This window comes from Polynucleobacter sp. AP-Melu-500A-A1 (assembly GCF_018882125.1).
Lineage (GTDB): Bacteria > Pseudomonadota > Gammaproteobacteria > Burkholderiales > Burkholderiaceae > Polynucleobacter.
Map to the genome: position 1 here is coordinate 400097 of NZ_JACVOZ010000003.1, position 115343 is coordinate 515439.

General features: G+C 44.5%; 118 protein-coding genes, 1 other RNA gene and 1 pseudogene (2 of these 120 running past the window's edge). 51 read left to right on the forward strand and 69 right to left on the reverse strand.

Annotation, left to right across the window (positions count from 1 at the left end; all coding sequences use genetic code 11):
* From ICN38_RS08535 to ICN38_RS08555, 5 genes are all read right to left on the reverse strand, one after another.
* Nucleotides 1-1513 carry the 5' portion of an acyl-CoA dehydrogenase gene (locus ICN38_RS08535; RefSeq protein ID WP_216256638.1) on the reverse strand. 275 nt of this gene lie to the left of the window's left edge, so only the first 1513 of its 1788 coding nucleotides appear in the window; the start codon lies at nt 1511-1513; its stop codon lies beyond the left edge, outside the window.
* A 34-nt stretch (nt 1514-1547) separates the two neighbouring features.
* Entirely contained in the window at nt 1548-2489 is a 942-nt protein-coding gene (locus ICN38_RS08540) for an electron transfer flavoprotein subunit alpha/FixB family protein (protein WP_216256639.1), read from the reverse strand.
* Entirely contained in the window at nt 2490-3239 is a 750-nt protein-coding gene (locus tag ICN38_RS08545) for an electron transfer flavoprotein subunit beta/FixA family protein (RefSeq protein WP_216256640.1), read from the reverse strand.
* A gap of 137 nt (nt 3240-3376) precedes the next feature.
* Nucleotides 3377-5029, reverse strand: coding sequence for an acyl-CoA synthetase (locus ICN38_RS08550; RefSeq protein WP_216256641.1), 1653 nt, complete (start codon nt 5027-5029; stop codon nt 3377-3379).
* 23 nt (nt 5030-5052) lie between these two features.
* On the reverse strand, nt 5053-5973 hold the full coding sequence (locus tag ICN38_RS08555; RefSeq protein WP_216256642.1) for a histone deacetylase family protein: 921 nt from the start codon (nt 5971-5973) through the stop codon (nt 5053-5055).
* A gap of 51 nt (nt 5974-6024) precedes the next feature.
* Between ICN38_RS08555 and ICN38_RS08560 the strand changes: the two genes are divergently transcribed.
* Nucleotides 6025-7278 (forward strand): lytic transglycosylase domain-containing protein, encoded by a 1254-nt coding sequence (locus ICN38_RS08560; protein WP_216256643.1) that lies wholly within the window; start codon nt 6025-6027, stop codon nt 7276-7278.
* Between the two features lies 1 nt (nt 7279).
* On the opposite strand, the gene cysM is transcribed toward ICN38_RS08560, so the two are convergent.
* From cysM to gyrA, 16 genes and pseudogenes are all read right to left on the reverse strand, one after another.
* The gene (cysM, locus tag ICN38_RS08565; protein ID WP_216256644.1) at nt 7280-8191 is read right to left on the reverse strand and encodes a cysteine synthase CysM; all 912 of its coding nucleotides are present in this window, start codon (nt 8189-8191) and stop codon (nt 7280-7282) included.
* 41 nt (nt 8192-8232) lie between these two features.
* Complete coding sequence (locus ICN38_RS08570) at nt 8233-8661, reverse strand: helix-hairpin-helix domain-containing protein (RefSeq protein WP_216256645.1); 429 nt, start codon at nt 8659-8661, stop codon at nt 8233-8235.
* A 112-nt stretch (nt 8662-8773) separates the two neighbouring features.
* Nucleotides 8774-9517: an alpha/beta hydrolase gene (locus ICN38_RS08575; RefSeq protein ID WP_216256646.1), complete on the reverse strand. Its 744-nt coding sequence runs from the start codon at nt 9515-9517 to the stop codon at nt 8774-8776.
* A gap of 5 nt (nt 9518-9522) precedes the next feature.
* On the reverse strand, nt 9523-10551 hold the full coding sequence (rfaD, locus tag ICN38_RS08580) for an ADP-glyceromanno-heptose 6-epimerase (protein ID WP_216256647.1): 1029 nt from the start codon (nt 10549-10551) through the stop codon (nt 9523-9525).
* Nucleotides 10548-11477, reverse strand: coding sequence for a D-glycero-beta-D-manno-heptose-7-phosphate kinase (rfaE1, locus tag ICN38_RS08585; RefSeq protein WP_216256648.1), 930 nt, complete (start codon nt 11475-11477; stop codon nt 10548-10550). The genes rfaD and rfaE1 overlap by 4 nt, the downstream gene beginning before the upstream one ends.
* 44 nt (nt 11478-11521) lie before the next feature.
* Nucleotides 11522-12886: a UDP-glucose/GDP-mannose dehydrogenase family protein gene (locus tag ICN38_RS08590; protein WP_216256649.1), complete on the reverse strand. Its 1365-nt coding sequence runs from the start codon at nt 12884-12886 to the stop codon at nt 11522-11524.
* 37 nt (nt 12887-12923) lie between these two features.
* On the reverse strand, nt 12924-14135 hold the full coding sequence (gene lapB / locus ICN38_RS08595) for a lipopolysaccharide assembly protein LapB (protein WP_216256650.1): 1212 nt from the start codon (nt 14133-14135) through the stop codon (nt 12924-12926).
* A gap of 66 nt (nt 14136-14201) precedes the next feature.
* Nucleotides 14202-14540, reverse strand: a pseudogene (locus tag ICN38_RS08600) (integration host factor subunit beta); the annotation flags it as partial.
* Nucleotides 14541-14592: 52 nt separating this feature from the next.
* Nucleotides 14593-16266 carry a 30S ribosomal protein S1 gene (rpsA, locus tag ICN38_RS08605; protein ID WP_216256652.1) on the reverse strand — a complete coding sequence of 558 codons (1674 nt, stop codon included), beginning with the start codon at nt 16264-16266 and terminating at the stop codon, nt 14593-14595.
* 144 nt (nt 16267-16410) lie between these two features.
* A complete protein-coding gene (gene cmk, locus ICN38_RS08610) occupies nt 16411-17073 on the reverse strand; it encodes a (d)CMP kinase (protein WP_216256653.1) in 663 nt (220 codons plus the stop codon).
* Between the two features lie 20 nt (nt 17074-17093).
* Nucleotides 17094-18413, reverse strand: coding sequence for a 3-phosphoshikimate 1-carboxyvinyltransferase (aroA, locus tag ICN38_RS08615; RefSeq protein WP_216256862.1), 1320 nt, complete (start codon nt 18411-18413; stop codon nt 17094-17096).
* A gap of 8 nt (nt 18414-18421) precedes the next feature.
* Nucleotides 18422-19303 carry a prephenate dehydrogenase/arogenate dehydrogenase family protein gene (locus ICN38_RS08620; RefSeq protein ID WP_216256654.1) on the reverse strand — a complete coding sequence of 294 codons (882 nt, stop codon included), beginning with the start codon at nt 19301-19303 and terminating at the stop codon, nt 18422-18424.
* A gap of 27 nt (nt 19304-19330) precedes the next feature.
* A complete protein-coding gene (gene hisC / locus ICN38_RS08625) occupies nt 19331-20461 on the reverse strand; it encodes a histidinol-phosphate transaminase (protein ID WP_216256655.1) in 1131 nt (376 codons plus the stop codon).
* A 31-nt stretch (nt 20462-20492) separates the two neighbouring features.
* Nucleotides 20493-21572, reverse strand: coding sequence for a prephenate dehydratase (gene pheA, locus ICN38_RS08630; RefSeq protein ID WP_216256656.1), 1080 nt, complete (start codon nt 21570-21572; stop codon nt 20493-20495).
* Nucleotides 21572-22669: a 3-phosphoserine/phosphohydroxythreonine transaminase gene (serC, locus tag ICN38_RS08635; protein WP_216256657.1), complete on the reverse strand. Its 1098-nt coding sequence runs from the start codon at nt 22667-22669 to the stop codon at nt 21572-21574. The genes pheA and serC overlap by 1 nt, the downstream gene beginning before the upstream one ends.
* A 30-nt stretch (nt 22670-22699) precedes the next feature.
* Nucleotides 22700-25414, reverse strand: coding sequence for a DNA gyrase subunit A (gene gyrA / locus ICN38_RS08640; protein ID WP_216256658.1), 2715 nt, complete (start codon nt 25412-25414; stop codon nt 22700-22702).
* A 157-nt stretch (nt 25415-25571) separates the two neighbouring features.
* On the opposite strand from gyrA, the gene ompA reads away from it, so the two are divergent.
* From ompA to ICN38_RS08675, 7 genes are all read left to right on the forward strand, one after another.
* Complete coding sequence (gene ompA / locus ICN38_RS08645) at nt 25572-26153, forward strand: outer membrane protein OmpA (protein ID WP_216256659.1); 582 nt, start codon at nt 25572-25574, stop codon at nt 26151-26153.
* A gap of 95 nt (nt 26154-26248) precedes the next feature.
* Entirely contained in the window at nt 26249-26938 is a 690-nt protein-coding gene (gene ubiG, locus ICN38_RS08650; protein WP_216256660.1) for a bifunctional 2-polyprenyl-6-hydroxyphenol methylase/3-demethylubiquinol 3-O-methyltransferase UbiG, read from the forward strand.
* Nucleotides 26935-27627, forward strand: coding sequence for an HAD family hydrolase (locus tag ICN38_RS08655; protein ID WP_370624387.1), 693 nt, complete (start codon nt 26935-26937; stop codon nt 27625-27627). Before ubiG ends, ICN38_RS08655 begins: the two co-directional genes overlap by 4 nt.
* A gap of 71 nt (nt 27628-27698) precedes the next feature.
* Nucleotides 27699-28057, forward strand: a transfer-messenger RNA (tmRNA) gene (ssrA, locus tag ICN38_RS08660).
* Nucleotides 28058-28232: 175 nt separating this feature from the next.
* Complete coding sequence (locus ICN38_RS08665) at nt 28233-29495, forward strand: integrase arm-type DNA-binding domain-containing protein (RefSeq protein ID WP_216256661.1); 1263 nt, start codon at nt 28233-28235, stop codon at nt 29493-29495.
* 18 nt (nt 29496-29513) lie between these two features.
* Nucleotides 29514-29894, forward strand: a complete 381-nt coding sequence (locus ICN38_RS08670) for an HIT family protein (protein ID WP_216256662.1) — start codon at nt 29514-29516, stop codon at nt 29892-29894.
* Complete coding sequence (locus ICN38_RS08675; RefSeq protein WP_216256663.1) at nt 29891-31300, forward strand: HNH endonuclease; 1410 nt, start codon at nt 29891-29893, stop codon at nt 31298-31300. Before ICN38_RS08670 ends, ICN38_RS08675 begins: the two co-directional genes overlap by 4 nt.
* A gap of 39 nt (nt 31301-31339) precedes the next feature.
* Here ICN38_RS08675 and ICN38_RS08680 read toward each other — a convergent pair whose 3' ends face one another.
* Genes ICN38_RS08680 through ICN38_RS08700 form a run of 5 tightly spaced genes read right to left on the reverse strand, consistent with a single transcriptional unit; the run spans nt 31340 to nt 39310 of the window.
* A complete protein-coding gene (locus tag ICN38_RS08680) occupies nt 31340-31786 on the reverse strand; it encodes a hypothetical protein (protein WP_216256664.1) in 447 nt (148 codons plus the stop codon).
* Between the two features lie 15 nt (nt 31787-31801).
* On the reverse strand, nt 31802-32518 hold the full coding sequence (locus ICN38_RS08685; RefSeq protein ID WP_216256665.1) for a M48 family metallopeptidase: 717 nt from the start codon (nt 32516-32518) through the stop codon (nt 31802-31804).
* Entirely contained in the window at nt 32518-35571 is a 3054-nt protein-coding gene (locus ICN38_RS08690) for a type I restriction endonuclease subunit R (protein ID WP_216256666.1), read from the reverse strand. The genes ICN38_RS08685 and ICN38_RS08690 overlap by 1 nt, the downstream gene beginning before the upstream one ends.
* Nucleotides 35568-36857: a restriction endonuclease subunit S gene (locus tag ICN38_RS08695; RefSeq protein WP_216256667.1), complete on the reverse strand. Its 1290-nt coding sequence runs from the start codon at nt 36855-36857 to the stop codon at nt 35568-35570. The genes ICN38_RS08690 and ICN38_RS08695 overlap by 4 nt, the downstream gene beginning before the upstream one ends.
* Complete coding sequence (locus tag ICN38_RS08700) at nt 36854-39310, reverse strand: class I SAM-dependent DNA methyltransferase (RefSeq protein ID WP_216256668.1); 2457 nt, start codon at nt 39308-39310, stop codon at nt 36854-36856. The genes ICN38_RS08695 and ICN38_RS08700 overlap by 4 nt, the downstream gene beginning before the upstream one ends.
* 226 nt (nt 39311-39536) lie before the next feature.
* Here ICN38_RS08700 and ICN38_RS08705 point away from each other — a divergent pair, with 226 nt between their 5' ends.
* A complete protein-coding gene (locus ICN38_RS08705; RefSeq protein WP_216256669.1) occupies nt 39537-39851 on the forward strand; it encodes a hypothetical protein in 315 nt (104 codons plus the stop codon).
* Nucleotides 39852-40102: 251 nt separating this feature from the next.
* Here the strand turns inward: ICN38_RS08705 and ICN38_RS08710 are convergent, their stop codons facing one another.
* Nucleotides 40103-41074 (reverse strand): YafY family protein, encoded by a 972-nt coding sequence (locus ICN38_RS08710; RefSeq protein ID WP_216256670.1) that lies wholly within the window; start codon nt 41072-41074, stop codon nt 40103-40105.
* A 118-nt stretch (nt 41075-41192) separates the two neighbouring features.
* Here ICN38_RS08710 and ICN38_RS08715 point away from each other — a divergent pair, with 118 nt between their 5' ends.
* The 6 genes from ICN38_RS08715 to ICN38_RS08740 all read left to right on the forward strand — a co-directional run bounded on the left by ICN38_RS08715 (nt 41193) and on the right by ICN38_RS08740 (nt 44755).
* The gene (locus ICN38_RS08715) at nt 41193-41903 is read left to right on the forward strand and encodes an outer membrane protein (protein WP_216256671.1); all 711 of its coding nucleotides are present in this window, start codon (nt 41193-41195) and stop codon (nt 41901-41903) included.
* Between the two features lie 187 nt (nt 41904-42090).
* A complete protein-coding gene (locus tag ICN38_RS08720; RefSeq protein ID WP_255562776.1) occupies nt 42091-43071 on the forward strand; it encodes a CsgG/HfaB family protein in 981 nt (326 codons plus the stop codon).
* On the forward strand, nt 43068-43394 hold the full coding sequence (locus tag ICN38_RS08725; protein ID WP_216256673.1) for a hypothetical protein: 327 nt from the start codon (nt 43068-43070) through the stop codon (nt 43392-43394). The genes ICN38_RS08720 and ICN38_RS08725 overlap by 4 nt, the downstream gene beginning before the upstream one ends.
* 9 nt (nt 43395-43403) lie before the next feature.
* Nucleotides 43404-43769: a DUF4810 domain-containing protein gene (locus ICN38_RS08730; RefSeq protein ID WP_216256674.1), complete on the forward strand. Its 366-nt coding sequence runs from the start codon at nt 43404-43406 to the stop codon at nt 43767-43769.
* Nucleotides 43766-44392, forward strand: a complete 627-nt coding sequence (locus ICN38_RS08735; protein WP_216256675.1) for a GNA1162 family protein — start codon at nt 43766-43768, stop codon at nt 44390-44392. The genes ICN38_RS08730 and ICN38_RS08735 overlap by 4 nt, the downstream gene beginning before the upstream one ends.
* A 138-nt stretch (nt 44393-44530) precedes the next feature.
* The gene (locus ICN38_RS08740) at nt 44531-44755 is read left to right on the forward strand and encodes a hypothetical protein (protein ID WP_216256676.1); all 225 of its coding nucleotides are present in this window, start codon (nt 44531-44533) and stop codon (nt 44753-44755) included.
* Between the two features lie 253 nt (nt 44756-45008).
* Here the strand turns inward: ICN38_RS08740 and ICN38_RS08745 are convergent, their stop codons facing one another.
* The 3 genes from ICN38_RS08745 to ICN38_RS08755 form a co-directional block, all read right to left on the reverse strand.
* Nucleotides 45009-45323: a hypothetical protein gene (locus ICN38_RS08745; RefSeq protein ID WP_216256677.1), complete on the reverse strand. Its 315-nt coding sequence runs from the start codon at nt 45321-45323 to the stop codon at nt 45009-45011.
* 169 nt (nt 45324-45492) lie between these two features.
* Entirely contained in the window at nt 45493-46677 is a 1185-nt protein-coding gene (locus tag ICN38_RS08750; RefSeq protein WP_216256678.1) for a GIY-YIG nuclease family protein, read from the reverse strand.
* A 174-nt stretch (nt 46678-46851) separates the two neighbouring features.
* Complete coding sequence (locus ICN38_RS08755; RefSeq protein ID WP_216256679.1) at nt 46852-48027, reverse strand: hypothetical protein; 1176 nt, start codon at nt 48025-48027, stop codon at nt 46852-46854.
* Between the two features lie 136 nt (nt 48028-48163).
* Here ICN38_RS08755 and ICN38_RS08760 point away from each other — a divergent pair, with 136 nt between their 5' ends.
* The 4 genes from ICN38_RS08760 to ICN38_RS08775 all read left to right on the forward strand — a co-directional run bounded on the left by ICN38_RS08760 (nt 48164) and on the right by ICN38_RS08775 (nt 51711).
* The gene (locus ICN38_RS08760; protein WP_216256680.1) at nt 48164-49198 is read left to right on the forward strand and encodes a hypothetical protein; all 1035 of its coding nucleotides are present in this window, start codon (nt 48164-48166) and stop codon (nt 49196-49198) included.
* 132 nt (nt 49199-49330) lie between these two features.
* Nucleotides 49331-49612: a transcriptional regulator gene (locus tag ICN38_RS08765; RefSeq protein WP_216256681.1), complete on the forward strand. Its 282-nt coding sequence runs from the start codon at nt 49331-49333 to the stop codon at nt 49610-49612.
* Between the two features lie 519 nt (nt 49613-50131).
* Entirely contained in the window at nt 50132-50971 is an 840-nt protein-coding gene (locus ICN38_RS08770; RefSeq protein ID WP_216256682.1) for a hypothetical protein, read from the forward strand.
* Nucleotides 50968-51711 carry a hypothetical protein gene (locus tag ICN38_RS08775; protein WP_216256683.1) on the forward strand — a complete coding sequence of 248 codons (744 nt, stop codon included), beginning with the start codon at nt 50968-50970 and terminating at the stop codon, nt 51709-51711. The genes ICN38_RS08770 and ICN38_RS08775 overlap by 4 nt, the downstream gene beginning before the upstream one ends.
* 172 nt (nt 51712-51883) lie before the next feature.
* Here ICN38_RS08775 and ICN38_RS08780 read toward each other — a convergent pair whose 3' ends face one another.
* The 3 genes from ICN38_RS08780 to ICN38_RS08790 all read right to left on the reverse strand — a co-directional run bounded on the left by ICN38_RS08780 (nt 51884) and on the right by ICN38_RS08790 (nt 54432).
* Nucleotides 51884-52096, reverse strand: coding sequence for a hypothetical protein (locus tag ICN38_RS08780; RefSeq protein ID WP_216256684.1), 213 nt, complete (start codon nt 52094-52096; stop codon nt 51884-51886).
* A gap of 95 nt (nt 52097-52191) precedes the next feature.
* A complete protein-coding gene (locus tag ICN38_RS08785; RefSeq protein WP_216256685.1) occupies nt 52192-53103 on the reverse strand; it encodes an HNH endonuclease in 912 nt (303 codons plus the stop codon).
* A gap of 288 nt (nt 53104-53391) precedes the next feature.
* On the reverse strand, nt 53392-54432 hold the full coding sequence (locus ICN38_RS08790) for a nucleotidyltransferase domain-containing protein (protein WP_216256686.1): 1041 nt from the start codon (nt 54430-54432) through the stop codon (nt 53392-53394).
* Nucleotides 54433-54678: 246 nt separating this feature from the next.
* Between ICN38_RS08790 and ICN38_RS08795 the strand changes: the two genes are divergently transcribed.
* Genes ICN38_RS08795 through ICN38_RS08805 form a run of 3 tightly spaced genes read left to right on the forward strand, consistent with a single transcriptional unit; the run spans nt 54679 to nt 56324 of the window.
* On the forward strand, nt 54679-55380 hold the full coding sequence (locus ICN38_RS08795) for a helix-turn-helix transcriptional regulator (protein WP_216256687.1): 702 nt from the start codon (nt 54679-54681) through the stop codon (nt 55378-55380).
* A complete protein-coding gene (locus tag ICN38_RS08800) occupies nt 55377-55937 on the forward strand; it encodes a DUF6036 family nucleotidyltransferase (protein WP_216256688.1) in 561 nt (186 codons plus the stop codon). Before ICN38_RS08795 ends, ICN38_RS08800 begins: the two co-directional genes overlap by 4 nt.
* Nucleotides 55938-55979: 42 nt before the next feature.
* A complete protein-coding gene (locus tag ICN38_RS08805; RefSeq protein WP_216256689.1) occupies nt 55980-56324 on the forward strand; it encodes a hypothetical protein in 345 nt (114 codons plus the stop codon).
* 172 nt (nt 56325-56496) lie between these two features.
* On the opposite strand, the gene ICN38_RS08810 is transcribed toward ICN38_RS08805, so the two are convergent.
* Nucleotides 56497-57069 carry a hypothetical protein gene (locus ICN38_RS08810; RefSeq protein ID WP_216256690.1) on the reverse strand — a complete coding sequence of 191 codons (573 nt, stop codon included), beginning with the start codon at nt 57067-57069 and terminating at the stop codon, nt 56497-56499.
* A gap of 92 nt (nt 57070-57161) precedes the next feature.
* Entirely contained in the window at nt 57162-58037 is an 876-nt protein-coding gene (locus ICN38_RS08815) for a nucleotidyltransferase (protein WP_216256691.1), read from the reverse strand.
* A 469-nt stretch (nt 58038-58506) separates the two neighbouring features.
* Between ICN38_RS08815 and ICN38_RS08820 the strand changes: the two genes are divergently transcribed.
* Both ICN38_RS08820 and ICN38_RS08825 read left to right on the forward strand, forming a co-directional pair.
* Nucleotides 58507-59112, forward strand: a complete 606-nt coding sequence (locus tag ICN38_RS08820; protein WP_216256692.1) for a 3'-5' exonuclease — start codon at nt 58507-58509, stop codon at nt 59110-59112.
* Between the two features lie 595 nt (nt 59113-59707).
* A complete protein-coding gene (locus ICN38_RS08825; RefSeq protein WP_216256693.1) occupies nt 59708-61639 on the forward strand; it encodes an acyltransferase family protein in 1932 nt (643 codons plus the stop codon).
* A 105-nt stretch (nt 61640-61744) separates the two neighbouring features.
* Here ICN38_RS08825 and ICN38_RS08830 read toward each other — a convergent pair whose 3' ends face one another.
* Genes ICN38_RS08830 through ICN38_RS08845 form a run of 4 tightly spaced genes read right to left on the reverse strand, consistent with a single transcriptional unit; the run spans nt 61745 to nt 65345 of the window.
* Complete coding sequence (locus tag ICN38_RS08830) at nt 61745-62902, reverse strand: class I SAM-dependent methyltransferase (RefSeq protein ID WP_216256694.1); 1158 nt, start codon at nt 62900-62902, stop codon at nt 61745-61747.
* Nucleotides 62903-63760: a pirin family protein gene (locus tag ICN38_RS08835; RefSeq protein ID WP_216256695.1), complete on the reverse strand. Its 858-nt coding sequence runs from the start codon at nt 63758-63760 to the stop codon at nt 62903-62905.
* A 22-nt stretch (nt 63761-63782) separates the two neighbouring features.
* A complete protein-coding gene (locus ICN38_RS08840; RefSeq protein ID WP_216256696.1) occupies nt 63783-64334 on the reverse strand; it encodes a carboxymuconolactone decarboxylase family protein in 552 nt (183 codons plus the stop codon).
* 9 nt (nt 64335-64343) lie between these two features.
* Nucleotides 64344-65345 (reverse strand): tripartite tricarboxylate transporter substrate binding protein, encoded by a 1002-nt coding sequence (locus ICN38_RS08845; RefSeq protein ID WP_216256697.1) that lies wholly within the window; start codon nt 65343-65345, stop codon nt 64344-64346.
* A 72-nt stretch (nt 65346-65417) separates the two neighbouring features.
* Between ICN38_RS08845 and ICN38_RS08850 the strand changes: the two genes are divergently transcribed.
* From ICN38_RS08850 to ICN38_RS08880, 7 genes are all read left to right on the forward strand, one after another.
* Nucleotides 65418-66188 (forward strand): sulfurtransferase, encoded by a 771-nt coding sequence (locus ICN38_RS08850; RefSeq protein ID WP_216256698.1) that lies wholly within the window; start codon nt 65418-65420, stop codon nt 66186-66188.
* Between the two features lie 110 nt (nt 66189-66298).
* Nucleotides 66299-67306, forward strand: a complete 1008-nt coding sequence (locus ICN38_RS08855; protein WP_216256699.1) for a tripartite tricarboxylate transporter substrate binding protein — start codon at nt 66299-66301, stop codon at nt 67304-67306.
* Nucleotides 67307-67331: 25 nt separating this feature from the next.
* Nucleotides 67332-68705 (forward strand): MmgE/PrpD family protein, encoded by a 1374-nt coding sequence (locus ICN38_RS08860; protein ID WP_216256700.1) that lies wholly within the window; start codon nt 67332-67334, stop codon nt 68703-68705.
* Between the two features lie 21 nt (nt 68706-68726).
* Complete coding sequence (locus ICN38_RS08865) at nt 68727-69701, forward strand: D-2-hydroxyacid dehydrogenase family protein (RefSeq protein WP_216256701.1); 975 nt, start codon at nt 68727-68729, stop codon at nt 69699-69701.
* A gap of 18 nt (nt 69702-69719) precedes the next feature.
* A complete protein-coding gene (locus ICN38_RS08870) occupies nt 69720-70259 on the forward strand; it encodes a chromate transporter (RefSeq protein ID WP_216256702.1) in 540 nt (179 codons plus the stop codon).
* Nucleotides 70256-70777, forward strand: a complete 522-nt coding sequence (locus tag ICN38_RS08875; RefSeq protein ID WP_216256703.1) for a chromate transporter — start codon at nt 70256-70258, stop codon at nt 70775-70777. The genes ICN38_RS08870 and ICN38_RS08875 overlap by 4 nt, the downstream gene beginning before the upstream one ends.
* A 12-nt stretch (nt 70778-70789) precedes the next feature.
* A complete protein-coding gene (locus tag ICN38_RS08880) occupies nt 70790-71776 on the forward strand; it encodes a tripartite tricarboxylate transporter substrate binding protein (RefSeq protein WP_216256704.1) in 987 nt (328 codons plus the stop codon).
* A gap of 46 nt (nt 71777-71822) precedes the next feature.
* Here the strand turns inward: ICN38_RS08880 and crcB are convergent, their stop codons facing one another.
* Genes crcB through ICN38_RS08900 form a run of 4 tightly spaced genes read right to left on the reverse strand, consistent with a single transcriptional unit; the run spans nt 71823 to nt 73349 of the window.
* Nucleotides 71823-72200 (reverse strand): fluoride efflux transporter CrcB, encoded by a 378-nt coding sequence (crcB, locus tag ICN38_RS08885; RefSeq protein WP_216256705.1) that lies wholly within the window; start codon nt 72198-72200, stop codon nt 71823-71825.
* Between the two features lie 10 nt (nt 72201-72210).
* Nucleotides 72211-72990, reverse strand: a complete 780-nt coding sequence (gene ygiD / locus ICN38_RS08890) for a 4,5-DOPA dioxygenase extradiol (RefSeq protein ID WP_216256706.1) — start codon at nt 72988-72990, stop codon at nt 72211-72213.
* A 9-nt stretch (nt 72991-72999) separates the two neighbouring features.
* A complete protein-coding gene (locus tag ICN38_RS08895; protein WP_216256707.1) occupies nt 73000-73137 on the reverse strand; it encodes a hypothetical protein in 138 nt (45 codons plus the stop codon).
* 44 nt (nt 73138-73181) lie between these two features.
* Nucleotides 73182-73349, reverse strand: coding sequence for a hypothetical protein (locus tag ICN38_RS08900; protein WP_216256708.1), 168 nt, complete (start codon nt 73347-73349; stop codon nt 73182-73184).
* A 28-nt stretch (nt 73350-73377) separates the two neighbouring features.
* Here ICN38_RS08900 and ICN38_RS08905 point away from each other — a divergent pair, with 28 nt between their 5' ends.
* Both ICN38_RS08905 and ICN38_RS08910 read left to right on the forward strand, forming a co-directional pair.
* Nucleotides 73378-74040 (forward strand): site-2 protease family protein, encoded by a 663-nt coding sequence (locus tag ICN38_RS08905; protein ID WP_216256709.1) that lies wholly within the window; start codon nt 73378-73380, stop codon nt 74038-74040.
* Between the two features lie 93 nt (nt 74041-74133).
* Nucleotides 74134-74586 (forward strand): cytochrome c, encoded by a 453-nt coding sequence (locus ICN38_RS08910; protein ID WP_216256710.1) that lies wholly within the window; start codon nt 74134-74136, stop codon nt 74584-74586.
* On the opposite strand, the gene ICN38_RS08915 is transcribed toward ICN38_RS08910, so the two are convergent.
* Nucleotides 74573-75256, reverse strand: a complete 684-nt coding sequence (locus ICN38_RS08915; protein ID WP_216256711.1) for a cytochrome b/b6 domain-containing protein — start codon at nt 75254-75256, stop codon at nt 74573-74575. The genes ICN38_RS08910 and ICN38_RS08915 overlap by 14 nt on opposite strands.
* A gap of 44 nt (nt 75257-75300) precedes the next feature.
* On the opposite strand from ICN38_RS08915, the gene ICN38_RS08920 reads away from it, so the two are divergent.
* Nucleotides 75301-76506 carry an MFS transporter gene (locus ICN38_RS08920; protein WP_216256712.1) on the forward strand — a complete coding sequence of 402 codons (1206 nt, stop codon included), beginning with the start codon at nt 75301-75303 and terminating at the stop codon, nt 76504-76506.
* A 12-nt stretch (nt 76507-76518) separates the two neighbouring features.
* Here ICN38_RS08920 and ICN38_RS08925 read toward each other — a convergent pair whose 3' ends face one another.
* Nucleotides 76519-77460: a 3-hydroxyacyl-CoA dehydrogenase family protein gene (locus tag ICN38_RS08925; protein ID WP_216256713.1), complete on the reverse strand. Its 942-nt coding sequence runs from the start codon at nt 77458-77460 to the stop codon at nt 76519-76521.
* Between the two features lie 83 nt (nt 77461-77543).
* Here ICN38_RS08925 and ICN38_RS08930 point away from each other — a divergent pair, with 83 nt between their 5' ends.
* The 4 genes from ICN38_RS08930 to ICN38_RS08945 all read left to right on the forward strand — a co-directional run bounded on the left by ICN38_RS08930 (nt 77544) and on the right by ICN38_RS08945 (nt 82489).
* A complete protein-coding gene (locus ICN38_RS08930) occupies nt 77544-78473 on the forward strand; it encodes a 2-hydroxyacid dehydrogenase (protein ID WP_216256714.1) in 930 nt (309 codons plus the stop codon).
* A 12-nt stretch (nt 78474-78485) separates the two neighbouring features.
* Complete coding sequence (locus ICN38_RS08935; protein ID WP_216256715.1) at nt 78486-79412, forward strand: dihydrodipicolinate synthase family protein; 927 nt, start codon at nt 78486-78488, stop codon at nt 79410-79412.
* 24 nt (nt 79413-79436) lie between these two features.
* A complete protein-coding gene (locus ICN38_RS08940) occupies nt 79437-80387 on the forward strand; it encodes a TAXI family TRAP transporter solute-binding subunit (RefSeq protein WP_216256716.1) in 951 nt (316 codons plus the stop codon).
* Between the two features lie 86 nt (nt 80388-80473).
* Entirely contained in the window at nt 80474-82489 is a 2016-nt protein-coding gene (locus ICN38_RS08945) for a TRAP transporter fused permease subunit (protein WP_216256717.1), read from the forward strand.
* Between the two features lie 73 nt (nt 82490-82562).
* Here ICN38_RS08945 and ICN38_RS08950 read toward each other — a convergent pair whose 3' ends face one another.
* A complete protein-coding gene (locus ICN38_RS08950; RefSeq protein WP_216256718.1) occupies nt 82563-83696 on the reverse strand; it encodes a mandelate racemase/muconate lactonizing enzyme family protein in 1134 nt (377 codons plus the stop codon).
* A 178-nt stretch (nt 83697-83874) separates the two neighbouring features.
* Between ICN38_RS08950 and ICN38_RS08955 the strand changes: the two genes are divergently transcribed.
* Nucleotides 83875-85311, forward strand: coding sequence for a M23 family metallopeptidase (locus ICN38_RS08955; RefSeq protein WP_370624388.1), 1437 nt, complete (start codon nt 83875-83877; stop codon nt 85309-85311).
* Nucleotides 85312-85354: 43 nt separating this feature from the next.
* Here the strand turns inward: ICN38_RS08955 and ICN38_RS08960 are convergent, their stop codons facing one another.
* Nucleotides 85355-85795 (reverse strand): universal stress protein, encoded by a 441-nt coding sequence (locus ICN38_RS08960; RefSeq protein ID WP_216256719.1) that lies wholly within the window; start codon nt 85793-85795, stop codon nt 85355-85357.
* Nucleotides 85796-85883: 88 nt separating this feature from the next.
* Here ICN38_RS08960 and ICN38_RS08965 point away from each other — a divergent pair, with 88 nt between their 5' ends.
* Nucleotides 85884-86285 (forward strand): DUF2177 family protein, encoded by a 402-nt coding sequence (locus ICN38_RS08965; RefSeq protein ID WP_216256720.1) that lies wholly within the window; start codon nt 85884-85886, stop codon nt 86283-86285.
* On the opposite strand, the gene ICN38_RS08970 is transcribed toward ICN38_RS08965, so the two are convergent.
* Both ICN38_RS08970 and ICN38_RS08975 read right to left on the reverse strand, forming a co-directional pair.
* A complete protein-coding gene (locus ICN38_RS08970) occupies nt 86242-86457 on the reverse strand; it encodes a heavy metal translocating P-type ATPase metal-binding domain-containing protein (protein WP_255562779.1) in 216 nt (71 codons plus the stop codon). The genes ICN38_RS08965 and ICN38_RS08970 overlap by 44 nt on opposite strands.
* Nucleotides 86454-87689, reverse strand: a complete 1236-nt coding sequence (locus ICN38_RS08975; RefSeq protein WP_216256721.1) for an MFS transporter — start codon at nt 87687-87689, stop codon at nt 86454-86456. The genes ICN38_RS08970 and ICN38_RS08975 overlap by 4 nt, the downstream gene beginning before the upstream one ends.
* An 85-nt stretch (nt 87690-87774) precedes the next feature.
* On the opposite strand from ICN38_RS08975, the gene ICN38_RS08980 reads away from it, so the two are divergent.
* Complete coding sequence (locus ICN38_RS08980; RefSeq protein WP_216256722.1) at nt 87775-88758, forward strand: tripartite tricarboxylate transporter substrate binding protein; 984 nt, start codon at nt 87775-87777, stop codon at nt 88756-88758.
* An 11-nt stretch (nt 88759-88769) separates the two neighbouring features.
* Here the strand turns inward: ICN38_RS08980 and ICN38_RS08985 are convergent, their stop codons facing one another.
* Genes ICN38_RS08985 through ICN38_RS08995 form a run of 3 tightly spaced genes read right to left on the reverse strand, consistent with a single transcriptional unit; the run spans nt 88770 to nt 91849 of the window.
* Nucleotides 88770-89525, reverse strand: coding sequence for a 2OG-Fe dioxygenase family protein (locus ICN38_RS08985; RefSeq protein ID WP_216256723.1), 756 nt, complete (start codon nt 89523-89525; stop codon nt 88770-88772).
* Between the two features lie 35 nt (nt 89526-89560).
* On the reverse strand, nt 89561-90535 hold the full coding sequence (locus ICN38_RS08990; RefSeq protein WP_216256724.1) for a tripartite tricarboxylate transporter substrate binding protein: 975 nt from the start codon (nt 90533-90535) through the stop codon (nt 89561-89563).
* Between the two features lie 12 nt (nt 90536-90547).
* Nucleotides 90548-91849, reverse strand: a complete 1302-nt coding sequence (locus tag ICN38_RS08995; RefSeq protein WP_216256725.1) for a TAXI family TRAP transporter solute-binding subunit — start codon at nt 91847-91849, stop codon at nt 90548-90550.
* A gap of 112 nt (nt 91850-91961) precedes the next feature.
* Between ICN38_RS08995 and ICN38_RS09000 the strand changes: the two genes are divergently transcribed.
* Entirely contained in the window at nt 91962-92717 is a 756-nt protein-coding gene (locus ICN38_RS09000) for an SDR family oxidoreductase (RefSeq protein ID WP_216256726.1), read from the forward strand.
* 5 nt (nt 92718-92722) lie between these two features.
* On the opposite strand, the gene ccmI is transcribed toward ICN38_RS09000, so the two are convergent.
* The 10 genes from ccmI to ICN38_RS09050 form a co-directional block, all read right to left on the reverse strand.
* Entirely contained in the window at nt 92723-93922 is a 1200-nt protein-coding gene (gene ccmI, locus ICN38_RS09005; RefSeq protein WP_216256727.1) for a c-type cytochrome biogenesis protein CcmI, read from the reverse strand.
* The gene (locus ICN38_RS09010) at nt 93915-94382 is read right to left on the reverse strand and encodes a cytochrome c-type biogenesis protein (protein ID WP_216256728.1); all 468 of its coding nucleotides are present in this window, start codon (nt 94380-94382) and stop codon (nt 93915-93917) included. Before ICN38_RS09010 ends, ccmI begins: the two co-directional genes overlap by 8 nt.
* Nucleotides 94379-94909: a DsbE family thiol:disulfide interchange protein gene (locus ICN38_RS09015; protein ID WP_216256729.1), complete on the reverse strand. Its 531-nt coding sequence runs from the start codon at nt 94907-94909 to the stop codon at nt 94379-94381. The genes ICN38_RS09010 and ICN38_RS09015 overlap by 4 nt, the downstream gene beginning before the upstream one ends.
* Entirely contained in the window at nt 94906-96825 is a 1920-nt protein-coding gene (locus ICN38_RS09020) for a heme lyase CcmF/NrfE family subunit (RefSeq protein ID WP_216256730.1), read from the reverse strand. Before ICN38_RS09020 ends, ICN38_RS09015 begins: the two co-directional genes overlap by 4 nt.
* Nucleotides 96822-97256, reverse strand: a complete 435-nt coding sequence (ccmE, locus tag ICN38_RS09025; RefSeq protein ID WP_216256731.1) for a cytochrome c maturation protein CcmE — start codon at nt 97254-97256, stop codon at nt 96822-96824. Before ccmE ends, ICN38_RS09020 begins: the two co-directional genes overlap by 4 nt.
* Entirely contained in the window at nt 97253-97474 is a 222-nt protein-coding gene (ccmD, locus tag ICN38_RS09030) for a heme exporter protein CcmD (protein ID WP_255562780.1), read from the reverse strand. The genes ccmE and ccmD overlap by 4 nt, the downstream gene beginning before the upstream one ends.
* On the reverse strand, nt 97441-98217 hold the full coding sequence (locus tag ICN38_RS09035; protein WP_216256732.1) for a heme ABC transporter permease: 777 nt from the start codon (nt 98215-98217) through the stop codon (nt 97441-97443). The genes ccmD and ICN38_RS09035 overlap by 34 nt, the downstream gene beginning before the upstream one ends.
* Entirely contained in the window at nt 98214-98879 is a 666-nt protein-coding gene (ccmB, locus tag ICN38_RS09040; protein WP_216256733.1) for a heme exporter protein CcmB, read from the reverse strand. The genes ICN38_RS09035 and ccmB overlap by 4 nt, the downstream gene beginning before the upstream one ends.
* Nucleotides 98876-99520 carry a cytochrome c biogenesis heme-transporting ATPase CcmA gene (ccmA, locus tag ICN38_RS09045; RefSeq protein ID WP_216862737.1) on the reverse strand — a complete coding sequence of 215 codons (645 nt, stop codon included), beginning with the start codon at nt 99518-99520 and terminating at the stop codon, nt 98876-98878. Before ccmA ends, ccmB begins: the two co-directional genes overlap by 4 nt.
* 201 nt (nt 99521-99721) lie before the next feature.
* Nucleotides 99722-100741, reverse strand: coding sequence for a tripartite tricarboxylate transporter substrate binding protein (locus ICN38_RS09050; RefSeq protein ID WP_216256734.1), 1020 nt, complete (start codon nt 100739-100741; stop codon nt 99722-99724).
* Nucleotides 100742-100885: 144 nt separating this feature from the next.
* On the opposite strand from ICN38_RS09050, the gene araD reads away from it, so the two are divergent.
* Complete coding sequence (gene araD, locus ICN38_RS09055; protein ID WP_216256735.1) at nt 100886-102625, forward strand: L-arabinonate dehydratase; 1740 nt, start codon at nt 100886-100888, stop codon at nt 102623-102625.
* Between the two features lie 76 nt (nt 102626-102701).
* Here the strand turns inward: araD and ICN38_RS09060 are convergent, their stop codons facing one another.
* The 5 genes from ICN38_RS09060 to ICN38_RS09080 all read right to left on the reverse strand — a co-directional run bounded on the left by ICN38_RS09060 (nt 102702) and on the right by ICN38_RS09080 (nt 106325).
* Nucleotides 102702-103559, reverse strand: coding sequence for a metal-dependent hydrolase (locus ICN38_RS09060; protein WP_216256736.1), 858 nt, complete (start codon nt 103557-103559; stop codon nt 102702-102704).
* A gap of 95 nt (nt 103560-103654) precedes the next feature.
* Nucleotides 103655-104065, reverse strand: coding sequence for a carboxypeptidase regulatory-like domain-containing protein (locus ICN38_RS09065; protein WP_216256737.1), 411 nt, complete (start codon nt 104063-104065; stop codon nt 103655-103657).
* Nucleotides 104066-104142: 77 nt separating this feature from the next.
* On the reverse strand, nt 104143-105123 hold the full coding sequence (locus ICN38_RS09070; RefSeq protein WP_216256738.1) for a zinc-binding dehydrogenase: 981 nt from the start codon (nt 105121-105123) through the stop codon (nt 104143-104145).
* Nucleotides 105124-105228: 105 nt separating this feature from the next.
* Entirely contained in the window at nt 105229-105774 is a 546-nt protein-coding gene (locus ICN38_RS09075; RefSeq protein ID WP_216256739.1) for a DUF3833 domain-containing protein, read from the reverse strand.
* 5 nt (nt 105775-105779) lie between these two features.
* Nucleotides 105780-106325 carry a chalcone isomerase family protein gene (locus ICN38_RS09080; RefSeq protein ID WP_216256740.1) on the reverse strand — a complete coding sequence of 182 codons (546 nt, stop codon included), beginning with the start codon at nt 106323-106325 and terminating at the stop codon, nt 105780-105782.
* A gap of 103 nt (nt 106326-106428) precedes the next feature.
* On the opposite strand from ICN38_RS09080, the gene ICN38_RS09085 reads away from it, so the two are divergent.
* The gene (locus ICN38_RS09085; RefSeq protein WP_216256741.1) at nt 106429-106803 is read left to right on the forward strand and encodes a DUF2237 family protein; all 375 of its coding nucleotides are present in this window, start codon (nt 106429-106431) and stop codon (nt 106801-106803) included.
* Nucleotides 106800-107699 carry a histone deacetylase gene (locus tag ICN38_RS09090; protein ID WP_255562781.1) on the forward strand — a complete coding sequence of 300 codons (900 nt, stop codon included), beginning with the start codon at nt 106800-106802 and terminating at the stop codon, nt 107697-107699. Before ICN38_RS09085 ends, ICN38_RS09090 begins: the two co-directional genes overlap by 4 nt.
* Here the strand turns inward: ICN38_RS09090 and ICN38_RS09095 are convergent.
* Both ICN38_RS09095 and ICN38_RS09100 read right to left on the reverse strand, forming a co-directional pair.
* The gene (locus tag ICN38_RS09095) at nt 107696-108247 is read right to left on the reverse strand and encodes a phasin family protein (protein ID WP_216256742.1); all 552 of its coding nucleotides are present in this window, start codon (nt 108245-108247) and stop codon (nt 107696-107698) included. The two genes, ICN38_RS09090 and ICN38_RS09095, sit on opposite strands and share 4 nt — an antisense overlap.
* 128 nt (nt 108248-108375) lie before the next feature.
* Nucleotides 108376-109452, reverse strand: a complete 1077-nt coding sequence (locus tag ICN38_RS09100) for an esterase (protein WP_216256743.1) — start codon at nt 109450-109452, stop codon at nt 108376-108378.
* A 181-nt stretch (nt 109453-109633) separates the two neighbouring features.
* Here ICN38_RS09100 and ICN38_RS09105 point away from each other — a divergent pair, with 181 nt between their 5' ends.
* From ICN38_RS09105 to ICN38_RS09130, 6 genes are all read left to right on the forward strand, one after another.
* On the forward strand, nt 109634-110725 hold the full coding sequence (locus ICN38_RS09105) for a hypothetical protein (RefSeq protein WP_216256744.1): 1092 nt from the start codon (nt 109634-109636) through the stop codon (nt 110723-110725).
* Nucleotides 110726-110789: 64 nt separating this feature from the next.
* Nucleotides 110790-111494, forward strand: a complete 705-nt coding sequence (locus ICN38_RS09110) for an extracellular solute-binding protein (protein WP_216256745.1) — start codon at nt 110790-110792, stop codon at nt 111492-111494.
* Nucleotides 111495-111600: 106 nt separating this feature from the next.
* On the forward strand, nt 111601-112380 hold the full coding sequence (locus ICN38_RS09115) for an enoyl-CoA hydratase/isomerase family protein (RefSeq protein ID WP_216256746.1): 780 nt from the start codon (nt 111601-111603) through the stop codon (nt 112378-112380).
* Complete coding sequence (locus ICN38_RS09120; RefSeq protein ID WP_216256747.1) at nt 112377-113312, forward strand: hydroxymethylglutaryl-CoA lyase; 936 nt, start codon at nt 112377-112379, stop codon at nt 113310-113312. The genes ICN38_RS09115 and ICN38_RS09120 overlap by 4 nt, the downstream gene beginning before the upstream one ends.
* Nucleotides 113305-114270, forward strand: coding sequence for a tripartite tricarboxylate transporter substrate binding protein (locus tag ICN38_RS09125; RefSeq protein ID WP_216256748.1), 966 nt, complete (start codon nt 113305-113307; stop codon nt 114268-114270). Before ICN38_RS09120 ends, ICN38_RS09125 begins: the two co-directional genes overlap by 8 nt.
* 23 nt (nt 114271-114293) lie before the next feature.
* A protein-coding gene (locus ICN38_RS09130; protein ID WP_216256749.1) for a CaiB/BaiF CoA-transferase family protein crosses the window boundary here: on the forward strand, nt 114294-115343 show its 5' portion. 141 nt of this gene lie beyond the right edge of the window; 1050 of the gene's 1191 nt are visible here — the first part of the coding sequence; it begins with the start codon at nt 114294-114296; its stop codon lies off the right edge, out of view.

Consider the following 115343-nt stretch of genomic DNA (forward strand, 5'->3'; position numbering starts at 1 on the left):
AAGCAACAGCTGCTTCAAAAGCTGCACGACCAGCACTTAATTGCTTGAGAACCGCTTTAGCATCAGTGGTGCCGCTAGCCGCCAAATCTTTTTCAGTTTGAGCAATTCTCTCTGCCAATATTTTTGCTATTGCGCCACCATCACGCACCGTTTTTCTACCAACCAGATCATTTGCCTGAATGGCAGTAGTACCTTCATAGATTGTCAAGATACGGGCATCACGATAATGTTGTGCGGCACCCGTCTCTTCAATAAATCCCATACCACCATGAACTTGTACACCTAAACTAGCAACCTCAATGGACATCTCAGTTGAGAAGCCCTTCACAATAGGTACCAAGAACTCGTAGATGGCTTGGTTCGCTTTCTGATCTGTTTCATTTGGCGCTGCATGTTGCGCATCGTAGGCTGCAGCTGCGTAATAAGCTAATGCACGACAGGCTTCTGTATAGGCCCGCATCGTCATCAACATCCGTTTCACATCCGGATGATGAATAATCGCAACAGGAGCAGAGGAGCCGGCTAAGTCACGACTTTGAACGCGATCTTTTGCATACTGTGCCGCTTTTTGATATGCGCGTTCAGCTACTGCAACGCCTTGCATGCCCACAGCAAATCGGGCGGCGTTCATCATCACAAACATGTACTCCAGGCCACGGTTTTCTTCACCAACCAAATAGCCAGTAGCACCGCCATGATCACCAAACTGTAAAACCGCCGTTGGACTAGCCTTGATTCCTAGCTTATGTTCAATCGATACGCAGAACACATCGTTACGCTCATCCAATGAACCGTCACTATTGACTAAGAACTTAGGCACTACAAATAATGAAATACCTTTGACACCCTCTGGGGCATCTGGAGTTCTTGCCAGCACTAAATGGACAATATTCTTTGCCATGTCGTGTTCACCATACGTGATGTAAATCTTTGTGCCAAAAATCTTATAGACGCCATCGCCTTCTGGAACAGCTTTTGCACGCACCATTGAAAGGTCTGAGCCCGCCTGTGGTTCGGTGAGACACATCGAGCCTGTCCACTCACCAGAAATCATCTGAGGAACAAATTTCTCTTGGAGTTCGGGACTTGCAGCTGTGAGCAATGCTTCAATTGCGCCATCAGTCAACATAGGGCATAAGGCAAACGAAAGACTTGCTGAGTGGACCATTTCAAAGCAAGCAGTGGCAATGAGTTTTGGTAAACCTTGCCCACCAAACTCCGCTGGATGAACTACACCTTGCCAACCAGCTGCGCCAAATTGCTTAAACGCATCTTTAAAGCCAGGGGTGGTCGTAACGACTCCATCCTTTAAACAACTGGGAGTCTGGTCACCAGGCCAATTCAGGGGTGCAATAACATCTTGATTAAATTTGGCTGACTCTTCCAAGATGGCAGGAGCCAAATCAACATCTACACCAGCTTCTGCATAGGCAGGATAAGCAACCACTTCTGATAGTCCCGCTAATTCATTCATCACAAACAACATGTCTTTGACCGGGGCTACATATGGCATTACAACTCCTCTGGATTCAAATCAAGTAGCTCAATCACGATGAGCCTAGCGCTTTAGTTAACTCAGGTACCGCAGTAAACAAATCAGCCACTAAACCGTAGTCTGCGACGCTAAAGATTGGCGCCTCGGGATCTTTGTTGATAGCAACGATTACTTTAGAGTCTTTCATTCCAGCTAAATGCTGAATAGCCCCTGAGATACCTACTGCTACATACAACTGTGGTGCGACAATCTTGCCAGTTTGGCCCACTTGATAATCATTCGGTACATAACCTGCATCTACTGCAGCACGTGAGGCACCCAGAGCAGCACCCAACTTATCTGCCAAAGGGGCAATGAACTCTTGATATTTTTCTCCAGAGCCAAGACCACGTCCACCAGAAACAATAATCTTGGCAGCGGTCAGCTCTGGGCGATCCGATTTGGTTAACTCACGACCTACAAAAGCTGATTTACCTGCGCTCTCAGCGGCAGCTTGTTTTTCAATGCTTGCAGTGCCACCAGTAGCAGCCACTGGATCAAATCCAGTTGTACGCACAGTAATCACTTTGACTGGGTCTGAACTTTGCACAGTCGCAATGGCATTACCAGCATAAATAGGACGCTCAAAAGTATCAGTACTTACCACTTTAGTAATTTCAGATAACTGGGCAACATCTAACTTAGCAGCAACCCGTGGCATCACGTTCTTACCACTTGCAGTTGCAGGAGCTAAGAGGTGACCATAGCCACTAGCAATAGACAGAATCTGGGCAGCTAAAGATTCGGCTAACTGATCTGCTAAAGCAGGGGCATCTATTTGAATCACTTTACGTACTCCGGCAATTTGAGCTGCTGCCTCTGCAGCTGTATCAGCACCGCTACCAGCAACCAAGATATCAACTTCCGGGGAGCATTGGAGAGCCGCCGCTACAGCATTGAGCGTTGCTACTTTTAAAGATTGATTGTCGTGTTCAGCAATAACAAGAGCAGCCATTTAGATCACCTTCGCTTCATTTTTCAATTTTTCAACAAGGGCTGCTACATCAGCAACCATGACACCAGCAGAGCGCTTCGGTGGCTCTTCAACCTTAAGAGTCTTGAGTCGCGGGGCTATATCAACACCGAGCTCATCGGGTTTCACAATCTCCAGCGTCTTTTTCTTAGCCTTCATAATGTTCGGCAAAGTGACATACCGCGGCTCGTTAAGACGTAAGTCAGTAGTAATCACTGCTGGTAGAGACAGTGCAATAGTCTCTAATCCACCATCAACTTCACGAGTTACTGTTGCTTTGCCATCGGCTATCACTACTTTAGAAGCAAAGGTTGCTTGTGGAATATCTAACAAACTTGCCAACATCTGACCTGTTTGATTGCTATCGTCATCAATCGCTTGTTTACCAAGAATAATCATTTGAGCATTTTCTTTATCAGAAAGTGCTTTGAGAATTTTTGCGACTGCTAAAGGCTGTAATTCAGTATCAGTCTCTACTAATATGGCTCGATCGGCACCAATGGCTAAAGCAGTACGTAATGTTTCTTGACACTGAGCAACACCAGCAGTAACAACTACCACTTCAGTCGCTATGCCAGCCTCTTTGAGGCGAACTGCTTCTTCAACAGCAATTTCATCAAAAGGGTTCATGCTCATTTTGACGTTCGCAATATCAACGCCAGTATTATCCGATTTAACACGCACCTTAACGTTGTAATCGACAACGCGTTTAACAGCTACTAAGATTTTCATCTGGAATTCTCAATGTATATAAAACGATTACAAAAACAAAATTTGGGTTTTTCTGCTGGCCGACCACTTATAGACAGATAAGTAGTTATTTTATCTGTCTTAGATGGCTTAGGCGCGGCTTATTCCATTTGATGGAATCAAACATCAATAGCAGCTGCGGAGCCAGCCTGCTTACGAAGCTCAAACTTTTGGATTTTTCCAGTAGAAGTCTTCGGCAGCTCACCAAATACAATGGCCTTAGGGACCTTAAATCCCGCCAAGTGCTGCTTGCAGTGGGCAATAATTTCAGCGGCCGTCACCTCTACCCCGGGCTTAATTTCTAAGAAAGCGCAGGGAGTCTCACCCCACTTTGGATCAGGTTTAGCCACTACTGCCGCAGCAATCACTGCTGGATGACGATAGAGGACATCTTCCACCTCAATGGAAGAGATGTTCTCGCCACCAGAAATAATGATGTCCTTACTGCGGTCTTTTATTTTGATGTAGCCATCAGGATTCATGACGGCCAAGTCGCCAGAATGAAACCAGCCCCCTTCAAATGCTTCTTGGGTAGCTTTGTCATTCTTTAAATATCCCTTCATGGCGATATTGCCCTTGAACATAATCTCACCCATAGTTTCACCATCGGCTGGCACAGGCTCCATAGTCTGGGAATTTAAAACCGCAATAGCTTGTTGCATGTGATAACGCACACCTTGACGTGCATTTAAGCGAGCACGCTCACCAATATCTAGATCATTCCATTCATCTTGCTTGACACAAACTGCTGCGGGCCCATAAACCTCAGTTAAGCCATAGACGTGGGTCAAATCAAAACCTAACTTTTCCATACCTTCAATAATGGAAGCAGGAGGGGCAGCGCCAGCAATCAAGCCCTTCACTCCTTTAGGCACACCCACTTTTAATTCATCAGGAGCATTAACTAAAAGGTTATGTACGATAGGCGCGGCACAGTAATGCGTCACGCCATACTCTTTGATAGCTGCAAAAATATGTTGGGCATCAACACGCCGTAAGCAAACATTCACGCCTGCACGGGCAGCAATCGTCCATGGAAAGCACCAGCCGTTGCAATGAAACATCGGTAGCGTCCATAAATACACTGGATGTTTGTTGATGTCCCAATCAAGCACATTAGATACAGCATTAATAGCAGCGCCGCGATGGTGATACACCACCCCTTTAGGGTTACCCGTAGTACCGGAGGTATAGTTCAAGCAAATGGCTTGCCATTCATCAGCAGGAACTTGCCAGACAAAGTTAGGGTCACCTTCAGAGAGTAATTTTTCATAAGTCAACTTACCCAATTTTTCACCGGGTACATCAAACTCTTTTTCTTCAACATCAATAACTAAAATATCTCGACCACTTTCTTTCTTAGCAATTTCTATGGCTTTTTTCATCACGCTAGAGAACTCTGGATCCACAATCACCACTTTTGCTTCACCATGATTCAACATAAAAGCAACCGACTCTGGATCAAGACGAGTATTGAGCGCATTTAAAACTGCCCCTGCCATGGGAATCCCAAAATGCGCTTCAACCATCGGCGGCGTATTCGGCAACATTACTGCCACTGTGTCGCCCAAGCCAATACCGTGCTTTTGCAATGCGCTAGCAAGACGGCGGCAGCGTTCGTAAGTTTGCATCCACGTTTGACGTAATTTTCCATGAATAACTGCTACGCGATTTGGGTAAACCTGCGCTGATCTTTCCAAAAATAAGAGCGGGGTAATAGGCGTATGGTTAGCAGCATTACGATCCAAACCTTGCTCATAAATATTGGCCATCATTTACTTTCAGTTTTCAATTTTCAAATATCGGCTAGTGCTTTAACGTGGGCGACGACGCTGCGACCCAATGCGGATAGGTTATAGCCACCCTCTAAGCAGCTGACGATGCGCCCTTGCGCGTAGTCTTTAGCAATTTCTTTGAGACGCTGAGTTATCCAGACATAGTCATCTTCAACTAATCCCATCTGACCCAAGTCATCCTCTCGGTGCGCATCAAAACCGGCAGAAATAATAATGAGCTGCGGCTCAAAATTGCGCAAAGCAGGAAGCCAGCGCTCTTCCACAATAGAGCGAACTACATCTCCGCGAGTAGATGCTGGTAAAGGAACATTAACCATATTATTCGCATGATCTAAACCGCTATAGGGATAAAACGGGTGCTGGAAAAAACTGCACATCAGCACATTAGGTTCATTGAAAAAAGCCGCTTCGGTTCCGTTCCCGTGATGCACATCAAAATCAATAATAGCGACACGCTCAATGCCATAGGTTTCCATCGCATAACGAGCAGCAATCGCCACATTATCAAAAAGACAAAAACCCATAGACCGAGTTGGCTCAGCATGATGCCCAGGAGGTCTTACCGCACAAAAGACATTTTCAACTTCACCTTTCATTACTGCATCTACCCCTGCGATCGCTGCACCTGCAGCACGCAAAGCGGCTCTGTAGGTATGGGGATTCATAATCGTATCGCCATCGAGCATGAAATAACCCGTCTCGGGAGCGCTATCTCGAACAAAGCTAACATGCTCGGGGCTATGAACCAGCTCTAGCTGATCTTCGCTTGCCAATGGCGCATCTAAATGATGTAAAAAGTGGTCGACACCGCTGCGGATCAACTGATCATTGATCGCCTGAATTCTTTCTGGGCACTCTGGGTGATGGCTTCCCATCTCATGTTTCAGAAAGTCTGGATGAGTTATGTATCCTGTTGTCATTACTCGAAATCCTTAATAGCAAAACTGTAATTTTTATAATCTAATCTCGATATGAATTATCGCGTCTCCCACCTACTCATTTCTCTGCTTTTAGGAGCATGCTCAAGTGCCCCTATACAAACCAACAACCAAGCCACGCCAGCCCCACAGCCCATCGTAAACCAAGTCGACGATGCAGCCTCTGAAGCCCGTTTTAGCCAAAACCTGAATGAACTGATGAGCCAGGTTTCTCAAACCCAGCAAATCCCTTTAGCCAGCCTTGAATCAGGTTTCTTAGATGCTAAAACGATTCCATCGATCCGCAAATTGGTATTACCCCCATCGGCTACATTTAAGAAAAATTGGGTGGTTTATCGTCAACGCTTTATCGAGCCTGTCCGCCTCAAGGCTGGTAAGGCCTTCTGGAATCAGAACCAGGCCTTTTTAAGCCAAACGGAACAGGCCTCAGGGGTTCCCGCCGAACTGATCGTTGCCATCATTGGCATCGAAACGATCTATGGGCGCCAAACGGGCACTTTTAGAGTAAAGGATGTACTTTCTACATTAGCCTTTAGTTATCCAGATACCCCAAACAAACCCGCTCGAGAACAGCTTTTTAAAGATCAGCTCAAGGAACTCATTCTCTTGTGCTGGAGCGAGGCCGGGGGGATGCTTCCTGCAAAAAATAATACGCAAGGAGTAAATCAAGTCCGATTCAATGCATGTCTAAATCAAAATAGCTCTTATGCAGGTGCGATTGGTTTGCCCCAATTTATGCCCAGCAGCATTCGTAGCTTTGCAGTGGATGGCGATGGAGATGGGCGTATTGATTTAAGACTTAGTGCAAAGGATGCTATCGCTAGTGTTGCCAACTTTATGAAGATGCACGGCTGGCAAACAGGAATGCCAATTTATTTTCCAATACAAGAAAAAGCAATCCTAGCTGCAAGGGCGCTGGCTGATGGCGAGCCTCAACTAAAATACACTGTGCAGGAATTGATTGAAAAAGAAATTCTGACTGCACAACAGGGTGATTTACAAAATGGTGGTGTTGAACCCCAAAGCAGAGCCATGATCGTTGATCTACCCTATCCTGATAAAGATGGCAATGACCAAGTTCATTACGTGGTGGGCTTAAATAATTTTCTGTCGATTGTTCAATACAACCGCAGTTACTTTTATGCACAAAGCGTTGCTGAGTTTGCGCAAGAGCTTGGCTATAAAAACCAAAGCGTGGTTCCGATATTGAGTTCCGCCAATCCTGTAGATCACGGCAGTGTAAAACCTAAGTCTAAGAAAACTAAAGCAAAGAAAAAAACTAAATAGCTTAAGCTGGAAACACCCCAGTAGATAAGTAGCGGTCGCCTCGATCGCAAACGATAAAGACAATGGTGGCATTTTCCACTTGACGGGCTACCCGCAAAGCCACGACTAGAGCTCCCCCAGCCGAAATACCACAGAAGATCCCCTCTTGTGCAGCCAAACGACGAGCCATTTCTTCAGCTTCCGCTTGGGTGACATATTCGATGAGATCAACCCTATCGCCTTCATAAATCTTTGGCAGATATGCTGGCGCCCACTTACGTATTCCGGGGATTTGCGAACCCTCTTCAGGCTGGGCACCAATAATCTGAATATTGGGATTCATGGACTTGAGATAAGTTGAAACTCCTGTAATGGTGCCAGTAGTTCCCATTGCCGATATGAAATGGGTAATCTGTCCATCCGTGTCGCGCCAAATTTCAGGGCCGGTAGTTTCAATATGTGCTCGAGGATTATCGGGATTTGCAAATTGATCAAGCAATCTACCGCGCCCTTCTCGCTGAAGTTGCAGCGCATAATCTCTTGCAAATTCCATTCCACCAGTTGCAGCTGTCAGAATCAATTCAGCGCCGTATGCTGCCATGCTCTGACGTCGCTCGATGCTTTGATTTTCGGGCATTACCAAGATCATCTTATAACCCAACATCGCCGCAGTCATTGCGAGAGCAATGCCAGTATTGCCACTAGTTGCTTCTATTAGGGTATCGCCAGGTGTAATTTCACCACGCTCTTGTGCGCGCATGATCATTGACAGCGCAGGTCGGTCTTTCACCGACCCGGCTGGATTGTTACCTTCCAACTTACCTAAGATCACATTATTGCGAGCTTCATTCTCTTTCCCGGGGATGCGCTGTAAACGCACCAAGGGGGTATTACCCACAGTTTGTGAAATTGTTAAATAAGTTGGTTTGCTCATGAAGCCATTTTAGCCATAAGCACCGCTAAGTGCGAAAGGGCTTAATTTCTGCGCCCGCCTCCCGCACGATCCTGCTGATAGCGATTACTATTTTGAGTACGAGAATTACGTCTGCCAGAGGTGCCGCCATCCTTTTGCGTCCTGCCATTAGGCTCCCGAAAGGAACCAGGAGCTTCAATACTTAAGCCGTTATCTACCATTTTTTCTACTGACTTCATACCAATACCCCGAACACGCTTTTGCAAATCGTTGGCATCTTGAAAATGTCCGCCATCTAAGCGTTCTGCAATGATAGTCTTTGCCTTTGCAGGACCAATACCCTTAATGCTCTCAAGCTCTGATTGTGTGGCTGTATTCACATTGATCGATTGGGCTGCTGCAATACCCAAACTTCCCAGTGCCAATAATGCAGAAAATGCTAAAGCCTTAGCAAAACCAAGGGCTGTATTAAAACCGAAGTATTGAGTCATTCTTTCTCCTGAGGTAAATGAAAAATCCACACAAGAAGCTTGTGTGGATCACTTACAACGAAGAGAAAAAATGGATGTTGACTTGTTTGCTCGGACTACAAGCAAATCAGTATTAATGACTCAGGATAAAGTTAGCTGCCCTTTTGACAAATTCAGCTTCAGTTTCATTAAAGCCATGATAGGCAAAAGATTGACATACATCCCCTTCCGAAATGCCACCCTCAATCAATTCAAGCTTTGATACTAATTTGAGGGATCTGCTATCAATAATTCTGGCTGAGGCATTAACTGGTGTACCTGAACAAGCATCATTTTGATGGTGGATTGCCAATACTGGCAATGTGACGTCATCATCTAAGGAAGCTGTACGAATCGTGCCAGCAATAATAATTCCCGTAAGATTCTTTTTAGTTTGATCAATTTCATTTGCATAATAGGTTGCCGTTGAGCTCCCCATGCTATGCCCAAAGATCCATATTGGTAGTTTCAACTTTGCCTTATAAAAGTTCACTACCTCATCGACTCGAGTGAGATGGTCTTTGCGAGAACGTAAATTACCGCGCTTCTGATCGCCTAAGTCGTATGGTGTATCTACTAAAACAGCATCAATTCCATACTGAGCCCACATATCCATTGAACGTATAAAGGTGTGCTTACTTTTGATTGAGCCATTATCAAAAATACCGGCCATTCCACCGCCGCCGGGGAAAAGAAGCACCAAAGCTCGAGGCTTGACCGTCTCAATGAGTAATGTTCTGGTGGGGGCTTCTTCCTGATGAGGAATATCAAAGACCTGAGCTATCGAATAAGTACTAAGAGCCCAACAAGTAAGCGTTAAAAGTAACTTACTTACCATGAAGCTTATTTAGCGTCTAAAGGATTAGCTAAAAATCCTGCGTTGGCTTCTAACCACTCAATATAACGACTGACACCCTGCTCCACGTTGAGGAAGGGTTCTTTATATCCTGCTGCACGCAGTTTTGTTAAATCAGCCTGAGTAAAGCACTGGTATTTGCCCTTAAGCGCATCTGGAAAAGGAATGTATTCAATCACCTCTTGTTTAACCAATTGTGCAAGACTTACTGGCTCTGCTTTATCTAGCTTCCGCATGGTATTGGCAACGGCAAATGCTACATCATTAAACGGCTGTGCAAGACCAGTACCTAAATTAAAGATACCGCTAATTTCTGGATGATCTAAGAAAAAAAGATTCACCTTTACTACGTCCTCAACCGAAACAAAGTCACGACTTTGCTCGCCTGAGCCATAACCACCATATTCACCAAATAACTTCACTTGGCCATTCGCCTTGTACTGGTGATACTGATGAAAGGCGACTGAAGCCATGCGGCTCTTATGGGACTCACGCGGCCCATATACATTGAAATACCGAAAACCGACCACTTGAGCTGTATTTGCATTTTCTGCAAAACGTTTACGCATCACTTGATCAAAGAGGAATTTAGAGTAGCCGTAAATATTAAGTGGCTTCTCATGCTCACGACTTTCTTCAAAAACATCTGAGCCGCCATAAGTAGCAGCAGAAGATGCATATAGCAATTGAACTTTTTGAGCAGTACAAATATCGAGCAAATCCATCGTGTAGCGATAGTTGTTAGCCATCATGAAGATGCCATCTGTTTCCATGGTGTCTGAACAAGCCCCCTCATGAAAAACTGCTTTTACTTTACCAAACCGACCGCTTCGGAAGGCTTCCAAGAATTCATCTTTATCGAGATAGTCAATGATGTCTAAATCAGCAAGATTGCGATATTTATCTGCGGGCCGAAGATCATCCACTGCGATAATATTTTTTTCGCCCCGGGCATTGAGTGCCTGAACAATATTGGCGCCAATAAAGCCGGCCGCACCAGTTACGATAATAGTCACTGTAACTCCTCTGAAGTCACGGTTGCAGTACCCAACTTACCAACCACAATACCACCTGCGCGATTGGCCAGTGCCATCGCTTTTTCAATAGGCCATCCAGCAGCCAAGGCGACTGCGAGAGTAGCAATGACTGTGTCTCCTGCACCAGAAACGTCAAATACCTCTCTGGCCTGCGCTTTAACGTGGCTAACACCTTGCTCCGAAAATAAACTCATTCCTTCTTCTGAGCGTGTCAAAAGTAATGCCTGCAGGTTTAAGGAGCGACGTAAATCCTGAGCTCTACGCGTAAGATCTTCCTCACTAGTCCATTGACCAATGACTTGACGCAACTCACTACGGTTCGGGGTTAACACGGTGGCACCACGATATTTCTCGTAATCTTCCCCCTTAGGGTCGACCAATATAACTTTGTTCTGTGCGCGCGCCTGTTCAATCATGAGAGTTACTTGACCTAGGGCACCTTTACCGTAGTCAGACAAAATCACAACATCAGCACTACCTACGAGTTTTTCAAAGCGCTCTAATTTATGTGCCAATGCTTTTTCACTAGGTGCTTCTTCAAAATCCAAACGAATCAGTTGTTGTTGACGTGCAATTACACGCAACTTCACTATCGTAGGCACCTTTGCATCGATTTCCAACTGGCTATCAACACCGCTTGCTTTGAGAAGATCCACAACGCGCTTACCAGGCTCATCATCACCAGCAATTCCCAGAATGGTAGTTTGTGCACCTAAAGCAGCTACGTTACGTGCTACGTTAGCAGCGCCACCAAGACGCTCATCAATCTTACCTACTTGAACTACTGGCACAGGTGCCTCAGGAGAAATGCGATTCGTATCACCAAACCAATAGCGATCCAGCATGACGTCACCGACTACTAGTAGACGTGTTTTAGAGAACTGTGCTCGGTTAGCTTTTTCCACGGAAGACTTTTCTATCTGTCGATTTTAGTAATGAAGCAATATGCTTAATTATGTCGCCCAATGCCCTGGTACTCAATACCTAACTCTTGCATTGCGCCAGGTTCATAGAGATTTCGGCCATCAAAGACAATTGGGTTCTTGAGTTTTTGCTTTACCAAATCAAAATCAGGGCTGCGGAAAGCCTTCCACTCAGTCACAATCACGAGCGCGTCACAACCATCTAAAGCAGTCATGGGATCACTTACCATGGAAACCTTTTGAAGTCCCTCAGGATTAGCTTTGAAGTCTACATCTAGACAATGCTGAGCCTCTTTCATGGCAACCGGATCATGTGCAACTACCTGGGCCCCACGTTTTACTAATTCACTAATAATGACCCGACTTGGAGCCTCACGCATGTCATCGGTATTAGGCTTAAATGCCAAACCCCAAAGCGCAAACTTCATGCCTTTCAAATCTTTACCGAATCGCTTTTCAATCTTTTCAACAAGCGTGTATTTTTGTGCCTCATTCACTGCTTCAACAGCTTGCAAGATCTTGAGGTCTCTGCCATGTTCAATCGCAGTCTTAGAGAGGGCAGATACATCTTTAGGAAAGCAAGATCCACCATAACCAGTGCCCGGATACAAGAAACCAAATCCAATTCGAGAATCTGAACCAATTCCTTGGCGGACTGCTTCAATATCTGCACCAACCAAATCAGCTAAGTTCGCCAATTCATTCATAAAGGAGATACGGGTTGCCAGCATGGCATTAGCAGCGTACTTGGTTAGCTCTGCACTCTTTACATCCATGTAATAAGTGCGCTCATGATGGCGATTAAATGGTGCATATAGCTTACGCATCTGCTCCTTAGCTCGTAAACCTGCCGGACTATTCTCAGTTCCAATCACAATACGATCAGGCCGCATAAAGTCTTCGACTGCAGCACCTTCTTTCAAGAATTCAGGGTTTGACACCACCGAGCAAAGATCAGAAGACAAATGACGCTTTTCTAACTCTTCGGTAATGGCTGCAGAAACTTTATCTGCAGTACCAACTGGCACAGTCGATTTATCTACGACCACTTTGGGAGTAGTTGCATGGCGGCCAATATTACGAGCGGCAGCGACAACATACTGAAGATCAGCAGAGCCGTCCTCATCTGGAGGAGTGCCTACTGCAATGAATTGAATATCACCATGAGCTACTGATGCTGCAATATCCATTGAGAACTGCAAACGACCAGCAGCACGGTTGCGCTCAATCATCTCTTTTAAGCCAGGCTCATAAATAGGAACGCCGCCAGAATTCAGAATCTCAATCTTTTTAGGGTCAAGGTCAAGGCAGAAAACATTGTTACCCTGCTCAGCCAGACAAGCGCCTGTAACTAAGCCTACGTAACCGCTGCCGATGATAGTAACTTTCAAAATAGATCCCTATAAAAAATTGTTGCGGTAGATAGTATTACATCGAAGGGCCGCTCGGAGCGACGCCTTCACTTCGCCTTGGGGAGTATGCCTCCCAATTATTACAGCCTGGACACTGCCAATAAAAACGTCTAGCCCTAAAGCCGCAATTACCGCAGGTATAGCGCGCCAAGCTAGTAGTGCGCTGGCGTAAGAGGTGCAAAATCGACGTCAACTCTAAAATTCTTTCGGGGTTTGCGTTGCCTTCTTCTAAGGCCAATCTTGTTTCAGCTAATTTTGATAAGGCACTTAAGCTTGGTGAATGCTGCATCACTTCAGAGAGCATTGCATTGGCAGCCTGTAGGCCTCGAATGTTCATCACTTGCTTATGAACAACATCCAAAAGCTCGCCTGATGCTTGCGTGTTTAATAAGTCACACAACCGCTCTAACCCTTCAGCACCCTGATCTATATCGGTATGAGCCTTCATCCAACGATCAGCAATCAAATGCATATAAGCTGGATGAGAAGTAGCAACAATTCTCCAGGCTTCGATCGCTTGCGCTGGTTGCCCTAGAGCCATTAAATAATCACCTTGTAAGATCAGTGCTCGTGTATGGTTTGGAACTACGTGCAAAGCTTCCTGAATAGAGCGCTCAGCACTCACTAAATCCTTCGCATTAAGCGCCTCTTGCCCCAGCTCACAATGAAACTGCGCAATTTCAGTGTGATGCGATTTCCCTTGAAGCATTTCAAGCTCTGTAGCCGCAATGATGGCTTTTGTCCAATCGCGCTCAATCTGATACATCTCTAGAAGACTTTCTTTGGCAGGTGCCGCAAACTTGCCTTGTCCAACTCGAATTAATGATGCTTCTGCACGGTCTAATAATCCAGCTCGTAAAAAATCTCGGCCCAATTCATAGGCAGCATGATCTCGGTCGCGTGGCTTTAAATCATCTCGGTTCGCCAAATGTTGGTGCACACGAATTGCACGCTCAGTCTCACCACGTCGACGGAATAAATTACCCAAGGAAAAATGTAGCTCAATTGTCTCTGGATCTAACTGGGCAATCTTGACGAGTGTCTCAATGGCCTGATCAGGCTGTTCATTGAGCAGTAAACTTAACCCTTTAAAGGTCGAACGCTGCTGACGCATTCGCTCGCGCTCATCCATACGATTTTCAAGGCGTAAATCCCAGCGCGAAGCCAGCCATCCAATCCCAAACATGACTGGCAAAAGTAATAACCAAGCAGTGCCTATCTGAATCATGATGTACAGACTTTAAATAAAAAAATGGTCCTGATGGACCACTGAGGATGAGCCTGAATGCTAGGCACCTGAACCCTCTTTAGGGCCCGCCTGTTTCAACGGCTTGTAATCCACACGCTCACGCAATTCTTTACCTGGCTTAAAGTGTGGAACGCGTTTTTCTGGAATCAATACCTTCTCGCCTGACTTGGGATTACGACCAGTACGCGAAGGACGGTGATGAAGTACAAAGCTGCCAACGCCCCGCAACTCGATACGCTTACCTTCAGCTAAAGCCTGGGTCATCGTGTCTAGCAAAGTTTTTACCGCCAACTCAACATCCCTAGGCAGAAGCTGCGGAAATTGTTCCGCTAGACTCTCCACTAGTTCGGAGCGAGTAATCGCTAGTTGCTCTTGATCTGTCATGATCTATCAATAAAAAATCGCCGCCCTCCTAATGGAAAGCGGCGATATTGATTTAGCCTTGATTGTCCATTTTTGCTTTTAACAAAGCACCCAAATTAGTGGTACCAGACTGGGCATCACCTTGGAGCTTGCTCATCGCATCTTGTTGATCAGAGCTGTCTTTTGCTTTAATTGAAAGATTGATTACACGTGACTTGCGATCAATGTTAATGATCATGGCAGTAACGCTATCGCCTTCTTTCAATACATTGCGTGCATCTTCAACACGATCTGTTGAGATCTCAGATGCACGTAAATAGGCTTCAACCTCATCAGCTAAGTGAATAGTTGCACCCTTTGCATCAACTGCTTTCACAGTGCCAGTTACAAGACTACCCTTGTCGCTAACAGATGTGTAGTTGTTGAATGGGTCACCAGACAATTGTTTGATACCGAGAGAGATACGCTCTTTCTCAACATCAATTGCCAATACAGTGGCTTCAATTTCATCACCTTTTTTGTATTTCTTAACAGCCTCTTCACCTGGCTCATTCCATGAAAGGTCTGAGAGGTGAACTAAACCGTCGATACCGCCAGGCAAGCCAATAAAGACACCAAAGTCAGTAATAGACTTAATTGCACCAGTCAGCTTGTCGCCTTTTTGCTGTGCACGTGAGAACTCTTCCCATGGATTTGCTTTGCACTGCTTGATACCTAAGCTAATACGACGCTTGTCTTCATCAATATCTAGAACCATCACTTCAACTTCGGTTCCTAGTGCAGTTGCTTTACTTGGAGCAACGTTCTTGTTGGTCCAGTCCATTTCAGAAACGTGAACTAAACCTTCGATACCCGATTCGATTTCAACGAACGCACCGTAGTCGGTCAAGTTAGTTACTTTGCCGAATAAACGGGTATTAGGTGGGTAACGACGTGCGATACCAACCCATGGATCATCCCCAAGCTGCTTCACGCCGAGTGAAACACGGTTCTTTTCTTGATCGAACTTCAAAATCTTCGCGGTAACTTCTTGACCAACAGTCAACATTTCGCTTGGATGACGTACGCGACGCCATGCCAAATCGGTAATGTGCAAGAGCCCATCGATACCACCGAGGTCAACGAATGCACCGTAATCAGTGATGTTCTTCACCAGGCCAGTAACTACTGCGCCTTCTTTAAGGTTAGACATCAACTTAGCACGCTCTTCACCTTGGCTAGCTTCAACAACCGCACGACGTGACAACACTACGTTGTTACGCTTACGGTCAAGCTTGATAACCTTAAACTCCATAGTCTTACCTTCGTAAGGACTAGTGTCTTTAATTGGACGTGTATCAACGAGTGATCCAGGCAAGAATGCGCGGATACCGTTTACCATCACAGTCAAGCCGCCTTTAACCTTACCAGTAACAGTACCAGTAACGATCTCAGCTTGCTCAAGTGCTTTTTCCAAATTCATCCATGATGCCAAGCGCTTCGCTTTATCACGGGAAAGGATGGTGTCGCCATAGCCATTTTCAAGGGCATCGATCGCCACAGAAACGAAATCGCCTGGAGCTACTTCAATCTCGCCAGCGTCGTTATGGAATTCTTCAACAGGAATAAACGCTTCAGACTTTAAGCCAGCGTTAACAACGACGAAGTTATGGTCGATGCGAAGAACTTCAGCCGAAATAACTTGGCCGGTCTTCATATTCGATCGGGTTAATGATTCTTCAAATAATTCTGCAAATGATTCAGACATGTGTATTCACTTTGTGCCGTCAGAAGGCCCGACGGGTAAGGTTAAAAAAGCCCCAAGAAACACGCTGATGAAATGACCGCGTTGTAGAGTTCCTTAAGACGCCAAAACTACTCTTTACAGCTAACATCACTACTACTTACAAAACTAGGCAATCGAAGATTGATAGCAATCTAAAACTGTCTTAACTGCTTGATCTATCGATAAATCTGATGTTTCAAGCACTTTCGCATCCTTTGCAATGATTAAAGGGGCTGCACCACGACTACTATCTCTGGCATCTCGCTCCTGCAAATCTTGCAGTAAGTCGGAAAGTTTAGCAGAAATTCCCTTAGCTATCAATTGCTTATAACGACGCTCGGCTCTGGCAGAGGCAGTTGCCGTTAAAAAAACCTTTAAAACGGCGTCTGGAAATATGACACTTCCCATATCTCTACCATCGGCAACTAGACCAGGAGATTGCCGAAAACTGCGCTGGAGATCTACTAAAGCCAGCCTCACTTCAGGATGCACAGCCACAACGGAGGCTCTTAGACCAATATTTTCAGTGCGTATGGTGTCAGTAACTTCTTCGCCATTGAGAAAAATCTGATGATTACTGAACGAAATCAATAACTTAGGAATTAACAGCCCCAATTCTGGTCCATTTTTGCTATCAATTCCTTGTTTTTCGCTAGCCAGAGCAACCAGGCGATACAGAGCCCCGCTATCCAAATAATGAAATCCGAGCTTTTGAGCAACTAAGGAGGCAACAGTCCCTTTTCCCGAGGCAGTAGGTCCATCAATCGCAATAACTGGGGGTAGGCTCATAAAAAATTAGCAGGCGAGTTTTAACTCACAACCTTGGCAAACTCCACAAAGTACGTTGGGAAAGTTTTAGCAACGCAATTGGGATCATTGATCTTCAGTGCATTTGGACCAAAAGCAGCAAGAGAAAAACACATGGCCATGCGATGGTCATCATAGGTGTCAATACCTTCGCTTGGCGCATTCCAATCATCTTGGGATGCTGGCGCCTGAACAACAATGTAGTCAGACCCCTCTTCAACGATGGCGCCTACTTTTTTTAATTCTTTGGCCATTGCGGCAATACGATCAGTCTCCTTAACACGCCAGCTCGCAATATTATTTAAGCGAGTGGGTCCTTCTGCAAATAACGCGGCAACTGCTAATGTCATTGCAGCATCTGGAATTTCTGTGCAATCGATCGTAATGCCATTGAGTTTTCCATTAGCATTTTTTATACCAGACACTTCGATCCAATCTTCCCCGGTAGTAATGTTGGCGCCCATCAAAGCAAGCGCATCCGCAAATGCCACATCACCTTGAATGCTGTCACGGCCTACGCCCATTACCCTTATAGGGCCCCCACCAATGGCACCAAGAGCCAAGAAGTAGGAAGCAGATGAGGCATCGCCTTCAACCGACAACTGACCTGGACTTTTATAAATCGTATCAGATTTTTTGGCAGGGATGATGAATGAGTGCGCATCAGGACAATCAACGTCTATACCAAAACGTGACATCAGTTTCAAAGTAATGTTTATATATGGACGTGAGATGAGCTCGCCGATGACTTCAATACGTACGGGCTCAGAGGCAACTAAAGGCAAAGCCATCAGAAGCGCCGTTAGGAATTGACTAGAAACATCACCACGCACTTTAACGACATCTTTAATTTGAATATCAGCGTTAGAAATCTGGATTGGTGGATAACCTTCTTGTAACTCGTAATCTATCTTAGCGCCCACTTGACGCAAGCCATCCACTAAATCTCGGATAGGTCTTTCGTGCATGCGCGCTACCCCAGACAAGCGATAGTTACCACCTTGCATTGCCAGCGCTGCAGTTAATGGGCGCATCGCAGTACCTGCGTTACCCATAAAGAGATCGGCATCGCGTATGGGGAATTTGCCACCACAGCCCTCAAGTACGCAAATATTGTCAGCTTTATCCGTTACGGTCAGGCCTAGCTGACGTAACGCATTTCGCATTACTTGTGTGTCATCAGCATCCAATAAATTCTGGAGAGTCGTTGTACCTGTTGATAGGGCGGCTAATAACAAAGCCCGATTGGAAATACTCTTGGATCCTGGCAAAACGATCGAGCCCTGAGCTCGTGTGAATGGGCCAATCTGAATATCTGGCAAACCACTCATCAAAGCACATCCAGATCTTGGCGAGCCTTACTTGCCTTATTAAATAATTTTTCTAATCCAGAACCATCATTTTCTGCAATTAGTTTTCGCATGTGATTGACGATCAGCAAATACTGATCTAACTCTTTCAAAATAGCAGTGCGATTGCCTACGCAAATATCGCGCCACATTTCTGGGCTCGATGCAGCAATCCGGGTGAAATCCTTAAAGCCTGCACCTACATGATCAAGCTTTTGCTCTGCATCTTCAGAGTTCACAACGCTTGCCATTAATGCATATGAAAGCAGATGCGGCAAATGGGATACTGCAGCATAAATAGCATCATGTTGAACGCTACCGATTTTTTTCACAGTTGACCCTACGGATTCCCAAAAGCCTGTAATGAATGCTGTGTCTTCTGGAGAGTTCTCCTGCAAAGGGCAGATAATGGTTTGCTTACCCTTAAATAAATCAGCCTGAGCAGCACTAGCACCATGCTGAGCCCCACCCGCGATTGGGTGAGCAGGAATAAACTGGCAGGCTTTTTTACCCAAGACCTCTTTCGCTGCCAAGATCACATCACCCTTAGTACTTCCAGCATCAGTAATCATGGTTCTTGGCTCAAGGTGTGGCTCAATGACTTCAAAGGCAGCACGCATCTGTGCTACTGGTACACACAAAACAATCAGGTCCGATTTTTTTGCCGCTTCTACCAAATCGACTACACCATCTATCGCGCCCATCGTTTGCGCTTGATCTAAATTGTCTTTACTCCGACCAACTCCCAATACGGTTTTCACTACACCTGCTTGTTTAAGCGCTAGTCCAAGAGATGCACCAATCAAGCCAACACCAACGATGGTGACGGCTCCGTAGTTACTGTCTGGATGAATGATGGTCATTAGCTTAGTAAATTTAAAATGTTGTATTTAGGATTTACTCTGCGCCAGGATTTCGCCGAGCGCATCAATGAAAGCAGCATTCTCTTCAGGCAAACCAATAGAAATTCGGAGCCACTGAGGCAAGCCGTAGTTTCCAACAGGACGCACAATAATGCCTCGCTTTAGTAGGGCCAGATTAATGCGATTGCCTGCCTCATCATCATCGCCCACCTTCACGAGTATAAAATTACCTGCAGAAGTGAGGTAGCTTAGATTTAATTTGTCAAATGCTTGAGTAAGTTGCTGATAGCCAGCGCGATTTAACTCAAAGCCTTTTTGCAAAAAGGCAGTATCTTGAAAAGCAGCAATCGCTGCTGCTTGAGCCAAACTATTCACATTAAATGGCTGACGAATACGATTCAGTAGATCCGTCACATGAGCTTGGGCAACACCATAACCAATCCGTAAGCCCGCCAAACCATATGCCTTAGAGAAACTCCGCGACAAAATCATATTCGGAAAACGCTTCACCCAAGCGATCGCATCATAACGCTGCTCAGGAGTGAGATATTCGTTATAAGCCTCATCCAATACCACTACGATATTGCTAGGTACAGCCACTAAAAAATCTTCAATCTCTTTTGCGGTGAGGTAACTGCCTGTAGGATTATTGGGGTTAGCTATAAAAACCAATTTCGCCTTATCGCCTGAAGCCTTTATGGCAGATAACATCGCCGGCAAATCATGACCATACAGACTGGTTGGTGCAACTTCAATCGATCTTGCTCCAACAGCCTGAGTTGCCAAAGGATAAACAGCAAAGGCATGGCGAGAGAAAATAATCTCATCACCTGCCTGCGCAACTGCACGTGCAGCCAACTCCAAAATATCATTGCTACCATTACCCAAGGTCACCCAATCAGCAGGTATACCCAAACGCTCAGAGAGCAGCTTCTTTAATTCAAAACCGTTGGAATCAGGATAGCGACCTAAATCAGCAGCTGCTTTGATCATGGCATCTTGCGCAGACTGTGGCATCCCTAATGGATTTTCATTAGAAGCGAGTTTTACGATCTTAGTTTCATCTAGACCATAGTCACGTGCAACCTCGCTAATAGGACGCCCACCAATATAAGGTGCAATCGCATGAATGTGTTTTAAACCAATTTTTGAAGTCATTCTGGCTACAGTAAATTAAGCTTTTTAACTCTTAAGCAGAGTGAGGATAAGAACCAAGATTTTTATAGAAGGCCGCAGTCTCTTTTAATTCTTCTAGCGCCTTCACCACTTTTGCATCAGCTGCATGACCAGCTATGTCAATGTAAAAATGATATTCCCAAGTTCCCTTGCGCGCAGGACGAGACTCAAAACGATTCATCGATACCCCATGCTTGGCCAAAGGCGCAAGCAAGCGATGCACTGCACCTGGCTGATTATCAACAGAGAGCACTAAAGAAGTTTGATCTTTGCCAGTAGGCTGACATTCATATGTCCCAATCACCACAAAGCGAGTGCGATTATGCGCATCGTCTTGAACTTGAGCAGCGACAACTTGTAAACCATAAGCTAACTGTGCAGGATCTCCTGCAATGGCCGCCAGCGTAGGATCACTTGCTGCCAAACGCGCAGCTTCAGCATTACTACTGACTGCCTGACGCTTTAAATGAGGTGCGTGCTGACTTAACCATTGTTGGCATTGCGCTAAAGCTTGTGCATGAGCACAAACCGTGGTGACGCCATCTAAATTGCCACTCTTAGATAAGAGGTGATGATGAATAGGCAAGACCACTTCACCGCTAATATGCGTCGGTGAATCCAACAGCAAATCTAAGGTACGAGAAATGGCGCCTTCACTAGAATTTTCTACCGGTACTACGCCAAACTGTGCAGAACCCTTTTCTACTACCTTAAACACTTCATCAAGACTATTGCAAGGTAATCCAGTAATCGAGCTACCAAAATAAGTGTGCGCTGCTTGCTCAGAAAAAGTGCCGGCAGGTCCAAGATAGGCAATCGTCTGTCGCGCTTCCAAAGCCCTGCAAGCAGACATCACTTCTCGCCAAATTGCTGCAATACCATCTGGCAACAAGGGGCCTTGATTAATCTCTTGAAGTTTTGCAACTACCTGACGCTCACGCTCAGGACGAAAGACTGGGGTAGAAAAGCCACCCTTCACGTGACCTACTTCTTGAGCCGCTTTAGCACGCTGTGTCAGTAAATCTAATATCTGTGAATCTAAGGAGTCAATTTTTTCACGCAAGGGAGCCAAACGCTGTTCTTCAGTACTCATTAAGCCCGCCTTTCAAAGTCACACATAAATTCCACTAGGGCTTTTACGCCCTCCAAAGGCATAGCGTTGTAAATACTGGCGCGCATGCCACCAGCCGCTTTATGACCCCGCAAGGCAACTAGGCCAGCAGCATTAGTTTGTGCCAAAAACTCTGCGTTTAGGTTCTCATCTTTTAGGAAAAAAGTCACGTTCATCCGTGAACGGTACTTCTTGGTGACGTCATTTCCATACAGACTGCTTTGATCTATAAAGTTATAGAGCAAATTCGCTTTTTCTTGATTACGCTTTTCGATCTCTTGAACGCCACCCTGCTTTAACAACCATTTAAAGCCCAAGCCAGCCATGTAGATTGAAAATGTAGGTGGTGTATTGATCATAGATTGGGTCTTAGCTTGCACAGCCCAATCCCAAATCGTTGGGGTGATACCCATGCTATGTCCGATTAAATCCCTACGGACGATCACGATGGTAACTCCAGAGGGGCCAATATTCTTTTGAGCGCCAGCAAACCATACAGCACACTTATTGATATCCATTTTTTTGGAGAGAATGTTGCTAGAAATATCTGCAACCAATGGCGTATTCCCCACATCAGGAATGTCAGGGAATTCAACACCCCCAATGGTTTCATTCGCGCAGTAATGCACGTAAGCAGCATCCTGAGAAAGTTGCCAAGTAGATCTTGCAGGAATCGTATTAAATTTTTCTGCAGCTGAAGATGCTGCTAAATTTGCTGTCCCATATTTCTGAGCTTCTTTGAATGATTTCTCAGACCAAATACCAGTAACAATAAAATCCGCCTTAGGACTGTTCTTTGCCAAAGGCATTAAGTTCATCGGAATCGCAGCGTTTTGACCAAGACCGCCACCCTGCAACAGCAAGATTTCATAAGTATCGGGAATATTCATCAAGGAACGCAAATCTTGCAAAGTTTCTTCGTACACTGCCATGAATTCTTTGCTGCGATGGCTAATCTCCATCACACTCGTGCCAAGACCTTGCCAATTAAGCATTTCATCGGCCGCCTGCTTCAATACCGCCTCAGGCAAAGTAGCAGGTCCCGCAGCGAAATTAAAAATGCGGCGGTCAAAGGTCATGATAATTGCTAGTCTTGAGGTGAGGCCAAATTAGGCTTCACCTGCCGCATCAGTATTGGAATCGGTTGTTGGATCAGCAGATATATCGCCTTCTTCCGCATCATCAACATCACCCTCGTCATCGGAATCGCTTTCAGCAATTCGTTGTAAGCCAGACAAGCGAGTACCTGCATCCACATTAATCAAAGTAACACCTTGAGTGGCACGACCCATTTCACGAATTTCAGAAACGCGTGTACGAACCAAAACGCCGCCAGTAGTGATCAACATAATTTGATCCTCAGGAGATACTAAGGAAGCAGCAACTACTTTTCCATTGCGCTCTGATGTTTGAATCGCAATCATGCCCTTAGTGCCACGACCATGACGGGTGTATTCAGCTATTGGAGTGCGTTTACCGTAACCATTCTCCGTAGCAGTTAATACGCTACTTGGAGCAGCGATTCCATTAGCATCGACATCTGCAGCCTCAGAACCCTCAGCAGCTTCTGCGGGAGCAACCAGCATTGCAATCACTTGGTGACCAACACCAAGATTCATACCGCGGACACCGCGTGCTGTACGACCCATTGGACGAACATCATTTTCGTCAAAGCGCACTGCCTTACCTGCATCAGAGAACAACATCACATCATATTTTCCATCAGTAATTGCAGCGCCGACCAAGAAGTCGCCCTCATTTAGGTCAACCGCAATAATTCCGGCCTTGCGTGGATTAGAGAAGTCTGACAAACGCGTCTTCTTCACGGTACCCAAACTCGTTGCCATAAAGACATATTGATCGTCCTGATACCCCTTGATCGGGAGAATCACCGTAATCTTTTCGCCTTCAATCAAAGGGAACATATTGACAATCGGCTTGCCACGGGACGTGCGACTACCTTGTGGCACTTCCCAAACTTTCAACCAATACATCCGACCACGATCAGAGAAGCACAAAATGGCGTCATGGGTATTTGCTATGAATAAAGTATCAATCCAATCTTCATCCTTAGTAGCAGCAGCTTGCTTGCCACGACCACCGCGTTTTTGCGCACGGTACTCGCTCAAAGGTTGGCTCTTCATGTAACCAGTATGAGAAAGTGTAACTACCATATCTTGCGGTGTAATCAAATCTTCAGTGAAGAGTTCGGTTGCATTCATTTCAATAAATGAACGACGACCAGTGTCACCACCAGCAATACCAAACTCAGCTTGAACTTCTTTGAGCTCACTCTCAATCACAGAAGTGACGCGCTCTGGTTTTGCTAATAAATCTAACAAGTCAGAAATTTCTGCCATCACTTCTTTGTACTCATTCACAATCTTATCTTGCTCAAGGCCTGTCAAGCGTTGTAAACGCATCTGCAAAATTTCTTGCGCTTGACTATCTGATAAACGATATAAGCCAGTACTTTGCATGCCGTACTCAGGCAATAAGCCATCTGGGCGATATGCATTGCGACCGCCAGGCGTATCAGTCTCAGCACGCGCCAACATCTCACGCACCATCGATGAATCCCAAGCTTTACCCATTAATTCTTGTTTAGCAATCACTGGGTTTGCAGCAGCTTTGATAATGGCAATGAACTCATCAATATTTGCCAACGCAACAGCCAAACCTTCTAAGACATGTCCGCGCTCGCGCGCTTTCCGCAATTCAAAAATAGTGCGACGCGTTACTACTTCACGACGATGCTGCAAGAAGTACTCCAACATTTGCTTCAAGTTCAACAAGCGTGGTTGGTTATCCACCAAGGCCACCATGTTCATACCGAAGTTATCTTGTAGCTGAGTACTCTTATATAAATTATTGAGAACGACTTCAGGCACTTCACCGCGCTTCAATTCAATCACAACGCGCATACCGGATTTATCTGACTCATCACGCAAATCAGAAATACCTTCTACTTTTTTCTCATTCACTAACTCAGCAATACGCTCGAGCAAGTTCTTTTTATTTACTTGATACGGCAACTCATCCACGATGATGGCTTGGCGAGCACCTTTATCAAGATCTTCAAAGTGAGTCTTAGCGCGCATCACTACACGGCCACGACCCGTGCGATAACCTTCACGCACCCCTTGAACGCCGTAAATGATTCCGGCGGTTGGGAAATCTGGGGCTGGGATGATCTCAATAAGCTCATCAATCGTGCATTCTGGGTTGTGAAGCACGTGTAAACAGGCCGTAACGACCTCATCTAGGTTATGAGGGGGGATGTTAGTTGCCATACCCACCGCGATGCCTGAGCTACCGTTAATCAGCAAATTAGGCACTTTTGCAGGAAGAATCAGGGGTTCCTTCTCGCTACCGTCGTAATTTGGCCCAAAATCAACGGTTTCCTTGTCCAAATCCGCCAAAAGCTCATGAGCGATCTTGCGCAGACGGATCTCGGTATAACGCATTGCAGCAGCGTTATCGCCGTCTACAGAGCCAAAATTGCCCTGTCCGTCAATCAGCATATAGCGCAGAGAGAAATCCTGGGCCATTCGAACGATCGTGTCATACACCGCAGAATCACCGTGCGGATGGTATTTACCGATTACATCGCCAACTATACGGGCAGATTTTTTGTAAGCTCGGTTCCAATCGTTGTTTAATTCATACATAGCGAATAAGACTCGGCGGTGAACCGGCTTGAGGCCATCGCGTACGTCTGGCAGGGCTCTGCCGACGATGACGCTCATTGCGTAGTCCAAATAGGACCTCCGCATTTCGTCTTCAAGGGATATTGGTAGTGTTTCTTTAGCGGCTTGTTCCATCTTGAAATAATATCATTTTGATGACAGAACCCCCCTATGCTAATATTCTGTCAGTTTGTACGAAATTGAGATGTATCGCTTTGCGGTCTTTTGCATCAATGTAGGGCGAATACGTTTAAGTTTGACTTTAATTAAAAGAGATTTTTGAGGACCAATAATGAACAAAACCCTAAAACTGTTGCTCGCTTCTGTTATTACCGTTTCTGCAACTGCAGCAATGGCGTCTGACAATTGGCAAAATGGCGACGGCGCCCTGAACTGGAAAAATGGCGACGGCACATTGTGCTGGCGTGATAACAACTGGACACCTGCAACTGCTGCTAAGGGTTGTGATGGTGCTTTAGTACCTCCTGCTCCTGCTCCTGCTCCTGCTGGTGTTAGCCAAAGCAAAATCACTTTGCAAGCTGACACACTTTATGACTTCGACAAAGCTACATTGAAGCCAGAAGGTAAAGCTACTCTGGACACAATCGCGAGAGACTTGGGCAAAATCAAGTTAGAAGTCATCATCGCTGTTGGTAACACAGATAGTATCGGTACTGATGCATACAACATGGCCCTCGGTCAGCGTCGTGCACAATCCGTTAAAGCTTACTTAGTAAGCAAAGGTGTTGACGGTAGCCGTATTTACACAGAATCAAAAGGCAAGAGCAATCCAGTTGCAAGCAATGCAACTGCTGAAGGCCGCGCTAAGAACCGCCGTACTGACATCGAAGTTGTTGGTACAGCAGCTAAGTAATTCGCTTTATTTGTAAAAAAGCCCGCATCAGCGGGCTTTTTTATTTCCGCTATATTTGTAATCTTCCTAGTAGCCTCCAGATCGCCTAAACCAATATGAACGTCGACCCATCCGAAATTGCCAAATTTAGTGCCCTAGCCCATCGCTGGTGGGATCCCAATAGCGAATTTAAGCCCTTACATGCTATAAATCCCTTGAGATTGAACTGGATTAAATCTTTTGTGAATCTAGAAGGTAAGAAAGTGGTGGATATTGGTTGTGGTGGTGGCATTTTGGCTGAATCCATTGCTCAATCTGGCGCTGATACTACTGGTATCGATTTGTCAGAAAAAGCCCTCAAGGTTGCTGAACTGCATGCCCTTGAAGTTGGTGCGAACCTTACCTATCGTGCGATTTCAGCTGAAGATTTAGCCCAAGAGCAGGCCGAGCAATATGACGTTGTTACTTGCATGGAGATGCTAGAGCACGTTCCAGACCCAGCCTCTGTCGTACGCGCCTGCGCCGCATTATGCAAACCAGGAGGAACTTTATTTTTTAGCACGCTTAATCGCAATCCTAAGTCTTACCTATTTGCGATTATTGGAGCGGAATACGTTCTGCGACTTCTGCCAAAAGGGACACATGAATACGTCAAATTCATTAAGCCCTCTGAATTAGTTACTTTTACGCGAGATGCAAGATTAGATCTCTTGGGCATGAAGGGCCTAGGCTACAACCCCCTGACTCAGGTTTACAGCCTAAGTGAAAATGTTGACGTCAATTACATGATTGCAGTGCGAAAGTGACTCAAAGTATCAATCTGCCATCAAGTCCCTATCACGGCGTTTTCTTTGATCTCGATGGTACGCTTGCAGACACAGCACCTGATTTAGTAGCTGCTACCAATAAATTATTACTGGCCCGCAACCTTTCTGCCAAGCCCTATGAATTATTAAGGCCCTATGCGTCTGCTGGTGCACGTGGTCTTCTTGAGGGTGCATTCGGCATTAGTCCAGATCACCCCGACTTTATTTCATTACGAGATGAGTTCTATGTGAACTACGAACAAGCAATTCTGGTAGACAGCAAGTTATTCGATGGAATGAATGATCTGCTTAAACAAATGGAAAAGGCAAACCTTCCCTGGGGAATTGTTACCAACAAAAGTGAGCGCTTCACTAAACCACTGACAGATTTGATGGGATTGCGACATAGAGCCATCTCTACAGTTTCTGGAGATACCACACCCCATTCAAAACCCCATCCCGAGCCCATTCTGCACGCTGCCAGAATAGCTAATATCGACCCAACTAAATCCATTTATGTGGGTGACGACATACGTGATGTAATTGCAGGTAAAGCGGCTGGAATGCTTACCGTTGCAGCTGCTTACGGCTACTGTGGCTGTAAAGAACCACCTGAGGCATGGGGTGCAGATTATCTGATTCACCACCCACTTGAGTTAATGCCAATCATCTTTCCCACTAAGGGATAAGGACTTTTCCAAAAGATCTGCGCAATTTAAGGCCAGCGGCCTTAAAATAGAGGCTCTTATGCATGAACTCCGGGGTCGACATGGTTTCGACGTGGATTACAAAGCATCAAGGGCATACCGAGGACCCGTTATCTCGTAAATCAATGGGAATGTAATAACTGCTAACGACGAACGTTACGCACTAGCCGCTTAAATGCGGTTGCCCCTGAACTGATTCTCTCTTGGGTCAGGTAGCGCAAGCTACATCAGGGTCATTTACAAGAGATAAGACTATTTCGTGTCACGGGGAATAGTACGAAAACTTAGTGAATCGTCAGCGTGGAACATGTCAATCTGTGACTAGCCGACTAAATTAAATGATATGACTAAGTATGTAGAACTTGTTGTGGAGGATTTGCGGACGCGGGTTCGATTCCCGCCGACTCCACCAATATTAGTATTAGCAGTACCCAGTAATAGCAAAAAACCCCTTATAGAATAAAGACTTTAAGGGGTTTTTTGTTGTCTATTGCCAACGCTAGAAATCACTAGTTTTGATAAATATGGGGGTATTTCTGGGGGTACTTTAGAATAATCGAACTATCCAACGAAAAAGTTCCCCCATTATGCTTACTGAAATCGCTTGCAAATCCGCCACATGCCCGCCTGATAAGGCTCTCAAGCGCTTTGCTGATTCAGAAGGTCTCTACCTAGAGGTGAGAAAAAATGGGGGTAAGTATTGGTTTTGGAAATATCGCATCCATAACAATGGCAAGCTGGTGGAAAAAAGGCTTGCCCTGGGGGTCTATCCCAAAGTACCCAAAGAAGAGGCTAGAGAAAAGCGTAATGAGGCTAAAAAGCTACTGGGACAAGGTAAAGATCCATCCCATCTCAAAAAGGTCGAGAAACAAGGTCGTCAAAGGGCTATTGGGGAAACATTTCAAGATATAGCGCTCGATTGGTACAAAACAAAGAAATCGGCCTGGAGTGATAGTCATGCGGGTAGAACACTGCGTCAAATGGAGCGAGATCTATTCCCATGGATCGGCGATCGACCCATGAAAGAAATCACCGGCAATGAAATTCTCTTTGCCTTGAGAAAAGTAGAAGATCGTGGCGCAGTAGAAACCGCCGATCGAAACCTCATGATCTGTCGCCAAATTTGGGAGTACGTTGCGCTTGATGAAATTCCAGATGCCACTAGAGGAATCAAAGCAAAACTCAAACCTTATCGCGGCAAAACTCTTCCGGCCATCACCGACCCTAAACGCTTTGCACAGCTACTTGTAGCTATAGATGGCTACTCAGGTACTCCAGTTGTTAAAGCAGCCTTGAAGCTCGCTCCCATCCTCTTCCAGCGGCCACTTAATTTGCGAACGATGCAATGGAGTCATCTCAACTTAGAAGAAGGTATTTGGACCATTCCTTCGATGGAGATGAAGCGCGAAAAATATGAAAAAGAAAATGGTGAAGATCATTTAGTTCCGCTACCGAAACAAGCTATTGAGATTCTGAAAGAAGTAAAGCGCTACACGGGAAAAAGCATCTATGTATTTAGAGGTGAGCGAACCGCAAATAGCCCAATGAGTGATGGCACCATCAACAAAGCCCTTCGCAGTCTAGGGTATGGCGATGAGCAATGCGGTCATGGATTTAGAGCAAGCGGCAGAACAATGCTCGATGAGGTTCTCAATAAAGACTGGAGACACCTAGAGGCTCAACTTGCTCACGCAGTTAAAGACGTTAACGGCAAGAGCTATAACCGCACTCAATTTATAAAGCAGAGGGTTGAGTTAATGCAGGATTGGGCAGACTATCTAGATAGGATAAAGTCAGAAAAAACAGAAGAAGAATTAAAGCTGTCAGAATATAAAAGTAATGCTCACTAAAAAATTACATAGCAAATTATGACTAAACCTTGCCCCTTTTGCACTTTGCCACCCGAACGAATTATTGACTCTAACGAGTATGGCTTAACAATTCGTGATGGCTTTCCAGTTTCAACTGGTCATACTTTAATTATTCCCAAAAGACATATTGGCTCATGGTTTGAGATTGACGTTGAAGAGCAGCTTGGCTTATTGGATCTTCTTACTAGGGCAAAAATAACATTGCAGGATGAATTAAATCCTGATGGTTACAACCTAGGTATTAATGATGGTACTGCAGCTGGTCAAACCGTGCCCCACCTACACATGCATCTCATCCCCAGATACAAAGGCGACCAAGAAGATCCTAGGGGCGGCGTGAGATGGATTATTCCTGAAAAAGCGAAGTATTGGGAATGACTAATTCTGAAATCCTCAAACTCTTTAGCTCAATTAATTGTGCAAGACTAGGTGATAGTTATGCGCCGCACAAGCCAATTCTGATTTTGTTATTGCTTGAAAGAATTCTGAACGGCCATTCCAATAGCTTTTCATTTACAGAGCTTGATCATGATCTCAAAAAATGGCTTGAGAAGTATGGCTCTAACAATGCCTCAAATACCCGTAATGAGCCCTTCTGGCGCTTAAAGAATGATGGGGTATGGGATATCACTGCACCATCTGAGTTGAGCTCACTGAGTGGCACCCCCACCCCCAAGCAACTGATTGAAGCTAATGTCTCCGCACAACTTAAAGATGACCTTTATCAGGGAATCAGAAACAACCCAGAACTGATTGCGGAGATTGCCAAGGCCCTTGTCACTCAGTTTATATCTGAGCCCTTACAGCCAACCTTACTAGCTGATGCTGCACCAACAATAAAACTACTAGATCGGCAATATTGGTGGGTCAGTCAAAATCAAACCTACAAGCATGAAGTTCCAGGGAACTTCATGTGGTCACCCAAAACAAATTCAAGGGGTGGCAGAGTTCCTTCATATGACTTTATGGAAGAAATGAAGGTAGGAGATATCGTATTTTCATTTGCCGATACCTATATCAAAGCAATTGGGGTGGTAACCAGCCCCGCACAGTCCAGTGTTAAACCTGACTTTGGTAGTGCAGGTGCTAATTGGTCGGATGATGGCTGGCTAGTAGATGTTGCATTTCAAGAATTGGGTATGGCGCAATTTAGACCTAGAGAGCATATGGGACTGTTAAGCCCTACGCTGCCTGATTTACTCTCACCCATTCGTCCCGATGGATCTGGTAACCAAATTTATTTGGCAAAGATTTCAGGGGAGATGGCTGATGTACTAATAGCCCTGTCTAGAGGCGTGGGAGATTCGATTGTTGATGAGTTATCTCAAAATCTAGATTTTGTTCCCCCCAACGATGAAATCGCAGAAGTTGATGAAATCATCATGAGAACCGATATTGGTCCAACTCAAAAAACCCAAATTATTAATTCAAGACGTGGCCAGGGGGTTTTCAAAGCACAAGTCAGACAAATTGAGAGAGTTTGCAGGGTTACTAAAGTAGCAAATCCAAGGCACCTCATTGCAAGCCACATTAAGCCGTGGAAAAAGTCAAATGATGCTGAAAAAATTAGTGGGTATAACGGCCTACTGTTGGCGCCACATATAGATCACTTATTTGATAAGGGTTTTATTTCTTTTGAGGGAAATGGCAATTTAATTCTTTCGAGCCAATTAGACAATTCTGTTCTAGATAAATGGTGTATTGATAAGAACATCAATGTAGGTAGCTTTAGGAATGAGCAGCAACAGTTTTTGGAGTACCACAGGGATGTGGTTATGGTATGACGCAAAAGCTCATTATCTCCAAACCACTAAATATGCTTGTTAGGCTCTAGCCCTTAAATAACGGACAACAGTTTCCCAGTCAGGAAACTCAGGGGTGGCAAAGTGAATATGCTCACCCTTGAATCGATCTACCCCATTCTTAAGACGATCATCCACCAAGAAATCTCCATCATTCAGATTCTTATGGTGGCTTAGGATTAAGCGTTTATATGCTGGCTTACCCAGATAGTCTTTCACCCATAGCAGCTTATCGGACCATGCACTTGGGTTATCCCATGGTGCAGTTGAAAGAATATAGGTGTCGAACATGGTAGCCAACTCTTCGTACGCAGCAATTGCACCCGGGATTGGATCCATTAAATAGAAGATGCCAGGGACTTCATCCAATCGATCTTCGTACTGATCTTGTATATGCTCAGGGGTTCTTGCGATTCCTGATGGAAAATCCACCAATACATTATCCATATCTATGTAGAGTGTTTTCATCCTTTAACCTCCGAGTTAATATGCCCAGCTCTCATGCCTCACTGGCAAACTATTTAGTAACTGTCGATGAGACTGCCACTTAGGCATATAGTGATCCATTAACTGGATAAATCGATCGTTATGCGACGGCTCTAACAAATGAACCAGCTCGTGAACAACAACATATTCTAAGCACTCTCGGGGCTTTTTTGCCAAATCCGTATTCAATCGAATGGTTCTGGCATGGGGATTACAACTACCCCATTTAGTTTTCATGCGTCTCACAAAAAAACCATTCACCTGAACACCAATTTTCTTTTCCCACTTCTGTAAGATGCCCGGGAGAGCTTCAGCAAGTTGAACCCTATACCAAGAATCAAGCAATTCATGCTTCTTATCTTCATGCCAGGCCGGACGAACCCGAACAATTATGTGCTTATTATTTAGCGAGATTGACGCTGCAACATCGCTTTTAATCACTTTCATCAAATAGCGTTCGCCCCATACATAATGACTTTCGCGATTGATAATTTCACGTGGCGTCTCGCGATCTTGTGACTTCATTAGTGCCTGCTGTTGACGAATCCAGCCGACCTTGGCAACAGCAAATATGCGAATGGTATCCAGCTCCATGTGCATTGGGGCCGAAATAGTAACGCGCCCAATGGGTGGATGCACGCTAAGGTGCACATTCTTAATATTTTTACGGACAACTTCCACAGCCATCTCACCAATTTGAATCTGCGATTTCATCAGTATTCAGTCTGGGCAACAATGATAGAAAAAATACGCTCTACTTCAGCCTGGTCATTCCCAAGAATGGGCATAAGCGCTGCCTTTATTACCCTCTCCTTGGCCAAATTTCCCCGGAAGGAGTCGGGTCGAACATGCTTCACCATCGCATCAATTTGGAGTGCCAGCGCTTCATTGCCGCCTAGGTTATTAAATAAGGCTCTTTTACCGGCGGTGTTAAGTGCAATCGGAGTATCTTTCGCTGCACCAACCTGAACTTGCTTAGCAATATCAGCAATCCGCTTTAAAAATTCCTCATAACTTATCTGTTGCTGGCGTAAATGATCCAAGACTTCTATCAATAAGACTGACATCTTGTCGTAGAACGCCGGGTCATTGAGGTGTTTTTTTATAATTTTGCTTCGAATATTATTAGCAATGGTTTCCGAAACTGACTGTGAATTTTTCTTAATGCCTTTTGGTAGATTATTAATGGCTTCAGCGATTCCACTTTTAACGATCAGATCTAGAAGGCCCGTTTCGCCAAAATCAGATATTTCTCTCGGCTCTGAAGCCTCAATATATGTGTCAATTAAATGGCGCATATCTGCCTCATACGCCTTTAGGTCAATAGTTTCGCCGCTAGCCTGGCGAATAATCTCGCGCAACTTCAAATAGACATCGATTTCACGTTTAATCTTCTCGATTTCAGTTTGGGTATAGCCTGCCTTAGACATTTCATCCGCAATATTCGCATATGCACGAACCAATGCTACCGTCGCCTGATAGAGTGCAACGCGTTGTGGTTCTGTAGCCTTGAGATCATCGACTTTTTCAGTATTCCCGCAAAAGTAGTGAATATGCTCCAACTCCCCTTGGGGTGGCTGCACTGGCTCGCACAATAATGCAATTCCTTCTAAGGCTCCATCCAGTCGTTGACGACCTTTCTTTAACCGATCTTGCAAAATGATATCGGGACTGCCTCCCCCCGCATCATCATGATCAACTTCTGAGGTGTATACAGAAATTGCACCCTGTACTTTATTAAACAAATCTTTGTAATCGACAATATAGCCAAAGGGCTTATCGTCTCCATCGAGACGATTAGTTCGACAAATAGCTTGGAATAAGCCATGGTCTTGCATGGATTTATCGATATACAGATAGGTGCAATGTGGAGCGTCAAACCCGGTAAGCAATTTATCCACCACAATCAATAAGCACATATTCGCAGGCTGATCTTTGAATAAATTCTTAGCCCAGTCCTCGTAGGTCTCGGTTTTACTCTTGTTGGAGGCTGGCTCAACTTCTTTAAGTAGCGCAGTGTAAGTGTTATACAAAAACTGCTTATCCGTCTCGCTATTTGCCCCGGTCTCTTCTAGAGTCACATCCTGAGCTTGAGGGTTGTAAGAGGTGATAACTGCGCATTTTCCTTTAAATACTGTCTTTTGAAATAGTTCGTAGTACTTACAGGCATCGTAAATACTTGCCGCTACAAGAATTGCGTTACCTCTCTCGCTTGATAATCGCGGCTTAACACCAAAATCAAATACGATGTCGCTTACTATTCGCTCCATTCGTGAACGCGAGCTAACTACGTTTTGCATTGTTCCCCACTGATTACGCAACGCAGCTTTCTGCCAATTATTTAGCCCCTTAGTCTTCGCCTCAAACCATGCATCAACTTTGTCTTGAGAGCCAAGACTTTGCTCAACATCACGGGCTTCATAAATAAGATCAAGTACGACCCCGTCCTCTACCCCCTCATCAAACTTATAGGTGTGGATATAACCGCCAAAAACCTCAAGAGTTGTCGCCTTGTCTTCCTTAAGCAATGGTGTACCAGTAAAACCAATAAAGACTGCTCCGGGTAGCATCGCTTTCATAAGCTGATTTAGCTTTCCGCTTTGCGTGCGGTGGCATTCATCCACGAAAACAAATAGCTCACCCACAGCAAGGGGTGGCTGCTTCTTTAACTCTTCAATGAAAGCATCGAAATTTTCAACACCCTGCTTACCAAACTTATGTACAAGAGAACAAAGCAATCGAGGCTTAGCCTGCCCCAGCTGCTTCATTAGATCCTGACCGCTATTGGTGCGGTGAATATCTTCACCGCTGCCTTTGAATACGCCCTCAATCTGCTTGTCTAGCTCATCCCGATCTGTCAATATCAGAATACGAGCATTAGGCTTATTCTCAAGTATCCATTTCGCCAGCAATACCATCACAATGCTCTTACCGCTACCTTGCGTATGCCAAATAATGCCGCTCTTATAGGAGTTGACATTGATTTGCGCAGCCTTGATACCAAAATATTGGTGAACACGAGGCAGCTTTTTAATGCCACCATCAAAAAGAACAAAGTCGTGAATCAGCTCGAGCAAGCGCTGTTTAGAACACATCTTAAGCAGATATTTATCCAACTTAAAGAGCTTGTTATCAGCCTCATCCTCTTTCCAGCCTAAAAAGAACTTCTCTTCTGTGCCGATTGTTCCGTAACGAAGTCCTTCGGAATCATTTCCAGCGAAGACGATTTGCACTGTTGAGAAAAACCACTCATTGAAGTCTTTTCTCTGATTGGAGAGTAATTGTCGAATACCATCGCCAATGGATGTGCGACTATTTTTTAGCTCAATAACTCCAACTGCTATGCCATTAACATACAAGACTAAATCTGGGCGACGCTCTAAATTGCCCCGTAAGGTAACTTCCTCAGCTATCGAGAAATCATTATTTTCTGGATGGCTCCAGTCAATGAATTTAACTGTATCTGAAACAGAGCTAGCGTCGACCTTAACGTCAACACCGTAGCGCAATAAGCTGTAGACCGCTTTATTGTTGTCATACAGACTGCGGTTTGGATTATTTGCTTCGGCTCTTAAAAAATATATTGCGCGACTAATTTGATCAGCAGTGTAACCGCGAGATATGAGATGGGGGACAAGCAAATCTTCCTCAATATTGCTATTTGTTTGATCACTTTTATCACCAAGATATCTGTAACCCAGTTCTCTTTTAAATAGCGAAACAACTCTGTTTTGCGTAGCCCTCTCTGGCAATCCAATGGTACTCATATCAAGCGTGTCTTTCCTGTGAGTAATTCTTGCATCATGCCCTGTTTGAGGTTGAACGTTTTACTCCTCAGAGCCTCAAGCGATGCAACTTCAATATCCATATCAGTAAGAATCTCAGCAATAGCATCTTGTTCGGGTAACTCAGGCATCGAAAACGCCAGAGATTCAATGCTACTAGGCTTTAAATTATTGATACTAGATCCAGCTAGAAGATTATTAATGTAATTACGATATAAGCCTGTCTGAAATAGATAAAAGATAAATTTTGGATTTGCCTCGGTATATATGGAGCGAAAGCAGGCCATAAAGGAGCCAAACGTATATTCATAACCATCATTTATGTTGAATAGCCCAGCCTTTCCAACGAGAGCCTTACTTCCATTCGCCATGCAGATCAGTACGTCATCTTTCTTAAGTATTTGTTGTGCACTTACCTTTTTAGCATTAACAAACTGAATATCATGGATATTTACAACTGCATTTTTTATATTGTTGGATCGCAACAATCTTTTAGTTGAAGAAGTATCGTGCGTTGAAAGATCACTATCGCCCTGATAAGTTACCCCCCTCAAACATTTGCCAACATCCCCCAGCTTCCTTACCTTGCAGTCCCCAGTAAATCCTGGAAGTCGAACCTTGCCCGAAAGAAGTTGTTGCATTGCAGCCTGCTTGAGATTGGTCTTCTTGCCAATGAGCGAATGAAGGGAGTCCAACAGGGTATCAACATCCCGAAGTGTCAGAGCAATTGCCCGCTGTTCCTGTATAGGAGGGCATAGCAACTGAAGGGCTCTTAATTCAGTTAATCCAATTCGCTTTCTTGTGGATCCAGTTCCAGCATTAGCAGCACTCTTACGAAAACTCTCAGCATTAATCTGAGTAAAAACAAAATATGTATCAAACTTATTTTGGTCGACGGCTAGACGAATGCCATCTGAACACATTAAGTAACGATCATGAATGGGGGGAATAATACAAGCTCTTGCAACAGGATCACCCATCTTAGATAGGATAATTTCTCCTGGATAAATATTGCAGCTTATTAATTCATCTGCTTTTTCTGGAGATGTAAATATTTCATAATCATTTTTGAAATTTCCATCGCCAATATTTTGAAGTTGAATTATTCTTACGCCACGGGCAACATAATCTGAGGATTTAAGATTGGATCCAAAAGGACCTCCGGTAAAGCTCCAGCGAATCCTGGGATCGGCGACATCAGATAAATTCGCAACATCCCAGGTCTTGGGTGCAGGTCCAATTGTGGTCTGCTTAAATTCAGAAGTCATACCCATGCGACCCCCATCTTTTTTAAATGCTCATTCACGCGTGCTGATAGCATTTTTACATCACTAGTAATTTTGGGCATTGGTGATGAGTAGCGTTCAGCTAATTCACATATACGCCCTGTCAGGGCTTGTGAAACTCTATCTAATTGAACCTGCACTGCAACTGCCAAAGTAGACATCCATTTATCTTCAACTACTAGTCCTTTTATATCTTCCTCCGATAACTCTCCATATTTAGCGGCTGCCTTAGTGATCAATACTTCTTGCGCAGTTTTCATCTCAGCAGTTAAGGCAGCCTCTTTTTCAACTAACTCAATATAGCCTTGTAATGCCTTACGCTCCTCGTCGGCATCATCATCCTTCTTTATCTCTTTTAATCTTGCCGTCGCAGATGTTTTAGTTAACTTATCTTTATCGTTTTTGGCCTCCTCCAAAAGACCGCCCTCTCCACTATGTTCTTCGGCCATTTCCTCCAATTTCAACTCAAATATTGACAATTGAGATTGCAGATAATCAATGTCGGAATGCTCTTTAGCAAAGTATTTAGCAATTATTAAAGCGAGTGGAATTAGTTCGGCAATATATTTCTTTTTGCCAATTGAATAGTCGGGACTTAATTTATTCTTCTTACCTTTTTCTTCAATGAGCAGTTTTGGCTGCGCAGCTTCTTTCCAGCCATCAGTGGCGATAAGATAGCAGTCATCTTGCATTATTTCGACCCAGTAATCCATTAGATGTTGATATATGTCGTAGCAATCGAGAAGCGCTGCTTTGTCAAAACTTGCAAGCAGGGTTTCAGAAATAGATTCAATTAAGGCCTTTGGGTGTCCGCCCCTATCAAAATCTTTTAAAACTGGGATATTCTTTGCTTTCCACTTATCAAACAGTTTCACCGTCTCTTCATTAAAGATCGTAAACTCTTGATGATCAAAGATCGTGGACTTAATATCAGCTGTTGGGATACGTAATTGACTATAGCCAGCACGGGCATCTTCAAATAATGCAGACCGTATTGTAGGAATAACTTTCCAATATTCTTCTAAAGCATCTAAATCACGATTTGGTATTCCACCCCTTAAATGACCCTCAATATCCTGTAGATCCTCTGGTTCGGTACTATCAATATAGCGTGGCAAATTTAGGTTGTAGTCATTCTTTGCATCACTGATCTCAGCCACAGGAACCATACGAGAAAAACCTGGGATGTCCATTTGGGTAGTAAAGGTATCAACAATCCTATGCAGATCTTGTTCGCGCAGACGATTTTTTGGGCCATCCTTACGAAATCCCTTAGATGCGTCGATCATAAAGATGCCCTTGCGGGCATTTGCCCCCTCTTTATCAAGCAAGATGATGCAGGCGGGAATACCAGTTCCATAAAATAAGTTTGCTGGCAGCCCGATAACACCCTTAATCAGTCCGCGCTGTATAAGATTTTTCCTGATCACCGCCTCAGCATTGCCCCGAAATAAAACACCATGGGGCAAGATGCATGCGCCCTTACCGCTGGGCTTAATAGAGCGAAGGATGTGCAGCAAATATGCATAATCACCTTGCTTGCTTGGCGGAATTCCATACCCCTCAAACCGACCATAAGGATCCTTATCAGGCGTTAACCCAGTGCTCCAGCGTTTATCGCTAAAGGGTGGATTAGCAACAACATAATCAAATGTTTTCAGGGCTGTGCCATCGGTAAATAATGGATTGGCTAATGTATTACCCTGTTTAATATCTGCAGTCGCATAGTCATGCAGGATCATATTCATACGCGCAAGTCCGGCCGTTGCGTTATCTTTTTCCTGCCCGTAAAGCGTGACCTTTACATCTTTACCACGCTGTGCTTCATCACCAATCTTTAATAGCAGGGAGCCCGAGCCACATGTCGGGTCATAGACCGTAGTTTCATTGGTCGTCTTTGCATTACGAATACCCAATATCTGAGCCATGATTCGGCTAACCTCGGCTGGGGTGTAAAACTGCCCCTTACTCTTACCACTTTCAGTTGCAAAGTGGCGCATGAGGTACTCATAGGCATCACCAAGAAGATCATCGCCGTCAGCGCGATTTTGAGAAAAATCTAAAGCTGGATTTTCAAAGATAGCAATTAAGTTGGTAAGTCGATCAACCTTTTCTTTACCGTCTCCCAATTTCGCCGGGTCATTGAAATCAGGCATATCGGACAACTTATTAGCCAGAGCTAGTGGGCCTAGAATTTTCTTGTTGATTTGATCGCCGATATCACTCTTGCCCTTAAGGGCCACCATATCGGCAAAACTTGCGCCAGGAGGAATGACAATAGGGGCGTATGGCTTTCCGGAGAATTTATCGCTGACGTACTTTAAAAAGAGCAGCACAAGTACATAGTCTTTGTATTGGCTAGCATCCATACCACCGCGCAACTCGTCACAGGACTGCCAAAGGGATGAGTAGAGCTCCGATTTCTTTATTGCCATAATTTTCTTTGTAAATTTCTATTTTGATTCAAAGGCTTACATGAGTATTCTAATTTATGTGGTCATCAGCATAATTTCGCTCGCGGGTGACCCTACTAGCATATTAAGGCATTAAAAATTACTCCCAATATTTGAAATTAGCGGGTTTTTTCCAAAGCCTAAGCAGGCTCATCCTATGAGCCTCACCGCCTCTAATCTCTGAAAATGGTCACCCAAAGACACTTATATGAAATATCTACATTTATTACTGCTAGCCACTCACTTGGGGCTATTTCCCCTCCCATCCCAAGCGCAGGTCATGACTCTTGAGAACTCGCCGTACAACATGGAAAACAGCCAGTTCAATATGGAGAATTCACCGCACAACATGCGCAATAGTCCCTACAACATGGATAACAGTCAATACAACGTTAATTCTAAAAATGGGGTTTATGACAACACAGGGAATCGCATTGGTTATGAGGTAAAAGCCCCCAGCGGGGTGACCAACTACTTTGATAACAGTGGCAACCGTATTGGCTACACACCATCAAAGAGATAGACCATGTTGTCTAGTGCAATTATCCTTAGCCTTATCCTACCCTTACAGATCTATGGTGTTGGCGCGCATTTTGAGCCCTTTATTGTTAAGGCCACGATAGACGCTGCAGTTATTGCTGGCGCACCCTCATCTAAGGCTGCCAGGAAATATGCCTTACTAAGTCAAAGGCCTGAATTCCTGACCTCAGAAACATATCAAGCCACCGAGACCGTCAGCTGGAGACGGCTCTACTTTAGAAAGTATTTTTCCAGCTAGTCATAAATCTTCATAGTTGCCATTAATCTGGTTTTGATCGCATCTCTTAGGGGTTTGGGGCCCAGAACCTCGACATCCGCGCCCTGCCTCAAGATATCTAATAGCAATTCACGCTCATCGCTATAGGGAATGCTTAAGACGAATGAACCGTCATCATGTATCTCGCCCTTTTGGTCTGGGTGCCATACTTCCTTGGCTACCCATCTTGCCCTAAAGGGGCTAAATTTTAGTTTGGCAATTTGATGCTTAGTTCCTGCAAAAATCCCATATCCAGATTCAAGCTCCGCTTTCAAATCAGCCTCCTCAATTGAGACTGCCGGCTTATCCAAGAGGGTTGCAGCCTCCAAGGCATCCATTCCAAAGGTTCTTAAATCATCCTTGCTGTGACAAAAGGCATCCAAATACCAATTATCTCGGTAATAAACCAATCGCTGCGGTGAAACTTCCCGCTCGGTTATCTGATTGTCTTGCCTGCCGTAATGTGTGATTTGTAATCTCTTCCTTGCTAGCAAACCATGAGCAACAACTTCAAAGAATTTAGTTGGCGTGTTACGCCTTGCAAGTGTTGTTACTCGAATTCTTCTAGATACCTCTCTCGCAGAATAATCCCCCTTCTCCAACAGCTTTTCCAGTCTCTCGCGAATCGGATTTACTTGTGACCCAATCAAGCCTTCCGGATCAATGCTCCGGAGCAATTCAATCACCGAAAGTAAAGAGTGGATCTCAAACTCGTTAAGCCATAAGCCTGGAAGCGCGCTTAGATTTTCACCGGGGATATTTTGTAGAACATAACCGCCCAACTCCGAATCCCAAGCAATTGGAGCGCCAAGACGGTCACGCAAATATTCCAAATCACGCCTAAAAGTAGCTCTCGAAATTTCAAGCTCTTTTAAGAATTGCTCAGTGGTCACCAATTTTCGATCGCTAAGCATTTTTTGAATCTTATAAAAGCGCTCGGTTCTGTCCATTGCCATTCCCATAAATGCAACATTTGTAATTAATAATATTTTCTATAAGCATAGTCTCATGGGGTGACTCTGGCTCAGATCAACAATGAATTCTTTATCAACTACACAAGGATTCATTATGAAAAAGCTGCGTTTATATACAGTATTGGCTGCCGGTATCGCTGCAGCCTCAATTGGGAGTGCCCAAGCTCAATCAGCCACATTTGATGGATTCTTTGGTCAAGTTGGCATAGGCTATGAATCAGTCGCACCATCGCTGAGTTATGGAAACATCAACATTACGAACAATGGTTCACCAGTTGCAAGCCTACCTATTTCATCAAGCGTAAGTAATTCAAATAGCTTTGCTGGAACCGTAGCAGTTGGATATAACTTTGCAATCACAAAAGATTTCTTACTCGGCCTTGGTGCTGAGTACTCCCCAATTGCAGGGTCAAAGGCAAACTTTAGCGGCAGTAATTCAACTATTGGCACCGTCAGCGGTCAATACAACAAAGAAAATTCATACAACATCTTCTTGTCGCCAGCAACGCCAATTGGCAAAGATGGCTTACTTTATGGAAAAGTAGGCTTCACAGGAGCCTCTATCAAATCTCAATATAACGGCGGCAGCTCTGCAACGAATAATTTAACTGGTTACTCGCTTGGCATTGGTTATAAACAATTTATAACTGCTGGTTTATATGGGTTTGGTGAAGTCAACTATGCAAGTTATAGCAATCTGTCTTTCAATGATTCCGCAACAAGCGGAACATATCGGGCAACGCAGACCACAACGATCAGCGCAAATGCTATGAATCTTATGGTGGGATTGGGCTATAAGTTTTAATTGGCTACATTGGGGGGTTGCCCCCCCTTTTTTATATATTCATTTGAAAGCTTGACCGTTCCTGTAGTTCGATCTAAATGCCGATTATTCGATTCAAATGGAGTATGAGCTTCAGTAGACCAGCCGCAGTGTAAATACCATGTGTTAATGTGTTAATTATTGAACTTATAACCATACCTAAATGAGCATGAGCAAACTATTCCCCGCTTTTCTGGCAATTTCCTCAATTCTAATAAGCGGTTGCGCCATTCAGACCCCACCACTAGAGCAAAAAGAGGCTCCGCAGTCAATTCAGGCTCAAAAGGCTGCACAGCAGGCGATTAAGGACCAAGCGCCTTCTACCCCGACCCTAAAGAGAAAAATTGCTCTTGGGCGAATTACGAATGAGACTGTTTATGGGCGCTCACTATTAAGAGATGAATACAACGACCCATTGGGTAAGCAGGTAACCGACATGATGAGTAAGGTCCTTACCGAAAGTGGCGCTTACTTGGTCTTTGAGAGGCCTGATATTGCCAGGGTAAAAAATGATGTGGCTATGAGTGGTGGCAAGTTAAATATTATTGGGGTTGATACGCTGATTGTCGGCTCCCTTACTGAGTTTGGTCGAAAAACTGTAGGTGAGTCTGGTTTTGTATCGCAAAGTAAGCGTCAGGTTGCTTTTGCTAAAGTTGATATCAGATTAGTTGATACTAAAAACGGTCAAGTCTATTTTGCGGCCTCAGGTGCTGGCGAAGCATCAACCGAGACTGCCTCTACCTTTGGATTTGGCTCGAAAGCAGATTACGACGGCACCTTAAATGATGCCGCAATGCGTCAAGCGATTACCGATGCGGTTGCCAAGATCAGTGCTGTTGTAGATAAGCAGCCATGGACAACCTATATTTTAAAAGCTGAGGGTAGTCGCATCTTTATTGGCGGCGGAAAAAGTCAGGGCATAAAAGAGGGCATGATTTTTAATGTTCAGAGTGCCGGTGAAAGAATTAAATCTCCTCAAACTGGAGCTGAGATCACCCTGCCTGGTCAGAATATTGCAACTATCAGAGTGATCTCTTTATTTGGCGAGGGTGAGCTAAATGAGGGATCTGTTGCGTCCATCGTTAGCGGCTCTTTGGGTGGCAGAAAAATTAGTGATTTAGTAGTTCGTTACGATGGAGCAATGAAATGAAATCCACATTTAAATATATTGCTGGATTAATTCTAGCCCTTACCTTTATTACTGGTTGCACGCAGTGGCCAACAGAAAAGCAAAGCATCTCCGACCTGCGCCCAGGCATTTCTTTTAAAGCTCAAAATATTGCATTACTTGATGGCAGGGTAGTGCTTGATGGTTTAGATATGGGTCAAGCAAAAGACTATCAAGAAGGCATTGCCATGATGCGGGTCTTGCCTGGCCCCCACATGCTCAATGTGACCTTTAATGGGCAGAAACTTCTTGATGAGAAGATTTTTACCAGCGATGGCGTTAATCAAACATTCTTACTTCAATAAAAGATCTATATGCGCCTAACGATAGCAATTGCTGGCTTTACCCTTCTTCTGCTTACGGGGTGCGTGCAAAACAAATATAACTGGAATGGATATGACAAAGGTCTTTACGAGGCATATAAAGACCCCAACCAAATCGTAGCACTGCAAATTAAGTTACAAGAGACTGTGGATGCTCTTGAAAAAGAAAAACAGGTTGTTCCTCCAGGGCTATATGCAGAGCTTGGCACTTTGTATCTTCAAGAGGGTGATGCAGAGAAGGCGAAGAAATATTACGCAAAAGAGCGAGATGCTTGGCCTGAAAGCAAAACCTTAATGGATACCTTGATCAAGAATCTCGATAGCAGGAAAAAAGTTTTAGAAAAGAGTAAATCATGAAATATTTAATCATCTGCCTATCAGCGCTCACGCTAATTGGATGTGCGAATACTCAAAAAAAGGACATGTCAGCATTTAATACTGCTGCGCCTAGATCAATCCTAGTTGTTCCTGTTGTTAATAAGACTTTGGATGTAGATGCGCCCGTATATGTATTGACGACCCTACCGATTCCTCTTGCGAATAAGGGCTACTACGTCTTTCCCGTCAACACAACCAAATACATCTTAGAGCAAGAAGGTTTGTATGAAGGTGACAGAATATTAACGATGCCCGTACCAACGCTTGCAAAGATGTTTGGTGCAGATGCCATCTTGTATGTGACGATCAATAGATGGGATGCTCAGTACGCATTTATAGCGACAACAGTAACCGTAGAGTTTGATTACAAATTGGTTGCTGCTGATGGAACTGTTATATGGGAAGAAAATAAGAAAATGGCCTACTCCCCTCAAAATAATGGCGGCGGCGGTTTAGGTGGCTTGATTGCAGCAGCCATCTCTGCAGCAATCACAAGGGCTGCGCCAAATTACATGCCGTTAGCGCAGTCAGCGCATCAGCAGGTTTTCTTGACGGGCCCAAATCAATTGCCAGATGGGCCATATTTAACTCCGGCTAAGTAAATCGCATTACTAAAAATTCCCTTCGGAGATAGTTGAGTCCATTGAACGTTCTTGTTCAAGGCCACAACCCTCTCACCTATATCGCCTCTTAGAAGCTGGCTCATCCTATGAGCCAGCCGCTTCATATCATTTAGCAATATGACTGAAAATAAAATTTCTAAGACTCCGGGCGCTGATGCCTGGCTCAAGAAGCTAGAGGAATCAACCCTCACTCTGCAAGAGAAGATTGATGCAACAAAGGTACTTCTCAAACTATGGAAGATTCAGGAGAGAAATAAGGCGCTCTTCGATAGTCTTGGGCTGGATCACAGGGGCATCCCATTAGACAAGATTGAATCAGTGAAGCTAAGGAAATTAAAATGACTCGCGTAGGTTCATATGAGTTGTACCAATGCCCGTAATGCGCTCAAGTGCACACGAAGCCGAATTACTCCTCTATTAGCATTTCCATCCCTCGTGATGCGTGGTTTGCGCCTACGGATTTAATGAAATGCAAAAGGTGCGAGGAAGCATCGGCATTTTCTGAATACATCTTCGTGGGCTCATCATGGAGGCCTCCAGGAGGGATTTATGAGAAAGGGCACAAAGATCCGAGATTTCTCTACCCTCCTTTGGCCTAACCGATAACCTTCCCCTGATATTCCACTTGATATTTCCCAGCCATAAACTTGGCTAGCCCATGGGCTAACCTTAAGCCCTCTTTGTCAAACTCCTCATAGGGAAAAGCATTTTCATCTTCCCATGGCGCGTTATCTTCGTTGAACCACTCCATCCATGCGATAAATTCATTCGCTAAGTTTGTGGGCAGGTTAACTGCCCCGTATTCAACCATAGCGACCGGCCCAGGCTCTTGTACTGGCCCACTTGGATGCCAAATACCTGAGCTCTCCCACTCGGGCCAAACTAATAAGCGATGTCTTTCGTATTTCATTAGCCAACCATTTTCTAAACCCCTTGGCTCATCAGGTGAGCCAAGGGGTCTATAGAATTACAAATGGTAGGGGCAAAAGATCTAGCGATCGTTCTGAGAATTCTTCAGAAAAATAACTGGCTTTAAAACCGGGCGCGCCCCTACCACCCCTTCCCACTCAATATTGCTCTTAGACGTTTACTGCCTCTTCAGGCGACATGCTCAATACATTTAAACGGTATGTAAGGGTAGTAGGATTTAAACTGTAGAAAAACGCACATTCTCGAATAGAGGAAAATCTTCTGCCATGTACGATCACCGTCTGGTTATTACTTTTCCACTCACTGCGATCAAGTGTTCGTGATGAAAAGGCTCTATCGATATCCCACCCAGCCTTTAACCTTTGCTTAACCTTGGTATAAGTTACGCCAAAGTATTCACATGCCTTAGCTTTGGATTCAAAGTGGATCCCATTCACGATGATTGATTTAGTGCGCGGCATAAGCGGTGTGCTAATAGCTTCAACTAGGGTCATTCCCCGTTTTTTCATTCTTGTTTTCACCACCTCATAAAGAATGCCAAAAGCATTACACGCTTTAATGATGGATGGATAGGTAATGCCGTTTATCTCTACCTCGCGAATGGTAGAGGAGTTATTGACCTGCTCACGCCGAGTTGCCCAACGGCAATTGTCTGGAGCGTAATTCCCATCGTTGTCGATACGATCTAAGGTCATCCCCTCTTTATAAGAAGGCCACATATCGATTAAGAAATTGCTGAAGTCTTCCCTCCAGTCAGAGCAAACCATAATCCCTCTTCCGCCATAGTGATGAAATTGCCTAAAACGAGAGTCATAGCAACGACGAATTACGCCCCTCCAAATATCGCGCATGCTCTTAAATCCAGACGTGCTCGAAATGAAGTACGGCACCCTGCTATCCGTTCGCTTATATGCCTTTACATGTGGGTTTAAGCTTTCAAGGCCACTTTCTCTGCTTTCGTTTATGTATTTGATTTCGAGGGCATCCAACTCATCAAAGGAATAAGCTTCCGCTAAGATTCGAACTCTGACTACGTCATCGCCAAATCCAAAATCCCGAATGGCCTCACTCAGAGGGGTAGACCTCTCGCCCCGGGATACGGATTCATGCCTTTTCAGCCTTTCCTCCTTGGATTCAGAAGTTTGGCCAATGTAAATCTTATTTGCTTTAAAAAAATGGATTTCATAGATGTGGCCATAAATTTGAGGGCCAAATGGTAGGTGGGCTACTAATTTCTCAATATCGAGAAAATCGATCCGGTTTTGGAATTTCGACGGTTTGGCTAAATCCCGCTCGGGATTGACTCCTTTTTTGACCATTTTTCGTGCACTCATGATTACTCCTGTATATTTTCAGTTAAGGGGGCCGGATCCTAGCACAAAAATAACAAAATGTCCAATTTAATCAATGACATACAGTTAGCAACAAAAGTTAAAAATCTCTAAATACAGGAGGCCAAATTGATCAAAAGAAGGCCGAAATTCCTGCATTTTTTTCTTTTTTTGTCGCTATTTCAAGTTAAATTTCTCGATCCAGCGACCCGCCCGTTTTGCGGACATATTGAGGGGGTCCAGCGAGTTAACTTGGTGCATCGCCCATGATCGCCACTTCTTAAAACCGGGAATTTCTTTGCTTGCTGCATTGGATTTTTGATCAAGAGCTTCTATTAGATCGCGCATTTTTTGAGCCCTAATGATGTCTTTCAACGCTTGATTCATTAAATCCATTCGCATTTCGATCAGACGTTCCGTTTCTTTTCTGCGGCGAAGGGTTGCCTTAGCCTTTCTTTCGGCTATCTTTGAAATCGCATCATTTTTCTTGTCGACCTGTCGCTGATGTAGCCAATGGACATGATCTCTCTTGCGCTCTTCAATATTCATCAAAAGCTCAATTGCAAGATCTCTTAGAATTTCTGGGGTGATGTCCACATATTCGCGATAGTCTTTGTTCTCAGACATTCGATCCTGATCGCTTGTCCAACTAAAACCATAGGCTTTACCTGGAGTACTCTTCCTGCGATAGAAGTGGTTGCCATCATCAAAACACACAAATCTAAAGTAGTGATATTTGCCATCCATATCCACGCTCATGGCCTGTGTTCTGGGGCCATGAACCTTCACCCTAAATCCTAGTTTCTCAAAATACGTAAAAAAGCTATTGAGCGCACTAAGCAATCTTTGGCCTGTGGGATGTTGATATCTAGGCTTATAAATGCAATATTTTTCTTTTGCGATAGCTGCGTCGTAGCCCAGTAACTTTTCGGTAATTGGATGGGGTTTTGAGATGGTTTTTGGAATGGGGATTAAAGGCACGAGCGATTCAATCTGTGCCCTCACCTCATCAATCGTCTCATCAAATTTTGGCGGGGAAGGCAATTCCATTTGAGCGAGCTCTTCCTCAGTTTGTTCCGTCTCATCGTAGTAGCCATATCGCGCACTATTACCACCACCAATATGGACAAATTGAGATTGAAACGGATATAAAGTTGGCAATTCAGTCTTAACCACCTTCTTCCCGTTGGCTAGCTTTGCCCAGTAACCTAAGCCAGGCGTAGGGACCTGAGCGGCTTTGCAGATCTTTTTAAGTCCAACATCGGATAGCTCAAATTCAGTTGCAAGTTGCGTCATGGGCTTGGACCATACAAGGTCGTACATCTCTTGCCGAGTTAGCGTTTTGGGTGTCATATTCGCCTTTCAATCTGATCTTGGTCTATTAAATTCTAGCGGGCAAAAAAAGTACTTTCCCTGTCAAATATGGCTTCCGAACCCGGCTAAACTATCCAAATACTTCTAATTCCTATTATTTGATATGGGCGCCGATATGTCTGATTTTCTTCTAGATCCTGACTCAGAATGGGAAGACCCCTTTAATGACTACCTGTATCTGAGCGGTTTAAATGATTTGCATGAAGCCTTCATGTACATCAAGGATTACGAAGATCATGACAAAGAAATAAAACAAGAGCTCCTTATGGCCACACTAAAAGAGGTGGGGTCAATCAAAGTAATTAATTCAAATAGCCCAGCAATCGCTGAAGAAGTGCCGCTTTTGGGATATGAATTTAATAAGCTCTATCAAGACTGGTACCAATACCTTGGATACCTTGTAGATCCAAAGAGTAATGACCAAACGGAGCTTCCCAATACTCGAGTTTTAGTCGACCTTGCGCAATCAGAGCTAACCATAGCCAAACTCTTTAATAAAAAATATCTTCATTTTCTTGATGAAGGCAATGAATTGGGATGGCTAGCAATTAATGGGGATTCACTCTCACCGTTTGAAGATATTGAATATAGTTGTGAGATATGGAGAATGAATGCAACTGATGCGCAGTTGCTCCTAGAGCATCTTCATACAAAGGGCAGACTTGAAAGCATTATTAAGTCCAATCAAGGTTTGGGCCCATCCCCCATCTACACCTCCTCAACACTGCTACCCGATGCGCTGATGATTGGGCTTGGCCTTGCCAAATTGGCAAACGCGAATGCAATGGTAGCTAACGGCGATATTGAGGAGATGGCCGACTCGCTTTATGAGGCAAGTCAGGTTCAGAAGATGGTCGCTAAGAGCCTTGTTCGAAAGCGATCCGATGGTGAAATGAGGGAAAAGTTTGCCCTCTATGGGGGCAAAGGTAAGGCTGCACGTATGAAGAAGTTGGATGAACTGAGGGCCTATGTCATAGAACTGGCCCTCCCATTTGGCAATCAAAGTGCGAACTCGATTGCTTATGAAATTCAAAAACCAGTACTCGATAAATCCGAGGAATTAGGAGCTAAGCTGAGTAAGTTTAATGTGCAGCGAACCATTCAAAATTACATCTTGGATTATCGAAAAAAATATCCGTTTACCCCCTAAACGGACCGTTAAGCCCCAGCGAGTAACTTTATGACTGGCTTAACGGCATTCTAAAAAGACTAGCAAAAATCCATACTGACTCTACGCACTGATTGGCCATGGTGGCCTTTCCAGTTACATGGAGGTAGTAGGATGTCAAAGTCTAAAAATGAAGTAAATGTAGTTAATCCCAAAAGCGAATTACCCATTGATGGGTTCTCTCGTTGGGGTGATATCAAGCACATTGTCCCGGTGAGTAAAGAAAAGTGGCGCCAGCTTTCCAGAGATGGATTTGCCCCACCGATCATTCGATTTGGGTTACGTTGCTCCTTTCAGGAGAACCGCGAAATCCTTCGCTGGTTATCCGACCCACTGAACTATCGCGCTAAAACTAAAGGTGTGGACACGCTTCCTCAAGGGATGGTGGCAGCATGAAAACCACCTCTTTTTTTAGCATCGCTACCCTACCCCGTTCAGGGGTTTGGGGAGCAGAGGATTGCGGGGAGCCGAACAGCTTCGTCACGTTCAGTGACAAGCGTCAGGAAAAATTGCCCCAGCAATTTAGCGAGCCCACGAGCGATTTCCTGGTTTGGGGGCGCAGCCCGTGCGCCGTAGCAAGTCGTCAGACGAAGCGAGGCTACCCCCGTCAGAGAGAGTCGGAGATCGCCTTAAGGCGAGATTCGAATCGGTCAGGGATTTTCCGTCAGGAAAAGATCTGCGATGAGGGGGGTAGCCTCGGTTTCCGAGGCGCACCCCAAGCGCAGCGCGGAGCATTCGCTAGAGCTTGCGTCCAGCAAGCAGCACCAAACTACCGTCAGGCCGCGTCCAGCGGGGCGACAGCCTGTTTTGTGCGTTCTAGCGAAAGCATTTTTTCACCGAAAAAATCCGCATTTGAATTACTGCGCTCTATTGCTACTAGCCATTGCTATAGCCAGTCCAAAGGGAGTAGCAATCATGCATAGCAATACCAAACGCAAAGATCCAAGAGCTGGCAAACCCTTAAGTGAGGCGCGCAAAATGCAATTGCAAGAACAGCGCAAAGCCAAACTCGGTGAGCTCACACCGAATCAGTATGCCAAAGAACGTGATCTGAAGTTGCTTCGATGGGTCTGGCGATGGGGCTACTCAAGCAAGGTGATGTTGCAAGAACTTAGTGAATCGTCTCGCCATGGGATCGTCAATCGCTTGGTCAAAAACAAACTCTTAATGGAGACGAAAACCGAGAGTGGCACTGTGATAGTAAGCTTTTTTACCCTCACGGAAAACGGCCTTGCTGAAGTGGAACGACAGGCAGACCGCTTACATTTTTATCCCTATCTCGATCCCTATAAAGTTCGCCAGAACACCTTACGTCACGACTTGATGGCGCAAAGCTATACCCTTAAAAATGTACTTTCAGGGAGAATTCTGGGATACCAAACTACCCTCATGATGCGAGCCCGGTCTTCGCGCCATGTTAAGGAACCTGATTGCGTTTGGAAAATGGCGGATGGCGAAGTGATCGCCATTGAAATTGAGTTGACCAAAAAATGGGATCGAGATTTTGATGACTTCCGAAGAAAGGTAGTTCGCGCGCTCGATAACGATAGCCGCATTACCCGATTCGTGTTGGTCACCGATTCCAAGGCGATCGCACGGTCGTATACCGAGGGCATGAAGCCGGGCACCATGGTTCCCCGCTGGAAAAAAAGTGTCCATGGCAAATGGGAGAACGATGGCTACTTTGAAATCCCCGAAGAAATTGGCTATGGCCCAACAAGTCGCTTTGTCACTTATTTGATGGAGTCAAAATGAAAGAAATTATCTTGGTAATCATAGGCGCGATCGTCTTGGTGACCGGCTTAGAACCCTACATCAACTCAAATAGCCAATACCTTGCCGAAAAGGCAAAGTCTGATCAGGCAATCCAGGATCTGGGGTCTCAAAAAGCAGCCCGCAAAGCCGACCTAGAGTATATGGATCAAGTGGTTGAAATTGCCAATGCCTGCGCCACCATTCCATTTGATTTTTGCCCGGATAAATGGACCGATCAAGCTGTGGTGAATTCTTATGCTCAACAAGGAATTGTAGGACTACCGGGATGGCGGTATTACAGCATCCTCAGCTTTGCTTTTGTATTGAAGATCTTGAGTGTCTTTTTCTCGATCTTTGCAGTGGTTAAAGCTTGGGAATGGTTTAACGCACCTCCAAAGCGAAAAGTAATCGAAGCCCAAGCGACCATTGACAAAGGTGAGCAATGGGAAAAGTCCATCAAGGCTGAAATGGCGCCCGAAAGAAATGCTGTACTGCGGGATATAGAGTGCTTCAAAGATGCAAAGATCAAGATGCTGGAGGAAAATGCCGCATTAATTAGCGAAAATATTTCACTTAAACTCGAAGGTGATCAACTCAGAATCGAAAATCAAGAGCTACGGGATGAGCGCGTAAGAGAAGCGGAGGCCTCTAGAAAATTGAATATTCTTTTTGATAAAAAAGAGGATCCACCAAAATCAGTTGATCGCGATGACGATGCTGATTTCATTAGTCATTTCTAATTGGGGATCCCCAAATGACCTAAGACCTCAGATTTTGGCTCTGCGGTTTCTTTCCTCAAACTCAATAGCCTCTTGCAAAAGGACTTTTTGCCTCTCAGTCTCTTTAATGCGCTCTATTAATTTCCTTCCAGTTATGACTTGATTTTCGGATAGGAGAGATTCAAGGGTGGGCTTAGATTTCTTCTGGGAATCTTTCACGAGTTTCCTTCTCTGCCTGACCGCTCTCTATTAGCGCAGCTTTCCTTGCGCTATTAGTTCCATACTTAGCAAAGCGAGCTTGATCTGCATGCATTTGAGTTAGCTCGCGCTTAAAATCTTCCGCGAGTGAAGTCGATCTTTGGGGTTGCATGCAACCCACAAACTCTAGATTAGATTTATCGCTCATCATTTAATTCTAGGCGCCACTCCCAAAGGCTACAGTTACCTAGCGTCACTTATTATGATGATTATCCTCATCATTTCATGATTTTTGAGTGTTTTTTATACGAACCCATGCTTTTGACGATGATATTCAAGATATGGAATATTACGAGGATCTACCCTTTTGAGTCTATTGCCCTTAGTGAGGCCGATGCTTTTCAAGTCATCGTCAGTTAGCGCATTGCCTACCAATAATTCACCGCCATCCATAAATGAAATTAGCCCCCGATCAAACAATCGATCAATTGATGCCGCGAGTAAAAATCCGTTATACGGATCTAAACGCTCTTTATTTGTACTGTTTTTCCAAGGCTTCGCATGGGACGCTGTTAGTACATCAGATATTGCGCAACCGGTTACCGCGCATCTACTGCCCCAGATTTTCATAAGACCCTCCCTGTATCTGCCTTGACCTATGCGCGCAAAGATTAATGCCTCCCTTTGCGTGCCGGGAATGTCTTTGCATAATGGGTCGGCATCAATTTCCTCAGCTGCCGCCTTAAGTTCTAATGCAGAACTTGAATCTTCATCTATCAACCACTTTATTAAAATCTTAAAAGCTTCTTTACTGCCGATATGCACAAGCCTTGGTCGTGCAGAGGGCACTAGTGATGGGGTACGGTCCTGCACAAGGAGGGCACTGTTAATATTCTTTCCATCAACTCGCGGATATTCCTCTCGCACCTCAATGTCAGCCTTTAAGATGCAATCATTTACGTCCTTTTCTGGAAACCGCTGCCCACCACAGGAGGTAAATGGCACATAACAACTCACGGCCTTCGCTGCAGATTCTTTCGCAGATTGTTTAGCAGGGGGAATTGCAAGTTCCAAACTTGATCCCGGGATTCTAAATATTACAGCTTTAGTTTCTTCCCTCAAATACTCAGAGCCCTTAAATGCCAGTGGAAAAAGCACTTCCCACTTAAGGGTTATAAAACAATGATCAATTGCCTCTTTATCAGACCACCCCATATGATTTGCACTCCCCATTTGATATGAATAGTTGTAGGCGCCAAAAAAATTGAATCAAGTTTCGATATAGCTTAAAACTCTTTGAATCTTACGTTACCCCTCAAATATAGGCAAAACAAGTTATTTATAAAAGGTATGCCCCAGCTGATCATCCGCCGGAATTAGCCATGTAAGTACAGTCTTGAACTTAGCAGTCATTAATAAAGTCGGCAAACTCTAAATTTAGGCCACTTAAAACCGGTAGTTTCACAACTGAGATTCACCCAAGATCAATTTCCTCACTCAACTTCATTGCCGAGGCTGAATAATTTTCCGAGTACCCGCGCTATCGACTGCAATCTTATCGGCAACTACTGATGGGAACACCTTGATATCCTCAAAGCTATATTGCGGCAAATGGCTGTTAATCAAATCAACCACAATGCGGGCTTGACTAGTATCACGTATGCGCTTACCCGGCTCTCGATCGGCTTGATCGGTCATCCATAACTTAAATAAAGCAAAAGCTCGGGGATCAACTGTATTCATCCGCGCCATCTTGCCGCTAATGCCGACCACTATCTCACTAAATTTGGGGGCGCTAAGCAACCAATCTGCATTGCGCGCTTTTACTACCCAAAAATCATCATCTAAAGAACTAAAACGGCCTGGCTCAGCATCACTGCCTTGGCCCATGCGGCGCAAAATATCTACTTCGTAGCCATCTTTATTAACGGCGGTATAAAGCTGGTCATCACGAAGCATGAAGGATGGATCAATACCTTGAAGAAAACCCAGCATACCGCCAGCAAGGGTATTTTCTTGAGTAAATAAGCTGAGCTTTTTACGGTTATCCCACAGCAAGTCCACATCCCGTGTTGCTAGATGAGCTTCATTAAGACGAACTCCAGCAGCCGTCTCATAGGCATACAGTGAATTAGTGCCAATAATGGTGAACTTGTCAGATAGGCCGACATCATTCAATCCGACCAAGATATCAATAATGATGTTGGGTGTTCTGCCTATTCTTAGTGCTCTGTTTAGACGTTGGTGTTTCGCTACCGCCTGCTTAAGGCCAGAAGTGAGTTCTGCCGCGCGCGCTTTGCCAGCAGTAAATTTGTCGTAGATGGCTTGCGTTTCAGCGCTTTTGGCACCAAGGCCGGTTTGTCCACCTCTTGTAGTGGTGCGTACCAGATATTCTTTACCCTTAACGGTTTTCCAAACCATTCCACCACGAAACTCTGCCGACCGTAATTTAGCCTGCTCTAAAGCGGTAAATGCGCTTTTCGCATCAATATATTGCCGGATGGAATCTTCGGAAAGATCCACTATTTCCAAGTTATTTTGCATTTTATTAAATTACTTGGAAAATTAGCTTTTGTCAATCTAAGGCCCCGGACGTTATATTTACCGCCTATAAATTGGCTTTATCCATCATGATCTATTTTAGGTGTGATGAATGGCTACGGCAAAAAAGCCCAAGAACATCGATATCACCACCAGAACACAGCTTTATGAACGGTTTTCAAATGATCGGTTGATTATTTGATCAATATATTGACCAAATTAACAGCTTATGATTAAAATAGTGACCAAATGACCGCTTCTGAACTTAGCCCCATCCTAGAGCGCCAGTTGCTATTGCAACTAGGCGATCGCATTAAGCACTTACGTAAAGCGCAAGGGCTTGGTACGGTCGAAGTATCTGCGCGCGCAAAGCTCACCCGTAATACTCTACGATCCATTGAGGCAGGCGACCCGTCTCCTTCTATCGGCGCTTACCTACGAGTGATGTCGGTTCTGGGCGTTAGCGGAGAGTTAGCGCTTTTGGCGGGCGATACGATGCAAGCCGCTCCCGCTGGATCGGCAGGAGCAAGGTCTAGGCGGATTGCCCCTAACGTACAAGTACGCGTTTTGCCAGATAACGCCGGGCACCGACTTCAAGATCTACAAAGCCTTGCTCTGCATGAACAAGCTGTTCAGCTAGTAAAGGCTGATCCTTCATTGCTACTACAAGCTCAAGACACCCTAGAGCGTTGGCTTGCTACTGGCGATTCTCGCTCAGCTGGCCTATGGCGTGAATGGCAACTGATCTTAAGTGCAGGCTCTTGGCGTAAAGTGCTTGGCCGCACGAGGCATGCCCAGCAACTCAGACAAACTTCTCCACTAGTAACCGTTCTTCCAGATGAAGTGCGCCTTCGTATTTTGAAGGATGTGAGCGCGCTCAAAAAAGGAGTGGTATTTGGCAGCTCTATAACTGGCACCCAAGATGATGAAGCCTTTAAGGATGAGCCATGACACGAGAAGAGCTAGAGCACATCATTCGCGCCAGCGCTGATGTCACAAACCAATATGAATTTGTGATCATCGGCAGCCAGTCAATGCTAGGCCAAGTGCCCAATCCAGAAAAGGTCTTCACCGTTTCTATGGAAGCGGACATCTATCCACGACAGGCCCCTGATTTAGCAGATGAGATTGATGGCGCAATTGGTGAAGGCTCACAGTTCCACGAGACTTATGGTTACTACGCACAAGGTGTGGGACCAGATACTGCAATATTGCCAAAAGACTGGATGACGCGCGTCCATCGTGTGCAAAACAACAATACCAATGGTCGAGTGGGGTACTGCCTGGATGTACTGGATCTCTTTCTTGCAAAAGCTGCAGCAGGGCGAGACAAAGATCGAGAGTTTTGCATGGCACTACTAGAGTACGCCTACCTTACGCCCGCACAAGCACTAGAGTTGGTGTCGACTATGCCGCTCGATGATGATGTGCAGCGAACGCTACGCGCAACGATTCGACGCTGGGCCAAAGCATTACGAGATGCGGGTCACCCCATTCCAGAAGAGTGAGGATCAAAATATTTCCAGCTTATGTACATTGGATTCAGGCAAGTGCCGCAATATTTCACAACGAAAGAAAATATGTTTAATGACCTTCTGGGAAAACTAGAAAAGCTAGACCTCAAACTAAGCCGTGGGTATGACAATCATCAAGAAGCTACTCATGCATTAATTATGGATGCTGAAAAATACTTTATGACTGAATATGGCATGGTTGCGCCTTGGGAAGCAAAAGAGTTAGAGGCAGCCAAAAACTTTACAGACTCTAACTGGCTTAAAGCGGCAACCCAGGCAATCGCCAACGCTTTAGTTGTATCTGAATATAACGATGATGAATATTGGGGTGGCTATACATATACTAATAGGGATGCGAAAAGAACCGCTCGACGAATGTAATTAAATTACATTCGATTTTGGTAAAGAATGCATGGGCCTCAAAAGCGGACGCTTGAATTGGTAACTATCGAAAGCGGCTACCGACCCAAAGGCAACAGTCAGGACTTTGGAAAGCGGACCTTCAACATTTGAATAACCGGCGCCAGCACAGCTGACGTACGCGTTGAGCGAATTATTGGCGTCGATTTTCATCTTCAGTCACAGGGTGATCCCTAAAATCATCTGGAAGTTCTTCGAGCGATTCTTCTGCGTGATACTCAAGAATTATTTCACCTTTTGTTAATCTTTCTGTCCAATATCTGCCGACGAGCTTTAGCTTTGGTTTTTCAACTATCTTAAATACTGCCGTTCCATCATGAGGAATGCTTCTATCACTCAAGCTTGTTCTGGGCTTGCTAGTATATGAGTATGCTATGTTTTTAATTTGCCGATCTGGATCGATTAGGAAGCCCTCAGAATACGAAGAACTTTCCATTTCTCCCGTGCGCATCATGCAGCTAATGTGGAAGAATGACTGATTTACAGTGAGCATTACTGGTATTGGAGGCGGCTTTTCTCCAGTGTTTGGATTTTTCCATTCCGAGTATATAAAACCCAACCAGCTACCATTTAAATTGGGGAAGGGAACAAGCCACCCTCTAAACATCTTTAGCTTCCATCCCCATTTGACGAAAATTGCAATTACTAGCAAATCAATAGTCACGACCTTTGGAACAAGCCCAAAGAAGTCTTTAACCTTTGACATATCCAAACCGCTAACGTACGCGAGAGAAAACCAAGCTATTGCTGATAAGCCAACCAGCAAATAAAGCGAGCATTTAATAGTTATATTACGCATTATTTGAATCCAAAGTAATTCCAGGCTGCTATAGCAAATTCGCGACCATCCGCGCGAGTCCATTTTTGTTCCGAGTGAAATAGAAAAAAGCATTCATTCGCTTCTAGCCAACGGCCCTCGCTAGGCTCGTCACCTTGCAGATTATCCCAAATATAAAAAAGAATGGCCCGTAGATAATCAGTCCAGGTTGAATGCAAATACACATGGTTTGGGCAGTTGTAGGCCAAACATTCGATGAAGAAAGATGGAAGCTCTCGGAATGTTCCATCTGCTGCCATTGCGTTTTCAATTCTCTTTAGTAAGCGCACCCCTTTTTTATACGCATAATTGGTTACGTTATTTTTGGCGGTACCATTTTCCATCTGCTGGTCAGGATAATTAACAATGCTGCTACCATCCTTTTTAAATATTTTGGTTCCATCCCTCGTGCCGTATTTCAAGTAATAGCCATAGCTAAAACATGGAACTACGTCTGCATCCACGCGCGCCGAGCTAGAATTAATTTGTATTGCAGTGGAACCTGACGAGTCTACTTGCCCAGGAAAATTTGCCATCATCGCAGCTATAAGTTCAGACCGCAATTTTGATGGAGTCCATATACCTTCATAGGGCTTTCCAGGTAAATGATTACCTTTCTCTGACTCTTCCCAATATAAAACGTCCGTGCACTCCACAGCGATATCTACGTCACTATCTGAACGCACGTTCGTGTTATTCGCATAAGAGCCTTTTGCAAAAACCTTTAACGAACAATTATCGAATGGCGCATGCGAATTTATCGCATCACGAATCATTCGCTCAGTCCTATCTTGCTTATCCTTCTCCGTATCACTAGAAGGGCTCGTCCAACCAGATAGCTTTTCTTCCAAACTCATACAGATCCTTCAAACGCTAACAGTGTTTATACGGACGCAGAGGCCACATAACAATTGATATTGCTGACGCCGGATTTGTTGACTTAAATCCATGGTTTTTAGTATAACAACTTCAATATGCTGGGTAACTGGCGCTAAGTAATATCTGCTTTCGAAATGGGTAACCAAGGGTCCGCTTATGACCGGACTGAGACGGTCAGGCGCCTCAAATATCCTATCTTGACTGGCTAAAATTAACCCCAAAGTAGTCGTTGCAATCCATGGGCGAAATACGTACCCAGACATAAGCAAACATTTCCCTTATCTATAAAAGTCAAAGGTTGGAAGGCGCACTCTTTTTTTGAATGCCCTTGACAAAATTTCTGCATCAGTGATTCATAGATCAAAATATGCTGATTTGTTTTATTTGACTCTTTTAGCCTCGGCGTCTAAATTACTTAGTCATATCAATTAATAGCAAAAGATTTAAATGAATAAAGAGCAATGTTATTTCGCACTTGATCTGGAGCTAAATAATGCCGAGGATAATTCCACCTTAAACCCAAAGATCATTCAGGTCGGAATGGCCGTAGGAAATTATCATGACTACATCAATCAATCCTTGGCTACGTATAAATGGTTCCTCGATCCCAAAGAGCCTATTTTTGAATTCATCACCCAACTAACTGGAATTAGTGATCAGGATATTTCAGACCACTCGGTTCCGCATGAGCAAGTCGCCAAAGAAATTGGAGAAATCATCACTGCGCGTAATTGTTTTCTCAACCCCATTACCTGGGGCGGTGGCGATTCACTTGAGTTGAAAGCAGAATTTAAGGATCGGGGCATTAGCTTTCCTTATTTTGGCCGCAGATGGATCGACGTCAAAACTTGGTATAGCCTGCATATGCTGGCGATAGGCAAAAAACCAAGCGGTGGCTTATCCTCCGGTCTCGGTTCTTTTAAGCTCCACTTTTTAGGCACACCTCATAGAGCCGATGATGACGCCCTCAATACATTACGACTTTTCTTTGAAATTTTACAAAGACAAAATCAAATCTATCAACTGGTGACTGATGCGAAGACTATTGGGTGATGACATCTTGATAGAAGCACCTGGTTAATTTGATGAAGCGCATTATTTAATTGAGTTGAGCTACCAACAACTGCTGCATCCTAATTTTCAAAATCTTAAATTAGCCCTACCGAATCTTTTTCTTTAAAAGACTTATTAAGGCGATCCTGGCCAAACTTAGGCAATCGTTATCAGTCTTAATTAGGTAGAAATCGAGTGGCAAATGCGCTAAGATTGTTCTAAGTTTTATGCATGCAACCGTCCGCAATTTTGGGATATGCGGTCACGGGTTATTTTTTGGGACAGGGGGCACTTTTGGGGGTACTCGTTTTTTTTTGATTTCACTATTTATATAAAAATCAAATAGATATAGAAATCTTCTAGTTCCCGCCGACCCACCATTATTAGTAGTAGCCTTAATAGCTTTAGCAAAAACCCCTTATAGACCAAAACTGTAAGGGGTTTTGTTTTAAGGGGCGGGATAAATTTCTCAGGAAGCTCTAGAATGTTCACGGCTTTAGCTTTCTTAATAACAAATGATCATTTGATAAAAACCACATAAATCAAATAATTTCTCGCCACTAAATTCTCGCAATCGATCAGTAAAGATACATTCATGACTTCAAAATATCGTCCTGATATTGATGGCCTTCGAGCAATAGCAGTTTTTGCTGTTGTGGGCTTTCATGCATTTGGAGTAATGGGTGGATTTACAGGCGTTGATATATTTTTTGTTATCTCGGGATTCGTAATCTCAACTATCATTTTTGAAGATTTTGAAAACAAGACGTTTACCTTTAATGACTTCTATCAAAGAAGGGTCAGGCGCATTTTTCCATCATTAATATTAGTTCTTGCAGCTAGTTCAATTTTTGGATGGTTTTTTCTATTTAGCGATGAATATAAACAGCTGGGTAAGCATATTGGGGCGGCCAGTGGATTTTTATCTAACTTAGCTCTTTGGAATGAGAGTGGATATTTTGATACAGGGGCAGAAAAAAAACCATTTCTACATTTGTGGTCATTAGCTGTTGAAGCGCAATTCTATTTCTTTTGGCCCATCTTCATTTGGGTCTTATGGAAATACAAGACTAATAAATTACTCATTCTCTTCATTGTTCTTGCCATTTCATTTGGATTAAATGTTTGGAATATTTTCAGTGATAGTACTTTCTCTTTCTATTCACCCTTAACTCGCTTTTGGGAATTGTTATGCGGCTCTGCTCTAGCCTATTTGCTTATTTTTCAACCGCAATTTTCAAAGGTGCTGGACTCTAGATCAAATTTAATTAGCATCCTTGGCGCACTTTTAATGTTGGGAGGATTAGCCTTTTTAACAAAAGAACTAGACTTTCCTGGTTGGTGGGCTTTGATACCGGTATTAGGTGCTGGTTTAGTTATTGCAACTGGAAGAAGCAGTTGGATTGGTAGGAAAATTCTTTCGCACCCAATTCTGATTTGGTTTGGATTAATTAGCTTCCCCTTATACCTATGGCATTGGCCCTTACTATCATTTGCGCGGATCCTAGGCGACCCGCCTAGATCATTAATAATCACGCTTATTTTGGCGAGTATTTTGCTCGCTTGGCTTTCCTATAAATATATTGAAAAGCCCATTCGACGCGGTGGCAATAAAAATATAAAAACAGTCATCTTATGTTTCTTATTGGCCTTAGAAGGCCTCTTTGGTTTGTATATTTATAAATCTGAAGGTCTCACTGATAGATTGAATCACATAGAAAGTTGGCAGATATCGAATAGCATTCATAGTCAATTAGACTGGCCGGAGACTAATAATAAAACCAAGGAATGCACTAAAAAGTATGGGGGAGATCAATATTGTTTAATTTCTAATATTGATAAGCCACCCACTGCAGCAATTATTGGTACCTCTCGAGCAAATGATTTTTATTTCGGCCTAAGTGAATATATCCAACATCAAGGCGGCAACTTACTTTTATTGGGCGCAGGAGGATGTACTCCTTTTTTCGAAATAGACCTCATTAAAAATTCAGCTGCCCCCAATTTAAATTGCTACCAAAGGACAAAAGATTTGTATCGGTTCGTCCTCGAGGATGCCAATATTAAAACGGTATTTATAGCGTTTAACCATAATGCACCGTTTAGCAATGACTACATCATGCTAGATAAATTAGGGCAGATTACCTCGGATAATAAATATCAAAATATAGTACAAGCCTTAGTTCGCACCATTAAAATGTTACAAAATAATAATAAGAAGGTTGTCCTACTTTACGATCTCCCCAATTTAAATAGAGACATTAAAGAATGTGCTTTAGTGAGACCTTATTTTGAAAAGGCTAAATGCAGTACCAAGGATGTGGCATTTGTGAATGATTTTGATCAATATGAAAAGATGATTTCAGAGGTTCAAGGTAAAACTGGCGTCAATGTATTTAGAGGCAATCAATATCTAGCAGGAATTTTCCCAATCGATCGGGATGAAAATTTATATTACCGAGATGCTACTCATTTGACTTATCGCGGATCTATGTTTTTTGCAGATAAATATCAATTTACCTTCTAGATCTTGAGACATACAAACTATCTGGGTGTGAATCCTGCTAAAAAAGATAAACCCCTCTGATTTCATAGGGGTTTTGATTTTCTTGCTGATTGCTCTTGCTTTTACTTATTGAGCAGCTAGCCGCCACAGTGAAGTGACTTCTTTTGATCTGGCAGCATGCAAGGCATCTGTTTTATCAAATGCTTTTGGATGATGTGGCTTATTATCGCGATGCTCGAGTACTCTTAAACCAGCCTTATCAATCCATTCCAAGAGTTCATCTCTAGAGCGTAAGCCAAGATGCTCAGCTAAATCCGAAAGAATCAGCCAGCCCTCGCCACTAGGTAGTAAGTGCTCTTTAAGCCCATCTAGAAAACCTTTTAACATTTGGCTCTCAGGGTCATACACGGCATGCTCTAGAGTGGAACTGGGTCTTGCGGGTAACCATGGTGGATTACAAACAATTAAAGCTGCTTTTTCTGCTGGGAATAAATTGGTTTTTAAAATCTCAATCTGAGATTCCAAGCCTAGGCGACTGATATTGTCTTGTGCACACGCAATTGCACGATCATCTTGATCAGTGGCAATAATCTGCTTGATTTCTCGCATTGCTAACACTACTGAAAGCACCCCAGTTCCAACACCAATATCAAAAGCGATGGAATTTTTCTGAATAGCTTTAGGTAAAGGTGATTTAAGAACCAGTTCAATGTACTCCCCGCGAATCGGTGAGAACACGCCGTAATGTGGATGGATGCGAATTTCTTGGTCATCCCTCGCCAGAATCGGAACACCCTTCTTACGCCACTCATGAGCGCTAATCACACCCAATAGCTCGCGCAAAGAAATAATATAGGGTTGATCTTGCTTCCCATAAGCCTCTGAGCAAGCATAAGCGACCTCAGGAGCCCGTCTTAATGAAATACTGTGGTCAGCATTCACCTGGATGAGCAACATCCCCAGAATACGCGCACGTTGAGATTGGGAGAGGCGATGAAGATTGAAGGTATCTAGTGAACTTTTGCTTTTTTCTTTTTCAAGCCGATCTACTCTGTGGGATTTTTTGGAGGGTTTATCTACTCTCCTAACTAGCGCCTGTAATAGTTGGCGTGCATTCTGAAAATCACCCCGATAAAGCATCGCAGTACCCTCACAAGCCAATCGATAAGCAATATCAGCAGTGAGAGTGTCGTCAGCCAGAACCACTTTTTGGTGAGGTCTAATACCATTCTCAGAATGCCATCGAGCGTTAAGCTGTTCGCCGCCCTCTTCCCATTGGATCATCTATTGAGCAATCACAAAGCGGTTATTTTGATAATCATCAATCGCTTGTTCAATTTCAGCACGAGTATTCATGACGAAAGGGCCATGTTGCACGATAGGCTCATGCAAAGGTAATGCAGCCAGCACAATAAATTGAGCGCCAATACTGCCAGCTTTTACTTTCAAGAGATCCCCATCCCCTAGTACGATCGCTGCCTGCTTTGATGCAACTTGCATAGGGCTACCAACTTCAAGATCACCTTCATAAATATAAATAAACGCATTTTGTTCTTTAGAAATATGGTGCTCGAATTGCGTATCGGCTGGTAAATGCACATCCAAAAATAATGGTGCAGTAGTAATGCCCTGTATTGGGCCTTGAATGACTTTTTCATCACCTTCAAAGCTGCCCGCAATCACCTTAACTGATCCGCCATTGTCTAAAATCACTTGAGGGATATCTTCTACCTGAATATCTTTATAAGCAGCGGGCTTCATTTTTTCTGCTGCAGGCAAATTAATCCATAACTGAAAGCCACGCATTGCACCGCTAACCTGCTGCGGCATTTCAGAATGGATAATGCCGCGCCCTGCTGTCATCCATTGCACGCCACCCGTTTTCAGGTGTCCCAGATTACCTAAATGATCCTCATGCAACATGTGACCCTCAAGCATGTAGGTCACTGTCTCAAAGCCTCTGTGGGGATGTGCGGGAAAGCCAGCAACATAATCATTGGGATCGTTTGATGAGAACTCATCGAGCATCAAAAAAGGATCTAAACGCACTTGCTGTTGACCTCCTAGGCTACGACGTAGTTTTACTCCCGCACCATCGGAAGTGGCAATACCAGGAATAATGGTTTGAATATTGCGAATCATACTTTTGAAGTCACGTTTTCTATTAGGCTGGCGGATGATCTTCAGGGTTGACATCCAAAGCAATTAAGAAACGGGACACCATGTTGTACGCAGCAACGACTGTTACTAGCTCTACAGTATCGGTGCTACCTAATTCTTTTTGTAGGCGCCCCATTAATTGAGGGTCTACCTGAACATTCCGCGTCATTTGATAAGTTAAATCAACCGCATCATTTTCCAATTGGGTAAATAGACTCCTTAGAAAGCTTGTCTGCCCAATGAGACGCAATGCTTGGACTTGCTCTTCAGTACCACCGGCTTTTTTAAATGGTGGGGCATGATGAAAGAATTCATACTCAGCACCATTCAAAACAGCTACACCACACATAGCCAACTCTCGCAACTTTGGATCTAAAGAAAGATTGTTACGTATCGCTCCGATGAAATGATTCCAGCCTTCAGCAATCGGTACGCTATGTAAGAGCATGCGATCTAGATTGATAAAATCACCGCCACGCCTTTTACGAATCGCAGCAACTAACTCAGCTGGTTCAGCCAAATCCAATGGCTGATAAGGAATTAAACGTTCTGACATAAAAGCTTTCTATTGACCAGTTTCTTTAATATTGTTCTCAATGACAAACTTACCCCACATGCCAATTTGTTTGCCAATAAAATTGTTTAGTACCTCTGGATTTCCAGCCACAATATCAATGCCTTGTGCTTTCAATTTATCGGCAACAGCGGGAGTCTTTAATGCTTTGGTCACCGCCTGGTTCATCGCATTCACAATGGCTGGAGGTGTTTTACCAGGGGCAAGTATCGCCCACCACGCTGGAGCATTAAAGCCAGGGAAGCCACTCTCAGAAATGGTTGGCACATTAGGTAATGCAGCAGACCGTTTAGTGGTCGTGGTAACCAAGGGAATCAGACTGCCACTTTCAATGTGTGGTTTAACTAAAAACTCCGAGCCTATTGCCAATTGTACTTGACCACCTAAGGCATCCTGCATTAATGGTCCACCGCCGCGATAAGGAATGTGGTTCCAGTCAAAACCGGCTTGCTTAGCTAAGCGAGCCATTGCTAAATGCCCCAGACTTCCAATTCCAATTGAGCCATAGCTAAATTGCTTGCCTGCTTTTGACATCTCTACCAGTTGCTTGAAGCTAGTAATGCCAGAAGACTTGCTAGCCACTAGGACCATTGGAGACGTGCCAATTAAGGTCACTGGCGCAATATCTTTGATGGTGTCATAGGGAAGCTTGTCTTTTAAACTAGGATTCACCCCATGGGTATCAAAGACCACCGCAAAAGTGTAGCCATCGGGATCTGACCTAGTCATAGCAGCCGTACCAATTACACCAGATGCGCCACCAATATTTTCAACAATCACATTTTGTTTTAACTCAGCCTGCAAAGCGGGTGCCAGAATACGTGCAACCTGATCAACCGATCCGCCAGGCGGAAATACTGCGATTAAGCGAATGGGTTTTTGAGTGGGCCAAGTCCCCACGCCCGCAGATTGGGCATTTACTAGATTACTGGCACTAAAGGCTAACAGCCCTAATAGAACGGCTCTTTTGGCTATTTTTTGAAAAACCTCCATGGATCATCTCCTCCAAATTGAAGTCCCAAGATTACCACCCCATTGGCCAGCTTGCCTGATAATAGATAGACTATGAAGCCGATTTTGAACATTGCTGCCTATTTGTTCGTCAGTCTGGATGACTTACCAGCGCTGCGCACCAAAATGCTCGAGGAATGCAATGCCCGTGAACTGAAAGGCACCATTTTGCTGACGGGCGAAGGAATCAATCTGTTTCTTGCAGGCAAGACTGTAGCCTTACGTGGCTTTTTGGATTGGCTCAGAAGTGATTCTCGTTTTAGCCTTCTTGAGGCTAAAGAAAGTTGGTCTGATGATCAGCCCTTTAAAAAGATGCTGATCAAGCTCAAAGCTGAAATTATTCGTATGAATCATCCAAGCATTCGACCAGAATCTGGTCGAGCGAATTTCATCACGCCTAAAAAATTACAGGAATGGCTAGATCGTGGTACAGATGATTTAGGTCGCCCAGTAGTGATGCTCGATACTCGCAATGCATTTGAGGTGGAGTACGGCACCTTTGAAAATGCGCTGCACTTTAATATTCAAAAGTTTACTGAATTTCCAGAAGCTATTACTGCCCATAAAGAACAGTTAGCTGACAAAACCGTTGTCAGTTTTTGTACTGGTGGAATTCGCTGTGAAAAGTCAGGACTCTATATGCGCGAAATTGGCATGGAGCATAACTACCAATTAGAGGGTGGCATTCTGAAATATTTCGAAGAAGTTGGCTCAGCCCACTACCAAGGATCGTGCTTTGTATTTGATCAGCGAGAAGCTTTGGAGCCTGACTTAGACTCCATTTCCTTTGAAGCATCCAATCGCAAAAATATTAAAGTCAGTTAGGCAGATTTACCCACTAAAGTCATGCTTTTCTCCTGAGAAAGTATTTGCCATAAATAGTAGAATTACCAGATCCACAAGAGTAATCCATAAAAATAACCTAGGCCTGAAAAATGTTCATTACCCCTAATCGGCAATTGCCGATTTTTTTATCATCCCTGACCCTCGCTGCTCTCACTTTAATCACCAGTTTAAATGTGCATGCACAAGCACCCACGGCTACTCCTTACCCAACTAAACCGATCAAATTAATTGCTCCGGTTGCTGCGGGTGGAGGTTTAGATAATATTGCCCGAACCTTAGCAGAAAGATTATCGCGCTCGATTGGCCAACAAGTTGTTGTTGAGAACATGGGTGGTGGTGGTGGTTCGATCGCATCACAAGCCGTGGCAAAGGCACCAGCTGATGGCTATACCCTCATGGTGGCTTATGTTGGTACCCATGGAACAAATCCTGCTGTGCGCAGATTACCTTACGACGCAATCAAAGATTTCACTCCCATTGGCATGATTGGTGCTACGCCGAATGTGCTTGTAATAAACCCAGATTTGCCAATTAAAAACTTTAAAGAATTTATCGATTTCGCGAAAAAGAATCCTGCAAAACTTAGTTATGGTTCAGCAGGACCGGGAACGCTAACTCACTTAGGCATGGAACAACTGAAGTTGGCTGCCGGTATTTTCATGGTGCACGTTCCTTATCGCGGTGTAGGTCCTGCCTATACAGACTTGCTGGCTGGTCAAACTCAGGCAATGTTTCCAACACTTTTTGCAGCGCTTCCTTATATCAATACCAATCGGGTTCGTGGTTTAGCTGTGACAGGCGCAAAACGCAGTAGTGCAGCACCCAATATCCCCACTTTTAAAGAGCTTGGCTTCAATGGCTTTGACGGACAACAGTGGTACGGTGTTGTTGGCCCAGCCAACCTCCCTCCAGCAATTACAGCAAAGCTTAATGCGGAGCTTAATAAAGTATTAGCGCTGCCAGAGTTCTCTGAAAAGATGACTAGCGAGGCAATGACTTTAATGCCAATGACACCACAGCAATTTGCCAACTACATCAAAGAAGATATTGCACGCTGGGCCAAAGTGGCCAAAGACCGTAATATCGAAATCGAATAAACCCACTTCAGAAATAGGAAACTATATGTCACACGCTATTGCAGCCGCAGCAGATCTCAATGCGCCACCAGTCACTAAAATATTAGCCGAATTTGTTACTACTCATCCAAGCCAAGGATGGACACCAGAAGTCGAACATGAAGCCCATCGGACATTTCTCAATTGGCTTGGCTGTGCAATTGGCGCTGCCAATCATGAAAGTGTTGAATCTTCATTAGCTGCTATCCGTGAATTTCAGCCTGCCCCACAAGCAAGTATCCTCGGGCGCAAAGATAAAGTCGATATGGGTGGTGCTGCCTTAATTAATGGTATTAGCTCGCACACTTTTGATTTTGATGACACCCACCTCAAGACTGTTATTCACCCTGCAGGACCAGTTGCCTCAGCAATCTTGGCTCTTGGCGAGCATACGAATGCCAATGGCCGTCAAATCATTGACTCACTCATTCTCGGAATTGATGTTGCCTGCCGCGTGGGTAATGCAATGTATCCCGATCACTATCATCGCGGTTGGCACATTACTGGTTCTACAGGAATGTTAGGCTCAGCTGCTGCTTGCTCACGCTTAATGGGTCTTGACTTGCAAAAAACCACGATGGCCTTAGGGATTGCCGCCTCTCAACCAGTGGGTATGCGTGAACAATTTGGCACGATGACTAAGCCATTTCATCCAGGTGGCGCAGCTCGTGCAGGCCAGCTGTCTGCACTCTTGGCTAAACACGGCTTTACTGCAAGTTCTAAAGCACTGGAAGCAGGCCGTGGCTATATGCAAACTGTGTCCACTAAATGCGACTGGTCAGAAATAGATCGCGCCCTCGGAAAATCATTTGAGATTTCTTTAAATACTTACAAGCCATTTGCTTGCGGCATTGTGATCCATCCCGCTATCGACGCTTGCGCCCAGTTGCGCGCACAAGGAGTCAAAGCAGAAGATGTTGAGCGTATTGAATTACGTGTGCATCCACTGGTCTTAGAATTGACTGGCAAAAAGACCCCGAAAGATGGACTAGAAGGCAAATTCAGCGTTTACCACGGATGTGCTGTTGGATTAATCTTTGGTCAAGCCGGTGAAGGTGAATATGCTGACGATATCGTCAATCGCGCTGACGTTGTTGCGCTACGCGGTAAAGTAAATGCTACAACAGATACTTCCATTAGCGAGGCTTCTGTCGATGTCAAAGCCTTTCTCAAGGATGGTAAAGAAGTGCACGTATTTGTGAAGAATGCGATCGGCTCAGTTGAAAACCCGATGAGCGATGCCAACCTAGAGCAAAAGTTCACTAGTCTTGCTGAACCTATTATTGGTAAAGAAAAGGCAAGTCAACTGATTTCAGCACTTTGGAAATTAGGCCAAGCGTCTGATCTAAAACAAATCATTCGCCTTTGTACTCCAGACTAAGCACTCAAAAAGCGCATTACTATGACTTCGCCTAATATCGTCATCCTGGGAGATTATGAGCGCGCACTGCGACGCTTCTCCAACTGGGACAAGCTTGATGCACTTGGAAATCTCACCATTCATCATGAGCCATTACGTGACGAAGCTTTATATGAAGCAGTAAAAGATGCAGATGCTATTGCGATTGTGCGTGATCGCGCTCCATTGAATGAGGCGATGATTGCACGCTTACCAAAGCTAAAGTTTCTGATGTTTACTGGTGAGCGTAACGGTACGCTAGATTCTGCGGCCTTAGTTGCTCGCAATATTCCCATCGGTGTCACTCCTGGTGGACCCTCTAAGGAAACGACCGCCGAACTGACTTGGGCTTTAATTCTGGGGGCCTCTAAACGCATTGTTGAAGAAAATAAACTCATTTCATCTGGTGGATGGCGCGATGAACTATCAGTACTACCAATGCTTGCTGGAGAGCGCCTTGGTGTCATGGGCCTTGGATCGATTGGTAGTCGAGTAGCGCGTGTGGGTGCAGCATTTGGCATGGAGATAGTAACCTGGAGTCCGCGTATGACGCCTGAGCGCGCTGCAACTGAAAATGCAAAGTCCGTCAGCCTGGAAGAATTACTAAAAACTTCTAAGGTGGTCACCATGCACTTGGTTGCAGGGCCTGGTACCAAGGGCCTCATCTCAGCCGATCAACTTGCACTCATGCGCCCAGATTCTATTTTGGTGAATACCTCACGCTCAGCCCTCATTAATATGGCAGATCTTCAGATAGCCTTAAAGACTGGATCACCCGGTCAAGCTGCGGTAGATGTTTTTGACATAGAACCACTTCCCGAAAATGATCCGCTTCGCAATACACCCAACTTATTGGTAACTCCTCATTTAGGCTTTATTGCAGAACCTATTTTTGAAACATTCTCAAAAGGCATTACTGCAACACTAGAAGCTTGGTTAGAAGATAGGCCTATTCCACATCCTTTTAAGCCTCAATAAGAAAAGCCTCGTCCCATCTTGATTCAGCTAACTCCCCTACAGCTCTTCATTAGCTTTAGCAAAATTGGTATGTCAGGTTTTGGTGGTGTATTGCCATGGGCAAGACGTGCCTTGGTTGAACGTGACAAGATTCTGACTTCAGAGGAATTTAGTGCGATTCTGGGCATCTGCCAAATTGTTCCCGGCCCCAATATTGTGAACTTAGCCGTTTGTGTAGGCTCACGCTTTGCTGGTGCTAAGGGTGCATTAGCATCAGTAATGGGGCTAACGCTCGGGCCCATCTCCTTGGTAATGCTCTTAGCAGTGTTATATGACCACTACAGCTATTTAGACTCTGTCAAAGGTATCTTGCGCGGCATCTCTGCTGTGGGCGTTGGCTTGATTGCCTCTACTGGCTTTAAGATGTTGCGTGATGAGTTTCGTTATCCAGCAATGCTGTTGGTAGTCTTCATCACCATACTAGCCGTGTGCTACTTTCACTTGGGTTTAGGTTGGGTAGTATTGATTGCGTCGCCTCTTGCTCTATTTTTAGCTTGGAAGAAAGCTCATAAAGTATGAGCATCCTACTAAGTCTATTTCTTAAAGTTTCTGCTCTTTCTCTAGTAGCCTTTGGTGGTGTTAATGCACTCCTTCCTGTACTACTGAATCTCGCAGTCAATCAGGAGCACTGGATAGACCTTCAGACGTTTTCAGATTACTTTGCAATAGCGCAAGCAGCGCCTGGCCCAAACTTTATGACAGTCACCCTCTTGGGTTGGCATATTTATGGCGCGATAGGTGCATGTGTGGCCACCCTAGCGATTGCTTGGCCATCCTCGATTTTGATTTTTTACTTACAGCGCCTTCTCTTGGGGATGAAAGATCCCCATAAAAAACAATCCATCCAATATGCAGCAGCAGCACTAGCAATTGGCTTGGTTCTATCCTCGGCATGGCAGATTGCCTTACAAATTAACCATGGCGTAGCTGCTTATGCCTTGACCCTAGCAACAATTGCTTTTACATTACTCACACGCTGGCACCCTTTGTACCTCATTGTCTTAGGTGCTGTTTTAGGCTTATTAGGTTTTGTCTAAATTGGATCTTTTATGAAATTCTCAAAATCCCTTGCATCTACTCTTCTGGTATTTGGTGCGCTGAGCATCATTCAAAGCGCCGCAGTTCTGGCGCAAGATAGCTACCCCAACAAGCCTATTAACTTTATTGTTCCTTATGCTGCTGGTGGTGGCGCTGACTCGCGCAGTCGACAGATGGCTCAGAAAATGAGTGTCATCCTCAAGCAACCCATTATTGTGGATAACAAACCTGGTGCAGGTGGCAACATCGGTACAGAAATGATTGCACGTGCAGCGCCAGATGGATACACCATTGGCATGGGTAATTTTGCCCCGATGGCCGTCAATAAGACTCTCTTTACCAATCTTCGTTATGACCCAGAGAGTGATGTAACGCCAATTGTGCTAATTGAAAAAGGACCACTTGTACTGGTCGTCAATCCAAAATCGCCATATAAAACTCTACAGGACATTATTAATGCTGCCAAGGCTAAGCCTGGTGAATTAACCTTTTCTTCTGGAGGCATTGGCGGTAGCCATCAACTCTCAGCAGAAATCTTTAAGCAAAGTGCTGGCATTGACATGATTCATGTGCCATACAAGAGTGGCTCAGCAGGCCTTACAGATTTAATGGCAGGCAATGTCACGATGATGTTTGATCAAATGTACTCTGCAATGCCCAGTATTAAAGCCGATAAACTCCGCGCCATTGCCATTACCAGCAAGAAGCGCTCTCCGCTATTACCGAATGTGCCCAGCTTTACTGAGCTTGGCTACCCAAAGGTAGAAGTACTGAACTGGCAAGGTTTGATTGCCCCCAAAGGAACCCCTAAAGCAATTATTGATAAGCTCAACGCAGCTGCCAACGAAGCATTAAAGGATCCGCAACTTCGCGAGCTCATGCTCTCCCAAGGCAATGAAATTGGTGGTGGAACACCTGCAGATTTTGCTGCTCTGATTCGTTCAGAATCGATCAAGTGGGGCGCAGTAGTGCGCATTGCAAAAATCAAACCAGAGTAATTCTTTTGAGATCACAACAGGAAGACTCTCGAGGATTCCTGTTTTTTTATTTCAGGGTTTGATAAGTCAAGATACCTAAGAAAGTCAGTACCAAAGATCCAACGAGATGTAAGAGTGCAGTGCCCAGTGCCCATGTGAATTCTCCACGCTGCATAAAGCTCACTACCTCAGCAGAAAAGCTAGAGAAAGTGGTGAGACCTCCTAAAAATCCAGTGATGATAAATAACTTCCATTCTGGAGAGAGGCTGGGGTTGCTGCCAAAGAAAGCCACGGCAATTCCAACTAAGTAGCCCCCAACCATATTGGACAACAGCGTTCCCAGCGGAACGACTGAAGCAGCGCCTATAGTCAGTAAATTAAAGCTGGCTCGCAATAAGGCGCCAAGCCCTGCACCACAAAATATCGCCAGAAAGGATAGCCACATATTTAGCGCTCTACTGTATTGAAAAACCAAGCATACCAATGGAGCTCATCTCGATGCCATCGATATAAATCTTGGCTTGCTCATCAGCCTCTTGGAGCGCTAAGGTATATAAAGCTGGCCAGTAGTGCTCTGGCGTTGGAATCGATAAGTGTGCAGCATCACCGTATGCCTCCCAATGAATGAGTGACTCATGATGATTGGCAAGCATCTCTGAACTAAAAAACGCATTGAAGTCTTGAGCCCAATGTGCGGGCTCTGAATCGGTATGCCAATCGATCATGCGCAGGTTATGAACGACATTGCCAGTAGAAAGAATTAAAATATTTTCATCTCGCAAAGGGCGTAGTTGCTTAGCTAACTCGTAATGCTCTTGAGCGGACTTTGAACCATCTAGACTGAGTTGTACAATCGGAATATCAGCTTTGGGATAGAAGTATTTCAAGACCGACCAAGCACCATGATCAATACCCCATTCATTCTCTTCAAGAACTACTGGAACATTTAATAACTCAGTAATGCGATCAGCAAGTGCTGGACTACCAGGCGCTGGATACTGAATCTCAAATAGCGCCGGTGGAAATCCGCCGAAGTCGTGAATTGTTTTGGGTTTAGCCATTGCAGTAACCCACACTCCACGGGTTACCCAATGCGCCGAAATGACGAGAACAGCATCTGGACGTTTTAATGATTTACCTAACTCAGTCCATGCCGCTGTATAGCGATTAGGCTGTAAGGCATACATTGGACTGCCATGGCCAACAAATACAGCAGGTTGGCGATGGCTAGTCATGGATTCAAATTAACCGAATACGTAACCAGTATGAGCTGCCACTAAAGCAAATAAAATAGCCAAGCTAGTAGCTGCGGCCAACATCACAATCAAAGTAATGATCTTTTTATTAATTTCTTGTTTAGTTTCTTCGTGCCATTCGTTCATGCTCAGTCCTCTTTAAACGCATTGATTAATAGTGTAATTATCCACTATCGACCGCGGCCGGCCTTGCGCATCATGCCTTTTCCGCCGCCAAAGCCTGCTTGAGGCCGTCCGGCTGGGCCAGATGGTCCCTTGGGGACTGGAGGACGTGCTGGTGGCTTTGCAATTACAGGCTTAGCGGGGTTCTTTGGGTCAGGTTTTTTATCGTCAGTCAATTTTTGCTCCTATGGATATCATATTGCCATGATTACTGACTATTCTATCCAAGCCGTTGCGATTAATGCGATTCCTTTGATTTTCGCCATCACCATCCATGAGGCAGCCCATGGCTATGCCGCCCGTCGGTTTGGGGATAACACTGCCTATATGCTTGGCCGTGTAAGCCTTAACCCCGCCAGACATATAGACCCCGTGGGCACCATTTTGATCCCCTTGGCACTTTTGATTACCGGATCTCCATTCTTGGTAGGCTATGCCAAACCCGTTCCCGTCAATTTTGGGCGCCTCAGAAACCCCAGGATTGACTCGATTTGGGTTGCTCTCGCTGGCCCGGGTTCAAACTTTATACAGGCAATCTTTTGGGCAATATTGTTGATCTGCCTGCTGGGTTTTGGGATAAATGAAAAGTTTTTTGTTTCCATGGCACAAGCGGGCATCACCTGGAATATTGGTCTACTGGTATTCAATCTCTTTCCGCTACCTCCCTTGGATGGCGGCCGTATTTTGTCGAGCCTACTTCCCGCGCGCCAGTCCATTGCTTTAGGAAAACTTGAGCCCTGGGGATTTTTCATTGTCCTAGCTCTAGTATTTACTGGGATTATCGGCAGCCTTTGGATGGAGCCGCTGATGGCATTTTTTAAGTGGCTGCTCTACCTGATTACGCTACCCTTACAAATGATTCTCTAGTTTGACGAAAGAGCAAAAGACATTATTCTGGGGTATGCTCATCTCACAACCAATCTTACCCCCAACAAACCGCCCACTAATGAGAGGTCCTTTATGAAACTACAAAAAATTATTCTTGCTGCTACCGCTTCTGTTTTAGCGCTTGGAACAAGTATTGCTTTTGCTCAATTCCAAAAATCAGAAGATGCTATTAAATATCGTCAAAGCGTATTTACCGTAATGTCGACCTCTTTTGCAAGAATAGGTGCTGTTGTAAAAGGCGAAGCGCCTTACAACAAGGATGAAGTTGCCAAGAACGCAGCCATTGTTGCAATGCTATCAACACTGCCATGGCAAGCATTTGGTCCAGGCACTGAAGGTGGTAAAGCTCAACCAGAAATTTGGTCAGAAAATGCGAAGTTCAAAGGAGCAGGCGACAAGATGCAGCTAGCAGTGGCCAGTTTAAATACTGCTGCTCAATCAGGCGATCTTGAGAGTATTAAGAAAGCCTTTGCAGCTGCGGGACAAACCTGCAAAACTTGCCACGATGACTTCAAGAAGAAGTGATCAAGTAACCCACCCCTACCGCGATCACGCTTAACAGTATCAATGCAAGCGTGCGCTGAATAAAACCATCCTTAGATGGTCGGCCCAAGTCAGTTGGCGAATAACTCGCCTGCTCACTTGGGTCAATTTCTTTATCCCCACTCAACATTGGCTTAATGAGATCCTCGCCCTTAAACTTTTTATAGTAAAGAATGGCTGCAATATGGATCGTAATTAAGGTGTAAATCAACACCTGATTTCCTTCATGAATGACTGAGAAGAGTGAAACCAAAGAGTTGGGAATGTACTTTGATAGTGGACCCTGAAAGGTCACCTCATCATCTACAAATAAACCAGTAAATACCTGAATACATAAAACAAACAACAAGGCAAAAACGGAGATGGCCCCCAGTGGGTTATGCCCCAGTACCCGAGAAGAATTTCCTCTGAGGTAATTGACTATGCCTGTCTTTGTAGGAAAGAAAGTGGAAAAGCGCGCATGAGTAGATCCGATAAAACCCCAAATAATGCGGAAAATTAATAAGACCAAAATACTGTAGCCAAAATAGGCATGCCACTGAATGGCATAGTCACCCAGGTTGATAGTGACTAAGCTGCCCACGATACAAATGACTAATAGCCAATGAAATACCCGAATTGGCAAGTCCCAGACGCGAATGATTTTCTTCATACCTCAAGGATAAAGCACGAACTGTCTTAAACTAAGCAAAATTCATGAATCCCAGCAAAGCCTTTAGAACCTTACTGCTCTACCGCATTGGTGCGACACTCAGCTATCAAATTACAATGGTAGCGGTAGGCTGGCATCTATACGAAATCACCAATAGCGTGGTTTCTCTGGGCTTAATTGGTCTTGCTGAACTCATTCCCTACTTTACGCTCGCCTTATATTCAGGGCATGCGGTAGATCACTATTCGAGAAAAAAAATTGCAGCCTTAGCTTGCATCATCCATATGATGGTGGGCTTATTTCTTGCAGCTGTTGCCTTAGGGTATCTGACGCCACCGGTACCGTTGATTTATACCGCAGTCGCTTTTATCGGCATCGGCCGCGCTTTATTACGCCCCTCTTATCAGGCATTGTTTGGTCAAATCATTCCAAGAGATCAACTTACACGCTATACCGCATACGCTTCATCAGCCTTTCAGATTTGCGTAGTGGCAGGACCAGGATTGGGCGGACTCATGATTGGATTTGCCGGTCTAGAGTGGACCTATCTACTCGCAGCATGTTGCGGTGCTTTTGGTCTATTCGGCATTACCTTTATTAAAGTAGTACAAGAAAAGAGTGGCAAGCTTTCAAATAATTTTCTAAAGAGCTTTCTGGAGGGCTTTCATTACGTCAGAAAACATGAGCTTATTTTGAGTGTTATGGCATTAGATATGTTTGCAGTGCTTTTTGGTGGGGCTGTTTCGATCCTTCCTGCCTTTGTCAAAGAAGTACTGAATGCAGGACCGGAAACACTTGGCATCTTGCGCGCTGCTCCAGCAGCAGGCGCTGTACTGACTGGGATTTATCTGGCAAGGAGACCCTTACTGAATGACTCCGGTAGATATTTATTTCTATCGGTTGCCGGGTTTGGTCTATCCATCATTGCCTTTGGTATTTCAAGCAATCTATGGGTGTGCGCCTTTTTCTTATTTATCTCAGGATGCTGTGACTCTATTTCTGTGGTGATTCGGGGTAGTGTCATGCAACTGACTACACCAGATCATATGCGCGGCAGAATTAGCGCCATCAATGGCATCTTCATAGGATCTTCAAATGAACTTGGTGCTCTCGAATCAGGCATTGCTGCCAGCCTCATGGGCTTAGTTCCCTCGATTGTCTTTGGCGGAGCTGCAACGATTGCTGTGGTTATCTTGACCTATCGACTCGCCCCCCACCTAAGAAAATTACACCTAAAAGATATTTCTTAGGACCATCGAGAATTATTTAATCTCGGGAAGTTCTTTCTGAATAATTTTTAAGCCCTCTCGCAAAGCATCTTGATAGCGTTTGCGTTCCGCTTTAATTGTCTCCGCAGTCCAGGAAAAAAATCCTTCTCCTGTTTTCATGCCAAACTTTCCACTATCAACCCGCTCACTTAAGCACTTGGCAATCGTTTGAGAATTATTTAGAGATGGGTAAATAGTGGCGCCCCCTGCGGCATGGATTTCTAGGCCGGCATGATCGCGCTGCATCGCAGGACCTGCGGCAATATACCGAAAACCAAAGCCGAATCGAACAGCTTTATCGATATCTTCGGGAGTACAAATACCAGCATCAACCATAGAAAAGGCTTCTCTTGATAAAGCATGTTGCAAGCGGTTTGCCAAAAAGCCTGGCAAATCTTTTTTGACCGTGACTGGCACCATGCCACAAGCCGTCATTAATCTAGTGAGGCTTTCGGCAACCATCGGTGAAGTTTTTGCGCCATAAACAACTTCTACACAGGGAATTAAATGGGCTGGCATAAAAAAATGTAGGCCAATCATTCGGGCAGCTGTTTTTAAGTCACCTGCAATTTGACTAATAGGAAAGCTTGTGCTGTTACTCGCCAAAACTGCTTCGGGTTTTGCATACTGCTCGAGCTTTGCAAATAATTCTTGCTTGATATCAAGACGCTCTGGTACGCATTCAATCACTAAGTCTACATCTGACCAATCCACATCTTCTAGAGATCTGGCAACACTCAATAGATGAAGACGATTTTCATAACCGAGCTCGGTCAAGGTATTGGCAAAGTAATCGGGCAAAAGAGCACGACGCTCAGTAGTAGGTTCCACCACTTGAACAGCACAACCTCCACGTGCACATACGGCTGCAACATCTGCGCCCATCGTGCCACCTCCAACAATCACTACCTTTGTTTCGGCGGGGGTAAACAACATGACATTCTCCTAAATGGTGCGGACTTTTGACGGGAAATTCTCTTACAATAGAATCATTATTCCAATAAAAAAGTTAGTGAGACATGATCCCCGTCAATTCGGTGCTACAGGTCGGCTATTTCCCTGAAATTATGCAGGCAGAAATTGATCGACGCTTTCAGCCAACCCCCCATCTAGATCCGACTGCCGCTCTACCTGCAGGAAACTTTGAGGCCATCCTCATTCGCTCAAATACTAAATTGCCCACATCCTTGGTGAAGCAGTTGCCCAGCGTTCGGATGGTGGCGACGTGTGGAGTTGGATATGACAATCTCCCCCTGGACTATCTCAAAGAACGCGGCATCAAGGCAAGCAATACCCCAGGAGTCCTTAATGATGCGGTATGTGAATTGGCCATTGGGATGATGTTTGGGCTGCTGCGGCGTATTCCCCAAGCCCAGGACTTTGTTAAAAGCGCTGCATGGTCAAAAGGCTTATTCCAGCTCACCACCACCTTGGCAGGCAAACGCGTTGGGATTGCCGGCATGGGCCGAATTGGCCAGGACTTAGCTGATCGTCTTTTACCTTTTAAGGTGGAGATTGCCTACAGCGGCCCGAACCCAAAAGATTTGCCCTATACCTACTTCAACAAAGTCAAAGATTTAGCAGCAGCTTCTGATGTCGTGTTTCTGGCCTGTCCAGCCACGCCTGATACGGAGAAAATGCTCAATGCGGAGGTATTAGAGGCGCTTGGGCCTAGCGGATACTTAATTAATATTGCACGTGGTAGTGTTGTAGATGAAACCGCTCTTTTATATGCACTGCAACATAAAAAGATTGCTGGCGCGGCCTTAGATGTCTTTGAGAATGAGCCTAATCCCAACCCTGCCTTTTTAAAACTAGATAATGTTCTATTAACGCCACATATTGGTAGTGCAACCACCGAAACACGAATAGCAATGACCAATTTAGCAGTAGATAATTTAGAAGCTTTTTTTAACCAGCAGCCCCTTCTTACAGAAGTTAAAAATTAAATCGGAGCACGTATGACTATCACCCTACATCCATCCACATTGCCCGCAGTGCTATCACCTGTTCTAACACCATTCAAAGCAGATGGTAGTCCTGATGCGCAGAAATTGTTAAAGCAATGTAAATGGTTAGAAGCCAGTGGCGTTGGTCAAGCTATCTTTGGAACAAATTCTGAAGCGAACTCCATATCTGATCCACAAAAGATGAGCACTTTGACTGCTCTGATTGAAGGTGGTTTAAACCCAGAACATATGATGCCTGGCACAGGCGCTACCTCTATCGACGCAACTGTAACGATGACACGTCATGCAGTAGCACATCATTGTGCAGGCGTTCTTATGCTGCCTCCTTTTTACTATAAAGACATTTCTGATGATGGCCTATTTGCTTACTTCTCAGAGGTGATTCAAAAGGTTGGTAGTGCTGCCTTGCAAATTTATATCTACAACATTCCTCCTGTATCTAAAATTACCTTAAGCCTGTCACTGCTTGAGCGCTTAGCCAAGGAGTACCCAAAGACCGTGGTTGGTATGAAAGATAGTTCTGGTGACTGGTCTTACACAGAATCTGTTATTAAATTGCTAGCCCCTACAGGCTTTCGCGTATATGCCGGTAGCGAAGTATTTCTGATGCGTACTTTACGTGCAGGCGGTGTTGGCTGCATCTCTGCGACTGCGAACATTAATCCAAAAGAAATAGCTGATCTAGCAGCCCATTGGAGAGAATCGAACGCTGACGAACGTCAAGCAGCAATGGATAAGCTGCGCGCCATTTTTGCGCAATACCAAATGATTGCTGGCATGAAGATCGCCGTTGCACATTACAGCAAAGATCCAGAATGGTTGAGAGTTCTTCCGCCACTCATGCAATTAACTGCAGAGCAACAAGCAAAACTTTTAAGCGAATTACAAAAAGCCAATTTTTCTATGCCAGGCCTTTAATTACTAAATTAATAGGAAACAATCATGAAATTACTTAAGATCATTGCCCTCTCACTGAGTTTTTTCTGGGTAGGTGCACAGGCTCAAAATATTTCCATTGCAACGGGTGGAACTGGTGGTGTTTATTACCCTATGGGTGGCGGTCTTGCTGCCATGCTCTCCAGCAAAGTACCAGGTATGTCAGCTACAGCGGAAGTCACTGGTGGTTCTGTAGATAACTTAAAGTTAATTGGTACCGGCAAACCCTATGTGGCTTTCTCGATGGCTGATGCTGCCAAAGACGCGTCAGTGGGCGACGATAAATTTAAAGATAAGCCAGTAGATTTGCGCACCTTGCTAATACTGTATCCAAACCTCATGCATGTTGCCACTGTTGAATCAACCGGCATTAAATCGATGAAGGATTTAAAAGGCAAACGCATTAGTACCGGCGCCCCAGGAAGTGCTACTGAAGTGATGGCATTTCGCTTGCTAGAGGCTGCAGGTCTTGATAAAGATAAAGATGTGAAGCGTGAGCGCTTAAGTGTTGCCGAATCTGTCAACGCTGTTAAAGATCGCAAGATCGATGCTTTCTTCTGGGTAGGCGGTTTGCCAACTGCAGCAGTGACGGATCTTGCTAATAGCCCCGGCATGAAAATTGTGATGGTAGATACGAATGCTGAAGTGCCTGCCATGAATAAAAAATATGGCAACCTTTACTTCCCAACGGTGATCCCCAAAGCAACCTATAGTGGCATGGCAAAGGACAACAAGGTAGCAGCTGTAGCAAATATATTAGTTGTCAATGCCAATATGTCCAATGAGGATGCCTACAAAATCGTCAAGGCCATTTTTGACAATCAACTTGATCTTGTCCGCTCACATGCTGAGTACATCAATATCAAATTAGAAAACCAAAAAGCCAATGCAACGCCAGTTGCTTATCATCCAGGTGCAATGAAGTACTTTAAAGAGAAAAATATAAAAGTGAACTAGTTTTTACCAAACCAAGGGGGTGAGTTAATCTCACCCCTTTTTGCTTTACTGCTGTCATAAAGAGAAAAAGATACATAGGCCAAAAGATGAGTCAAAACATAATCGACAATGAAACCCAGGAGAAACTAGACGCCTTCATCAAACAGGAAGAAGGGGACTCAAATGACTATAAAGGTCTACTGGCAAAGTTCATCACCCTAGTAGCAGTCGGAATGTCTTTGTTTCATTTATATGCAGCGTATTCTATTGTTCCCACCCAACAACTTCGTGTGATACACGTTGGACTTGTCTTATTCCTGGTCTTCTTGAGTTTTCCCATTACTGCACGTTTCAAAAACCGCTTAATGTTGTGGGATGTCCTCTTTGCTATTGGATCGGTTGCAATCGCTTATTACATCCTCAGTGGAGGCGACGATTTTTCTGACCGCAATACTGCGCCTAACCCCACTGATGTCATAGTTGGCATTAGTTTGATCCTCTTAATTCTGGAGAGTGTCAGAAGAACCAACGGCATGGTACTGGTTACCGTTACCGTTCTCTTCTTGTTATATGCATTATTTGGAAACTATCTTCCTGCTCCTTGGACGCACAAAGGATATGACCTAGATCGCTTAGTGGGTTATATGTATATGACGCTTGAGGGCATCTACGGTACTGCTGTGGACGTTTCTGCCACGCTGATTATTCTGTTCACCATCTTTGGCGCCTTCCTGCAATTTACTGGCGCTGGAAAATTCTTCATCGACTTCTCCTTTGCAGCGATGGGCGGTAAATCGTCTGGGGTTGGTAGAACGATTGTGCTGTCTTCATTCCTGATGGGTGGCCCATCTGGTTCAGGGGTAGCCACCACAGTGACTGTAGGATCTGTAGCAGCCCCCATGCTAGAAAAAGTAGGCTATGAAAAAAATGCTGCTGGGGGTCTCTTAGCTGCTGGTGGACTTGGCGCCATTATCTCTCCGCCGGTATTAGGCGCAGCAGCATTCTTGATTGCCGACTTCCTCAAAATCTCTTATTTGGATGTTTTGCTGATGGCAACCATCCCGACTATTTTGTTCTACCTTGGCTTGTTTGTCATGGTGGAGATCGATGTTCGTAAATATGGCATGAAGCATATTCATTTTGAATCCGCAGAGAGCGCTTGGCAGCTAACCAAAAAATATTGGTTTCATTTCTTCTCACTGATCTCGATCGTCGTATTTATGATGTTTGGCTTCTCACCGGTGATGTCCGTATTCTGGGCCACGGTTGTTTCGGCCTTCTCGAGCATGCTGCGCAAAGATACGGCCATCATTCCTTGGGCTTGGTTTCAAGGTAAAGAGCCCATTCTTTCTGGGCTCTATAACTCCAATCTCACCAAGGCCTTGGCTTCGGGCTCTACTGGTGTGTTGGCGATTGCCGCAACGTGTGCAGGCGCAGGTTTGATCGTAGGAACAGTGACGCTGACTGGCCTAGGTCTTAAATTTAGCTCCATCGTGATTCAGTATGCAGGTGGTTCTTTATTGCTTACTGCAATCTTTACTGCCTTGATTGTATGGATCGTAGGCCTTGCAGTCCCTGTAACTGCCTCTTATATTATTTGCGCAGTGATTGCAGCGCCAGCCTTAATCAACTTAGGCGTTCCTGCATTTGCAGCCCATATGTTTATTTTCTATTACGCAGTTCTTTCAGAGGTCTCACCTCCAACGGCTCTTTCACCATTTGCTGCAGCGGCGATTTGTAAAGGCAATCCTTATAAAACGACCTTGCAAACGTGGAAGTATGTTGCTCCAGCTATTTTGGTGCCATTCATGTTCGTACTGGATAAATCTGGTGTCAGCTTATTGCTGATGGGTTCTACCAATGCACTTGAACAAGCAGATTGGATGCAGATTGCCTGGATCTCCTTTACTGCGGTAGTCGGCATCATTTGTTTAGCCGGTGGACTACAAGGTTGGTTTATTGAAAAAACCAAAATATTTGAACGCGTCATTATGGTGATCTCTGGAGTTGCCTTAGCCTATCCATCTACTGAAGCAGACTTAATTGGCTTCGTAGGTTTTGGCTTGGTTCTAGTGACGCAAACGATTACCCATTTCAAACTGAATCCACGATCCTCGACCTAATTTGAATCTAACAACAATCAAGCCCGCAGATGCGGGCTTGATTGTTTAAGCGAGGATACCTGCCAAATATTATTTAACTGATTTTTGTCCAGGCCGCTTTACCAGCATACATTTTGATTTCAGCTTCATCAAACTCAAAACCAAGACCTGGTGTTTGATGCAAGATTAAATCGCCGTTCTTAAAAGTAAGTTGCTTATTGATCAGTCTTCGAAAATTTAAGACCTGATCATCCAAAAAGAATTCTACAAAGCGTGCATTGGGTGTTGCTGCTACTAATGGTGCATGTAGATCATGCATCCAATGTGGGCAAACAGTGATTCCTTTTAGATCAGCATAGGCAGAGATACGACGCCACTCAGTAATACCCCCACAGACTGCTGCATCTGATTGCAAAATAGCGGCGCCGCCAGCATCAATCAGCTCTCTAAAACGCCAGCGTCCCGCTTCCATTTCTCCGGTAGCAACATTGATGGAGGTTTGACGAGCTAGCGCAGCATGTAAATCAATGGCATCCGGAGAGAAAGGCTCCTCAATCCAATAGGGGTTATAAGCTTCAAAGCGGCGAACATATTCCAAAGCGGTAGGTAAATCACGCCAGGCATTATTAGCATCTAGCATCAATAAAATATCTTCGCCAATAGCCTTGCGAGCTGCCTTTACCCTTGCCTCTTCTTCTGAAGGCGACAAGCGGCCTACTTTCATTTTGACGGCTTTAAAACCCTGCTTAACATAGGTCTCCATTTCTTTGCCTAGTTTGGCAGGGGTCTTTCCATCAAGGTAGTAGCCGCCGCTCGCATATGCTGAAACACGATCATCAACAACTGCGCCCAAATAGTGATGCATCGGTAAGCCTACTGAGCGCGCATTTAAATCCCATAAAGCTGTATCCAAAATAGATATAGCCCTCATCACCGCGCCCGCGCGTCCTTGCAAGATGGATTCGTTATACATCTCCATCCATAACCCTTCACTACGATGGCTATTCTGACCAATCAGTTTGGGTGCTAATAATTGCTCAACAGCGATCTTGGCAATATCTCCACCAGCACTGCCAACATAACAAAAACCAATGCCCTCATTCCCATCCTTACCCCGCACTTTGACTATGCAATAGTGGCGCTCCGATACGGTACGAGTAGAAAATGAAGTGACCTTATCTAAAGGCACTGCTACCGAAGCAACTTGAACGGACTCAATAATGGGCATCTGAACTCCTTAAACAAAAAAATATTGTATCGATTATTTGCTTTTTGAGAGGGGGTTCCAATAGGACTTCACAGGGCAGAACAAGTCATTTTTGGCATTTACACATTCCGAGAGCGATATTTGCTGCACCACAACAAAAATATGAGGGCTTAGCCTCACAGTATTAGATAATGACGCTGTGAATAAAAAAGTATCTCAAGGCATCGGGGCTTCTCATTGGGTGCTCCCCATCTGTAGTTGCGCACTTGCAATTCTGATGCTAGTGCTAGCGCCTACAGCACAGGCGCAAACCAAACAAAATCAAAAAGCGTCTTCGACCACTCAAAAAGTCATCATTCAAAGCACAGGTCAGCGTAGCTTTAAAGACAATGCCTCCAATAATGGAATGAAGTCGAATACCCTAAATCCCGCCCTGTTCCAACGCAGAGATCCAGATGAACTCGTGCTGGATAGCGCAGGCAATCTAGACTACCGCATCAGTCAAGGCTGCATCAGAAGAAGTTTGAATGAAGATAGCCTACCAGCAAATATCGGGATTGATAATCGCGCTTTTTCTGAATTCTTTAAAACGCAAACTAAAACCTTCTTTGATCGCATGCGAGGTGAATGCATTCCCTATGCGGTTGCATTTGGTAACCGCAATCGCTTCGATTCTCTCAGCATTATGAATGGCCCTATTCAAGATGCCAGAACTGAAGTTTGGACATTTACGCCTTCAGCCTTTGGTGGCTTTTTAGTGCAGCAAGATTATTTAAGAAATGAATCTCAAAATCTTTCGGAGATTCGTCTACCGTTGCGGGAGGTTTTATATGACCCTACTAAAGTGGCTGATACATTACCCATGGAATTAGTTTGGGAATTGAACTCCCTCATCAAGCAAATTTATCCCGAAGACAATAGCTCGCTCGAAAATACCAATAGCGTAGTTCGAATCATTGTTGACTTTGGCGATCGCGAGCGTTGGGCCCAAATCTGGGCTGTTGAAATTATTGATCCTACCAATAAAGAAGTTTTTGCAAGTGCGTATTGGGTTGAGCGTAATGATATTCCGGGCGGCTTCTTTACCGGCAGTGGTGAGTCACTCGAGAGATCTTTCTGGACTAACCCTCTAAGCTATCGCCGTATTTCCCGCGGCGTAGGAAGTGTCAGGGCATCCTCTGGTAAACGTACTAGTAGCAAAACACCTACTACCCAAGCTGCACCGCCTAAACCACGCTACCGCACCCATATGGGAATCGACTATGCAGCGCCAACGGGCACACCCGTATTTAGCGTAGCAAATGGCAAGGTAGTTCATCTAGGTTTTAATGGCGCCTTTGGTAACTTAATCGTTTTAGAGCACCCTGGAAATTACCATACCTACTATGCGCACTTAAGTAACTACAACGTCGAATTAGAGCTGGGTAATGAAGTGCGTCGGGGTTTGGAGATTGGCTACGTTGGATCGACTGGAAGATCGACTGGACCACACCTACATTTTGAATTAAGAAAGAATGGTATTTATGTAGACCCCTATGGCACTAAGACGCAACTCGATCTATGGTCTATGCGTGATAACGAGAGTGGTCAACTCACCCGAGAAATCTTACTGCTTGGAAGTCCGATTAAAAATTAAAAAAGGGTCGCAAGGACCCTTTTTTGATTGAAGCAACTATACCTTATGCAAGTACCAATACGGGTATGCCTGCATGCACAATGACTTCATGTGTCTCGCTACCAAGCAACATGCCTTTAATACCGGTACGCTTGTGTGAGGCCATCACAATCACATCAGCCTTCGCTTTCTTGGCTGCATCCAAAATGCCTGCTGACAAATTAGAATTTGCAATCTGAAGGGTTTTTGCTTTGATGCCTGCACCAAGCGCTGTAGCTGCATTTTTAAATACGTCTTGAGCATAAGCATCACAAGCTTGCTTATGTTCTTTTTGAGAAACGCCATAGCCCATGCTGCTATCGGAATACACCGTTGGCGGCATTGGATCGGATACATAGACCAAGGTTATTGCAGCTTTATCTGCATTCACTAACTGGGCCACTTTCTTGAGGCCTTTTTTACTGACGTCCGAGCCATCCACAGGCACTAATAAATGCTTAAACATATCAACTCCTTTTAAATTGAACTACTAATTCATTCTTTCCATCATAATGCTTATTATTGACCTATTAAAGCTGAAAAGGATAAGTTAAATGCTCAAGTATTTTGGTATCTATCTTTCGTTTCTCATAATGCTCATTGCCATTGATTTGACTTGGCTGCTAGGCGTTGCCAAGAACCTCTACCAACAAGAGATGGGCAGCTTGATGTCAAGTGAGCCTAAACTCATGGCGGGCCTAGCTTTCTACCTCTTATATGCCCTGGGGGTCACTATTTTTGTGATTGTTCCTGCCCTATCAAAACAATCATGGTTATATGCAGTGCAATATGGGGCATTATTTGGTCTCTTTTGTTACATGACCTATGACCTCACTGGTCTGGCCGTTATTCGAGACTTCCCTACCCGCCTCGCCTTAATTGATATCGCCTGGGGGACTACCGTAACCGCTCTTACAGCCGGCTTTGCATACTGGGTAGGCAATCGACTCTCTTAATTTGCTCCCTTCTTGCGTAAAACACCTCCAGCCCCTCACCATGAATGGTTTGGGCAATAGCCATACAGCCAGGACAGCAAAATGAGCGTATGACTCCACCCAAATTTGCCTCAATGAGCTCACCAGGAAGAATAGTGCTCGAACAGTGGTAACAGGTAAGACCCTGAGTCATCGACTTGCTTTACTACCCCAGCCATTACGTCGCTCATAGATCACAAATAAGACACCCCAAATCACTACTGCAACATAGGCCCATACCCATGAAGTTTGAGAAGCACGTGATCCAGAAATATCTAAAACAAATCCAAAAATCGCAGGGCCTAATAAGCCTCCGGCAAATCCCATTAAAGAATGCAAGCCCATCGCTGCACCTTTGATGTTTTCCTTTGCACTCATTACCAAGCCCGCTGTTAAGGTTGAAGAGTCTGCCATGATAAAAATGGCATGTCCTGAAGCTAAGGCAAATATTAACCACCAGGACTGGCCTGTAGAGCAGGCCAATAAAATACCTAATACCGCACTGGTGAGCATCACAATACAGACCCATTTTTGCCGACCAATTCTGAGCGCAATTTCATTTCCCAATATGGATGAGGGTACGCCAAAGAAATTAATCACACCAGCTAAGGTTGTTGCAGCTAAAAAGAAGGTTTCGCCAGTCACTACCGTACAAAAGGCAAAGAAGGCAACAATCCAACTTCTAGAAGCAAATAACTCTAATGAGTGTGCCGTATAACCAAAGATAAAACCGGATGCATTTTTATCCTGCAAGACGAGTTTCCATTTATCCACTGGAAAGATGTCATGTAGGCGAATATTGATTGGGCCCTTCCACTTCTCATGTTGCAGTGACGGTATCAATAAAAGCACAATCAGAAATGCACTAAATGGCCCTAAAGCAATAATGCCAAAAACATAATGCCAACCAAGTCCATTTAAGATCCAACCAGAACATAAATAAGAGAAACCAGTCCCAATACCAAAAAAGGCTGTATAGAAAGCGATATGTCTTGTGAGATCACCCGTTTCGATACGATCTGACAAAATTTTGAGCCCAGGCATATAAGTACCAGCCAGTCCAGCACCATTCATTGCCATAAAAATGAGGGCAGTCCAGAAATTAAAAGCAAAAAATGCCATCCCTAAAAGTCCGCATGTTGCTAAGAGACCGCCTACTAAATACACCTTGCGCGCGTCTACTCGATCGGTCAGCGCAGTAGCTAGGGGAACTGTCAACATATACCCGAAGAAGAAAGCGCTGGCGATTAAACCTGATTCCAAATTAGAAAGCTGCCATTCCTCTTGCAGGGTGGTCAAGACAACGGCGTAACAAGCGAAGCCCAATAAAGCACCAGTTTGTGCCATGAGCATAAGAGGGGTATAACCAGATGATCGAAAGCGCATAAAGACTCAGTAAAAACGTGAACTTATTCTACTCGCCTCAAGCACTCAAGACCCGCTACACTATGAAAAACAAGTCGGAGACACTATGAATATCAAAACCTTCTTCAATTTCCTTGCCCTACTCTGCTCAAGCCTCATCATGGCTTTGAACAGCACTCAGGTGATGGCAGATAGCTATCCCTCAAAACCAATTAAGGCAATTGTTCCATTTGCTGCAGGAAGTGCCACCGATCAAATTGGACGCGCCTTTGCTGCCAAGATGTCAGAGTCATTAGGTCAACCAGTTGTGATCGAGAATCGACCTGGTGCAAATGGCATGATTGGCGCCGACCAAGTTGCCAAGGCTCCAGCCGATGGATACACACTGCTCTTTGGAACCAATAGTACAAACGCAGCTTTAAAAAACTTAGTGAAAAATCTTCCTTATAACCAAGAAACGGCATTTGTTCCTATTGGCTATTTTGGTTCAGTGCCACTGATCGTTGCTATCAATAATGATGTACCTGCAAAATCACTCAATGGTTTTGTAGCGCTTGCTAAAGCAGATCCAGGAAAAATTACCTTTGCCTATGCCAGCACATCACAGCGTGTCTCCTCAGAAATACTGGCAAGCGTTGCTGGCATCAAGATGACCGGCGTCTCTTATAAGAGTGGGCCAAATGCGATGACAGATCTGATCGGCGGCCAAGTCAATATGTTTACCTCAGACTTTGCTGTTAGCTTGCCACAAGTGCAAGCTGGAAAAATTCGTGGGCTAGCAGTTACCTCATTAAAGCGTTCGCCTGCTATTCCAGAATTACCAACTGTTAACGAGGCTCTTGGTATCAAGGGCTACGAGTTAATTGCATTTTTTGCAGCCTTTGGACCAGCAGGTATGCCAAAAGATGCTGTACTAAAACTCAATAAAGCCATCAATGATGCTGCTAAATCTAAAGATTTGGTTGAACGTTTCTCTGCAATGGGTTTTGAATCACAGCCAGGCACGCCAGAAGCACTTGGTCAGAAGATTAAATTAGAAACCGTGAAGTGGGCCAAAGCTATTAAAGATGCTGGCATGGAGCCAGAGTAATCTGCGATCCTCTATTGCTGACTGCGGTTCGGCGAATCCTGAAATCCATTTGATCGATAGGTGAGCACTAGAGTATCCCGATAGCCATAGTCTCCAGATGGCTGTATCGGAGTAGATTCATGAATCATCTTCTCATCATTCATGAGCAATAAAGACCAAGGCTGGGTCAGTGTGAAGCGCAAACCAGCCGAACCTTGGGCATCGAAGATTCTGGTTTCGCCGCCCTTAATACCCATGCGGTCCAATAAGAACACTGCCACAAAATCGACGCCATCGCGATGAGCGCCCTCTGGAGTGGGTCGGCCTATGCCATCAGTTGTATCAATCCGAAATTGGTGTGCTTCTATAAACCAGGTATTGACTGGCTTTAAACCATTGAGTAGCTGACCCAATCCCAGAAGCAGTGATTGCCATGCAGGACTACTCATCAATTGATTGTGCATAGGCTCAAACCAACGTTCAATCCCCCCATGTAGGGCGTTATAGTCTACTGACTGCCAATGTGCGCGATGTGGGACTAAGGACAGCGTATCCCCCTTCATCTCATAACTGGCATGACGACGAAAGCGATAACGGCCACCATCCTTTAAATAAGGATCACGAGGTAGGCCCTCCCAATATTGGACTAGATCCTGCAAGCCAGCCAAAGAAACGTGAGCAAGTTCAGCAACCGATTCTGCTGAAGCCACAACAAATCCATCCGAACGTAATCCTTGTGCAAGCTCTTTCGTTGGCGTTAAAGGCGGGGCTAAGGGAACAATCTTCATGGATTCATTTTATGGCAATGCCGAAAAATATATTTTTAATCTAATTGAGCGCCAGAGGCTTTCACAATCTTTACCCACTTAGCCAGTTCATCTTTTAGTAAAGCTGGCAGTTTCGCTGGAGGCACTGGATTTAAATCCAAGCCTTGCGCAATGAGCTTTTCTCTCACGTCTGGTCTTGCCATGACTTTATCCATTGCAGCTTGAGTTTTCTTGACTACTTCTGCATTTACACCGATTGGCGCAAAGATTGCCACCCAAACCTCACCAACACAATCTGGATAAGTCTCTGCAATCGTTGGGATTTCTGGTGCAGCACTGGAACGCTTAGCTGAACTAATCGCAATCGCCTGTAATTTGCCTGCCTTGATGTAATTTAAAGCGGAAGGCAGGCTAGCAAACGCCAGAGGGACTTGACCGCCTAAGACATCATTGATTGCGGGCGCAACGCCTTTATAGGGAATATGTTGCATTTCAATTCCAGCACTGGTGTTGAGCATTGCTCCCAATAGATGACTGATAGTGCCATTCCCAGCGGATGCATAAGAAAGCTCTCCGGGTTTTTTCTTGGCAGCAGTAATGACGTCAGCTAAGGTCTTATAGGGAGAGCCTGGTGGAGTCACTAAAACATATGGTGTAGCACCAATGTAATACAAAGGCACGAAGTCATTAATCGGATCAAATCCAGGATTCTTATAGAGCGCAGGATTGATAGCTTGAGCGCTATTGATTGTTAACAATAAGGTGTAGCCATCTTTTGCTGAACGCGCTACCCCTTGTGTACCAATATTGCCACCGGCGCCCGGCTTATTTTCTACCACGACCGACGTACCAATAGCCTCGCCAAAGGCAGGCGCTATCAGCCGAGCGACGATATCGTTCGTGCCTCCTGCAGTTTGGGGAACCACTAATGAAATGGGTTTATTCGGATAGGATTGAGGCTGAGCTGCAAGTTGCAAAGTAAGCAAGCTCAATACTGCACCCAATATATATTGATATAAATGTTTATTCATTTTCATGTCTCACTATCTCATCTGATTTAAGCGATTACGCACATCTCCTACATGGCCTTTTAAGTCATATAACTCTTTAGCATCTAATCTCGACACCTTGATATTGCCAACACGCTTTTCAATCGAGTCCAGATCTCTAAAGCTCTGCTCTCTCAACTGAGGATTTAAGGCATTTTTATCAATCGTTTTCAGCTCTTCGTATACCCGAGCAAGCTTTAGCTTCAGCAGTAAATTACTGGCCGCTGGAAGATAGGTAAAGAGTGGGATCAGTATTACCAACAGTGGAATGATGATCTTCATAAAGCGACCAACCCATACTGCCGTCCAGAATGGTAGATTTCGATGTAAAAAAGAGGGGCCGTCCTTGAGATAAATTTCTGCATCCACCTGCAGAGGAAAGTCTAAGCCTGCATTTGACGGAAACTCGCCTGATTTTTGTAAGCGAGAATAGGATTTCAAAATATCGTAAGACGCCCCCAACATCAGCGATACCAATGCAGGACTAATGTCACTTTGAGCAACTAGAGTTGCAGTTGGAGCAAGCACCTGAATATCTTGACGAGGCAAGTCGTACTCAATACTTAACAAACCCCTCGGTACATTCACTTTTGACAGGTAAGGAAGATTGCGAGCATAGGCATCTGCCTGATCAAAATTCATTAAACGAACACCAGGAATCATATAAAACTTTTCCAGTAAGGGCGCCTCAGCAGCAGCCACAATAAATGCTGCGTCTAGTTCACCACTATTGAGCTTTTTAATAGCTTCATCGGGTTTTAACTTTTCAATATGGATATCATTCTCCGTTATCCCACTTACCTTTAGCAGAGTCTGACTTAACGCTAATGTGCCACTACCCTCATTACCTATTGAGACACGCTTACCTTTTAGCTGACTAAGTACCCGCAAATGCCCAGTCTCATTTTTAAAAGCAGGTTCGCGATACCAAACCCATACGGGTTCGTAAAACATTCCAGCGATAGAGACCAAATTCGGATATTTTTTGGCATCAGCTACTCCACCCTGAACCATTGCAAAGGCCACGCCTGATTTTGGATCACTTAATAAATCCAAGTTATCTAAAGTACCGCCCGTTGCTTTGACTTGGAGCTCAACCCCTTCTTGATTTAACTCAGACTTCAAACGCTCACCAAACTGGTAATACAGACCAGTAGGAAAACCAGTCGCCATCTCGATCGTCTTAGGTGGCGGAGGAATTAATACCCACAAAACCCCAAAAAGGATGGCAAGAAGCAATAGAAAACTAAGGGCAATAGCCCACGGGTTATAAAGGTGTTTTTTTAAGGAAAGCATCTTATTCTCTGTTCTTTTTTGCATTATGCCCCGAGCTTGAAAATTGGTAAAAGAATCGAATTTATTAAAAAAATCGGGATAAGATGGGGTTTTTGAAACTCTAGAGATCATCATGAATCAAGCAAAAGTAGCCCTAGTCACCGGCGCAGGAACTGGTATCGGTAAAGCAGCCGCTAAAGCCCTCCTTAAAGGGGGATTTAATCTTGTTCTTGCAGGACGTAATTTAGAGAGACTTCAAAAAGCAATTAGCGATATTGGTGGCAATGACAGCAACTGCCTTGCAGTTTCCTGTGATGTCGGCAAACCGATGGAGGTCAAGACATTATTTGCCGCCCTAAAAGATAAATTTGGCCGTATAGATATGCTATTTAATAACGCTGGTATGGGTGCTCCAGCGATACCCATGGAAGAGCTTACTTATGAGCAGTGGATGAATGTCGTCAATGCCAATCTTTGCGGTGCGTTCTTATGCTCACAAGAAGCGATTCGCATGATGAAAGCGCAATCGCCACAAGGCGGCAGAATTATTAATAATGGTTCAATTTCTGCGCATGCACCCAGACCCATGTCTGCGCCCTACACTTCGACTAAGCATGCTATTAGCGGCCTTACAAAAACAATCGCATTAGATGGTCGCCCATTCAATATTACTTGCGGGCAAATTGATATTGGCAATGCAGCTACTGAGATGACAGAGCGCATGGCTAACGGCATAATGCAAGCCGATCAGTCCATCAAGATTGAACCGCGCATGGATGTAACTCATGTAGGTGAAGCAGTTCTCCATATGGCACAACTTCCACTAGAGAGCAATATTCTGTCGATGACTATTATGGCCACGAAGATGCCATTTGTTGGTAGAGGGTAAAGTCCTTATTGGCGAACCTGATCTACTAAGAGCTGGACATTCTCTGCGCCAACTTTAATAGTCTTAACAGAGGAAATTAAATCGCCTGGCTCAGGTTTTGCCATCCCTGTTTTAGAAATTCTGACTTCAACAGCGACTTCTGTCAGCTTTGATATTGGCGCACTCGGATTCATTGCCAAAGAATCATTCAATACAAAATTCATCGGAAATTGTGCAACCGGTGTTTTCAATACCGCCACTGGCATGCGCTCACCCACCTGACGAGCAATCACTAAGACGATGTCACTATTGCTCACTTTTGATTTCAGTTCATTGGATAGATCAATCTTGCCGCTAATGCCTTTACCAGCTACAGCAACAGGTGCCTTTGCAAGCAAGCCGCCCTTAGTGCGTGCTTCTGCGATTGATTCCGCGATTGCCTTTGCCTCTTCAGAATTTGGAGGTAATTGCCCTGCAAGCTTTTCCCAAGCCTGTACTGCAGACTGATAGTTAGCAATATTAAAAGAAGCGGTTCCAGATAACCAAAGCGCCATCAGGTTATTGGGGTCTAGCTTTAAAGCCTGATTGATTAAGAGTAAGGGCTTTCCAGCGAAATTCCCATTGGCATTCGCAGCCAATGTATCTGCATAATCAGCCAATAACTGTGGATTTGTATCTACGAATTTACCAGCACGAGCATATGCCTTAGCAGCATCTTCATTGCGGCCCAAAATACGATAGGAACGCGCCAACATCGCCCAACCCTCGAGATTACCTGGATCTTTCTCCATCTTGATGGCAAATTCAGAAACCATCTTCTCAACACCTTCTTGAGTAATCGGCTTTTCATTATTTTTCTGAGCGACACGCTCAACATCACCTAAAGAAAAATACAGCCCAGATGAAAGTAGCACAATAAAAATACAAAGACCAATCGCAGTCTTCTTGGTAGAGCCTAAGCTTGCACGATCATCCTCTTCATTAGTATCTTGAAAGAGGCGTTGACGCATCTCAGCATGAGAAATCTCATAGTCAGCAGGATTAATTAAACCTGCCACACGCTCTGCCTCTAATTTATCCAACTCCTCGCGATAAATTGCAGCATTCATCTGCCTACGAGAAGTAGCCTGCATTTTTTCTGGAAATATAAAAGGGCGCAAGAGTAGTACTAGCACCAACACTAGTAAGAAAAAGGCTGCGATGAAAAAACTAGTCATTTCAGCCATCTCTCTTCTCTTGATTAAGCAAAGCATCAATCTTTTGGTTGTCGGCCGCTGAAAGTGTTGTACTTGGCATGTTTTGATTTCTGCGACGCAGATATCTGAGTAAGGTCGCTATACCGATGACCAGAATGGCAAACGGTCCAATCCAAAGCAGCCAGGTAATCGGTTTTACAGGTGGGCGATAGAGAACAAAATCACCATAGCGTTCAACCATAAAGGATCTAATTTGATCGTCGCTCTTTCCCTCTTGAATGAGTATACGAATTTCTCTCCGTAAATCATTTGCTAGCTCTGAGCGGGAACCCGCTAAAGATTCATTTTGGCAAACCAGACAACGCATTTCTTCTGAAATATTAATCAGGCGCTGCTCTATCACTGGATCATCCGCCAATGGAGCAGCGTCCTTAGCAAAGGAAGTATTGAAGCAAACGCAAGCCAATAGAATCCAAAGTAGTGATTTCATGATTTTTTAAGTTCACTCACCAATGGGTAAATCTTCTGATTTAAAAGCTGAGAGTTAATGGGTCCTATATGCTTAAAACGAATAATCCCTACTTTATCAATAATGTAGGTTTCTGGGACGCCGTAGACGCCGTAATCAATGCCGACACGGCCATTAGCATCGAATGCTGACAATGTATAAGGATTGCCTTGTGTCGCCAGCATAGCTAACGCCTGTTCACGCTTATCTTTGTAATCCAAACCAATCACTGGAGCAATTTTGGAGTTTGCTAACTCCACAAGTACCGGGTGCTCTTCACGACAAGCCACACACCATGAAGCCCAAACATTCAAAATCCAAACCTGACCTTTCATACTAGCAGGAGAAAAATTCTTATTGGACTGCTCCAATTGAGCAATATCAAATGCAGGCGCCGGCTTATTAATTAATGGTGAAGGCACTTCGTGGGGGTCACGATTTAAACCAATTGCAAGAAATACCACCAAGATGATGAATAGCAATAAAGGAATCAGAAACTTTGCCTTCATGATGTCTGTCTCTTTAACTTCATGCGATAGCGCTTATCAGAGATAGCGAAGATGCCACCTAAGGCCATCAGCAAACAACCGCCCCAAATCCAGTCTACAAATGGTTTGTAGTAAACACGCACTGCCCAAGACATATCTTCCAACTCTTCACCTAAGGAGACATAAATATCTCGCGTCAATCCAGCATCAATGGCTGCCTCAGTCATTGGCATGCTTGAAGAAAAGTAACTACGCTTTTCAGGATATAGAGTGGTGGGATTGGTGCCATTCTTACTGAGCAAGAAAGTGCCACGCATGGCATTGTAGTTTGGCCCAGGAACAGACCGTACACCCTCTAATTGAATTTGATAGCCACCAACACTAACAGTTTCACCAGCGAGCATACGAACATCTTTTTCTTCTTGATAAGCACCAACCATGGTCACGCCAATCACAAAGACTGCAATCCCCAAATGCGCAAATTGCATTCCAATAAAGGAGCGGGTTGGCTTACCTACTTTAGCTTGCCGTACAAGCTGCAAACATCCTGAAGCAATTACCCAGAATGCTAGCAAGAAGCCAATGCTAGCCAACCAAGTAAACTCGCCCATCATCAGGGGAATGGCAATGCCTGCAAGCACCGCAACGACACCTGCTATCCACAAGCGCTTAACAATCGCTAGCAGATCGGTACTTTTCCAGTTTGCCCATGGGCCTATACCCATTAAAACCAATAAAGGAATCATGATGGGGACAAACACACTATTGAAGTAAGGAGGCCCAACAGAAATCTTACCTAGATGTAAAGCATCGATGAGTAAAGGATATAAAGTACCCAACAAGACTGAGCCGGCAGAAACCACCAAAAAGACATTGCCCAGCAAGATTAAAGTCTCACGTGAGCTCAAGCTAAACTTGCCACCCATGGTGCTCTTTGGAGCTCGCCAAGCGTAAAGCACCAGAGATGATCCAACCACGAGAGATAAGAAGATCAGAATAAAAATACCGCGCTTAGGATCGGTTGCAAACGCGTGCACTGAAGTGAGTACTCCAGAGCGAACCAAGAAAGTTCCTAGAAGCGATAAAGAAAAAGCAGTGATCGCAAGCAATACTGTCCAACTTTTAAAACCGCCCCGCTTCTCAGTGACTGCTAAGGAGTGAAGGAGTGCCGTACCGACCAACCAAGGAATGAAGGAAGCATTCTCTACGGGATCCCAAAACCACCAACCTCCCCAACCGAGCTCGTAATAAGCCCACCAAGATCCGAGTGCAATACCTAAAGTTAAAAAGACCCATGCGGCAGTAGTCCATGGACGTGACCAGCGCGCCCACGCAGCATCTAATCTTCCTGATAATAAAGATGCGATTGCAAAAGCAAAAGCGACTGAAAAGCCCACATAGCCCATATACAACATTGGCGGATGAAACACCAAACCTGGATCTTGCAATAAAGGATTTAATGAGCGCCCATCTTGAGCAGCAGGAAGCAATCTTGCAAAAGGATTAGAGGTGGTAAGGACAAACAGCAATAAACCACTCGTTACCAAACCCAAAACGCCGATAACACGCGCCACCATGAATTCATCGAGCGCTTTAGAAAGTTGAGCAACCAAAATAGTCCAGATGCTTAGCAAGAATATCCAAAGCAGGAGTGACCCCTCATGACCTCCCCAAACTGCGCCTAGCCGATAAACAAGAGGCATTTGAGAATTGGAATGTTCAGCTACGTAAAGCACAGAAAAATCATTGGCGTAGAAACTCCATGCCAGACTCACAAATGCAATGAAGAGTAATAGAAAGACGACTTGGGCTGCAGGTCGAGCCAACATCAACCACTCGCGGCGACCTTGATGTGCGCCAATGAGTGGCAAGATACCTTGTATGAGCGCAATACAAAGTGCCAGAATTAATGCGTAATGCCCAAACTCAGGAATCATTTATTGCTTCCATTTTTTTGTGCCTGCTCTAGGGCATGCTTTGCTTCCGGGGGCATATAGTTTTCATCATGCTTAGCAAGAACTTCACTGGCGATGAACTGGCCATTAGTATCGAGTCGTCCCTGAATCACAGCGCCCTTACCCTCTTTAAACAAATCCGGAAGAATGCCGGTATAGGCAACAGGAATATCTTTCACTAAATCAGTAATTACAAAGTGCACAGTCAAGCCATCTCGTCTTAAGGAGCCGTCTTTTACCATACCACCAATCCGAAATGCTTGCCCTTGTGGCGCTTTACCTGCAGCCACCTCACTTGGCGTTACATAGAGAGCTATATTACTATTGAGAGCATTGAGAATTAAGAGGGCTGCAACTCCGATCACTACTAAAGCAGCAACAATCCATAATGCACGCTGATGTCTAGGCTTCACTGACCACTTTCTTTATCAAACTGCTCTGCTAACAATTGCTGATGCAACCTGCGTATCACCGTTTTATTACGCGCACGAATCACCAGTGGCTCTAACAATAAAACGAGGGCGCACATTCCAAAACTACTCCACACATAGAGTGCATAACCACCCATAGCGAAAAATTCAGAAGGACTATTCCACATTAGCGCTTTACCTCGCTCAATTGTCTCACCCAATCCGTGTGGGATTCACGCTCGAGAATAATGGTCCTTACTCGTATCAAGCCCACCGCAATGGAATACATCCAAAAACAGAGAGCCATTAGCAACATACCCCAAAGCATGGTCTGCGCCATAGCTGGAGACTTTGTTAATGAAACAGATGCCCCCTGATGCAAGGTATTCCACCATTTCACTGAGAAATAAATGATGGGGATATTCACCACGCCCACTAAAGCCAAGATCGCACCCGCTTTGTCTGCCCTACGAGGATTATCAATTGAAGCTTGCAGTGCGATGAAACCGAGATATAGAAATAATAAGATGAGCTCAGAAGTCAGACGTGCATCCCATACCCACCACGCGCCCCACATCGGCTTTCCCCAAAATGCACCAGTCCACAAAGATAGAAATGCCATCCATGCGCCAGCCGGAGCTAAGGCTTGAGCCATCATGGCAGAAAGCCGCGTATTAAAAACTAAGCCAAGTCCTGCCCATGCTGCCATGACAAGATAAATAAACATCGACATCCATGAGGCCGGTACATGGATAAAAATAATGCGATAACCCTGTCCTTGAACAGCATCCACTGGAGCAACAAAAAAACTAATCCATAAACCAGCTGCGCCAAAAACCGCAGTCAGAACCCAAAAGATGGGAATCAGTTTTCCCGCCACCGGATAAAAAGTGCTTGGGCTTGATAACTTAAACCAATGAATCAAACGGTTATCGGAAAAAGAAGAATTATTTTGCTTACTCATTCAATCGCAATCTTTAGGGCTGCAGTACTCACCCAAGGTACAAATGCTAAAGCCAAAATCAATAAGGCGCTCAAGAGGGAAAAATGCCCTGTGCTATCTAAACCTACGCTATTGGCATAAACCGCTCCAGCCCCAAAAATCAATACCGGAATATAGAGCGGCAAAATCAACAAACTCATCAATATACTTCCGCCACGAACACCCAAGGTCAGAGCGGCACCGATCGAGCCTAACAAAGATAGTACAGGGGTTCCCAGTAGAAGAGTGCCCATCAAAACATACAAAGAGCTTGCATCCAAATCAAACTGAATTCCGATGATGGGGGCTATTAAAACCAAAGGTAAACCACAGACCAACCAGTGCGCCACAATCTTCCCAGCTACTAATAGCACTAATGGCTGTGGGGATAAGACTAGCTGTTCCAAGGCACCATCAAGATAGTCCGCTGCAAACATTCTCTGCAAACCCAGTAAGGTTGAAAGTAAAGCTGCTACCCATAAAACACCGGGAGCAATCTTGCGTAGTAAGGCAGCATCCGCTCCGATACCCAATGGAAACAAACTGGTTACCACTACAAAGAAGAAAAGTGCCGTCAGGACTTCACTCTTGCGCCGCATCACCAAAAGCAAATCACGATGGATGATGGCAAAGAAGGCATTCATAGCTCCAATACCTTCACATTCGGGATAGCAATATTTTGATGGCTTGTTAAAACAACCAGTCCACCTTGCTCTAGATGCTGGGCAATTAAAGTTTGTAATGCCTGAACTGCATTGACATCAAGCGCATTAAAAGGTTCATCTAGTATCCATAACTTGGCTTGACGTGTAGCCATACGCGCCATCAAGACGCGCCGCTTTTGGCCTGCTGATAAACAACTGACTGGTAGATGCTCGCGACCACGTAAGCCAAAACGCCATAAAGAAGAAAGGGCCTGCTCTTGCGGGAGAGCAATATCATCTATTGCTGCGTACATCTGGATATTTTCTAAAGCAGTGAGATCATCCTTTAATGCATCGCGATGACCCAGAAATAATAGATCACGGTGATACTGCGAAGGGTCCATAGTAATCGCTTGACCCTTCCATAAAATCTCGCCAGATTCGGGCTTTGACAAACCCGTCAAGAGACGCAATAAACTGGTTTTACCTACTCCGTTCTCGCCGCGCACATGCAAACACTCTCCAGCATTAACTTGCAGATCCAGTTCAGTAAATAGCGTACGCTCCCCACGCACGCAGCTCAGCGCATGCGCTTGAAGCACATAATCAGCAGGAGAGGTGTGTGAAATAGTGGCTGTCATGAATGTCGTAGGCTTGAATCAAACCACTCCGGGTATTGTCCAAGACCCCATAGGGGCTGTCAAACTGAACAGAAGGGGTTTTGAGAATAATCTCTTTTAATTCAATCGCTTAGAGAATTATAAACCTTGCGTCACTAGAAATAAAAACCACCCGAAGGTGGTTTTGACAGTGAAGCGCAAATTCAATTACGTCAAAGTGAACTACTCTGGCTTGATCCCAGACTTTTTAATCAATGCGACCCACTGATCTAACTCTGACTTTAAAAAGCTGACATACGCCGCTGATCCCGGGGTTGGCACTACAAAACCCACTGATTCCAAGCGTTGCCTTACCTCAGGCGTTTGCAAGGCCTGAATCATCGCAGCCTCTAATTTATCGATGACAGGTTTGGGCGTTCCTTTTGGCGCGCTGATGCCTGCCCAAGATAGCGCCTGAAATCCTGGATAGCCGCTTTCTGCCACAGTAGGAACATTAGGATATAGAGGGTTACGCTGCAAGCTGCTCACTGCAATAGGGCGCAATTTTCCCGCCTGGACAAAAGGGAGTGCCGCATCCTGATTAATGAACTCGAGCGGAATTTCATTGGCCAATATGGCATTCATTAGAGGACCGCCTCCACGATAAGGAATGCCTACCAAGGGCAAAGGATTGCAGTTGAGCTTCTTCTTTATATCCGCACAAGTTGAGGTAGCTTGTCTCAGTAACTCCATTGCCATGTGGCCAGAAGAAGCATAGGTGTAGCCATAGTCAAGCTTGCCAGGATTCGCCCTGGCGTAATCGACGATATCTTTTAAAGTTTTAAATGGGCGGTCCGGATTAACCACCAAAACATTGGGGCCCAAATCAATCAATGAGATGTGCGCAAAATCCTTTAAAGAATCGTATTTCAAATTGGGATCAAGGCCATGCGCAACTGCATTTTGACCAACGCCAGTCATCACCAAGGTATAGCCATCGGGAGCAGCATTGGCTCCCCTCTCAGCGCCAATCACGCCACCCCCTCCAGAGATATTTTCAATCACGAAGGCCTGTTTAAAAGTCTTGGTTAATTGCTCTGCCGAAATTCTCGCCATGATGTCTGTAGTGCCGCCTGGTGGGAAGGGCACAATAATTTTGACAGTCTTATTGGGGTAATCTGATTGGGAAATTGCTGGGATGCAGCATGTACTTGACAAGCCACAAATGAGTAATGCCCGGGCAATAAAAGAAAGCTTGGCCATGGAATGATCCTTATGAATTTATGTACAACAGTAGTCCCTAGCCACAAGAGTAAATAAGAGCCATTCAGAAAACAAGTACTGACATACCCTTTCTCGCAAGCAAGCACTAATATAGAAGACTTACAAACCTAAACCCAGACTTTTATGCCAAAAAAGACTAAAGAATCTCTTCGTAGCGCACGCTGGTTTGAGCCAGATGACTTGCGCTCTTTTGGACATCGCTCTCGCGCCATGCAAATGGGATACGGTCCTGAGGATTGGTCTGGTAAACCTGTGATTGCGATCATCAATACTTGGTCTGACATCAACCCTTGTCATACGCATTTCAAACAACGCGTCGAAGATGTTAAGCGAGGTGTTCTGCAAGCAGGTGGCTTCCCCATTGAATTACCTGCTATTTCATTAGCCGAACAATATGTCAAACCCACCACCATGCTTTATCGCAATATGTTGGCCATGGAAACTGAAGAGCTTATTCGCTCTCATCCAGTTGATGGTGCAGTACTCATGGGTGGCTGTGACAAAACTACCCCTGGTTTGGTCATGGGCGCATTATCTGCAGGCCTACCTTTTATTTATCTTCCAGCAGGCCCAATGCTCAGAGGCAATTGGAAAGGTCAAATCTTAGGCTCTGGATCGGATGCGTGGAAGTATTGGGATGAACGACGCGCAGGCAATATCTCCGAAGCACAATGGCTAGAGGTTGAAGGCGGCATTGCGCGCAGTCATGGCACTTGCATGACTATGGGTACGGCTGCAACCATGATGGGTATTACTGAGGCGCTGGGCTTAAGTTTGCCAGGCGCCTCTAGCATTCCAGCGCCTGATGCAAGTCATCCTCGTATGGCGGCGGCCTGTGGCAGAAGAATTGTGGAGATGGTTTGGGAAGATTTAACCCCAGCACGCATATTGAGTAAGGCCAATTTCTTAAATGCCATTGCAGCAGCAATGGCTATGGGTTGTAGCACGAATGCCATCATTCATTTAATTGCTATGTCACGTCGCGCTGGAAAAGATTGCACAGTGACTCTGGATGATTTTGATACTGCAAGTAGAAAAGTTCCAGTCATTGCGAACATTAGACCTAGTGGTGATAAATATTTGATGGAAGATTTTTATTACGCTGGAGGAATGCCAGCGATGCTTAAGGAAATGAAGCAGCACCTTGACCATACCGCCATGACAGTAACAGGAAAAACTATTGGCGAGAATATTCAGAACGCTGAAGTTTATAACGCCGATGTCATTCGTACACTGGATAACCCAATTTATAAAGAAGGTGCTCTCGCAGTCTTGCGTGGGAATATTGCACCGGGTGGGGCAGTAATTAAGCCTAGCGCCTGTGCAGAAAAATTCTTGAAACATACTGGACCAGCACTCGTATTTGATAGCTATCCCGATATGAAAAAAGCAATTGAGGATGAGAATTTAGACGTTACCGAAAATCACATTTTGGTTCTTAGAAACGCAGGTCCCAAGGGTGGACCTGGTATGCCCGAATGGGGCATGCTGCCCATACCAGTGAAGTTGGTAAAACAAGGAGTGCGAGATATGCTCCGCCTCTCTGATGCTCGTATGAGCGGCACCAGTTACGGCGCCTGTATTCTTCACGCCTCTCCAGAATCCTATATCGGAGGTCCATTGGCACTTGTGAAAACCGGCGACTTGATTACTGTAGATGTGGATGCCAGAAAGATTCAGTTAGAAATTAGTGATGAGGAACTCGCTGCCAGAAAAGCAAAATGGGTAGCGCCTAAACCTAAATATGAGCGGGGTTATGGCTGGATGTTTAGTCGCCACATTCTGCAAGCAGAAGATGGTTGTGACTTTGATTTTCTAGAAACCAGTTTTGGCGCACCTGTACCGGAGCCGGATATTTACTAATCCCTAATGATTGTCTCAGTACACTTCAATAAAAAAAGCCCCTGTATTAAATCAGGGGCTTTTAGTTTTTAAGGCATCAGAACTCTACTGTTTGCCCTTCAGTCATCGGAATGATCCTAATCTTACTGCCCTTCATATCTGCCTGAAATTCGGCAAGCGTCCCTTTTGCTAGAGGGTTAGAGTTGTAATGCATTGGGATGACCATTTTAGGATTAATCAGTTCACGTAACGCATGTGCAGCATCATCAGGGGCCATCGTGAAATTACCTCCAATAGGTACCATCACTAAATCAGGCTTGTAATACTCGCTAATAAATTTCATATCACCGAATATGCCGGTATCGCCCATATGCCAAATCTTAAATCCATTTTCTAACTGGATGATGTAACCCATAGCCTCGCCAGCATGATGGGACTCCAATTTTCCAGTGGCAGGATTTTTCCACACTAGTAAAGAAGAATGCTCCGCCTTTACTGCAGTCACTTTAATTCCAGGCAAAGGCGTCACACGCCCAGATTTATTAAAGCGATGTGTTAACTCGGCCGGCATAACACCCAAAGTAATTAGAGGCGTCACCATATCCGCAGGACCATACAGCTGAGTTTTGTGTAACTTTGCTAAATCTGGGGCATCGCCAATGTGATCAACGTGCGCATGCGTCACTAATAGCAAATCGATAGGGCCTAGAGCAGCAATATCATTCTTGTATACAGCAGGTGTCTTTGGCCCGCCAGTAAGCCATGGATCAATCACAATGATTTTTCCTCCAGGGCTTTTAATCCGAAAACCTGCTTGTCCTAGCCACAAGATTTCTGTTTTGCCTTGTTGGGCACTAGGTGCTGAAGATTGCGCTTGAGCACTAAAAGTAGCACCCAATAAGAGGGTGGATATGGTTGCTGCACCCACCAATTTCTGTAAAGAAAAAATATGCATATCACTGTCTCCCCAAGCTGTTCTTATAGATCTTCTAAAACTATAGCTTAGAAATACCGTCTGCGCTGATGTGGCAGCGCACCAATAGTATTAACTTACTTCCAGAAGAGTGAAATTTTTTGTGGCTGCCCAGCTTTGATAGAAATCGCTCTTTTTTGCTCAACCCCTTGATAACTAGCTTGAATCACATAATCACCAGGTTCTAAATTAACAAGCATGTAAGGACCTTGTGCCTTAGCATCAAAAATTACTGCACTCTTAGAGTTCGCAATCTTAATTTGGCTACCAAAGATCCAAACGCCTCTACCATTCTCGAGCTGAGATAACTCTAGCAATAAAGGCCAATGCTTAGCCTCAGCCAAAATAGCCGCTGACTCACCCTCACCAACGCCACCACTAATATAAGAGATCCCAAGAGAGCGCTGCGTCTCCGGAATTTGTGCCCAAACACTAGTGCTGCTTAATAAGCATGCTGTCAGAGCAATAGATTTGATCAGTGTTTTCATAACTCCATATTACATCTAGAGTGCGCAATAAAAAAGCCCCGTATAACGGGGCCTGAGAATGCTAAGCGCTTATTCAGTTATGGAATCAGGACAATTGCGCCAGATACCTTTCTCCCCTCAGCAGCTCGATGGGCTTCAGCAGCCTGCTCCAAAGGAAACTTAGCGGCAATCTGGACTTTTACCTGTCCTTTAGCAATCGCATCAAATACCGCACGGGCATTTTCTTGCAAGAGGGCCGAGGTAGCGTTATGTGGGAATACGGAAGGTCTAGTCAAAAATAAACAGCCCTTCTTATTCAAGATTTCTGGCTGAATCTCTGGCGCAGGGCCTGAGGCAGCACCAAATAATGCGACGGTTCCAAAAGGAGCTGCACAATCTAAGGAGCCTAAAAAAGTTTCTTTGGCAACAGAGTCGTAAACCACATTGGCTTTTTTGCCCCCAGTGGCCTTAAGGAATTCTTCAACCCAATTGGATTTTGAATAATCAACCACCGCATCACAGCCCGCTGCTTTAGCTGCAGCAACTTTTGCTTGAGAACCCACCGAGCCAACGACAAATGCACCTAAAGCCTTTGCCCAACCGGCCAAAATTTGTCCCACACCACCAGCGGCCGCATGAACAAGAACTACATCGCCAGCTTTTACTTTATAAGTTTTTTGCACAAGGTACTGAGCAGTCATTGCTTTAAAGAAAACTGCAGCAGCTACTTCATCGGATACATTGTCAGGCACTGGAACCAATTTATCTGCTGGTACATTACGCGCACTGGCATATGCACCAATTCCCGCATTCATATACATCACGCGATCACCAATCTTGAATCCAGTAACACCATCACCTAAGGCATGCACCACTCCAACTGCTTCATGCCCAAGACCAGTAGGCATCTCTAATGGATACACACCAGATCGCTGATACACGTCAATAAAGTTAAATCCAATGGCCGTTTGACGAATTTGTACTTCGCCTTTTGAGGGCGCTGGTAATTCTTTATCAATGAGTTTAATTACGTCGGCACTACCTAGTTCTGAAAGACTAACGACTCGAGCTGTTGTCACATGTCACCTTATGATTTTTTATTAGGAAATTATCGTAACTCAGATTCCAAAAAGCTTATGAGCTACCCCACAACAGAAAGTGTGACACAAATTGCCAACTTCCGTTTAACGTTTATAAAAGCTCAGGGTAACTTCACCCAGCTCGATACCAAATTTACTCATCTTGGCCTTATTCAGCATCACTTTAGAATTGACTAGGTACATCCAGTCGTCAAATTGCACGTTATAAATCGTGTCATCAACCGGCAATGCCAGGGTGTAGGCCCAATTTAAGGCATTCCCTGAAGACTCCCCAAGAGCTTCGCCTACAACATCATCGGCCTTACCCACGTATTTCCCTGGAGATACCTCAGTCAATCTCCAAATACGCTTTTGCTTGCTGCCATCTGAATATTCAAAACTCTCATCTAAGACACCAGTTTTCTTACCGTCAACTACTGTCCAATTCGCCTGTATCAGAACAGTGAAACGCTTCTTCACTACTCCGCTACGGTCTGTAAATATTCCATAGGCATCAATCGTGCCTGAAAAATACTCGCTCAAATCTAAAGTTGGCTTCTCATTGGCATATTGAGAAATTTTCTGACCTGCACAAGCACTCAATAAGAAACCAACACAAATGAGAGTCAAAATCTTTAATTGATATTTCATCTTATTTAACAACCTTCACTAATCAGTGGGGGCGGACAATTCTGCCCAAGTAATTCAGAACGTAGTTTTGGTGCACTCGTCTTAGAGTCAAACCAAATACCAAAAAAGGCTTTTGAAAAATCAGCCCCCTTGACCTGGGCGATCTGTTTGCCATCGAAGTAAAAAAAAGTACCTTGTTTAGGGTTATAGATTGCAGTCAAAGTTTGACCGGATTCAACATTAGGTAAAAAACTAGCCAATTCTTTTCCCCAAAGCGCCGCCTGCATATCAGACACGCCTAATTTTTTCATCTCTTCAGCAGATCTATTGGCGATTGCTATTCCTGTAAAAGATTTTTTATAGCGAAAATCTAGGGCAAACTCAGGAGAATTGAGATTGCCAGAGCGATAAAGAGCTGCATCGTAAATATCAAACCCCCACCAAGTGAGCCTACCGCTCCCCTGAAGCTTTGCTGAGCTCAATACAGTCTGAACATGATCTGGCTCACGCGCAAAAGTCGCTGCGCTTAATAAACATGTCAAAGAGCAAAGGGATATTAGGAAATATTTCATATTTAGTTCGAAAACAATAGGGCCAAAATCATAAATAAGCCGCCTTGAGCAAGTTTAAGCCTTATTCAATAAACTGGCATGACTACTCATTAAGAAAGTCTGTATGCAAAAGGATGTAGCGTTAAATGTTTTGGGGCAACCCTTAGTTCCCTGCTCTTTTGAGCCCCTCACAGGCTTTTTTCGGGATGGCTGCTGCAAGACTAATGAGGAGGATTCTGGTAGCCATCTTGTTTGTGCCATCGTCAGTGATGCGTTTTTGCAATTTAGCCTAGCAAAGGGCAATGACCTGATTACCGCCAGACCAGATTATCAATTTCCGGGATTAGTTGCTGGTGATCAATGGTGTCTTTGTCTCAATCGCTGGATTGAGGCATTCCAAGCCAATTGTGCGCCCATGATCAAACTAGAAAGTACCAATATCAAAGCTTTGGAAATAGTTCCACTGAATATTCTCGAACAATATTCGAATAAAGATTGAAAGCATTCTATACCGACCACTTTGTTTTACCCCTTCCCCCTGGGCATCGCTTTCCGATGGAGAAATATTCCAGTCTAAGAGACTTAGTTGCTGGCGAGCCAGGGCTTGAATTAATTGAAGCACCAGCGGCGAGTGATACGCAAATTCTCTATGCCCATGACCCTCTTTACCTGATCAAAATCATCGAAGGAAAATTAAGCTCAAGCGAACAGAGAGAAATTGGTTTTCCGTGGAGCGCAAAGATGGTGGAGCGTTCACGCAGATCTGCTGGGGCAACGGTCGCAGCTTGTAAAACCGCTCTAACTGGAGGTATAGCGATTAATCTCGCAGGAGGCACTCACCATGCGTATCGAGATTCAGGAAGTGGACTCTGTGTCTTTAATGATTCTGCAATCGCTGCCCGCACTCTGCAAAAGGAGATTGACCCCAAACTCAAGATCGCCATTATTGATTTAGATGTACACCAGGGCAATGGCACTGCTTCAATTCTTCAGAATGACTCAACGATCTTTACACTCTCGATTCATGGAGAAAATAATTTTCCATTTAAGAAAGAAGTAAGCGATCTTGATCTTGGCTTACCCGATGGTTGTAATGACAGTAACTATTTAAAAGCCTTGGCAGAATGCCTAGATCAATTGGACTCCAGATTTGAGCCCGATTGCATTATTTACTTAGCAGGTGCTGACCCTCATGAAGACGATCGTCTAGGAAGATTAAATATCAGCAGCGCAGGCATGAAACTTCGCGATGAGACAGTGTTGCAATTTGCATTGGATAGAAAACTACCGGTTGCCATTTCCATGGCAGGCGGCTATGGCAAGGAAATTGAATCTACTGTCAACATTCATTTTCAAACCATCAAGACCGCACTGCAATTTCAAAAAAGATACTAGGACTCCTTTTTAGTTGTTGCCTGGTTAGCTGCCAGATTACTAACATTTTCTATGCTCTTCTCAAAATGGGAGAAAGAGTCAGTCATCGTTGCACGAATTAGCTCAAAATGTTGCAAGGCGTTATTAAATGAGCTTTTAAATACTGACACATAAGCATCACTACCCTGAGGCGCATTATTCGTAGCATCATTTACAAAGTGGATGAGGTCGGCCTTGGAATCCTCGATCATAGATTCTGCAATTTCGGCAAGCTCCTGATTGCTTTGCTTAAGAACTTTCAATAGCTTTTGTTGATATTGAGAGACTTCTTTAGCAGCATCTTGCAGTACTTCTGCATGAACGTACTCAAACGCTCCCTTTGGATCCTGAGTTTTCATGAGCTCTGCCACCCGCTTCTGAATTTGTGAAGCCAACTCTTGAGCAGCCTGTTGATTAATTTGATTAATGGTTTGGGCACTTTCCAATGCAACGGCACCCGCATCTTTTCCGGCCTGCATCATCTTTTGCTGCCCTGGCAGGCTATTAATATCAAATGGATTCTTACTCATAAAGCCTCCTTTTCATGAACATAAGCACCAATCTACTCTCGTTACGAAAGCTTGCTATAGAGAAATACCAGTAGAAATGGGCAAAAGCCACCCGTAGGTAGCTTCAAATCTATAGGCCTTAATTAGTCTTAGTTCTTGATACGCTGCTCAATCCATGAACCTAAGATATCCGCAATCTGAATGCTATTGCTATCTTGCATGATCATGTGGGAGTTCCCCATAATCCCGACTTCAGGTAACAATAAAAGTTCAACCTTACCGCCTGCTTGATTGGCTTTTTCAACGAAGGCACGACAAGCTTTTAATCTTGGCGCCCAGCGAGGTGATATCTCCATATAGTCTCCATACATCACCATAATCGGCATCTTGGTATAGGGCGTCATATCGCTATTGGCTTCAGGACAAGCAGAAGGTTCTACCGCAATAATTCCTGCAATCCCCTCATTACTTAACTGAGCAGTTTGAAAAGGATAAATACCTGATTGAGAGTGACTGATAAGAACCGTTTTCTTTAACTGCTTAGAGAGTTGCGATAAGTTTGGAACAGTAGGATTTGGAGTAGGCATTGAAAATAACCAATCCGAAACCATTTGCTGCCATAAACCATTTTGTGCAGCAATCGGAAATTTCTGCCCTTCGTAGACTTTAGGATATTCGCTACCGAAGCGAAAGATTGTCCAAGCAGACTCATGACTCGCTGCAAATACAACGGGTAATTTCTCAGGAGCTTCTTTTCCCATCTTGGCAGCATTCAGAGCAGTCGCATTGACTGCTGAACGACCCCTACCAGACTGATCAATGACGTATGTTGGATAACCCCTTTTGACAAAGTATTCATCCCAGCCCATACGACCGTCTGGCGTGGACTCCCAAGTTTTACCCGTTAGGCAGCAACCATGAATCATCACCACTGAATTGCTTTTTGCTTTCATCGGAGTTTGATAGCGCACATACATCTGATCAACGGTAATCGTGCCAGATTGGGCATAAGCGGGAAGTGTGGAAAGGGTACTAGATTCAATATCCTGGCCACCCACAAAGAAACTGCCCTGCCTCTCCAAAACAATTGGGCCATTAAGCACTTTATCCCCCAGGGAAGTCACCTTGAGATTGAGAGGTCTAGTCTGTGCAATTGCTCCAGATGACAGCAGCAAAATGAAAGATGCAGTCAGACCAGCTAAGTGGGCTTTTGTAATTGTGCTCATTTTGTCTCCGTAAATTTTTTTATTTATTATTTTCTATAAAGCAAATTAAGCATAGCATGTAGATACTTAGTGAAGATGGCAAGCATAATTAAGGGATTACCCGAGATACTCTCTTTTGCTAATAGTTTTGCGCTAACCTTAAGACATCATCATATTTATAAAAATACCTATGGAGGCAAAGATGAATTTCATTGCTCGCGGCCTATTTCTTGCTATCTACTTGCTTATCAGTACAAGTTCTTTTTCACAAAGTACAAGCGCTGGCAAGGCGCCCCAGTACAAAGTTGATCCCTATTGGCCAAAACCACTCCCCAATAACTGGATTTTGGGCCAAGTATCTGGAGTAGCTACAGATAAGAATGATCACATTTGGATTATTCATCGCCCATTGACCATCACCGATGATGAAAAGGGTGCCACTCTCAATCCCAGAAGATCTAAATGCTGTATCCCTGCTCCACCAGTTTTAGAGTTTGATAAAAAAGGAAATCTGCTACAAGCATGGGGAGGACCAGGTAGTGGCTATGACTGGCCAAAAAATGAGCATGGTATTTATATAGACCCCAATGGATACGTCTGGATTGGTGGAAATGCTGCTAGTGATCATATGATTTTGAAATTTACTCAAAATGGGAAATTCGTCTTACAGATTGGTTCACCAGGAGAAAGTAAGGGGAGCAATAGCAATGTACAGCTTGGGCGACCTGCACACATGAATGTTGATCCAATTGCCAATGAAATATATGTTGCTGATGGCTACCTAAATAAACGTATCGCAGTATTCGATTCCAATACTGGTGCTTACAAGCGGCATTGGGGTGCCTATGGAAATCCTCCAAGCGATGAGAAAGTGGATAATTTCAACCCCAGCTCTCCCCACTTTGGCAATCCAGTGCACTGCGTACGCCTTATGAAAGACAATACTGTTTTTGTTTGTGATCGCGCTAATAATCGTATTCAGGTATTCGAAAAAAGCGGTAAATTTATTCGCGAGATGTCCTACGAAACGGATACTAAAGGCTCAGGTTCCGTTTGGGATTTAATTCCATCGGATGCAAGTCAGAAATATTTATTAATTGCAGATGGCACCAATAATGAAGTCACCGTTCTACTTCGCGAAAATGGGCAGAAGATGGGCTCTTTTGGTCGCAGTGGGCGAAATGCTGGCGAGTTCCATTGGGTGCATAACATTGCAGTAGATTCTGATGGTAGCGTTTACACAACTGAAGTAGATACTGGAAAACGCGCCCAAAGATTTATCAGGGCAAAGTAAACAGGACTCCAAGTTGAAATATTTCATTATTCTTTTCACTTCTTTATTGCTTAGTACAAGCGCTATGGCACAACTCGAAGTCATGATCTCAGGCGGATTTAATGGGCCCTACAGTGCCATGCTCCCCGAATTTCAAAAAATGACAGGCATTACAGTCACTACAAAATCTGGCGCCTCACAGGGTTCTGGACCAAAAACAATTAAAGCGCAGTTGGCCAATGGCACTAGTGCTGATGTCGTCATTCTTTCTCGCGAGGGGCTTGCTGAACTGATGGCAATAGGAAAAATTATTCCTGGAACGGATGTTGATTTGGCTATGGCGCCATTAGGATTGGGAGTTTCAGCTGGCATGCCTAAACCTGATATATCTACTACTAAAGCCTTTAAAGAAGCCTTGCTAAAAGCAAAACGCATCGCAGTACCAGGAAGTACGAGTGGCATTTATTTAACCAAAGAGTTATTTCCACGCCTGGGACTCTCAGATCAAATCACCGTCACAGTGACTGAACGCGGTAGCCAAGCCACCACACTACTTGCAGCAAAAGAAGTGAATTTTGCAATTCAACCCAGTAGCGAGATTGTCAATGTCGCAGGGGTTGATTATGTTGGTCGCATTCCAAATGAGCTTCAATTGATTCAGACTTTTTCTGCAGCAATTGTTGCCGGCTCTACACAACAAGAATCCGCACAAAAGCTGATTCAATACTTAAGCTCGCCAAAGTCCGTTGAGCCCATCAAGAATAGCGGGATGGATTTAGTCTCCAAATAAGAAGGGGGAGCTATAGCTCGGGGGGCTAAACCGTTGATTTATCACCCTCTACTCCAGTTTCCAGTAAATTAAAGAAAACGATAGAAACTGGAGACCCCAATTAGCCATGACTCAGCTACCAATTTATCAATATTTAAACACTCAAGGTAATGAGATTGTTTACGTCACCCTCAATCGACCTGAAGTTAGAAATGCGTTTAACGAAGGCTTGATCGGTGAACTCCAAGACGTCTTTACTAATCTAGGCGCAGATGATGATTGTCGAGTGATTGTGCTCCAAGCGAATGGGAAAAGCTTTTGCGCGGGTGCAGATTTAAATTGGATGAAGAGCATGGCTAACTTCACCAAAGCCGAAAATATCGCCGACTCTCGCAAGATGGCCTTAATGCTCAACACAATTTATTCTTGCCCAAAACCGGTGATTGCTAAAGTTCAGGGTGATGCCTATGCGGGTGGTGTGGGTCTAGCATCAGTTTGTGATGTTTTGATTGCCTCCACGCAAGTTCGCTTCTGTATTTCTGAAGCCAAGTTGGGTTTACTGCCTGCAACCATCGCGCCCTATGTCATTAGAGCGCTTGGTGAACAAGCCTCACGCAGATATTTTGTGACTGCTGAAGTGTTTACAGCAGCCCATGGAAAAGAAATAGGGTTTGTGCATGAATTGGTCGACCCAGATGCGCTAGATAGCAAGGTTGATGAGATCTGCCAAGCTATATTGAGCAACGGCCCGATGGCGGTGATGGCCTGTAAAAAAATGGTTCGTGACATCTCACAGCAAGCAATTACTCCAGCCCTGCTTGAGGACACTGTAGAGCGTATTGCCACCATTCGTACTAGCAATGAAGCACAAGTGCGGATGAAAGCTTTTCTCGAGAAAAGTAAATGAAGCCATCCTCGAGCCTTCCGAAAAAAGTCAAGATCGTTGAAGTGGGGCCTAGAGATGGCCTTCAAAATGAAAAAGAGTTTGTGCCTATTGATGTCAAAGTAGAACTCATTAATCAATTATCAGATGCTGGCTTTCCAAATATTGAAGCAGCCTCTTTTGTTTCACCCAAATGGGTTCCACAAATGGCTGGCAGTGATGAAGTTATGGCTGCCATTACCAGAAGGCCTGGCACTATTTACTCTGCCCTAACACCAAATATGCGGGGTTATGAAGGAGCACTTGCTGCTAAAGCAGATGAGATTGTCATCTTTGCTGCTGCATCTGAGGGGTTTTCTCAGAAAAATATCAACTGCAGTATTGCTGAATCAGTGGAGCGCTTTATACCTGTGGCAAAAGCTGCTAAACAAGATGGTATTCGTATTCGTGGCAGCATCTCCTGTTCCTTCGGTTGCCCCTACCAAGGTATGGTGGAGCCGGCTCATGTTGCGCAAGTCGTTAAGCGAATGATGGACTTAGGTTGCGATGAAATTGATATTGCGGACACGATAGGCGTAGGCACCCCAGGTCAAATTCAGTCCGTCTTTGAAACTATCTTTGCATTTGCCCCAATCCACCAGTTTTCTGGCCATTTTCATGACACTTATGGACAATCCCTCGCAAATATCTATGCGGCTATGGAGATTGGAGTGAGTATTTTTCATTCCTCCATTGCTGGTCTTGGTGGCTGCCCCTATGCGAAGGGAGCCACTGGGAATGTTGCAACCGAAGATGTTCTCTATATGCTCAAAGGACTGGGAATAGAAACTGGAATAGACTTTGATGCTGCTGTCAAAATAGGCCAATACATTACAAAAGCGACTGGTAAAACCAATGCATCACGAGTTGGACGAGCCATTACCGCTAAACAATTCACAGGAGACCAAGATGTATAAATTACTCAATCTACTAGCGATAGCATTTGCAGCTACCTCACTCCATTGCGCTGCTCAAAGCTATCCCTCTTCCAACATCACGCTGATAGTTCCATTTGCCCCAGGTAGCGGAACTGATGCAGTAGCACGAATCATGGCAACAAAAATGGGGACCATCCTCGGGCAACCCGTCATCGTTGATAACAAACCAGGTGCTAGCGCACAAATCGGTGCGCAATTAGTAGCTTCAGCCAAACCTGATGGCTACACCCTCTTGATGACTACCAATACATCACACTCAGCGAATCCTTGGTTATTTCAGAATCTGAAATACGATCCAATCAAAGATTTCACCCCAATCGCCCGTGTTGGTGAATTACCATTTGTGCTCACCGTTAATAATGACTTACCAGTAAAGACCGTGCAAGAGTTGATTGATTACGCCAAAGCAAATCCAGGCAAGCTGTCCTATGGCACACCAAATAGCACTTCGCTAGTCACCACTGAAACGATCATGTATTTAACCAAGACAAACATGACGCAAATTCCTTATAAATCAAGCCCCCAAGCTTTAACAGATCTAATTGGTAATCAAATTCAGGTCTACGTAGCTGATACAGGATCTGGCATGGCCATGATTAAAGCTGGTAAGGTTCGTGCAATCGGCTTAACTGGTAATCGACCTTATGCACAACTACCAAATGTACCTCCAATTGCTAAAACTATTCAGGGTTTTGATCTCGTTTCCTGGAATGGTGTCTTTGGTCCTGCAAATCTTCCCAAGCCCATTGTTGATAAGATCAATGCATCTATTCAAGAGGCTTTAAAAGATAAAGAAGTACAGGCTAAATTAGCGCAATTGGGTTTTGTTGTTTGGCCATCGAAGAATCCACAAGATTTTGCTCAGTATGTGAGCGATCAGATGGCCTACTGGGGTAAATTGATTATTCAATCAGGCATTAAATCTGAACTCAACTAATTAGAGATTTATTAAGGAATGTGATGGGCCCATTAGCAGGCGTTCGCGTCTTAGACTTAACTGCAGTCATCCTTGGTCCTTTTGCGACCCAAATTTTGGCATCCATGGGTGCTGAAATCATCAAGATTGAAACTCCTGATGGGGACAATATGCGTGATGTGGGACCCATGAGGAATCCTAAAATGGGTCATATCTTTTTGCAAGCGAACCGTGGCAAAAAAAGTATTGTTTTAGATTTAAAAGATCCAGCATCAAAGCAAGCAGCACTTGATATTGCAAAGACCGTTGATGTTTTTATCTCTAATATCAGACCTCAAGCTTTAGATAGACTTGGCTTAGGTTATGAGGATTTAAAAAAGGTAAACGAGAAGATCATTTATGTATCTTGCTCAGGCTTTGGTCTAGATGGTCCCTATGCAGATAAACCTGCCTATGATGATTTGATTCAGGGCGCTGCAGGTGTGCCCTGGCTCATGCAGCAATATGGTATTCATGAGCCACGTTATGCACCAACCACTTTGGGAGATAGAGTGACTGGACTTCATTCAGTCTACGCAGTCACTTCAGCTCTGTATGCCCGTGAGAAAACAGGTAAGGGACAACACATCATCGTCCCCATGTTTGAATCCATCACCCAATTTATTTTGGGAGATCACCTTGGTGGCGAATCTTTTATTCCACCCATTGGTAAATCTGGCTATGCGCGCCTTCTTTCGCCTTCTCGCAAGCCCTATGCGACACAAGATGGCTATATTTCTATTCTGATCTACAACGATAAGCATTGGAAAAGCTTTTTTGAGGCAATTGATCAGCCGGAGCGCCTTCAAGAAGAAATCTTTTGTACTCATGTCAACCGTGCAAATAATATTGACCGGGTTTACCAAGAAGTTGAGTCCATCATGAAGACAAAAACGACCGCGCAATGGCACAAACTTCTCGATCAATTTGATCTGCCCAATCAAGCTATGAATTCGATCGATGACCTCATTCATGATGAACATCTCAAAAGTAAATCCTTTATTTATACCGAAGATCATCCTAGCGAAGGTCAAATACGGGTAATGAAAAGCCCA

Excerpts from the sequence above, each read along its gene's own strand:
- ICN38_RS09085 (WP_216256741.1), top strand. The coding sequence starts at position 106,429 with ATGCAAAAGGATGTAGCGTTAAATGTTTTGGGGCAACCCTTAGTTCCC.
- ICN38_RS08780 (WP_216256684.1), bottom strand. The coding sequence starts at position 52,096 with ATGAGCGATAAATCTAATCTAGAGTTTGTGGGTTGCATGCAACCCCAA.
- ICN38_RS08715 (WP_216256671.1), top strand. The coding sequence starts at position 41,193 with ATGAAAAAGCTGCGTTTATATACAGTATTGGCTGCCGGTATCGCTGCA.
- ICN38_RS08690 (WP_216256666.1), bottom strand. The coding sequence starts at position 35,571 with ATGAGTACCATTGGATTGCCAGAGAGGGCTACGCAAAACAGAGTTGTT.
- ICN38_RS09125 (WP_216256748.1), top strand. The coding sequence starts at position 113,305 with ATGTATAAATTACTCAATCTACTAGCGATAGCATTTGCAGCTACCTCA.
- ICN38_RS09115 (WP_216256746.1), top strand. The coding sequence starts at position 111,601 with ATGACTCAGCTACCAATTTATCAATATTTAAACACTCAAGGTAATGAG.
- ICN38_RS08875 (WP_216256703.1), top strand. The coding sequence starts at position 70,256 with ATGAGCATCCTACTAAGTCTATTTCTTAAAGTTTCTGCTCTTTCTCTA.
- ICN38_RS08935 (WP_216256715.1), top strand. The coding sequence starts at position 78,486 with ATGACTATCACCCTACATCCATCCACATTGCCCGCAGTGCTATCACCT.
- ICN38_RS08920 (WP_216256712.1), top strand. The coding sequence starts at position 75,301 with ATGAATCCCAGCAAAGCCTTTAGAACCTTACTGCTCTACCGCATTGGT.
- ICN38_RS08895 (WP_216256707.1), bottom strand. The coding sequence starts at position 73,137 with ATGAACGAATGGCACGAAGAAACTAAACAAGAAATTAATAAAAAGATC.
- ubiG (WP_216256660.1), top strand. The coding sequence starts at position 26,249 with ATGAACGTCGACCCATCCGAAATTGCCAAATTTAGTGCCCTAGCCCAT.
- ygiD (WP_216256706.1), bottom strand. The coding sequence starts at position 72,990 with ATGACTAGCCATCGCCAACCTGCTGTATTTGTTGGCCATGGCAGTCCA.
- ICN38_RS08550 (WP_216256641.1), bottom strand. The coding sequence starts at position 5,029 with ATGGCCAATATTTATGAGCAAGGTTTGGATCGTAATGCTGCTAACCAT.
- ICN38_RS08775 (WP_216256683.1), top strand. The coding sequence starts at position 50,968 with ATGAAAGAAATTATCTTGGTAATCATAGGCGCGATCGTCTTGGTGACC.
- ICN38_RS08950 (WP_216256718.1), bottom strand. The coding sequence starts at position 83,696 with ATGCCCATTATTGAGTCCGTTCAAGTTGCTTCGGTAGCAGTGCCTTTA.
- ICN38_RS08830 (WP_216256694.1), bottom strand. The coding sequence starts at position 62,902 with ATGATCCAATGGGAAGAGGGCGGCGAACAGCTTAACGCTCGATGGCAT.
- ICN38_RS08980 (WP_216256722.1), top strand. The coding sequence starts at position 87,775 with ATGAATATCAAAACCTTCTTCAATTTCCTTGCCCTACTCTGCTCAAGC.
- ccmB (WP_216256733.1), bottom strand. The coding sequence starts at position 98,879 with ATGAATGCCTTCTTTGCCATCATCCATCGTGATTTGCTTTTGGTGATG.
- ICN38_RS09120 (WP_216256747.1), top strand. The coding sequence starts at position 112,377 with ATGAAGCCATCCTCGAGCCTTCCGAAAAAAGTCAAGATCGTTGAAGTG.
- ICN38_RS09015 (WP_216256729.1), bottom strand. The coding sequence starts at position 94,909 with ATGAAGGCAAAGTTTCTGATTCCTTTATTGCTATTCATCATCTTGGTG.
- ICN38_RS09095 (WP_216256742.1), bottom strand. The coding sequence starts at position 108,247 with ATGAGTAAGAATCCATTTGATATTAATAGCCTGCCAGGGCAGCAAAAG.
- ICN38_RS09000 (WP_216256726.1), top strand. The coding sequence starts at position 91,962 with ATGAATCAAGCAAAAGTAGCCCTAGTCACCGGCGCAGGAACTGGTATC.
- ccmI (WP_216256727.1), bottom strand. The coding sequence starts at position 93,922 with ATGGCTGAAATGACTAGTTTTTTCATCGCAGCCTTTTTCTTACTAGTG.
- cysM (WP_216256644.1), bottom strand. The coding sequence starts at position 8,191 with ATGAGCAAACCAACTTATTTAACAATTTCACAAACTGTGGGTAATACC.
- ICN38_RS09075 (WP_216256739.1), bottom strand. The coding sequence starts at position 105,774 with ATGAAATATCAATTAAAGATTTTGACTCTCATTTGTGTTGGTTTCTTA.
- ICN38_RS08975 (WP_216256721.1), bottom strand. The coding sequence starts at position 87,689 with ATGCGCTTTCGATCATCTGGTTATACCCCTCTTATGCTCATGGCACAA.
- ICN38_RS09100 (WP_216256743.1), bottom strand. The coding sequence starts at position 109,452 with ATGAGCACAATTACAAAAGCCCACTTAGCTGGTCTGACTGCATCTTTC.
- ICN38_RS08750 (WP_216256678.1), bottom strand. The coding sequence starts at position 46,677 with ATGAGTGCACGAAAAATGGTCAAAAAAGGAGTCAATCCCGAGCGGGAT.
- araD (WP_216256735.1), top strand. The coding sequence starts at position 100,886 with ATGCCAAAAAAGACTAAAGAATCTCTTCGTAGCGCACGCTGGTTTGAG.
- ICN38_RS08840 (WP_216256696.1), bottom strand. The coding sequence starts at position 64,334 with ATGTCAGAACGTTTAATTCCTTATCAGCCATTGGATTTGGCTGAACCA.
- ICN38_RS09035 (WP_216256732.1), bottom strand. The coding sequence starts at position 98,217 with ATGAGTAAGCAAAATAATTCTTCTTTTTCCGATAACCGTTTGATTCAT.
- ICN38_RS09065 (WP_216256737.1), bottom strand. The coding sequence starts at position 104,065 with ATGAAAACACTGATCAAATCTATTGCTCTGACAGCATGCTTATTAAGC.
- ICN38_RS08720 (WP_255562776.1), top strand. The coding sequence starts at position 42,091 with ATGAGCAAACTATTCCCCGCTTTTCTGGCAATTTCCTCAATTCTAATA.
- ICN38_RS08990 (WP_216256724.1), bottom strand. The coding sequence starts at position 90,535 with ATGAATAAACATTTATATCAATATATATTGGGTGCAGTATTGAGCTTG.
- ICN38_RS08740 (WP_216256676.1), top strand. The coding sequence starts at position 44,531 with ATGACTGAAAATAAAATTTCTAAGACTCCGGGCGCTGATGCCTGGCTC.
- ICN38_RS08965 (WP_216256720.1), top strand. The coding sequence starts at position 85,884 with ATGCTCAAGTATTTTGGTATCTATCTTTCGTTTCTCATAATGCTCATT.
- ICN38_RS08555 (WP_216256642.1), bottom strand. The coding sequence starts at position 5,973 with ATGACAACAGGATACATAACTCATCCAGACTTTCTGAAACATGAGATG.
- serC (WP_216256657.1), bottom strand. The coding sequence starts at position 22,669 with ATGACCTTTGACCGCCGCATTTTTAATTTCGCTGCGGGACCTGCTACT.
- ICN38_RS09060 (WP_216256736.1), bottom strand. The coding sequence starts at position 103,559 with ATGCATATTTTTTCTTTACAGAAATTGGTGGGTGCAGCAACCATATCC.
- ICN38_RS09050 (WP_216256734.1), bottom strand. The coding sequence starts at position 100,741 with ATGGCCAAGCTTTCTTTTATTGCCCGGGCATTACTCATTTGTGGCTTG.
- ICN38_RS08760 (WP_216256680.1), top strand. The coding sequence starts at position 48,164 with ATGTCTGATTTTCTTCTAGATCCTGACTCAGAATGGGAAGACCCCTTT.
- ICN38_RS08675 (WP_216256663.1), top strand. The coding sequence starts at position 29,891 with ATGACTAATTCTGAAATCCTCAAACTCTTTAGCTCAATTAATTGTGCA.
- ICN38_RS08735 (WP_216256675.1), top strand. The coding sequence starts at position 43,766 with ATGAAATATTTAATCATCTGCCTATCAGCGCTCACGCTAATTGGATGT.
- ICN38_RS08910 (WP_216256710.1), top strand. The coding sequence starts at position 74,134 with ATGAAACTACAAAAAATTATTCTTGCTGCTACCGCTTCTGTTTTAGCG.
- ICN38_RS08745 (WP_216256677.1), bottom strand. The coding sequence starts at position 45,323 with ATGAAATACGAAAGACATCGCTTATTAGTTTGGCCCGAGTGGGAGAGC.
- ICN38_RS09010 (WP_216256728.1), bottom strand. The coding sequence starts at position 94,382 with ATGAAATCACTACTTTGGATTCTATTGGCTTGCGTTTGCTTCAATACT.
- ICN38_RS08945 (WP_216256717.1), top strand. The coding sequence starts at position 80,474 with ATGAGTCAAAACATAATCGACAATGAAACCCAGGAGAAACTAGACGCC.
- ICN38_RS08850 (WP_216256698.1), top strand. The coding sequence starts at position 65,418 with ATGAAGCCGATTTTGAACATTGCTGCCTATTTGTTCGTCAGTCTGGAT.
- ICN38_RS08825 (WP_216256693.1), top strand. The coding sequence starts at position 59,708 with ATGACTTCAAAATATCGTCCTGATATTGATGGCCTTCGAGCAATAGCA.
- ICN38_RS08855 (WP_216256699.1), top strand. The coding sequence starts at position 66,299 with ATGTTCATTACCCCTAATCGGCAATTGCCGATTTTTTTATCATCCCTG.
- ICN38_RS08685 (WP_216256665.1), bottom strand. The coding sequence starts at position 32,518 with ATGAAATCGCAGATTCAAATTGGTGAGATGGCTGTGGAAGTTGTCCGT.
- gyrA (WP_216256658.1), bottom strand. The coding sequence starts at position 25,414 with ATGGAACAAGCCGCTAAAGAAACACTACCAATATCCCTTGAAGACGAA.
- ICN38_RS09020 (WP_216256730.1), bottom strand. The coding sequence starts at position 96,825 with ATGATTCCTGAGTTTGGGCATTACGCATTAATTCTGGCACTTTGTATT.
- ICN38_RS08860 (WP_216256700.1), top strand. The coding sequence starts at position 67,332 with ATGTCACACGCTATTGCAGCCGCAGCAGATCTCAATGCGCCACCAGTC.
- ICN38_RS08560 (WP_216256643.1), top strand. The coding sequence starts at position 6,025 with ATGAATTATCGCGTCTCCCACCTACTCATTTCTCTGCTTTTAGGAGCA.
- ICN38_RS08540 (WP_216256639.1), bottom strand. The coding sequence starts at position 2,489 with ATGGCTGCTCTTGTTATTGCTGAACACGACAATCAATCTTTAAAAGTA.
- lapB (WP_216256650.1), bottom strand. The coding sequence starts at position 14,135 with ATGATTCAGATAGGCACTGCTTGGTTATTACTTTTGCCAGTCATGTTT.
- ICN38_RS08790 (WP_216256686.1), bottom strand. The coding sequence starts at position 54,432 with ATGCAAAATAACTTGGAAATAGTGGATCTTTCCGAAGATTCCATCCGG.
- ICN38_RS08570 (WP_216256645.1), bottom strand. The coding sequence starts at position 8,661 with ATGACTCAATACTTCGGTTTTAATACAGCCCTTGGTTTTGCTAAGGCT.
- ccmA (WP_216862737.1), bottom strand. The coding sequence starts at position 99,520 with ATGACAGCCACTATTTCACACACCTCTCCTGCTGATTATGTGCTTCAA.
- ICN38_RS08960 (WP_216256719.1), bottom strand. The coding sequence starts at position 85,795 with ATGTTTAAGCATTTATTAGTGCCTGTGGATGGCTCGGACGTCAGTAAA.
- ICN38_RS08905 (WP_216256709.1), top strand. The coding sequence starts at position 73,378 with ATGATTACTGACTATTCTATCCAAGCCGTTGCGATTAATGCGATTCCT.
- ICN38_RS08665 (WP_216256661.1), top strand. The coding sequence starts at position 28,233 with ATGCTTACTGAAATCGCTTGCAAATCCGCCACATGCCCGCCTGATAAG.
- ICN38_RS08810 (WP_216256690.1), bottom strand. The coding sequence starts at position 57,069 with ATGTCAAAGGTTAAAGACTTCTTTGGGCTTGTTCCAAAGGTCGTGACT.
- ICN38_RS08765 (WP_216256681.1), top strand. The coding sequence starts at position 49,331 with ATGTCAAAGTCTAAAAATGAAGTAAATGTAGTTAATCCCAAAAGCGAA.
- ompA (WP_216256659.1), top strand. The coding sequence starts at position 25,572 with ATGAACAAAACCCTAAAACTGTTGCTCGCTTCTGTTATTACCGTTTCT.
- ICN38_RS08575 (WP_216256646.1), bottom strand. The coding sequence starts at position 9,517 with ATGGTAAGTAAGTTACTTTTAACGCTTACTTGTTGGGCTCTTAGTACT.
- ICN38_RS08695 (WP_216256667.1), bottom strand. The coding sequence starts at position 36,857 with ATGACTTCTGAATTTAAGCAGACCACAATTGGACCTGCACCCAAGACC.
- ICN38_RS08930 (WP_216256714.1), top strand. The coding sequence starts at position 77,544 with ATGATCCCCGTCAATTCGGTGCTACAGGTCGGCTATTTCCCTGAAATT.
- ICN38_RS08815 (WP_216256691.1), bottom strand. The coding sequence starts at position 58,037 with ATGAGTTTGGAAGAAAAGCTATCTGGTTGGACGAGCCCTTCTAGTGAT.
- ICN38_RS08795 (WP_216256687.1), top strand. The coding sequence starts at position 54,679 with ATGACCGCTTCTGAACTTAGCCCCATCCTAGAGCGCCAGTTGCTATTG.
- hisC (WP_216256655.1), bottom strand. The coding sequence starts at position 20,461 with ATGACTTCAAAAATTGGTTTAAAACACATTCATGCGATTGCACCTTAT.
- ICN38_RS09080 (WP_216256740.1), bottom strand. The coding sequence starts at position 106,325 with ATGAAATATTTCCTAATATCCCTTTGCTCTTTGACATGTTTATTAAGC.
- ICN38_RS08835 (WP_216256695.1), bottom strand. The coding sequence starts at position 63,760 with ATGATTCGCAATATTCAAACCATTATTCCTGGTATTGCCACTTCCGAT.
- ICN38_RS08770 (WP_216256682.1), top strand. The coding sequence starts at position 50,132 with ATGCATAGCAATACCAAACGCAAAGATCCAAGAGCTGGCAAACCCTTA.
- rpsA (WP_216256652.1), bottom strand. The coding sequence starts at position 16,266 with ATGTCTGAATCATTTGCAGAATTATTTGAAGAATCATTAACCCGATCG.
- ICN38_RS08985 (WP_216256723.1), bottom strand. The coding sequence starts at position 89,525 with ATGAAGATTGTTCCCTTAGCCCCGCCTTTAACGCCAACGAAAGAGCTT.
- ICN38_RS08865 (WP_216256701.1), top strand. The coding sequence starts at position 68,727 with ATGACTTCGCCTAATATCGTCATCCTGGGAGATTATGAGCGCGCACTG.
- ICN38_RS09105 (WP_216256744.1), top strand. The coding sequence starts at position 109,634 with ATGAATTTCATTGCTCGCGGCCTATTTCTTGCTATCTACTTGCTTATC.
- ICN38_RS08970 (WP_255562779.1), bottom strand. The coding sequence starts at position 86,457 with ATGACTCAGGGTCTTACCTGTTACCACTGTTCGAGCACTATTCTTCCT.
- ICN38_RS08620 (WP_216256654.1), bottom strand. The coding sequence starts at position 19,303 with ATGACCATCATTCATCCAGACAGTAACTACGGAGCCGTCACCATCGTT.
- ICN38_RS08670 (WP_216256662.1), top strand. The coding sequence starts at position 29,514 with ATGACTAAACCTTGCCCCTTTTGCACTTTGCCACCCGAACGAATTATT.
- cmk (WP_216256653.1), bottom strand. The coding sequence starts at position 17,073 with ATGAGCCTACCCCCAGTTATTGCGATTGATGGACCTACTGCCTCGGGA.
- crcB (WP_216256705.1), bottom strand. The coding sequence starts at position 72,200 with ATGTGGCTATCCTTTCTGGCGATATTTTGTGGTGCAGGGCTTGGCGCC.
- ICN38_RS08800 (WP_216256688.1), top strand. The coding sequence starts at position 55,377 with ATGACACGAGAAGAGCTAGAGCACATCATTCGCGCCAGCGCTGATGTC.
- ICN38_RS08730 (WP_216256674.1), top strand. The coding sequence starts at position 43,404 with ATGCGCCTAACGATAGCAATTGCTGGCTTTACCCTTCTTCTGCTTACG.
- ICN38_RS08710 (WP_216256670.1), bottom strand. The coding sequence starts at position 41,074 with ATGGACAGAACCGAGCGCTTTTATAAGATTCAAAAAATGCTTAGCGAT.
- pheA (WP_216256656.1), bottom strand. The coding sequence starts at position 21,572 with ATGAGTACTGAAGAACAGCGTTTGGCTCCCTTGCGTGAAAAAATTGAC.
- ICN38_RS08915 (WP_216256711.1), bottom strand. The coding sequence starts at position 75,256 with ATGAAGAAAATCATTCGCGTCTGGGACTTGCCAATTCGGGTATTTCAT.
- ICN38_RS08995 (WP_216256725.1), bottom strand. The coding sequence starts at position 91,849 with ATGCTTTCCTTAAAAAAACACCTTTATAACCCGTGGGCTATTGCCCTT.
- ICN38_RS08925 (WP_216256713.1), bottom strand. The coding sequence starts at position 77,460 with ATGTTGTTTACCCCCGCCGAAACAAAGGTAGTGATTGTTGGAGGTGGC.
- ICN38_RS08785 (WP_216256685.1), bottom strand. The coding sequence starts at position 53,103 with ATGGGGTGGTCTGATAAAGAGGCAATTGATCATTGTTTTATAACCCTT.
- ICN38_RS08880 (WP_216256704.1), top strand. The coding sequence starts at position 70,790 with ATGAAATTCTCAAAATCCCTTGCATCTACTCTTCTGGTATTTGGTGCG.
- ICN38_RS08845 (WP_216256697.1), bottom strand. The coding sequence starts at position 65,345 with ATGGAGGTTTTTCAAAAAATAGCCAAAAGAGCCGTTCTATTAGGGCTG.
- ICN38_RS08705 (WP_216256669.1), top strand. The coding sequence starts at position 39,537 with ATGAAATATCTACATTTATTACTGCTAGCCACTCACTTGGGGCTATTT.
- ICN38_RS08725 (WP_216256673.1), top strand. The coding sequence starts at position 43,068 with ATGAAATCCACATTTAAATATATTGCTGGATTAATTCTAGCCCTTACC.
- ICN38_RS08700 (WP_216256668.1), bottom strand. The coding sequence starts at position 39,310 with ATGGCAATAAAGAAATCGGAGCTCTACTCATCCCTTTGGCAGTCCTGT.
- ICN38_RS09110 (WP_216256745.1), top strand. The coding sequence starts at position 110,790 with ATGGCACAACTCGAAGTCATGATCTCAGGCGGATTTAATGGGCCCTAC.
- ICN38_RS08545 (WP_216256640.1), bottom strand. The coding sequence starts at position 3,239 with ATGAAAATCTTAGTAGCTGTTAAACGCGTTGTCGATTACAACGTTAAG.
- ICN38_RS08755 (WP_216256679.1), bottom strand. The coding sequence starts at position 48,027 with ATGACACCCAAAACGCTAACTCGGCAAGAGATGTACGACCTTGTATGG.
- ICN38_RS08820 (WP_216256692.1), top strand. The coding sequence starts at position 58,507 with ATGAATAAAGAGCAATGTTATTTCGCACTTGATCTGGAGCTAAATAAT.
- ICN38_RS08940 (WP_216256716.1), top strand. The coding sequence starts at position 79,437 with ATGAAATTACTTAAGATCATTGCCCTCTCACTGAGTTTTTTCTGGGTA.
- ICN38_RS08680 (WP_216256664.1), bottom strand. The coding sequence starts at position 31,786 with ATGAAAACACTCTACATAGATATGGATAATGTATTGGTGGATTTTCCA.